At 48.6% G+C, this 115,343-nt stretch carries 106 protein-coding genes, 5 tRNA genes and 1 riboswitch (2 of these 112 only partly in view); of the genes, 24 read left to right on the top strand and 87 right to left on the bottom strand.

Features of this window, described 5'->3' with window-relative positions:
- Both DPQ25_RS06770 and DPQ25_RS06775 read right to left on the bottom strand, forming a co-directional pair.
- On the bottom strand, positions 1-265 hold the 5' portion of the coding sequence (locus DPQ25_RS06770) for a MarR family winged helix-turn-helix transcriptional regulator (RefSeq protein ID WP_112332418.1). It extends 212 nt beyond the left edge of the window; 265 of the gene's 477 nt are visible here — the first part of the coding sequence; its start codon is at positions 263-265; the stop codon falls past the left edge of the window.
- Positions 266-534: 269 nt separating this feature from the next.
- Complete coding sequence (locus DPQ25_RS06775; protein WP_112332419.1) at positions 535-2,055, bottom strand: sodium:solute symporter family protein; 1,521 nt, start codon at positions 2,053-2,055, stop codon at positions 535-537.
- 291 nt (positions 2,056-2,346) lie between these two features.
- Between DPQ25_RS06775 and DPQ25_RS06780 the strand changes: the two genes are divergently transcribed.
- Positions 2,347-3,099 (top strand): sugar phosphate isomerase/epimerase family protein, encoded by a 753-nt coding sequence (locus DPQ25_RS06780; protein WP_242978259.1) that lies wholly within the window; start codon positions 2,347-2,349, stop codon positions 3,097-3,099.
- Positions 3,100-3,274: 175 nt separating this feature from the next.
- Here the strand turns inward: DPQ25_RS06780 and DPQ25_RS06785 are convergent, their stop codons facing one another.
- The 4 genes from DPQ25_RS06785 to DPQ25_RS06800 form a co-directional block, all read right to left on the bottom strand.
- Positions 3,275-6,634, bottom strand: coding sequence for a Cna B-type domain-containing protein (locus DPQ25_RS06785; RefSeq protein ID WP_112332421.1), 3,360 nt, complete (start codon positions 6,632-6,634; stop codon positions 3,275-3,277).
- A gap of 405 nt (positions 6,635-7,039) precedes the next feature.
- On the bottom strand, positions 7,040-7,876 hold the full coding sequence (locus DPQ25_RS06790; protein ID WP_112332422.1) for a tyrosine-type recombinase/integrase: 837 nt from the start codon (positions 7,874-7,876) through the stop codon (positions 7,040-7,042).
- Between the two features lie 296 nt (positions 7,877-8,172).
- Positions 8,173-8,598, bottom strand: coding sequence for an RbsD/FucU family protein (locus tag DPQ25_RS06795; RefSeq protein ID WP_112332423.1), 426 nt, complete (start codon positions 8,596-8,598; stop codon positions 8,173-8,175).
- A gap of 17 nt (positions 8,599-8,615) precedes the next feature.
- Positions 8,616-9,626 carry an aldo/keto reductase gene (locus DPQ25_RS06800; protein ID WP_242978251.1) on the bottom strand — a complete coding sequence of 337 codons (1,011 nt, stop codon included), beginning with the start codon at positions 9,624-9,626 and terminating at the stop codon, positions 8,616-8,618.
- Between the two features lie 394 nt (positions 9,627-10,020).
- Here DPQ25_RS06800 and DPQ25_RS06805 point away from each other — a divergent pair, with 394 nt between their 5' ends.
- The 4 genes from DPQ25_RS06805 to DPQ25_RS06820 all read left to right on the top strand — a co-directional run bounded on the left by DPQ25_RS06805 (position 10,021) and on the right by DPQ25_RS06820 (position 16,161).
- Positions 10,021-11,034, top strand: coding sequence for a LacI family DNA-binding transcriptional regulator (locus tag DPQ25_RS06805; RefSeq protein ID WP_112332424.1), 1,014 nt, complete (start codon positions 10,021-10,023; stop codon positions 11,032-11,034).
- A 61-nt stretch (positions 11,035-11,095) separates the two neighbouring features.
- Complete coding sequence (locus DPQ25_RS06810) at positions 11,096-12,544, top strand: alpha-L-fucosidase (RefSeq protein ID WP_112332425.1); 1,449 nt, start codon at positions 11,096-11,098, stop codon at positions 12,542-12,544.
- A gap of 112 nt (positions 12,545-12,656) precedes the next feature.
- On the top strand, positions 12,657-15,032 hold the full coding sequence (locus tag DPQ25_RS06815) for a glycosyl hydrolase family 95 catalytic domain-containing protein (RefSeq protein ID WP_112332426.1): 2,376 nt from the start codon (positions 12,657-12,659) through the stop codon (positions 15,030-15,032).
- Positions 15,033-15,294: 262 nt separating this feature from the next.
- Positions 15,295-16,161 carry a glycoside hydrolase family 43 protein gene (locus DPQ25_RS06820; protein WP_112332427.1) on the top strand — a complete coding sequence of 289 codons (867 nt, stop codon included), beginning with the start codon at positions 15,295-15,297 and terminating at the stop codon, positions 16,159-16,161.
- A 219-nt stretch (positions 16,162-16,380) separates the two neighbouring features.
- On the opposite strand, the gene DPQ25_RS06825 is transcribed toward DPQ25_RS06820, so the two are convergent.
- The 4 genes from DPQ25_RS06825 to DPQ25_RS06840 form a co-directional block, all read right to left on the bottom strand.
- A complete protein-coding gene (locus DPQ25_RS06825) occupies positions 16,381-16,791 on the bottom strand; it encodes a hypothetical protein (protein WP_112332428.1) in 411 nt (136 codons plus the stop codon).
- Positions 16,792-16,795: 4 nt separating this feature from the next.
- Positions 16,796-17,242 carry a MarR family transcriptional regulator gene (locus DPQ25_RS06830; protein WP_112332429.1) on the bottom strand — a complete coding sequence of 149 codons (447 nt, stop codon included), beginning with the start codon at positions 17,240-17,242 and terminating at the stop codon, positions 16,796-16,798.
- Positions 17,243-17,639: 397 nt separating this feature from the next.
- Positions 17,640-18,350 (bottom strand): Crp/Fnr family transcriptional regulator, encoded by a 711-nt coding sequence (locus DPQ25_RS06835; RefSeq protein ID WP_242978252.1) that lies wholly within the window; start codon positions 18,348-18,350, stop codon positions 17,640-17,642.
- Positions 18,310-18,711: a NifB/NifX family molybdenum-iron cluster-binding protein gene (locus DPQ25_RS06840; protein ID WP_112332430.1), complete on the bottom strand. Its 402-nt coding sequence runs from the start codon at positions 18,709-18,711 to the stop codon at positions 18,310-18,312. The genes DPQ25_RS06835 and DPQ25_RS06840 overlap by 41 nt, the downstream gene beginning before the upstream one ends.
- A gap of 178 nt (positions 18,712-18,889) precedes the next feature.
- Between DPQ25_RS06840 and trxA the strand changes: the two genes are divergently transcribed.
- The 3 genes from trxA to DPQ25_RS14645 all read left to right on the top strand — a co-directional run bounded on the left by trxA (position 18,890) and on the right by DPQ25_RS14645 (position 19,805).
- The gene (gene trxA / locus DPQ25_RS06845; protein WP_330409844.1) at positions 18,890-19,246 is read left to right on the top strand and encodes a thioredoxin; all 357 of its coding nucleotides are present in this window, start codon (positions 18,890-18,892) and stop codon (positions 19,244-19,246) included.
- A 145-nt stretch (positions 19,247-19,391) separates the two neighbouring features.
- Positions 19,392-19,592, top strand: a complete 201-nt coding sequence (locus DPQ25_RS06850; RefSeq protein ID WP_112332432.1) for a hypothetical protein — start codon at positions 19,392-19,394, stop codon at positions 19,590-19,592.
- A gap of 42 nt (positions 19,593-19,634) precedes the next feature.
- Positions 19,635-19,805, top strand: coding sequence for a hypothetical protein (locus tag DPQ25_RS14645; protein ID WP_177576896.1), 171 nt, complete (start codon positions 19,635-19,637; stop codon positions 19,803-19,805).
- Between the two features lie 52 nt (positions 19,806-19,857).
- Here DPQ25_RS14645 and plsY read toward each other — a convergent pair whose 3' ends face one another.
- The 10 genes from plsY to hisH form a co-directional block, all read right to left on the bottom strand.
- Positions 19,858-20,562 (bottom strand): glycerol-3-phosphate 1-O-acyltransferase PlsY, encoded by a 705-nt coding sequence (gene plsY, locus DPQ25_RS06855; protein WP_112332433.1) that lies wholly within the window; start codon positions 20,560-20,562, stop codon positions 19,858-19,860.
- 59 nt (positions 20,563-20,621) lie between these two features.
- Positions 20,622-21,950, bottom strand: a complete 1,329-nt coding sequence (der, locus tag DPQ25_RS06860) for a ribosome biogenesis GTPase Der (protein ID WP_112332434.1) — start codon at positions 21,948-21,950, stop codon at positions 20,622-20,624.
- Positions 21,919-23,268 (bottom strand): DUF512 domain-containing protein, encoded by a 1,350-nt coding sequence (locus DPQ25_RS06865; protein ID WP_112332435.1) that lies wholly within the window; start codon positions 23,266-23,268, stop codon positions 21,919-21,921. Before DPQ25_RS06865 ends, der begins: the two co-directional genes overlap by 32 nt.
- A gap of 106 nt (positions 23,269-23,374) precedes the next feature.
- The gene (gene rpmF / locus DPQ25_RS06870; protein WP_112332436.1) at positions 23,375-23,557 is read right to left on the bottom strand and encodes a 50S ribosomal protein L32; all 183 of its coding nucleotides are present in this window, start codon (positions 23,555-23,557) and stop codon (positions 23,375-23,377) included.
- A gap of 28 nt (positions 23,558-23,585) precedes the next feature.
- Positions 23,586-24,083, bottom strand: a complete 498-nt coding sequence (locus DPQ25_RS06875; protein ID WP_112332437.1) for a YceD family protein — start codon at positions 24,081-24,083, stop codon at positions 23,586-23,588.
- 146 nt (positions 24,084-24,229) lie between these two features.
- Entirely contained in the window at positions 24,230-24,646 is a 417-nt protein-coding gene (locus tag DPQ25_RS06880) for a hypothetical protein (RefSeq protein WP_112332438.1), read from the bottom strand.
- A gap of 54 nt (positions 24,647-24,700) precedes the next feature.
- Positions 24,701-26,041, bottom strand: a complete 1,341-nt coding sequence (locus DPQ25_RS06885; protein WP_112332439.1) for a glucose-6-phosphate isomerase — start codon at positions 26,039-26,041, stop codon at positions 24,701-24,703.
- Positions 26,042-26,141: 100 nt separating this feature from the next.
- Positions 26,142-27,287, bottom strand: a complete 1,146-nt coding sequence (locus DPQ25_RS06890; RefSeq protein ID WP_112332440.1) for a D-alanyl-D-alanine carboxypeptidase family protein — start codon at positions 27,285-27,287, stop codon at positions 26,142-26,144.
- A gap of 133 nt (positions 27,288-27,420) precedes the next feature.
- Positions 27,421-28,179, bottom strand: a complete 759-nt coding sequence (hisF, locus tag DPQ25_RS06895; RefSeq protein ID WP_112332441.1) for an imidazole glycerol phosphate synthase subunit HisF — start codon at positions 28,177-28,179, stop codon at positions 27,421-27,423.
- A gap of 3 nt (positions 28,180-28,182) precedes the next feature.
- Positions 28,183-28,803 carry an imidazole glycerol phosphate synthase subunit HisH gene (hisH, locus tag DPQ25_RS06900; RefSeq protein WP_112332442.1) on the bottom strand — a complete coding sequence of 207 codons (621 nt, stop codon included), beginning with the start codon at positions 28,801-28,803 and terminating at the stop codon, positions 28,183-28,185.
- 270 nt (positions 28,804-29,073) lie between these two features.
- Here hisH and DPQ25_RS06905 point away from each other — a divergent pair, with 270 nt between their 5' ends.
- Entirely contained in the window at positions 29,074-29,667 is a 594-nt protein-coding gene (locus tag DPQ25_RS06905) for a manganese efflux pump MntP (protein WP_112332443.1), read from the top strand.
- On the opposite strand, the gene DPQ25_RS06910 is transcribed toward DPQ25_RS06905, so the two are convergent.
- Positions 29,642-30,673 carry a helix-turn-helix transcriptional regulator gene (locus tag DPQ25_RS06910; protein ID WP_112332444.1) on the bottom strand — a complete coding sequence of 344 codons (1,032 nt, stop codon included), beginning with the start codon at positions 30,671-30,673 and terminating at the stop codon, positions 29,642-29,644. The genes DPQ25_RS06905 and DPQ25_RS06910 overlap by 26 nt on opposite strands.
- A 244-nt stretch (positions 30,674-30,917) precedes the next feature.
- Between DPQ25_RS06910 and DPQ25_RS06915 the strand changes: the two genes are divergently transcribed.
- A complete protein-coding gene (locus DPQ25_RS06915; protein ID WP_177576905.1) occupies positions 30,918-32,105 on the top strand; it encodes a CCA tRNA nucleotidyltransferase in 1,188 nt (395 codons plus the stop codon).
- 123 nt (positions 32,106-32,228) lie between these two features.
- A complete protein-coding gene (locus DPQ25_RS06920; protein ID WP_112332446.1) occupies positions 32,229-33,506 on the top strand; it encodes a glycosyltransferase family 2 protein in 1,278 nt (425 codons plus the stop codon).
- Positions 33,507-33,623: 117 nt separating this feature from the next.
- Here DPQ25_RS06920 and DPQ25_RS06925 read toward each other — a convergent pair whose 3' ends face one another.
- The 4 genes from DPQ25_RS06925 to DPQ25_RS06940 all read right to left on the bottom strand — a co-directional run bounded on the left by DPQ25_RS06925 (position 33,624) and on the right by DPQ25_RS06940 (position 36,273).
- A complete protein-coding gene (locus DPQ25_RS06925; RefSeq protein WP_112332447.1) occupies positions 33,624-33,866 on the bottom strand; it encodes a hypothetical protein in 243 nt (80 codons plus the stop codon).
- Between the two features lie 83 nt (positions 33,867-33,949).
- Positions 33,950-35,491: a DUF4153 domain-containing protein gene (locus DPQ25_RS06930; RefSeq protein WP_112332448.1), complete on the bottom strand. Its 1,542-nt coding sequence runs from the start codon at positions 35,489-35,491 to the stop codon at positions 33,950-33,952.
- Positions 35,492-35,517: 26 nt separating this feature from the next.
- A complete protein-coding gene (locus DPQ25_RS06935) occupies positions 35,518-35,736 on the bottom strand; it encodes a helix-turn-helix domain-containing protein (RefSeq protein WP_112332449.1) in 219 nt (72 codons plus the stop codon).
- Between the two features lie 90 nt (positions 35,737-35,826).
- Complete coding sequence (locus DPQ25_RS06940; RefSeq protein WP_177576907.1) at positions 35,827-36,273, bottom strand: DUF2975 domain-containing protein; 447 nt, start codon at positions 36,271-36,273, stop codon at positions 35,827-35,829.
- A gap of 163 nt (positions 36,274-36,436) precedes the next feature.
- Positions 36,437-36,617: riboswitch (cobalamin riboswitch) on the top strand.
- Between the two features lie 164 nt (positions 36,618-36,781).
- Here DPQ25_RS06940 and DPQ25_RS06945 point away from each other — a divergent pair.
- Both DPQ25_RS06945 and DPQ25_RS06950 read left to right on the top strand, forming a co-directional pair.
- Positions 36,782-39,310: a glycyl radical protein gene (locus DPQ25_RS06945; protein WP_112332451.1), complete on the top strand. Its 2,529-nt coding sequence runs from the start codon at positions 36,782-36,784 to the stop codon at positions 39,308-39,310.
- 22 nt (positions 39,311-39,332) lie between these two features.
- Positions 39,333-40,127: a glycyl-radical enzyme activating protein gene (locus DPQ25_RS06950; protein ID WP_456237275.1), complete on the top strand. Its 795-nt coding sequence runs from the start codon at positions 39,333-39,335 to the stop codon at positions 40,125-40,127.
- Between the two features lie 89 nt (positions 40,128-40,216).
- On the opposite strand, the gene pdaA is transcribed toward DPQ25_RS06950, so the two are convergent.
- Positions 40,217-41,020, bottom strand: coding sequence for a delta-lactam-biosynthetic de-N-acetylase (gene pdaA / locus DPQ25_RS06955; RefSeq protein ID WP_112332452.1), 804 nt, complete (start codon positions 41,018-41,020; stop codon positions 40,217-40,219).
- A gap of 154 nt (positions 41,021-41,174) precedes the next feature.
- Here pdaA and DPQ25_RS06960 point away from each other — a divergent pair, with 154 nt between their 5' ends.
- Positions 41,175-42,212: a uroporphyrinogen decarboxylase family protein gene (locus DPQ25_RS06960; protein WP_112332453.1), complete on the top strand. Its 1,038-nt coding sequence runs from the start codon at positions 41,175-41,177 to the stop codon at positions 42,210-42,212.
- Positions 42,213-42,523: 311 nt separating this feature from the next.
- On the opposite strand, the gene DPQ25_RS06965 is transcribed toward DPQ25_RS06960, so the two are convergent.
- From DPQ25_RS06965 to DPQ25_RS07100, 28 genes are all read right to left on the bottom strand, one after another.
- Entirely contained in the window at positions 42,524-45,853 is a 3,330-nt protein-coding gene (locus tag DPQ25_RS06965) for a glucosidase family protein (protein ID WP_112332454.1), read from the bottom strand.
- 431 nt (positions 45,854-46,284) lie between these two features.
- Positions 46,285-46,665 carry a GNAT family N-acetyltransferase gene (locus DPQ25_RS15320; protein ID WP_112332455.1) on the bottom strand — a complete coding sequence of 127 codons (381 nt, stop codon included), beginning with the start codon at positions 46,663-46,665 and terminating at the stop codon, positions 46,285-46,287.
- Entirely contained in the window at positions 46,599-46,781 is a 183-nt protein-coding gene (locus tag DPQ25_RS06975; protein WP_112332456.1) for a hypothetical protein, read from the bottom strand. The genes DPQ25_RS15320 and DPQ25_RS06975 overlap by 67 nt, the downstream gene beginning before the upstream one ends.
- An 87-nt stretch (positions 46,782-46,868) precedes the next feature.
- Positions 46,869-46,943 (bottom strand) — tRNA-Cys (locus tag DPQ25_RS06980).
- A gap of 8 nt (positions 46,944-46,951) precedes the next feature.
- Positions 46,952-47,027: transfer RNA gene (locus DPQ25_RS06985), tRNA-Gly, on the bottom strand.
- Positions 47,028-47,031: 4 nt separating this feature from the next.
- Positions 47,032-47,107, bottom strand: a tRNA-Phe gene (locus tag DPQ25_RS06990).
- 3 nt (positions 47,108-47,110) lie between these two features.
- A tRNA-Asp gene (locus DPQ25_RS06995) sits at positions 47,111-47,187 on the bottom strand.
- A 14-nt stretch (positions 47,188-47,201) separates the two neighbouring features.
- Positions 47,202-47,278: transfer RNA gene (locus tag DPQ25_RS07000), tRNA-Val, on the bottom strand.
- Between the two features lie 95 nt (positions 47,279-47,373).
- Positions 47,374-48,258, bottom strand: a complete 885-nt coding sequence (hslO, locus tag DPQ25_RS07005) for an Hsp33 family molecular chaperone HslO (protein ID WP_112332457.1) — start codon at positions 48,256-48,258, stop codon at positions 47,374-47,376.
- Between the two features lie 41 nt (positions 48,259-48,299).
- The gene (locus DPQ25_RS07010) at positions 48,300-49,058 is read right to left on the bottom strand and encodes a class I SAM-dependent DNA methyltransferase (RefSeq protein WP_112332458.1); all 759 of its coding nucleotides are present in this window, start codon (positions 49,056-49,058) and stop codon (positions 48,300-48,302) included.
- The gene (locus DPQ25_RS07015; RefSeq protein WP_112332459.1) at positions 49,055-49,366 is read right to left on the bottom strand and encodes a YerC/YecD family TrpR-related protein; all 312 of its coding nucleotides are present in this window, start codon (positions 49,364-49,366) and stop codon (positions 49,055-49,057) included. The genes DPQ25_RS07010 and DPQ25_RS07015 overlap by 4 nt, the downstream gene beginning before the upstream one ends.
- A 73-nt stretch (positions 49,367-49,439) precedes the next feature.
- Complete coding sequence (gene yihA, locus DPQ25_RS07020) at positions 49,440-50,045, bottom strand: ribosome biogenesis GTP-binding protein YihA/YsxC (RefSeq protein ID WP_112332460.1); 606 nt, start codon at positions 50,043-50,045, stop codon at positions 49,440-49,442.
- 11 nt (positions 50,046-50,056) lie between these two features.
- Entirely contained in the window at positions 50,057-52,471 is a 2,415-nt protein-coding gene (lon, locus tag DPQ25_RS07025) for an endopeptidase La (protein WP_112332461.1), read from the bottom strand.
- 91 nt (positions 52,472-52,562) lie between these two features.
- Positions 52,563-53,885 (bottom strand): ATP-dependent Clp protease ATP-binding subunit ClpX, encoded by a 1,323-nt coding sequence (gene clpX, locus DPQ25_RS07030; protein ID WP_112332462.1) that lies wholly within the window; start codon positions 53,883-53,885, stop codon positions 52,563-52,565.
- A gap of 64 nt (positions 53,886-53,949) precedes the next feature.
- Complete coding sequence (gene clpP, locus DPQ25_RS07035; RefSeq protein ID WP_112332570.1) at positions 53,950-54,534, bottom strand: ATP-dependent Clp endopeptidase proteolytic subunit ClpP; 585 nt, start codon at positions 54,532-54,534, stop codon at positions 53,950-53,952.
- 93 nt (positions 54,535-54,627) lie between these two features.
- Positions 54,628-55,920, bottom strand: a complete 1,293-nt coding sequence (gene tig, locus DPQ25_RS07040) for a trigger factor (protein WP_112332463.1) — start codon at positions 55,918-55,920, stop codon at positions 54,628-54,630.
- A gap of 96 nt (positions 55,921-56,016) precedes the next feature.
- Positions 56,017-56,706: a metallophosphoesterase gene (locus tag DPQ25_RS07045; RefSeq protein ID WP_112332464.1), complete on the bottom strand. Its 690-nt coding sequence runs from the start codon at positions 56,704-56,706 to the stop codon at positions 56,017-56,019.
- Positions 56,707-56,708: 2 nt separating this feature from the next.
- Complete coding sequence (thrC, locus tag DPQ25_RS07050; RefSeq protein WP_112332465.1) at positions 56,709-58,220, bottom strand: threonine synthase; 1,512 nt, start codon at positions 58,218-58,220, stop codon at positions 56,709-56,711.
- 93 nt (positions 58,221-58,313) lie between these two features.
- The gene (locus DPQ25_RS07055; RefSeq protein WP_177576909.1) at positions 58,314-59,258 is read right to left on the bottom strand and encodes a dipeptidase; all 945 of its coding nucleotides are present in this window, start codon (positions 59,256-59,258) and stop codon (positions 58,314-58,316) included.
- Between the two features lies 1 nt (position 59,259).
- On the bottom strand, positions 59,260-59,628 hold the full coding sequence (locus DPQ25_RS07060) for a YraN family protein (protein WP_112332467.1): 369 nt from the start codon (positions 59,626-59,628) through the stop codon (positions 59,260-59,262).
- Complete coding sequence (locus DPQ25_RS07065) at positions 59,621-60,238, bottom strand: ribonuclease HII (protein WP_407928157.1); 618 nt, start codon at positions 60,236-60,238, stop codon at positions 59,621-59,623. Before DPQ25_RS07065 ends, DPQ25_RS07060 begins: the two co-directional genes overlap by 8 nt.
- 1 nt (position 60,239) lies before the next feature.
- Entirely contained in the window at positions 60,240-61,106 is an 867-nt protein-coding gene (ylqF, locus tag DPQ25_RS07070; protein WP_112332469.1) for a ribosome biogenesis GTPase YlqF, read from the bottom strand.
- A 15-nt stretch (positions 61,107-61,121) separates the two neighbouring features.
- Entirely contained in the window at positions 61,122-61,709 is a 588-nt protein-coding gene (lepB, locus tag DPQ25_RS07075; RefSeq protein ID WP_112332470.1) for a signal peptidase I, read from the bottom strand.
- 117 nt (positions 61,710-61,826) lie between these two features.
- On the bottom strand, positions 61,827-62,171 hold the full coding sequence (rplS, locus tag DPQ25_RS07080) for a 50S ribosomal protein L19 (protein WP_112332471.1): 345 nt from the start codon (positions 62,169-62,171) through the stop codon (positions 61,827-61,829).
- Between the two features lie 169 nt (positions 62,172-62,340).
- Entirely contained in the window at positions 62,341-63,000 is a 660-nt protein-coding gene (locus DPQ25_RS07085; RefSeq protein ID WP_112332472.1) for a TIGR03936 family radical SAM-associated protein, read from the bottom strand.
- Positions 62,975-64,834 carry a TIGR03960 family B12-binding radical SAM protein gene (locus tag DPQ25_RS07090; protein ID WP_112332473.1) on the bottom strand — a complete coding sequence of 620 codons (1,860 nt, stop codon included), beginning with the start codon at positions 64,832-64,834 and terminating at the stop codon, positions 62,975-62,977. The genes DPQ25_RS07085 and DPQ25_RS07090 overlap by 26 nt, the downstream gene beginning before the upstream one ends.
- Positions 64,835-65,156: 322 nt before the next feature.
- A complete protein-coding gene (locus tag DPQ25_RS07095) occupies positions 65,157-67,055 on the bottom strand; it encodes an ABC transporter ATP-binding protein (RefSeq protein ID WP_177576911.1) in 1,899 nt (632 codons plus the stop codon).
- Entirely contained in the window at positions 67,048-68,883 is a 1,836-nt protein-coding gene (locus tag DPQ25_RS07100) for an ABC transporter ATP-binding protein (protein ID WP_112332475.1), read from the bottom strand. Before DPQ25_RS07100 ends, DPQ25_RS07095 begins: the two co-directional genes overlap by 8 nt.
- A 468-nt stretch (positions 68,884-69,351) precedes the next feature.
- On the opposite strand from DPQ25_RS07100, the gene DPQ25_RS07105 reads away from it, so the two are divergent.
- Positions 69,352-69,876 (top strand): CarD family transcriptional regulator, encoded by a 525-nt coding sequence (locus DPQ25_RS07105; RefSeq protein WP_242978254.1) that lies wholly within the window; start codon positions 69,352-69,354, stop codon positions 69,874-69,876.
- Positions 69,877-70,385: 509 nt separating this feature from the next.
- Here the strand turns inward: DPQ25_RS07105 and DPQ25_RS07110 are convergent.
- The 11 genes from DPQ25_RS07110 to DPQ25_RS07155 all read right to left on the bottom strand — a co-directional run bounded on the left by DPQ25_RS07110 (position 70,386) and on the right by DPQ25_RS07155 (position 78,607).
- Positions 70,386-71,318, bottom strand: a complete 933-nt coding sequence (locus DPQ25_RS07110) for a DUF4268 domain-containing protein (RefSeq protein ID WP_112332476.1) — start codon at positions 71,316-71,318, stop codon at positions 70,386-70,388.
- Between the two features lie 18 nt (positions 71,319-71,336).
- Positions 71,337-72,257, bottom strand: coding sequence for a BsuBI/PstI family type II restriction endonuclease (locus DPQ25_RS07115; protein ID WP_112332477.1), 921 nt, complete (start codon positions 72,255-72,257; stop codon positions 71,337-71,339).
- Complete coding sequence (locus tag DPQ25_RS07120; protein ID WP_112332478.1) at positions 72,202-73,743, bottom strand: Eco57I restriction-modification methylase domain-containing protein; 1,542 nt, start codon at positions 73,741-73,743, stop codon at positions 72,202-72,204. The genes DPQ25_RS07115 and DPQ25_RS07120 overlap by 56 nt, the downstream gene beginning before the upstream one ends.
- Positions 73,730-73,942: a helix-turn-helix domain-containing protein gene (locus DPQ25_RS07125; protein ID WP_112332479.1), complete on the bottom strand. Its 213-nt coding sequence runs from the start codon at positions 73,940-73,942 to the stop codon at positions 73,730-73,732. Before DPQ25_RS07125 ends, DPQ25_RS07120 begins: the two co-directional genes overlap by 14 nt.
- A 140-nt stretch (positions 73,943-74,082) precedes the next feature.
- The gene (locus DPQ25_RS07130; protein WP_112332480.1) at positions 74,083-74,460 is read right to left on the bottom strand and encodes a TnpV protein; all 378 of its coding nucleotides are present in this window, start codon (positions 74,458-74,460) and stop codon (positions 74,083-74,085) included.
- Between the two features lie 9 nt (positions 74,461-74,469).
- The gene (locus DPQ25_RS07135; RefSeq protein WP_207657298.1) at positions 74,470-75,648 is read right to left on the bottom strand and encodes a plasmid recombination protein; all 1,179 of its coding nucleotides are present in this window, start codon (positions 75,646-75,648) and stop codon (positions 74,470-74,472) included.
- A 259-nt stretch (positions 75,649-75,907) separates the two neighbouring features.
- The gene (locus DPQ25_RS07140; RefSeq protein WP_112332481.1) at positions 75,908-76,870 is read right to left on the bottom strand and encodes an AAA family ATPase; all 963 of its coding nucleotides are present in this window, start codon (positions 76,868-76,870) and stop codon (positions 75,908-75,910) included.
- A complete protein-coding gene (locus DPQ25_RS14650) occupies positions 76,863-77,009 on the bottom strand; it encodes a hypothetical protein (protein ID WP_177576913.1) in 147 nt (48 codons plus the stop codon). The genes DPQ25_RS07140 and DPQ25_RS14650 overlap by 8 nt, the downstream gene beginning before the upstream one ends.
- The gene (locus DPQ25_RS07145) at positions 76,978-77,331 is read right to left on the bottom strand and encodes a plasmid mobilization protein (RefSeq protein ID WP_112332482.1); all 354 of its coding nucleotides are present in this window, start codon (positions 77,329-77,331) and stop codon (positions 76,978-76,980) included. The genes DPQ25_RS14650 and DPQ25_RS07145 overlap by 32 nt, the downstream gene beginning before the upstream one ends.
- 1 nt (position 77,332) lies before the next feature.
- Positions 77,333-78,406 carry a site-specific integrase gene (locus tag DPQ25_RS07150; protein ID WP_112332483.1) on the bottom strand — a complete coding sequence of 358 codons (1,074 nt, stop codon included), beginning with the start codon at positions 78,404-78,406 and terminating at the stop codon, positions 77,333-77,335.
- A 3-nt stretch (positions 78,407-78,409) separates the two neighbouring features.
- On the bottom strand, positions 78,410-78,607 hold the full coding sequence (locus DPQ25_RS07155) for a DNA-binding protein (RefSeq protein WP_112332484.1): 198 nt from the start codon (positions 78,605-78,607) through the stop codon (positions 78,410-78,412).
- Between the two features lie 291 nt (positions 78,608-78,898).
- On the opposite strand from DPQ25_RS07155, the gene DPQ25_RS07160 reads away from it, so the two are divergent.
- Positions 78,899-79,423: a helix-turn-helix domain-containing protein gene (locus tag DPQ25_RS07160; protein ID WP_112332485.1), complete on the top strand. Its 525-nt coding sequence runs from the start codon at positions 78,899-78,901 to the stop codon at positions 79,421-79,423.
- Positions 79,424-79,442: 19 nt separating this feature from the next.
- Positions 79,443-79,934, top strand: a complete 492-nt coding sequence (locus DPQ25_RS07165) for a hypothetical protein (RefSeq protein ID WP_112332486.1) — start codon at positions 79,443-79,445, stop codon at positions 79,932-79,934.
- 173 nt (positions 79,935-80,107) lie between these two features.
- On the opposite strand, the gene guaA is transcribed toward DPQ25_RS07165, so the two are convergent.
- The 3 genes from guaA to DPQ25_RS07180 form a co-directional block, all read right to left on the bottom strand.
- On the bottom strand, positions 80,108-81,406 hold the full coding sequence (guaA, locus tag DPQ25_RS07170; RefSeq protein WP_112332487.1) for a glutamine-hydrolyzing GMP synthase: 1,299 nt from the start codon (positions 81,404-81,406) through the stop codon (positions 80,108-80,110).
- A 451-nt stretch (positions 81,407-81,857) separates the two neighbouring features.
- The gene (locus DPQ25_RS07175) at positions 81,858-82,499 is read right to left on the bottom strand and encodes a phosphoribosyltransferase (protein ID WP_112332488.1); all 642 of its coding nucleotides are present in this window, start codon (positions 82,497-82,499) and stop codon (positions 81,858-81,860) included.
- 148 nt (positions 82,500-82,647) lie between these two features.
- Entirely contained in the window at positions 82,648-83,232 is a 585-nt protein-coding gene (locus DPQ25_RS07180; protein ID WP_112332489.1) for a hydrolase, read from the bottom strand.
- Between the two features lie 572 nt (positions 83,233-83,804).
- Between DPQ25_RS07180 and DPQ25_RS07190 the strand changes: the two genes are divergently transcribed.
- A complete protein-coding gene (locus tag DPQ25_RS07190; RefSeq protein WP_112332491.1) occupies positions 83,805-84,455 on the top strand; it encodes a helix-turn-helix domain-containing protein in 651 nt (216 codons plus the stop codon).
- A gap of 90 nt (positions 84,456-84,545) precedes the next feature.
- On the opposite strand, the gene DPQ25_RS07195 is transcribed toward DPQ25_RS07190, so the two are convergent.
- From DPQ25_RS07195 to rpoB, 14 genes are all read right to left on the bottom strand, one after another.
- Positions 84,546-84,758 carry a cortexillin II gene (locus tag DPQ25_RS07195; protein ID WP_112332492.1) on the bottom strand — a complete coding sequence of 71 codons (213 nt, stop codon included), beginning with the start codon at positions 84,756-84,758 and terminating at the stop codon, positions 84,546-84,548.
- Positions 84,759-84,831: 73 nt separating this feature from the next.
- Positions 84,832-85,758, bottom strand: a complete 927-nt coding sequence (gene rbsK / locus DPQ25_RS07200; RefSeq protein ID WP_112332493.1) for a ribokinase — start codon at positions 85,756-85,758, stop codon at positions 84,832-84,834.
- 285 nt (positions 85,759-86,043) lie between these two features.
- The gene (locus DPQ25_RS07205; protein ID WP_112332494.1) at positions 86,044-87,330 is read right to left on the bottom strand and encodes a CdaR family protein; all 1,287 of its coding nucleotides are present in this window, start codon (positions 87,328-87,330) and stop codon (positions 86,044-86,046) included.
- On the bottom strand, positions 87,327-88,196 hold the full coding sequence (gene cdaA, locus DPQ25_RS07210; protein WP_112332495.1) for a diadenylate cyclase CdaA: 870 nt from the start codon (positions 88,194-88,196) through the stop codon (positions 87,327-87,329). The genes DPQ25_RS07205 and cdaA overlap by 4 nt, the downstream gene beginning before the upstream one ends.
- Before the next feature lie 96 nt (positions 88,197-88,292).
- Positions 88,293-89,438 (bottom strand): aminotransferase class V-fold PLP-dependent enzyme, encoded by a 1,146-nt coding sequence (locus tag DPQ25_RS07215; protein WP_112332496.1) that lies wholly within the window; start codon positions 89,436-89,438, stop codon positions 88,293-88,295.
- Complete coding sequence (locus DPQ25_RS07220; protein ID WP_242978255.1) at positions 89,435-89,662, bottom strand: DUF3343 domain-containing protein; 228 nt, start codon at positions 89,660-89,662, stop codon at positions 89,435-89,437. The genes DPQ25_RS07215 and DPQ25_RS07220 overlap by 4 nt, the downstream gene beginning before the upstream one ends.
- 124 nt (positions 89,663-89,786) lie before the next feature.
- A complete protein-coding gene (ispF, locus tag DPQ25_RS07225) occupies positions 89,787-90,965 on the bottom strand; it encodes a 2-C-methyl-D-erythritol 2,4-cyclodiphosphate synthase (RefSeq protein ID WP_112332497.1) in 1,179 nt (392 codons plus the stop codon).
- Positions 90,966-91,080: 115 nt separating this feature from the next.
- Positions 91,081-92,994, bottom strand: a complete 1,914-nt coding sequence (locus DPQ25_RS07230; RefSeq protein WP_112332498.1) for a nucleoside-diphosphate sugar epimerase/dehydratase — start codon at positions 92,992-92,994, stop codon at positions 91,081-91,083.
- Between the two features lie 540 nt (positions 92,995-93,534).
- Positions 93,535-94,737, bottom strand: a complete 1,203-nt coding sequence (gene tuf / locus DPQ25_RS07235; RefSeq protein ID WP_112332499.1) for an elongation factor Tu — start codon at positions 94,735-94,737, stop codon at positions 93,535-93,537.
- Positions 94,738-94,844: 107 nt separating this feature from the next.
- Positions 94,845-96,926 carry an elongation factor G gene (gene fusA, locus DPQ25_RS07240; RefSeq protein ID WP_112332500.1) on the bottom strand — a complete coding sequence of 694 codons (2,082 nt, stop codon included), beginning with the start codon at positions 96,924-96,926 and terminating at the stop codon, positions 94,845-94,847.
- 44 nt (positions 96,927-96,970) lie between these two features.
- The gene (gene rpsG, locus DPQ25_RS07245) at positions 96,971-97,441 is read right to left on the bottom strand and encodes a 30S ribosomal protein S7 (RefSeq protein ID WP_177576915.1); all 471 of its coding nucleotides are present in this window, start codon (positions 97,439-97,441) and stop codon (positions 96,971-96,973) included.
- 187 nt (positions 97,442-97,628) lie between these two features.
- The gene (gene rpsL, locus DPQ25_RS07250) at positions 97,629-98,057 is read right to left on the bottom strand and encodes a 30S ribosomal protein S12 (RefSeq protein ID WP_112332502.1); all 429 of its coding nucleotides are present in this window, start codon (positions 98,055-98,057) and stop codon (positions 97,629-97,631) included.
- Between the two features lie 139 nt (positions 98,058-98,196).
- Positions 98,197-101,739 (bottom strand): DNA-directed RNA polymerase subunit beta', encoded by a 3,543-nt coding sequence (gene rpoC / locus DPQ25_RS07255; RefSeq protein WP_112332503.1) that lies wholly within the window; start codon positions 101,737-101,739, stop codon positions 98,197-98,199.
- Positions 101,740-101,757: 18 nt separating this feature from the next.
- Positions 101,758-105,483: a DNA-directed RNA polymerase subunit beta gene (gene rpoB, locus DPQ25_RS07260; RefSeq protein ID WP_112332504.1), complete on the bottom strand. Its 3,726-nt coding sequence runs from the start codon at positions 105,481-105,483 to the stop codon at positions 101,758-101,760.
- 287 nt (positions 105,484-105,770) lie between these two features.
- Here rpoB and DPQ25_RS07265 point away from each other — a divergent pair, with 287 nt between their 5' ends.
- The 4 genes from DPQ25_RS07265 to DPQ25_RS07280 all read left to right on the top strand — a co-directional run bounded on the left by DPQ25_RS07265 (position 105,771) and on the right by DPQ25_RS07280 (position 110,259).
- Positions 105,771-106,022, top strand: a complete 252-nt coding sequence (locus DPQ25_RS07265) for a hypothetical protein (protein ID WP_112332505.1) — start codon at positions 105,771-105,773, stop codon at positions 106,020-106,022.
- Positions 106,023-106,130: 108 nt separating this feature from the next.
- Positions 106,131-106,529, top strand: coding sequence for an OadG family protein (locus DPQ25_RS07270; protein ID WP_112332506.1), 399 nt, complete (start codon positions 106,131-106,133; stop codon positions 106,527-106,529).
- Between the two features lie 52 nt (positions 106,530-106,581).
- The gene (locus DPQ25_RS07275) at positions 106,582-107,763 is read left to right on the top strand and encodes a sodium ion-translocating decarboxylase subunit beta (protein WP_207657299.1); all 1,182 of its coding nucleotides are present in this window, start codon (positions 106,582-106,584) and stop codon (positions 107,761-107,763) included.
- Positions 107,764-107,889: 126 nt separating this feature from the next.
- Positions 107,890-110,259 (top strand): ATP-dependent helicase, encoded by a 2,370-nt coding sequence (locus DPQ25_RS07280; RefSeq protein ID WP_112332507.1) that lies wholly within the window; start codon positions 107,890-107,892, stop codon positions 110,257-110,259.
- A 120-nt stretch (positions 110,260-110,379) separates the two neighbouring features.
- Here DPQ25_RS07280 and DPQ25_RS07285 read toward each other — a convergent pair whose 3' ends face one another.
- The 3 genes from DPQ25_RS07285 to DPQ25_RS07295 are packed head-to-tail and all read right to left on the bottom strand — an operon-like array spanning position 110,380 to position 112,459.
- Positions 110,380-110,925: a hypothetical protein gene (locus tag DPQ25_RS07285; RefSeq protein WP_112332508.1), complete on the bottom strand. Its 546-nt coding sequence runs from the start codon at positions 110,923-110,925 to the stop codon at positions 110,380-110,382.
- Positions 110,916-111,563, bottom strand: coding sequence for a J domain-containing protein (locus DPQ25_RS07290; protein WP_112332509.1), 648 nt, complete (start codon positions 111,561-111,563; stop codon positions 110,916-110,918). Before DPQ25_RS07290 ends, DPQ25_RS07285 begins: the two co-directional genes overlap by 10 nt.
- Positions 111,539-112,459: a DUF5685 family protein gene (locus tag DPQ25_RS07295; RefSeq protein WP_112332510.1), complete on the bottom strand. Its 921-nt coding sequence runs from the start codon at positions 112,457-112,459 to the stop codon at positions 111,539-111,541. The genes DPQ25_RS07290 and DPQ25_RS07295 overlap by 25 nt, the downstream gene beginning before the upstream one ends.
- A 190-nt stretch (positions 112,460-112,649) precedes the next feature.
- Here DPQ25_RS07295 and DPQ25_RS07300 point away from each other — a divergent pair, with 190 nt between their 5' ends.
- On the top strand, positions 112,650-112,838 hold the full coding sequence (locus DPQ25_RS07300; protein WP_216083980.1) for a hypothetical protein: 189 nt from the start codon (positions 112,650-112,652) through the stop codon (positions 112,836-112,838).
- Positions 112,839-113,153: 315 nt separating this feature from the next.
- Entirely contained in the window at positions 113,154-113,993 is an 840-nt protein-coding gene (locus DPQ25_RS07305) for a YihY/virulence factor BrkB family protein (RefSeq protein ID WP_112332511.1), read from the top strand.
- Positions 113,994-114,343: 350 nt separating this feature from the next.
- Here the strand turns inward: DPQ25_RS07305 and DPQ25_RS07310 are convergent, their stop codons facing one another.
- Positions 114,344-115,213, bottom strand: coding sequence for a sugar phosphate isomerase/epimerase family protein (locus tag DPQ25_RS07310; protein ID WP_112332512.1), 870 nt, complete (start codon positions 115,211-115,213; stop codon positions 114,344-114,346).
- A 118-nt stretch (positions 115,214-115,331) separates the two neighbouring features.
- Positions 115,332-115,343 carry the final stretch of a Ger(x)C family spore germination protein gene (locus tag DPQ25_RS07315; RefSeq protein WP_112332513.1) on the bottom strand. The gene runs 1,134 nt beyond the window's last position, so only the last 12 of its 1,146 coding nucleotides appear in the window; its start codon lies off the right edge, out of view; the stop codon is at positions 115,332-115,334.

A 115,343-nucleotide genomic window follows, 5' to 3' on the forward strand; every position in this document is an offset into this window, starting at 1 on the left:
TCTTTTCCACATAACCTTTTGCCGCCAGCTTGTTAACAGCCGCTGTTACCGACGGCAGACGAATGCCCATTCGGGAGGACAACTCACTGATAGAGCGTCCGCTCTCCTCATTTTTTCCGCCGTCGACAGCCTCCAGCAAATGGATTTCATTAATACTTAAATTCAGGTTTTTGGAGGAACGCAGCATCTGCTCCTCCATCAGCTCGACCGAGCGGTACACCCTTGTAAGTAAGTCATTGAGATGAAACTCAAATTGGTTCATCATCTGTCTGTAATCCTCTCAATTAATTAGTTAGTGAAACTAATTATAAATCGAAATTTTTCCAATGTCAAGTTATTCAAAACGGACTTTTCGGCCATTTTTCTTATTTTATATTTTATTTAAAACATTTATTTTCTCTAAACGAGAAAAACCAGACTGTTGAATCAACAGCCTGGTTTTTACAATATTTTTATAACCAATATTTTTGTAACGAAAAATCATCAAGCCTATTCTTCCGGGCGAGGCGCACAAGGCTAACGCATACTAAAGCCCTAAACTTTTTCCCCGTAAAATTCCGTATTTTCTGCACCGCTGGGCCAACCGAGTTTTCTCGCAAGCAGGCTGAAGAGAAAACAAAACAGCACCGAGACTAACATCGCCAGGCACGCGAACAGAGGCCCCTGATCCATCATCAGGCCCAGGCCAAACGGCGCCTGCCAACCGTTAAAAAACAGCTTTCCCAATACTGGGAGCATAGCCACGCCAAAACCGCTCAGCATCCCCGCCCAGGCGCCCGCACGGTTCAGCCTTTTGAAATAAAGCGCCAACGCATAAGGCGCTAAGAATGCGCCGGACAGAATCCCCCACGAATAGGACATGAGGTCCAAAATTGGCGTGTTGCTGTTTGCAATCAGATAAGAGGCTATTACAAACAGCAGACATAAAATCCGGGTCAGTATGGCCACGCTTTTATCCGGCAGCTGAGGCCTTAGTCTGGCCTTTACCAGGTCCATTGACGCTGTAGAGCAAGCTGTCAGCGTGATGCTGGAAAGTGTGGAAACCGATGCGGAAATCAACAGCACCAAAACGATGCCCACCAGAATATCCGGCAGGTGCGCCACATTCAGCATATTGGGAATGATATAATCCTTACCGCCCGCAGGCAGCGTATCACCGAAAAACAGGTGGGAAAAGGACCCGATAAAATAACCGCCCCCCGCAACAAGAACTGCAAAAAAGGTAGAGATGATCGTCCCTCTTTTAACCTCCTTGTCATCGCGGATACCATAGTATTTATGTACCATCTGCGGCAAGCCCCATGTGCCTATGCTGGTCATCAGGATCATGGCGACAAGCGATATTGCCGACTGTAAGGTCAGATTGTTCATTCCACTCTGCTCCATATAGCCTGCCATATTGGAAAGCCCTTGAGCGAGGCCGCCGACCTGAGGTGAAGCCACCACCATAACCACGAGCAGAAAAACGCCGACCATCATAATAAGCCCCTGGACAAAGTCTGCCTTTAGGGTGGCTACATAGCCGCCTAAAACCAAAACAACGGCCGAGGCAATAGCGATCATCACCATACAGACCTGCTCGTCAATCTTCAGCAGCACACTGCAAACGCTGGTCAATCCCTTGTAAACCGAGGCTGAATAAGGCAGCAGGAATATAAAGATTACAATACAGGAAAACAGTTTAATACCTTGGCTTTGATACCTTTTTTCGAACAGCTGCGGCATAGACTTAATCTTCAGCCTGTGCGTAACCGAACGGGTTCTTCTGGCTAAAACAAGCCAAGCCAGCAGGGAACCAATCACCGCATTGCCAATGCCCACCAGCGTGGAATAAAGCCCGAACTGCCAACCAGAGCTACCGGAATAGCCAATAAACATTACAGCAGAAAAATATGCGGTCCCATAAGAAAGCGCGGATATCCAGGCGCCGGCATTGCGCTTTCCCACAGTAAAATCTGCCATGCCGCCCCCCTGTCTGGAATTAAGGATGCCGACGGCAAGCATGAAAATTACGTAACAGCCAATAACAATCCAAATAACAGTTTCTCTCCCCATAGTCCTCTTCCTCACTTTAGCGATTTAAACCATCAATTAAATAAACAACATCTTTATTCTACCAGATAATCTTATGAAAGGCAATAGAAAAGTAAAAAACAAGATGCTGCACAAGCCCATAGCATAACTCCACTTGTATTTTGCTGAAAGCGTGCTATTATTAGCTTGAGGTGTTGTATCATGAAAATTTCTACAGAAATAATGTCCGCCGCCCGTCATCTCGGTGAGGAAAAGGCCATCGAGTATTTAGCGAAGGCCGGATTTGATGCCTAGGATTTTTCTATGTTCAGTATGTGTCAATATAACTGGGAAACGCAACGGCTTATAGAAAACAGCCATCCGCTATCCGGAAAGGCGTACCTGACCTTTGCAAAAAAATTGAAACAGGTCGGCCTTGATAACGGAATTGTCTGTAACCAGTCGCATGCACCCTTTCCAAGCAGTTGCCGGGAAATACGCTCCTTCTTTAAACGCGCCATTGAATGCACGGCAGAAGCCGGCGGTCAAATCTGCGTCATTCATCCGAATAATGATCTGCCGCCTGAGGAAAATGCCGAAATGTATTTTGAGCTGCTTCCTTTCGCAAAGAGCTGCGGAGTCAAAATTGCCGCAGAAAACATGTGGAATTGGGACACAGAAAGGGGGCATTCCTCATTTGCAGCTTGCGCGACGCCGGAGAGCTTCTGCGCTCATTTAGACGCGGTAAACGATGAGTCTTTTGTCGCCTGTCTTGACATTGGCCATGCTGAAATGAAAGGATCCGGTACAAATGCTGTCCGAATGATAAAAGCTTTAGGACAGCGGCTACAGGCATTGCATATACATGACAACGACCAATGGCACGACTTGCATCAAATACCGTTTTCAATGAAAATAGATTTTAACGAAATTGTAAAAGCGCTCAAGGACACTGGTTATAACGGATATTTTACGCTTGAGGCAGATCAATTTCTGAGAGAATATACCGGCAGCACCGTTTTTGAAGGCATCAAACAATTGGCAGCGGCGGCGAAAAAGCTTGCCACTTTGTATGAAAGCTGCTGACCCCTTTGGGGGATGGAGTGTGCGGCGTTATTCGCTGCTTTTTCCTTTTTCAACACTGCTGTAACAATCCCAAATAAATTGAAAAACTGCGGAGAAAACAATCTCCGCAGTTTTTATGAAGGGATTTGAGAAATGTCAATCGACTTTAGCAAAGTTTTATTTACAAATCAGTGTATTAATGTTTTTGTAGATGTTCAGGCTGATATCGATATTTTCTGGAATCCAGCAGAAGCAGTACAAAACTGCACAGACTGATAACCATTAGAAGGGACGGCGCCCAAAAGCTGTTATCCGCACCGGTGCGTGAAGGTTCCTGCGGCACATGTGTATCAGCGGGATCCGACGGGGGTGGTGCCTCGCTTTTGTGATTTTCAAAAAGAACGCTCGATTCGCCGGCTTTTTGAATGACTCCCTCCGTTCCATTCGGTGTTATCACAGAATAGCCTTCATTGTTGCTTTCAGACACACGGTATTTTGTCCCTGCCGGTAACCCTTCAATAGTAATCCACTGGCCATGCGAGAGCTCGATCTCAGCTGTTCCGTCTACCCCAAAGGCCAGCACGCCCTGTTCCGGGGTAGCGCTCCCCGCCATACTACTGCTTCCCGTATAAGCATAATCTCCTGAAAGCGGAATATCTTTACTGTCCGACAGTTTCACGGAAAAAGCAAATTTTTTCTCAGCATCTGCACCGCTGCCCGAAACGGTTTTAGCGATTTTCAGGCTGCCTGCATGAGCATCCGGCTCCGGCGTTATGATAGCTCTCGTATTGGTAAATATCGCTTCTACCGTCTGTCCTTCCTGAACGATACCGGCTGCTCCTGTGGAGGTTGTCACATATCCATCCTGATTTTCTTCAGACTCTGTCACCGTATAAGAGATTCCTGCGGGAAGATTCGTTGCCGTCCTATGCTCTCCACCCTTCAGCGTAACCAACGCCTTGCCGTTTTCAAAATCAAGCTCTCCATATGAGCCAGAAATGGATTTCTCACTCAGTAGGATGGTGAAATGGAATTCCCTGTCAGGTTCTGCAGCATTTCCAGCGAGGATTTTCTGAACGGAAAGGTTTCCGGACTTCGGCATTTCTTTATCATTAGTAACAGTAAAAACATACTGATTGTCTGCGGCCTGCGTAACCGTACCGGTATATCCCTCGACCGCTTCTTCCTCAATCGTATATTGGCTCTCTATTTTTTCTGTATCTTGTTCAAGAGCATTCCCCTGATATTTAGGAAGATCCTGAAAAATGAAAGTCCAATCATTTTCATCACAGAGTACCTTTTCGTCAATTTTCTGCCCGTCCTGATAAAGATAGACCGTGACGTTTTTGGGATGGTTCATGTCATCCTGTGCCCATTTCTTCACAACCGACACATTTACGGTAGGATATTCTACCGGATATTGATTAAAAATTACGGCTCCATTAGTGCCAATACCGCCTCCGCGTGGGGCGGTATTCCCTGAAATAACCAGCTTAGCCGCCTCTTCCGCGACACGCTTTCCCTCTTGTGCCACAACGGCCTTAAGCGCGAGGTTTTCTGTTGAGGTAATCCTCCCACCCAGGAGCGCTGTATCCGGATAACGCAGCGCATCTTCCGCGGGCAAGCCCAGCGCCCCGGAGTCCTCTTTTATCAAACCGTCCTCATACCAATGCACCAGCCAGTCCCCCAGCAGGCGGTTTGTTAATGACAGCGTGGCTCCCCCTGTTTTAGGAAGGGAGGCAATATCATCGCCGGCACCGTCGCAGATGTTGTCAAAAATTGCTCCGCCGTTTTTCACATAGCTTTCCGCGCTGCCTGTTGGGCACAGCCACATACCGCCCCCTAATATTTCGGCAGAGTTTTGGGTTACCAGCGCGTCATACACAAACAGTTTATAGGGCGTGGATCCCACATAAACACCGCCCCCCTGGCGTGCAGCCCTGTTATTGACTATTTTGCCACCGCGAAGCTGAACATGATTCGAGGCTATATAAACGCCACCGCCGCAGCCGCCGTCATTGCCGCCGACACCAGCATCCTCCCTACCGGCGGTATTATTGGAGATGACGCCGCTGTTCATTGTAAACTCTGTATGGACATATTGCTCCCAGGTATCTATATAACTATCGGGCTGGTTTGTATTTTTTAAATAATCATAGGTTGCGACCCCGCCGCCCATTCCATCTATGACGGTATTGCCGGAAATCTCACCGCCATTCATGGTAAATACTGCATTGCCAAAAACGAAAACACCACCGCCGCCGTAATCGGCAGTATTATTGATAATCTTTGCGTCACCACTCATGGTCATTGTCACAGGATGCTTCTGATAGCCATAGTTCCAGGTATCGGCGCACAGCCATACGCCTCCGCCGCCATTTTCCTGGCCTGCGCTCATATTATGGCTGATTTCTCCGCCTGTCATTGCAATCTCTACCGGGCCTTCGTCGCTGCGGGCCAAAATTCCCGCAGTCGTGTATCCTTGCTCTCGGACATCGTTCGCTTTGTTCTCCGTGATTTTCCCACCGGAAATATTCAGCCGTGCCCCAGCGGCCGCGTAAACCGTTGCGTTATAGGTCGTCAGCCCTCCGCCACTGACCTCGTTATCGCGAATTTCTCCGCTCCTCATTTCAAAAAGAGACCCGGGGCCTGAAATGTAAACAACGCCGGAATAATTCCCCACCGAATCCGCATTGCAAATATTCGCACCATCTAAAACAAAAGTACCATAGCAGCATACGATCCTCCCGGAATGGTTCATTTGACCGCCACCGCCTGCGCCGTCAACTGTCAGCTTACCGGTGCTGCTGCTTGCAAAGGTGAGCTTACCTCCATTGAGGACCTCAAACATCGTTGAAATACCCTTCGCGGAAATCGTTCTTTTCTCCCCATTATCCACCAAGACAATGTCCTTTCCTGCCGGAATCACAACACTCTCGGTAAGGGTAAAATCGTTTTCGACCACAATCGTCGCTGGTGTGCCAGCTCTGGTTGCCGCAATTGCGGCAACCAATTCATCATAGGTTGAGGCAGCCCCTGTAGGCTCCTGTTGCCTGATACCTTTGGCGACTACTGTCACAGACGGGGCAGCTAGGCCGTGCAGCAGTGCATATCCCGCTGGTAAAACAGCTTTCGCCGTGTATTCACCTTCGTACATCTCCTCGTCCGAGAAATCACTTAAATCCCACGTAACCGGCAGGTTTTCGGCTGTTGAAAGGGCTGTCTTGCCGACTTCATCTACTATACCGCCCGCTGTCCACATGCTGTTCTCCGTGGAAGCAACCCGGACTGAAATTTCCTGGGGGAGCATTTTCTCCAGTTCAGCCCTTGTCAGAGGGGCCTCCCCAGCGTTACGAGCGGCAGAGATCACCCAGCGGCTATCTTCCGCCGCATAGGACAATCCGTCTCCTTCCCCCCAGGACCAAGCGCTTATCTCCTGTTTTTTTCCCGAGTTGTTCTTTACCAAGGCGAGCGCATTCGCGAAACTGAATAAAATGACCGCACAGAGTGACAGTGAGACAATGCGCGCCATTTTTACATGTGTCCGTTGTCTCATAATATTGGATCTCCTTTCCCTTTTCGTGCTGTTCCGGTTCGTGCTAAACAACCTCCACAAGAAGTATCCCTCAAAAGTAAACCGGCACTCAATGATAGCTCATTTTTGTATACTTTGGATTTTAAGTTTCCTAGCCGGCTACCATAAAATATCTCTTCTGTGGTACCCGCCTTTAAGCCTCCTATTAAAAATACGGAAATAATAAGCATACTATTCGCTAAAGCGCAAAATAAATAAGCCTGCGGCACAAAATAAATGCTTCAGGCTTTTTTGCATATGAAAACAGATTCACAAAAAATTGTACTATATTTTTCTGTTGATTTTCACCACGCTTTACAGTATAATAAACGTAAATAAATTTGGGTAAATATGGTAATCCACCACAGAAGAGATATTCTGCGGTCTTTATAAAATAAGCTTCATTTTTTGCAGAGTGCGTTCATGCTCGCGGGCACTGACCGCCACATAGATTCGGGTGGTCTCAATGCGGCTATGGCCTAAAATATCTGCCAAGTGTGCCAGATTTTTTTCTATTGTGTAATAGGTCCGTGCAAACAGATGTCTTAAATTGTGTGGGAATACCTTTCGGCGGTCCACCTGTGCCTCCGCACATAACTTTTTCATATCATGGCAGATATTGGAGCGATCCAATGGTCTGCCGTTTTTTGTTCTGAAAACATATCCCCGTTCTAAATTTTGCTTTTTTATGTACTGCTGAAGCTTATTTCTTAATTTTTTTTGTAAAATAATCGTTCGGTTTTTTCCCTTTAAATTAATTTCCGCACGGCCAGCCCGTACCGCCTCTACGGTTATAAAACTCAGCTCTCCAATCCGGATTCCGGTACTGCATAAGATCAGCATCAAGTGGTAGAGTCTTTGGTTTCCTTTGCTTTGTGCCGATCGCAGCAGCCTTTTATACTCAATCTGTGATAGTTCCCTGTTTTCCTCTATAAAGGCCTGCCGCTGTACCTTCAGCAGCTTTACCTTGCACTCCGGTAAGCCGTCAAAATCCAAAAATGCATTGATTGCAGATATGCTGCCGTTAACCGTCTGTGCTTTGCGCTTTTCAAGAAGCTGATCGCGATATTCCAATATCAAGGACTTTACTATTTCACGCCCTGCCAGAAAGACGAGCAGTTGCTCGACTACGCAAATATATTTTTTGATTGTGGTTACAGCTTTTTCATGATGATATAAATATGTTTCAAATGCCTGCAGTTTTCCTTCCGCTGTTGTACTCATGATAAATTTTCTCCTTTCTGTCTATTTCTCAATATTAATTTTATCCTATTGAGTAAAAAGGAGACAGAAAATGTTTTTATTTCTCAATAAGACCTACCCTTCTTTTTCTGCCAGCCAAAAGCTGAAAACGGTGTATGACGCCTACATATGGCCACAGGGCTTTTCCGACAGCTATAGAGGAAAGGCGCTGTTCGTTTTTTGAATGAAAACCCCAGCGGCATGATTTTATGTCGCTGGGGCTTTCATTACATTTTTATTGACTTTTTCTTTAGCATCCTCCAGGATAAAGCGCGGCATCACACAACGCCTTTTTTAAGGATTATATTCGCGTACAGAGCCGTTTCACCAGTAGCAACCACTGCATAGGCCTTTTTCGCCCGTTCATAAAATTTAAACTTATCTATTGCAAGCTCGCGCAGGCCGTCCGCCTCATATTTAGCCCCAATCTCACGGTAACAGGGCCAAATGACCGGCTTATAGGGGTCTGCAGGCAAAACCTCCATGAGAATAGCCGGATGTTCAACATACGAATCAAGCGGCATAAACCGCAGAATTGCATCGAGAATCTCAGGGATTCCATGGCCGTCTAGGCGGATTACATGCTCCGGATGCGCAAATTTGGGAAAGTTCCCATCGGCCAGTACAAGCTCGTCGCCATGTCCCATTTCCATAAGGATCTTCAGCAAATCAGGTGAAAGTACAGCGGGGATTCCTTTCAGCATATTAAGTTCCCCCCTTCTTAGCGTGCAATCATGCCCTGCTCGTCCCATAACGCATGCCAGTCCGTTGCGCCTGGCCACAGAAAAACCTGCCCCTTTACAAGACGGCAGTTCTGGTCTGCTTTGCGAATCTGCTCCATCTCCTCTTCTGTCAAGGGGTCCTCTGTCACACATTGCAGGTTACCGGTATAATTCTTTTCATGGACAGAAAAAGGAATCGGGATCTGTCCCCGCTGGACGGCCCATTTCAGGCAGACCAATGCGGGATGAATGCCGTGGGCCTTCGCCGCGGCCTCTACCTGGGGCAATGCGATATCCACAATATCCCCATCGGCCTTATCTCGAGCCGGACGGTTTGGGCTGCCGATTGGACAAAATCCCACAGGCTGGATCCCGTGCCCGACACAGTAATCATAGAGCCTGGGTTGCTGAAAAGCCGGATGCAACTCCATTTCAAGCAACGTGGGCCTAACGCGGCACAGGGGCAGAACAGCCTCTAATTTTGGGATGGTCATATTAGACATGCCCAGGTTGCGCACCAGCCCTAAGTCATACAGGCGCTCCATCTGCCGCCAGACTGTCATGAAGTCCTCCGTACTGAAGGGCTTTGCGTCAGGGCTGCGGGAATCACCGCCGCAGCCTGGAGCATGGTAATTGGCAAAAGGCCAATGTACAAAATAAGCGTCAAGATAATCAACCTGCAGATCCCTGAGCGTTTTGGCGCATGAGAGTAAGACATCCCCTTTACCATGCATATCATTCCAGACCTTGGAGATGATAAACAGCTCCTCGCGTTTGACCACAGCTTCCGCAAAGGCCTGCGCAAATACTTCGCCAATGAGAGCCTCATTGCCGTAGACGGAGGCGCAGTCAAACAGGCGGTAGCCGCAGCGAATGGCACCCGCCACTGCCTCGGACACCTCCTGCGCTCCATACCGGTCGGAACCAAAGGTCCCCATACCGATACAGGGGATTTTCCGTCCGTTTGACAGCGTCCTCATGGGGACAGCGTTCGGATCGATCATTATCATTTTATTTATGCTTCCTTTCATAATGGAATAAGCCTTTGCCCAAGCAGCCCCTTCTCCTGTACATTGCCTCCTTAGCCGTGAGCCACGGGAATAATCATCCCAATCAAGCTTAGGCGCTTCATATACATGAATTTAATAGACTGAACCACTTCATCAAAATAAGCTTCGGATATGTACTTTCCGTTGCTTAGGCTATAGATATGTTAAAATAAGTAAAACGTTTCGTTTTTCAAAATATCATACCGGATCTGTTTTGTCAATAGGGAATCCCCGTGATTTTTCCAAATAAACAAGCATTATGAAAAGAAAAGGATTTTTTGTTTGACATCGTTCTTCTTCTATGGTATGCTAACCTAAAATAAGAAACGTTTCGTTTTAAACCGGAGGCAATCATATGGCTGCTACGATTAAGGATATTGCAAGGGAAACGGGCTTAAGCCTGGCAACCATCTCAAAATATTTGAACGGCGGTTCCCTTCGAGAAAAGAACCGTCTTTTAATTGAACAAGCAATCCAAAAGCTTGACTACCATGTCAACGAGTATGCACGCGGCCTTAAATCTAATAAAAGCCGATCCATCGGCGTTGTAATTCCCGAGCTTAGCAACCTGTTTGTCACTCAGATTATCTCCGTTATAGAAGGCGTCCTACAAAGCCAGGGTTACAGCATTATTATCTGTGATTGCCAGACCGATCCTGAACGCGAATACCAAGCCGTGCAATTTCTGCTGGACAAACGTGTCGATGGCATCATCAATATGCCTGTCTGCACCGACGGCCGCCACCTGTGCTCCGCCGTGGAAAAACAGCTGCCTATTCTACTGCTTGACCGTCCGGTTCAAGCTCTGAGCGGCATCGCAAGCTGTGTCCTCCTTGACAATAAAAACGCGGCTTATCTCGCTACGCGCCGCTTATTGGAGCTGGGACACAGGCGGATTGGAATTATTGTCGGGCCGGAAAAAATCTACACCTCACGGATGCGTCTGGAGGGCTACCGCGCCGCGCTTGAGGAATATGGAGTTATGCCCGCTGGAGAATTGATTGCTTATGGAGATTATTCACTTGAAGGCGGACACCGGCAAATTTGCCGCTTACTTAAAAAAGCCGAGGGAATGACTGCCGCCTTTGTCACCAATTATGAGATGACGCTCGGAACACTGATCGCCTTAAACGAAAGAGGCATACAGATCCCTCAACAGCTTTCTCTGATCGGCTTTGATAACATGGATTTATCCCGGATTGTAAAGCCCCCCTTAACCATTGTCAGCCAACCGCTGGAAGAAATCGGCCTTCAGGCTGCACGCCTGATGCTCGAACGGCTCTCCGGCCAACATACGGCCCCCATGACCGTTTCTCTGTCCGCTTTTCTCCAGGAAGGGCAATCTATCCAGCCATATCAGCCCTCTTAAAAAATTTTATACGTTAAAGCGAAACGTTTCGTTTTAGCGTGTTTAAGGAGTCGATTTTATTATGACAAAAAATTTTGAGGCAAGTTTCGATTCTTTGCGGACCTATCAGTGTCCCGACTGGTTCCGCAACGCAAAATTCGGTATCTGGTCGCATTGGGGCCCGCAGTCTGTTCCAATGTACGGCGACTGGTACGCCCGGCATATGTATGTACAGGGTTCCGACCAATACCGCTACCATGTGCGGCACTACGGGCATCCTTCGACATTTGGCTACAAGGACATTTGTGCACTGTGGAAGGCTGAGAGGTTTGATCCCCAGGCGTTGATGAGCCTTTATGTAAAGGCCGGCGCACGGTACTTTGTTGGCCAGGCCATGCACCATGACAATTTTTTCAACTATCCTTCAAAGCTCAACCGTTTTAACTCCATGCAAGTCGGCCCGCACAAAGATATTTGCGGCATGTGGAAAAAGGCTGCGGAGAAGCACGGTCTTCCCTTCGGTTTAACAGAGCACCTGGGTGCTTCCTTCTTTTGGTGGAGCACCAACAAAGGCGCCGACACCTGGGGGCCTTACAAGGGTGTGCCATACGACGGCAACGACCCGGCGTACCAGGATTTTTACCATGCCAAACCAAGTGAGGCAGAGCTGCAAAATTGGTACACCTCTAACGAAAAATTCCGTGAATACTGGTTTGCTGTGATGAAAGAGCTGATTGACCTGTATCAGCCGGACCTTCTCTACTCCGACGGCGGCCTGCCCTTCTCCGCAATTCATGAAGCCGCCCCCAGTGACCCCAATTACCGTCTGGGCCTAGAGGCCGTTTCCTACCTATATAATACTTCTATTAAGAAGCATGGCGAAAACCGCGCCGTCTATAACCAGAAGGATCGCCGCCCGGAGATTTACCGCATCGGTGTACTGGATATTGAGAAGAGCCAGCTGCCTGATATTCTGCCGCACCCATGGCAAACCGACACCTGCATCGGAAACTGGTTTTATGATGTCCGGCAGGAATTTAAACGGCCCACACACATCGTAGAAATGCTGGTCGATATTATCTCTAAAAACGGGACCATGCTGCTTAATGTGCTGCAAAAGCCGGACGGTTCAATAGACGATGAAACCGTGTGGATCCTAGAGGAATTGGCAAGCTGGTTCGCCGTCTGCTCGGAAGGTGTATATGACACTCGTCCCTGGCGAATCTCTAGCGAAGGTGACACCCGCGCCGTCATTCAAGGCTTTACCGAGCAGGAAGCCGACTGGACATCCTCCGATTATCGTTTTACCTGTAAGGGAAATACGCTATATGCCTTTATGATGCGAGCTCCCGTAAACCGAACGGCTGTCATCAAAAGCCTCCTTCCCACTGAGCAGGTACAGTCTGTCCGCCTGTTGGGTGAAGGTGAAATTCCTTTTGCTCAGAACTTCGGTACGCTTACCATGAAACTGCCGGATGCAATGCCGGCAAAGATGGTAAACTGTCTGGCAATTGAGCTAAAACACAGCTGAGTACCACTTTCTGCATTAGCATTATTACAACGAGCGAAGTAATTTTAATTCTACGGCTAAGAATACGCCTGCCCTAATTATTTTTAATGTTTTATAGAAAGGCGCATGCACCATGTTTTCGTATACGCTTAAACGTTTAGACTACCCTTACCCGCCCATGCCTCTTGAGAAACGCAAGGGGCTTGTACCCAAGCAGGGTTATTGCAGCCTCAAGCCCGCTGAAGAGGAAAAAGAAGGGCTTCCCGCTGCCGCCGCCGGCTTACGTGCCTGCATTTACGGCGATCCGCTCCGGGAAGTTATCCATCTCATGCAGGAGGACCTGCAAGCTCCTACCATAGAAAAGATACCAGCTCCCCCACTGCTGGCTGATATTCTGCCGGCGGTCCGTCGGCTTCTGCTGGAGGGCAAAGGTATGGAAGCCGCTGCCCTTTCAGCTGAAACCGCCAAAAAGCGAGGTTATGGGGAGCTTCTCCACTTTATGGAGAACGACCCCCGCCATATTGAGCTTCCGTTTAGTGCTTTTCAGCCTGCCGGCGCCGTCAATCTGGTTTTAGAGCTGGAAGAAAGCGGCGCCCCTACAGATTATCTGCGCACGATGAATTATAAAACCGGAGAGGCCGTCATTCACTGGACCGACCGCCGGGGGCGTTGGGTCCGGCGCGCCTTCGTATCGGAACCTGAGCAGTGTCTTGTCCAGCTTTTAACTCCTCCTCCGGGAGAAAAACTGAATATACGGGTACATATGGAGGCGCCGGATGATTGGGCCCGCGCTGGAATCCGGCCTGAAATGCAGGCTACGCTGGACGCTCTGCTGTGTGAGGCCTGCTACCCCATCGGCGGCGGTGGGCACGCTGTCGCCACAAAAGTTTTCCGAACCGGAGGTACGGCCCACCTGGAGGACACCTCCATCTGCATCAACGGTGCGCAGCAGGTGCTGCTGGTAACTAGAGTAACCAGTTCGCCAGCCTTGAAGCCGGGGCTTGCCCAACAGACCTTAGACGATCCTTCCTTTCCGGAGGAAACATATGAAGCGCTTTTAAATCGTCACATTAAAATCCATGCACCGCGCATAGAACGCTGCACCATGACGTTTGACGGCCCCGGCGAAAATCAGGCCGTGGAGGAGCTGATGGAACGGCAGAACGGCAGCGGCTTGCCTCTTCAGGCCAAACTGCTGCAAATGATGTTTGATGCCGGCCGTTACTTTCTGGCTACCGCTACCGGTAAATACCCGCCGATGTGGGGGCAATGGAACATCAATGTCAATCTACAGGTGTGCAGCGGAAACCTGACCAGTTTGCCGGAGATGATGGATGTATTTTTCCGGTTTGTTGAGAGCAAGCTTCCTGATTACCGCATGAATGCCCAGCGGATTTTGGGCTGCCGCGGGATATTGGCCGACATTCACCCGGACCTTAACAACGGCCTGTTATATCATTTTTCTAGAACTTACCCTCACCACTACTGGATTGCCTGCGCCGGATGGATTTATAATGAATTTTGGGGGCGTTATCTGGTAAGCGGGGACAAGACCTTTTTGCGGGATCATGTCCTTCCTGGTCTACAGGAAATCGCCCTCTTCTTTGAGGATTACCTCTCCGACCGTGGCCCGGATGGACGCTATCTCTTTTACCCATGCTGGTCCCCGGAAAACGAACCTCTGGGGCAAAGTCCGGTTACTGTCAACGCTGTTATGGATATTATGGTGTGCCGTGAGGTCCTGGAAAATCTGACGACGGCATACAGGATTTTGGAACTGGAGGATCCGCGTGCCGAAAAACACCGCGAAATGTTGGAGAACCTGCCTGCCCTGCTGCTGGACGAGGAAGGCGGGCTGAAGGAATGGGCCTGGAAAGATCACCCCGAGCGGTATAACCACCGGCACGTGTCCCACCACTATGATGTTTGGCCCGGAATGAAAGTGAATTGGGAGGACACCCCCGAACTGGCCGATGCTATTCTGAAATCCAACCGCAGGCGCGGCCAACAGGACGATTCTGCACACGGTATTATGCATCGGCTGTTTACGGCTATCCGCCTCAAGGATAAGCAGGATGCCTGCATGCATATCCAACAGCTATTCCGGCATGGCTTTGTCAACAGCAACCTGTCTACCAACCATTTCCCCGACCGCTTGGAATTTCCCGATATGCTGGGCGGAATGCCCGCAGCTCTGGCGGAAATGGCTGTTTACTCCCGGCCGGGAATCATTGAATTTCTGCCCGCTATGCCGGACTTTCTTGCTAAAGGCAAACTCTGCGGAGCAAGCCTTTACACCTTCATGCTGCTGCAAACAATGGAATGGGATTTAGAGGCAGGCGTTTTGCAGGCGGTACTTGTTTCGCATGAAAACCAAATCTGCAGAGTGGGCTCCCATAAGCCTGCCGTGATTTTCCGAGATGGAAATCCACTGACAGAACAGGAGACCACGGAGGGCATTCAGTTTACAGCGGGCATTCCCGTAAGTATCTTGCTGCAATGGAAATAGCAACAGCCATAAATTTTACAACCATATTAAAAATCCATTAAAGCAGGCCAATCCAGCGTCTAAGCCCAAAGTTACAAGCTTTGGGCTTTCATCATATAGCGCGAGCAGGTCCTTCCGTCAGATATTAATCTACCTCTGGGCCATTGCTGCATATTCTTTAACACTGCAACGAGGAAGCCTTTAGGCGCATGGCACACCGGCCTCCCACAAAAGAGGGAGGTAAAATAAATTGTAAAATCTACAATAGAAGGGATTTATAAGGATGAAGACGAACGAAATTTATATGGGCGATCCTTTTATTTATACCCATGAAAACACTTACTATTTGATTGGCACCACCAATGAAATGGAAGGTTTTCGCGCTTACAAAAGCGGTGATCTTGAAAATTGGACAGAGACCGGCTGGATATTGCGAAAAAATGACACAGGCTTTGGTTCACGCTGCTTTTGGGCGCCTGAAATTTTTATTCACCAGGGGAAATTTTATTTAACCTATTCTGCTTTTGTTGAAAGCACCCAAAAATTGCAAATGGCCCTCGCGGTAAGCGAGAGCCCAACCGGGCCTTTTCATAATTTATATGCACCGTGGTTCACAAATGATAAAGGAACCATCGACGGCCATATTTTTAAAGATGATGACGGAGCCCTATATTTATATTTTAGTATGAATTGGTTTGACCCTAAAACCGGCATCAATAACGGCGAAAATTATGTTTCAAAGCTAAAAAAAGACCTATCCGGGCTTGATGGAGAAATCCGTTTTGTAAGCCGCGCCGAAATGGACTGGGAAACGCCCATGCCCAACAACCGGTGTAATGAAGGCCCCACCGTTATCAAGCACGGCAATGACTACTACATGACATATTCTGCAAATGATACAGCTTCGGACAAATACGGCATTGGATATTTAAAGTCAAAGCACCCGGCGGACGGGTGGGAAAAGGTCAGTATAGAACCATGGCTGACCACGACGGATAACCTTTTTTCTCCTGGACATAACAGCATTTTCAAGGATCTGCACGGTAACTTAAAAATTGTTTTTCACTCATTGGCGCAGCGGGATAAATTTGAAAGAATTGTAAACATCCGGAACCTGGCAATTGAAAACGGCCGGTTGTCCATTATATAACTGAGCGTTATCCGAAAACGCCTCTCCCCTGATTGAGCCGGCAATCGCTGCTTTCGTTTTCTATACTATGGACGGGATTAATAGGCCGGCAGCCGGGGACTCCGTCGCCGGAGCTAATTACAGCGAGAAATTTGCGCCTGCGGCGCCCCTCAGTAAACTCTCGGCGCCTTGTACAAATAAAAAAAGAGGCGCCGGGAGTTGTCTCCCCGCCTCTTTACTCTATGTCTTTTTAATAAATTCCGTTTTACAAACCGGACACTTAATCTCAATTTTGCCCTTACCCCTTGGTACGCGCAGTATATTGCCGCATTTAGGGCACTTATAGTAGCGGTGGTCCTTATCCTGCCGGAAACTCTTCTGTTGGTTTGAGTGGCTCTTTAACCGCCTGAAAAATGACAGAAACGCTTGATTTTCCTTTCCGCGTGCCGTAACATTGCGTGAAAGCATACGAAAAAAGCACCAGCCCAGCAGAGCCAACGACACAATTGCCAAAATAGGCCAGCGAAAAATCTGCGCAACCAGATAAAAAACCAAATACACGATCAGTATAACCAACGAAAGCTGGTCCGGTCCATTTCTTCCATACATAAACCTTTGCAGCCAGAGCTGAAACCTAGCAAAAAAGCCCATTCTTTTAATCCGCCTTTCTCACAGACAAACCCCTTAAAATATCTGCACTATGAATCAAGATATCCTTTTCTTCCTCCGTTAACAGGCTCAGCTCCTTTTTTAGCTGCTCGGCACAGTCTTGAATCGTCCCTTCCAACAAAGAACGCCCTTTATCCGTCATCTGCAAAAAAATCATTCTGCGATTTACCGGGCTTTCCACCCGCTGGGCCAATCTTTTTTCAACCAAGCCGTCCACTACCCGGGTGAGCTGCTGGCGGGAAACCCCCATCTCCTTAGAAAGCTGCGTCATATTCAACGGTTCTTTCTTTGCCAGCAAAATAAGCGCTTGCAGCTGTGTTCTGGTAACGCCCAGATCCTCCTGGTGGCTTGAGCTTTGAAAGACCAATTTATATAGAAGGGGACCCATATCAAACACTGCGTGAATGAGGATATCGTCTTTATTTTTATACATGCTTCCATCCCTTTTTATGTTTATTCGTTCATTATAAAATGGAATTCTTGCGCTGTCAACTCACTACAACAAAATTAAAAAATGATACAAACACGTCATAAAAAGGTCATAAAATTACATCTGGGGTTCATTGTGCGTTCATAAGCTTATTCTATAGTAGTTTTGTTCTTGATTGCAAGAAGCCGGTAAGCATAAGGGAACGGTTTCAAGTGATTAAGGCATGCGTAAAACCTTACCCTCACCCCCTGACTGCTAGCTTTCAGGGGGGACTTTTTTATGTAAGACCACAAAAACCGGCGAGGCCCTACCAATTAAAGCTGGCAGAGCCTCGCCGGTTCCCATATAAAACCATATCTATAACTTAGCCAACCGGAAACTTATAGGTTTACCGGCCCCGCTAACGCAAGCTTTCTCTCGCATATCGCTTTAGCAGAGCCGCATCTCTGATATGCACCACGCCACGGGAGAGACTAACCGCTCCCTCGTCCTGAAAATACCGCAGCATTCTGGTAACCACCTCGCGGGCACTGCCCAAATAGCGGGCAATTTCCTCATGCGTTCTCTGCAAAACCATGCTTTCCCCGGCTTCCTCCAACAAAAATGCAGCCAGGCGGCTGTCGAAACTTTTGTTCATAACCTGATCCAGAAGCCACATCACATCGGAAAGACGTGCCGCCATTAAATCACTGGTATAGGCGGCTACCGGCAGCGATGTTTTTGCCAGTTCCTGATACACAGCGGCCGGAATAACCACCACTTCTGTTCGCTCCCATGCCTGCACCGAAACCTCAAACTGAATATTCGGCATCATACAGGAGGCCGAAAGCAGGCAGATATCCCGCTCAAACAGGCGGTAAAGCGTAACCTCCCGCCCACTGTCAGAGGTGATATAGACGCGCAGCTGTCCGGAACAGACCATTAACAGGCCGATGCAATGCTCCGGCCCCCTGCGGACATTGTCACCCTTTTCAAAGACACGGCGGACAGCCGATGCCCGAAGCTGCTCCCGCTGCCCCGGAATCAGCTTTCCCCAAAAAGGAAGATAGGCTTCTAACTCTGTCATCGGCTTATTTTTCCGGCCCACACTGTCCGCCGCAATGATGGTCATGGCAATGGCCGCCAGAGTGCTTTTCATGGTGGTGGGCACAAACCGTATTCGGGTCGTAGTGGAGCGATCCGTTCAGCAGGGCTGCTACTTGTTCATCAGCCAGCCCAGAAGCGCCCGGGTACAGTTCAATGCCGTTTTCCTGTAAAGCCTGGCGCGCGCCGCCGCCAATACCGCCGCATATCAGCACATTTACACCATGGGCCTTCAAAAAACCGGCCAGCGCTCCATGGCCGCTGCCGTTTGTGTCGACAACTGCGGAAGAAACCACTTGGTTGGCTTCAACCTCATAGATTTTAAACTGCGATGAATGTCCAAAATGCTGAAAAACCAAACCGTTTTCATATGTTACTGCAATTTTCATTTCACTCAACCCTTTCTTTTCTACACAAAACAAAACTGGTAAACCAGTGTTGTGCACCATAAGCGCCGCGGTTCGTTTTCACCGTCCAGCGCTTTGAATTGTAGATATTATACCCCCTTTTTTTAAATAAGGCAACACTTTGATTTTCTGTGACCAAGTTACAGTATTTTATAAAAAATTGGCATATACTAAGGACAAATCATTCAGAAAAGAGGTTTTAATTATGTCGGTTAAAGTATTGAATAAAGATAATTTCAACGAGGAGGTTCTGTCTGCAAAGGGTACCGTTTTAGTTGATTTCTGGGCTTCCTGGTGCGGGCCCTGCCGCATGCTCTCTCCCATTGTTGATGAAATTGCCGAGGAGCAAAGCGGCTCGGTCAAAGTCGGCAAGGTCAATATTGATGAACAGCCGGAATTGGCAAGCAGGTTCGGCGTTATGAGCATCCCTACGCTAATGGTTTGGAAGGACGGAAAGCTTACGGATACCTCCGTCGGCGTTAAGCCCAAACATATGATTGAGGAAATGCTGAGATAATAAGCCCTCTTAAAATAATCCCCCAACAAAACACAAAAGGCTGCTTTCTGAATTGGAAAGCAGCCTTTTGCACTGTCTAAATTAAAATTTAATGCATAGCGCTTGCCGCCCGCGGCAAAACTAAGCTCGAAAGGAAGTGCTGACGATGAAAAACGACTCTGTAAGCAAACAGGAAATCATCCGGGAGTTGGAGCGTCGAATTGAACTGATTGATCGCCACCGTTTCGACGAAATCGAAGTAACAGGCAACCAATATGAGGAATTAAACCAAGTACTAAAGAAAATTATTGGCGTGCCGCTTTCCGATGAGCTCACAGATGTTAAAAATTACATTGAAACACTTTAACCGCTACCATCAATCTGCCCATAAACCAACAAGGAGGAACTCATGCCAGAAAATCAATTTATGTTGGGCCTGAAGGATAACGCCTATTTTCAATCTCTCCCTGTTTTCATCCAGGAAAACATCAAGCAATCCGGTGTTACACTGAACTCTGAAAATGATCTCAAGCGTCTGGCGCAAAACATGCTGCAGTCCAATACGAAAGGCACAAATTAACGTAAAACGCCTACAGAATGAAATTCTGTAGGCGTTTTATATTTTATCTGCCTTATTTTTCTTTATGTATGCTAAGCTTCTTTTCCGTTCCTTCCCGAATGCGTTTGATATTCGAGCGGTGCTTCCAAATAAGCAGGCCGCCTAGGAATAAAGAGATCAACGACACTACAACACAGTAGGTAACGCTGCCAACACCATGCTGCAAGTAGTCCACAAAAAATGTCAGCGGAAAGACTGAAACCGGAAGGGAAATCGCAGCGGCAATCGAACCGATTGAAACCACCCGCGTAATCAAAAGTAGAACGATAAACACGACAATGGTGATCACAAACAGGCGCCAGTCGATTAATAGTGTGATGGACCAGCTGGTTAAAACACCTTTTCCACCCTTAAAGCCAAAGAACACCGGAAAGTCATGCCCCAACACACAGAAAGCAGCAGCAATAAAGGCTCCATACTGAACAAACTCAAACTCCGACATCACATTAGCCAAGCCCGCTGTGGGGTAAAAGGCCTGAAAAATTAACTTGCCAATTAAAACGGCAACCACACCCTTGGCAAAATCAAAAACAAATGTACAAACTGCCGCTTTGGCCCCTACCGAGCGGAGCACGTTCGTTGTTCCCGCATTACCGCTGCCCATAGAGCGAATGTCCTTGTGGCTGAAGAATTTGGTGAACAAAATGGAAAAGCTGATACTGCCCAAAAGATATGCAATAACCGCACTCAACACACCTGCCAGAAAAAATTGCATCATGATTCAATCTCTCCTACTTTACTTAGTATCCAAAAGCACAAACAACGTGCCCCAAACCATCAGCCATTATCGTCCCCGCGCTCCCGAATAATAAAACGGACGGGGGTCCCCTCCAGGCCAAAGGTCTCACGAATCCGGTTTTCAATGTACCGCTGGTAAGAATAGTGGAACAATTCAGCTGAATTTACAAAGCAAATAAACGTCGGCGGCTTTGTGGTAGCCTGTGTCATATAATAAATTTTCAGCCGCCGCCCCTTATCCGTCGGCGGTTGCACACGCGCCGTCGCCTGAGCCAGCACATCGTTCAGCATCCCGGTGGTAATCCGCATAGCGTTGGAGCTGGCTACGTGGCGGACTAGCTCAAACAACCGGTCGAGCCGCTGGCCTGTACTGGCAGATATAAAGATGATCGGCGCATACGACATGAAGGAAAAATCTGTTTCCAGTTTTTTACGAAAATCCTGCATGGTACGGCTGTCCTTCTCTATGGCATCCCATTTATTCACAGCAATGATGCAGCCCTTTCCCGCCTCATGGGCCAAGCCGGCTACCTTTGAATCCTGCTCTGTAAAACCGATTGTCGCGTCTATCATAATGACGCACACATCCGCGCGTTCAATCGCCATCTTCGCCCGCACAATGCTGTATTTTTCCAGGGAGTCGTTAATTTTACTTTTACGGCGAATCCCTGCGGTATCAATCAACACAAACCGTCCGGAAGCATTTTCGATGCTGGTGTCAATTGCATCGCGGGTTGTTCCGGCAATATCCGAAACAATACAGCGATATTCTCCGCACACCTTATTGACCAACGAGCTCTTGCCCACATTGGGTTTACCAATAATTGCTACACGGATAAGCTCGCCCTCTTCATCTTCTTCCGTCTCATCCGGCAGAAAATCATACACGCGGTCCAATAAATCCCCCGTTCCATGCCCATGCACAGAGGAAACCATCACAGGGTCTCCTAGCCCGAGGTTGTAAAACTCGTAATACTCCGCGGGCGGTTCCCCGACCTGATCGCATTTATTGACACAAAGCACCACGGGGCGACCGCTTTTGAGCAGCATAGAGGCGATTTCCACATCTGTCGCCACCACGCCGGTACGAATGTCCGTTACAAAAATAATCACATCCGCCGCATCGATGGCAAGCTGGGCCTGAACACGCATTTGAGACAGAATTACATCTCCCTCTGAAGGTTCTATCCCTCCAGTATCCACTACGGAAATCTTTCTGCCGCGCCACTCACAGTCCCCGTAAATACGATCCCTGGTGACCCCCGGCGTGTCGTCAACAATGGACAGCCGCTGTCCAATTAATTTATTAAACAAGGTAGATTTGCCCACATTCGGCCTACCTACCACTGCAACTACCGCCTTCGGCACGCCTATCCCCTCCTATAATCGCATTTAACAACTCATAGCCGTCATCCTGCACCACCTGTACAGGGATACCCAGCTCCTTTTCTACGGTTTCAACCGTTACGTCATCCAAAAAAACGTCACCCTCATACCGCAGCATGACTCGCGGCAGAAGCAGCACATCTCCCAAGGGCCTGCCCTTTAGCTGCCGGATGATATCGCCGCCTGTTACCAGGCCGGCTACCGTAATGGTCTCGCCAAAAAATTCATTTCTAATAGCCACAACATTACACGTAAGATTATGACATTGATTTCGCAATCCGTCAAGCAATTGGTTTAAAAAAGGCTGAGCAGCCACACCGGTCGCCATTGTCACCGAACGCTGTTTTCCAGGCAGCGCTTCGTCTTCAAGCAGCAATCGCGCGTCTTCAAATTCCTGCTTGAGATTTGCAAGCAGGCCGACGCCGTTTTCCAGTTGGTCAAACTCCCCGTAAAACTCCGCCCGGGGGATTGGCATGCCTGCTTTCAGGTAAAACTCATCCGCCGCATAGCAAATGCGTTTGCCATACCTTTTTTCTGCTGACGCCCCATAGCGTTCTGCGGTTTCAATAACTGCTTGCGCACCTTCCCGTGTGTAGGGCTTGAGCGGGTAGAGCCCCTCCCGGAAACGCGTAACCCCCAACGGCACCAAGGCAACGCTTTGCACCGCTGGATAAAGCGGCAGCAAATCGTTCAGAGAACGCTCCAATTCTGCGCCATCGTTAATGCCCGGGCACAACACAAACTGACAATTCAAGCGTATCCCGGCCTGGGCCAACCGATACAATATTTCAAGCGATTTTCCAGCAAAACGGTTGCCCATCATTTTGCAGCGCAAATCTGGATTTGTGGTATGAACCGAAATATTGATCGGACTGATGTGCATGGCGATAATCCTGTCAACCTCACGCTCGCTCATATTGGTCAGCGTTACATAATTCCCAAACAAAAAGGAAAGGCGGGAATCGTCATCTTTGAAATAAAGACTTTCCCGCATCCCCGGCGGCAGCTGGTCTATAAAACAGAAGATGCAGCGATTCCGGCAGGAATGCTGCCGGTCCATCAGGTAAGTGTCAAATGAAAGGCCAATAGACTGGTATTCACGCTTTACAATCCGTACTTCCCTTTCCTCTCCCGACACATTGCGCAGTAAAATTTGGAGGGTACGGTCCGTCTCATAAAACCGGTAATCCAGCACATCGAAAATCTCTTTTCCATTTATGGAGACCAGCGTCTCGCCTTTCTTTATGCCGGCGCGCTCCGCCGCACTGTTCACATCCACCGCCGCTATTTTTACCGGCATACAAAATCCCCCTTCCTTTGGAGCTCGGCATACAAAAATAGAGAAGGATTTCTCCTTCTCTACCTGAAAGAAACCAAAGTAAAGATGAAAACAATCAAATAATTACTTAAGCGTCCTTCTTGATTACTTCTCTGCCGTTGTAATACCCACACGCGGCGCAAACCTTATGAGGAGCTTTAAACTCACCGCATTTTGGGCATCTCATCAGCGCAGGAGCATTCAACTTCCAAACATTGGAACGTCTCTTATTCTTTCTAGCACTAGAAACTTTTGACTTTGGTACCGCCATTTTCAGCACCTCCTTATATTATCAGAACTTAATCTATCAGCTTTTTAAGAACCTCCAGACGGGGATCGAGCGAGTGCTTCACGCACTGACAAGGCCCATCGTTCAGATCTTTGCCGCAGGTTGGACAAAGCCCTTTACAATCATCTGTACAAAGGAACTTTGTAGGCAAGTCCAGCAAAATGTCATCTCTCAGCAAGGCATCCAAATCAAAAGGATCCTTGTCTGCCAGGATGTATACCTCCTCATCATCCTCACCTTCCAGGAAAGGAACCAGAGTATGCTGGAAGCTGCGCCTGATTTTTTGACGGATCTCCCGGTTACAGCGGTCGCAAGGCATGATAAAATTATATTCAACGCCAGCGGTTAAATAAGCACACGCGTTTCCCTGCCGGACTTCACCTTTAATAATAACAGGAGAAACAAAAGGAAAAACCGTGTTGACTGTCACCGTGCTCAAATCCATTTCATACTCAAAGGGTAGCCGGCTTTCTTCCCCCTGAAAGAGCTTTTTCAACTCCAGTAGCATAGCTGCACCTCTTTGCCACGTTTATTAATTATATCTTTTCTTCCGGCCTTTGTCAAGCAAAATCCTGCCAAATCCTGCAAACACTGCTAAGAAAACGGCACCGCCAAAATAGGCAGTGCCATTTTTGCGTTGAATCAAGCAAAAAGTCAAACGCTCTCTGCAAATTTAGCAATAGCTTCCGGCAGATCAGCCGCATCAGCCGAAACCAGCAGGGTAATCTTTGTGTCTGTCTTATTGGAAAGCGTATCCATCTTCTCGGCAAACCCCTCAAAGACATTCATATCGCTGCCAATAATTTTCAGTGTAGAATCCACCAGAATATCCGTCACATCATAGTTAGCAGCACAAATTCCGCTGATAAAGCCAACCAAAGCATCTACCCCTTGAATATCGTAGCTTTCCGTATCGATCAGTCGGGCTTCGTGCGTAATATCATAGGTCAGCTTTGTGCCTTTTTCAATAACAATGACGTTGCCATTGGAATGTTCAACCGCGGCGTTGGTGCGTTCAATTAACTTCTTGGTTTTACCGGATCCTTTTTTTCCTACAATCAGAGTAATCATTTCGGTACTCCCCCTATTTTATATATTTTCCGCAGTGCGGAAGGGATTACTAAATCAGCGATGCAGCCTGGCCTCCAGGGCCTCCTTCTGCTCCTCATAGCCGGGTTTTCCCAACAGCGCGAACATATTCTTTTTATAGCTCTCTACGCCGGGTTGGTCAAAGGGATTGACGCCGAGCAGGTAGCCCGATATTGCACAGGCTTTTTCAAAGAAATAAATGAGGTAGCCGAGGCTCTCCTCCGAAAAATCCCGGACATGCAGCACCAGGTTGGGCACTCCTCCGTCCGTATGGGCCAGGACCGTCCCCTCAAAAGCCTTTTCGTTGATATAGGCCATCGATTTTCCGGCAAGAAAATTGAGGCCATCCACATTTTCAGCATCGCTTTCCAGGCAAATTTCCTGTTTGACCGCATCAAACAGCACTACGGTCTCAAATAAGGAACGGCGGCCCTGCTGAATATATTGCCCCATCGAGTGCAGATCAGTGGAAAAAATCACAGAGGCAGGGAACAACCCCTTCCCGTCTTTTCCCTCACTCTCGCCGAAAAGCTGCTTCCACCACTCGCACATTAAGGTGTAACAGGGCTCATAGCTGGCCAAAACCTCGATTTCTTTCCCCTTGCGGTATAAAATATTGCGCAAGGCTGCATAGCGGTAGCAGTCATTTTTCTCCAAATCCGGGCAGCTGAGTTCTTCACGCGCCTTGGCCGCGCCCTGCATCAACCGGCCAATATCCGCTCCGCTCACCGCAATTGGCAAAAGGCCCACCGCCGTCAAAACAGAATACCTGCCGCCGACATCGTCCGGCACCACAAAGGTTTCATAGCCTTCCTTGTCCGCCAGCTGTTTCAGCGTCCCCTTCGCACGGTCCGTCGTACAGTAAATCCGTTTTGCCGCGCCCTCTTTTCCGTACTTTTTCTCCAGCAGGCCGCGAAACACCCGGAATGCAATTGCAGGCTCCGTTGTTGTGCCCGACTTGGAGATCATGTTAATGGAGACCTCCTTGCCCTCACAGAGTTGAAGCAGCTCTGCCAGCGCACTGGAGCTGATGCTGTTGCCCGTAAAATAAATATCGGGCGTTTTTTTCGGCAAGGCATTATAGTTCGGCGATTTTATAAACTCAATCGCCGCCCTGGCCCCTAAATAAGAACCACCGATTCCTATTACAATAAAAACGTCCGTATCTGATTTTATTTTAGCCGCCGCAGCTTTAATTCGCTGAAATTCTTCTTTATCGTAATTGGCCGGAAGATCCACCCAACCGATAAAGCCGTTTCCCAATCCCGTCCCTTCGTGAAGAGCGCGGTGGGCACATTCAACCTGCGGAGCAATGGCCTTATACTCTTCCGCACAGACAAAACCCGCTAAATGCTGGGTATCCAAGCGAAGCGTCATACCATTTCCCCCTTTTATCATCTTTGATATAGTTATATTTTACAATAGATAGCATGATTTTTCAAGGACATCTTCAGTTATTTTACTTTTCGGAAAAAATTCAGCAGCGCAGTAAAGTCTGAAGCAGCAGCCAGAAGCAGCTGCCAAAAGTAATTTCATCGACGCTGGATTTCGCCTTGATCGGCGTCTCTCCCAGCTGCTCGCCGTCCAGGCTATAGGTTATCTTGCCTAACTGCTGGCCCTCTTCCACGGGCGCCGGCACCTTTTCCGCCAAGCTGACCTCTGAGGCCACATCCCCCTCCCGGCCCTTTGGCACGACAAAGCTACCCGACTCCCCGGCAACTGTATCCACAAGGTCAAACATCCCGTTCTCAACCGCTACCGTGCCAAGCTGGTCGGTTGGCAAAGCCGGCGTGGTTACCGCCCAATTGGCAAAGCCAAAATCCAGCAATGTGGCTGCGGCATTAAAGCGGTCCTGGGTAGTCGTACTGCCCAGCGTAACCGCTACCAGGGAGATGCCGTCGCGCTCCGCCGTCGCGCTGACACAACTGCCCGCCTGCCCGGTGGTACCCGTTTTCAGCCCGGTAATTCCCCTATATGATTTTAAAAGCTTATTCGTGTTGACCAGCTGCGTCTTTCCCTCACGCAAATAATCGATCCAGGTCTGGGAATAATCAAAAATTTTCCGGTGCTTAATCAGCTCTCTGGACATCACGGCAACATCATATGCACTGGAAACATGCCCATCCTCATCTAGGCCGTTGCAGTTTTTAAAAACCGTCTCCTTCATCCCCAATTCAGCCGCACGGTCATTCATCATCTGAATAAAACTTTCCTCACTACCGGCGACATGCTCTGCCAGAGCAACCGCCGCATCGTTGGCACTGGCGATTACAGTGGCTTTCAACAGCTCGTCAACCGTCATGGTTTCTCCCGGCTCCAGCCAAATATCCGACCCTCCCATGGAAGAGGCGTGCTCACTGGCTGAAACCACGTCATCCAGGGAAATTTTACCAGAATCAATCGCCTCCATCACCAACAAAAGAGTCATGACCTTCGTTATGGAAGCAATCGCGCGCTGCTCATGGGCATTTTTCTCATATAGGATTTTTCCTGTGCCCGCCTCCATCAAGACCGCTGAAGGGGCTTTTACCTCTTCATCCGCCATAGCCGATACCGGCCTAGGGGCCTGTGCCACGAGCAGGACGGCAGCCAGCGCCACCGCGGCAATTTTACGGAGCTTCATACATCAAACACCTCTCAACTTACATAGATCGCCGCCCGCCAAAAAGGAGACGCGGCATTCATACAGCCCTGTACAGTAAATCTATGCAAAAAGAGAACCGGATATCACCGGGAAAGTAAACTGTGCCGGTTTGCTAGATTCGCACGGAGATTTGATTTTCCCTCAGATATTGTTTCAGCTGCGGAATGGAGATTTCTCCGAAGTGAAACAAGGAAGCCGCCAGCACCGCGTCTGCCCTGCCCTCCGTAAAGGCCTTCAGAAAATGCTCCAGCTTGCCGGCGCCGCCGGAGGCAATAACCGGTATGCCTACACGCTCAGACACTTGTCTTGTGAGCTCCAGGTCATAGCCTGTTTTCTGTCCGTCGCAATCCATACTGGTAAGCAGGATTTCCCCGGCGCCGAGGCGCTCCGCCTCCTGTGCCCAAAGAAGAGCATCCTTCCCTGTGTCGATTCTGCCGCCGTTCAAATAGACAGTCCAGCCCCCCTCGGGCCTTCTTTTGGCATCAATAGCGCAAACCACGCACTGGCTGCCGAATTTTTCAGCGGCCGCCGAGATCAGCTGCGGATTTTTCAGCGCCGCTGAATTGACGGAGACCTTATCCGCGCCCGCGCGCAGCAGTGTAGAAAAATCCTCTACCGCACGGATACCGCCGCCCACTGTAAAAGGGATGAAGATATGCCTGGCGATTTCCTCAACGATTTGCACCATGGTTCCCCGGCCCTGATGCGAGGCCGTAATGTCTAAGAAAGTCAGTTCGTCCGCGCCCTGCCGGTCGTAAGCAACGGCTGTTTCAACCGGGTCGCCGGCATCACGGAGGTTGACAAAGCTTGTTCCCTTTACCACCCTTCCATTATTGACGTCCAGGCACGGTATTATCCTCTTGGCAAACATTCCTCAAGCCTCCTCCTTTACAACAGCCATAAAATTCCGCAGCATCTGCAACCCCACACGGCCGCTTTTTTCCGGGTGGAACTGGGTGGCAAAAGCGTTGCCACGCTGGATCGCCGCGTCGATTTTCACTCCATATTCCGTTTGAGCCGACACCAACTGCCGCTCTTCAGCCTTTAAATAATAGGAATGCACAAAATAAACATAGGGGTTTTCCTGCAACCCTTTAAAAATGCCGTCTGTCCGCTTTAGTTCAAGGGAGTTCCAGCCCATATGCGGCACCTTCAGGCCATTCTCCGCCGGTATTCTGCAAATTCTTCCTTTAAATGCGCCCAAGCCCTTCACATGCCCAAACTCCTCGCTTTCCTCAAAAAGAAGCTGAAGCCCGAGGCAAATCCCCAGAAAAGGCCTTCCTGAAGCAATATAGTCCCGAATCGGCTGTGCCATTCCTCCGGCCTCCAGGCTATGCATGGCATCCCGGAATGCGCCGACGCCCGGCAGTACCAGGGCCTCAGCCGAAGCGATTTCAGTCCCGCTTGAAGCCAGCCGTACCGGCGCTCCAATATATTGAAAAGCCTTTTCCACACTCTGTAAATTTCCGGCGCCGTAATCCACAATTGTAATCATGCACAAATCTCCTCTTTTCCCTTCGGAATAGGATTATTTTAACACAGTGATGAGGGATTGGCAAACGCTTTGGCCGAAATATTCAGAAGCATTCCCCATATGCAGCGTGTTCCCGCCGCCAACCTGTTGATCGGGCATAAAACGGACTGCACCGCGAGTATAACTGAAGCGTGCTAATTCATTGACATATTACCCGCGGTATAGTAAAATTTAAAGAATGCTTTTTTATATTGCGGTAAAATAAAATCTTTGATTTAGGAGCGGAACAGCATGGATTATGTTGCATTGGTCGGGATTGCGGTAGGCCTCTCAATGGATGCGTTCGCCGTTTGCATTACCAACGGCGCCCTCTGTAAAAAGGTTAGGTTTTCCTTCGCTTTAAAAATGGCGCTCAGCTTTGGTCTGTTTCAGGCCCTGATGCCGACAATCGGCTGGCTTATCGGCAAAGCCGGCGAAAGCTTTATCAGCTCTGTTGACCATTGGGTCGCTTTGATCCTTCTGTGCTTTATCGGCGGACAGATGATAGTCGAATCCCTCAAAAACAGAAAAGAGCCCTCTTGCGACGAGGGCCCTGCACGCGAAGGCCTTTCTTTTAAGACCCTGATGCTGCTTTCATTAGCCACCAGCATCGATGCGCTGGCTACCGGTATTATTCTGCCGTCCGCCGTACAGGCTTCAACAGTGGTCCTGATGCTGCTGGCGGTCGCTCTCATCGGTCTGATTACCTTTGTTATCTGTATTGCCGGCGTTTATATTGGCAAAAAATTTGGCGTTCTTCTTTCGGAAAAAGCGCAAATTGCAGGTGGAATTGTGTTGATCCTCATCGGCCTGAAGATTTTTATTGAGCATATGTTTCTGCAATAGGCGCCCCTTGATCATACGCCTTTTTCACCCTTTGCGACCGTTCAAGGATTGCCTTTCTCAGGGAAAGCGGGCTGAGCACTAATATCCGGGGGCCAAATTGTGCCAACCATTCTAAAAGCCCTTCACTGCTGTTTACACTGACCAACACGGTAAAAGTATTTTTCCTACAGCAAACAAACTCCATACGCCCACCGAAATGGTCCAGCAACGGCTCCAACAGGCTTTTATCACAGCAGAGCTTTACCAGCAGGGGCGTTCCGTTGTACATATTGATAGAACGCCGCGTGTAATCCTCGACATCAAAAAAGTCCTTATATGGGCTGACTTCTGAGAAGTCGCGCGCGTCCTGATCCATAATTCTTACGCTTCGTATTCTATCCACGCGATAATTACTGACGTTGTTATACTTTTCATAATTTCCCGCTAAATAATATTTATCGTTCAGCCAAATGAGTGCATAGGGGCTTAAAAGGAAGGTCCGTCCTGTGTCCAGTCCCGCCCGCTTGCCGTCGTATAGCTTATGGTGGTAACAAAACCGAATCTTTTTCTTTTGGCAGATAGCGCGGTGAATCAAATCAATATAATGAAACAGCTCATTATTATCTGATTTTCCCCGCCCGCTTTTGCAAAGCTGTTCCTCAATGTCCCGTGCTTGGTAGCAGCTCAGCTGACAGCCCAGCTTTTTTACCAACTCCTGCGCTTTGGCGGCGCTGATGGACGGTGTCGACAGAATAGCATCCATCAAAATACGAATTTCAGCCAAATCGAACATCCGCGTTTCTAGGTAAAATCCGCGCTGTGAACCGGTTGCCTTGACAACGGCAAAGCCCGCTTCCCTCAGTAGGGAGATGTCCCGGTAAATTGATTTTCTTTCACTGGAAACCCCTTGCTTTTGCAAAAGCATACAGAGCTCCTCACCGCTGACCGGATGTTCCTTGTCGGAATAATACCATAAGATTTTTAAAAGCTCCAATATTTTTTCTTTACTGCTAGTTTTCAAGCCCAACGTGAAGCAACCCCACTATAATAAATATATATTTTTTTGAATATATCATAATTAAACTGAATTTTCCAGCTATTAGACGTGAACATTTCATACATTTTATTATATGTCAAATTGAACTTTCATGCAACTAACGGCAAAGTCTTGTTTACCAGGAAGGAGGATCTCTATTTTTCCACTTAAAATTCCGGCGTCTGTCCGGGAGCTTCTCTCTTTACTTACTAAAAACGGCTTTCAAGCCTTTGTTGTGGGAGGCTGCGTACGAGACAGCTTACTGGGAGGCTCCCCAAACGATTGGGACATCTGCACCTCTGCGCTTCCCTCTGAGACCCTCCAGGTGTTTACCGGCTACAAAACCCTGACCCATGGTCTCAAGCACGGCACTGTCACCGTTGTATCAGCCGGGCGCCTTTATGAAATTACTACTTTCCGCCGGGAAACCACCTACAGCGATTTCCGCCGCCCCGACGAAGTACAATTCATCACGGATATTCACCAGGATCTATCACGCCGTGACATTACCATCAACGCCATGGCCTATAACCCCATGGAGGGGTTGATTGATGACCACCACGGCCTGCAGGACCTTCGGGCGCGCCGGATCTGCTGCGTCGGCAATCCACAAACCCGCTTTCAAGAGGATGCCCTACGCATCCTGCGGGTTCTTCGTTTCGCTTCCACCTTAAATTTCGGCATCGAACAGCAAACCGGGTCTGCTGTTCTTGCCTGCCGCCGGTTGCTCTCCCACATTTCGGCGGAACGGCTCAACAACGAACTTCAAAAGCTATTGACTGGCGATGGCGCGGTGAAAATCTGTACGGAATTTTCCGCCGTATTTTCCGTATTTATTCCTATGACAGACGCGATGAAACGGGGCTGGGCTCTCTGTGCACCGCTGCTTTCCCATCTTCCCAAGGATCTTACGTCCCGTCTTCTATTCATGCTTGGCGGGATTCATGACTCAACGCTTATCCCCGACAGCATTGGTCTGGAAAAAGCGCTGAATGAACTACGCTTTGAAAAGCGCCAAGTCCGTGAGCTTCTCCAACTGGCCGCCCTAATGCCAACCGATCTCACAGCCTCTAACTTCAAAACCATTCTTGCTCAGATCGGAGCCCCTCAATTTTACCGCCTCCTTACGGTAAAGGAAAGCTGCCTGCACCTGATGCCTCTGGAAAGACAGGCCACAGAACGGCAAGCGCTGCTCATACTACGTGGGGAAGCAGCGGCTTTTCTGCACAACCCCAACGCTTGTTACCAGCTCCGGCAGCTTGCTGTATCCGGCCGGGATCTCCTCAGCGCCGGGGTTCCCGCAGGCCCGGAAATCGGCTGGACACTCAGGCAGCTGCTGGCGCTTGTGATCGCCGGTAAACGAAGCAACACCCGGGAAGATCTGCTGGAGGCCCTCCACGAGTTGAAACAAGCTCGGCGCTAAAAGCCCATGCGCGCCCTTGGTTTAAGAAAGATGTAAGAAAAAAGCATGTGAACTTGTAAACTCCCTGTCCTATCATAATGGCAACAAAGGGAACCGATCCCTTTACATAGGAGGAGTTCACATATGAAAAGCATCCTACAGGGTATTCTTACACTCATCGGTTTATTTTTTGCACTTTACGGTCTCTATTTTCTCATTGTCTTTAGCGGATATTTTCAGAAAAAAAAGGCCTTTCCTCCGGCTGCGCCTAAAACAAGGTTCGCGGTTCTCATCGCGGCAAGAAACGAGGAAATCGTCATCGGCGACCTGGTCGACAGTCTCCGGCAGCAGGCCTATCCATGTGAATTATACGATATTTTTGTTATCCCCAATCATTGCCACGACCGCACGGAGGAAATCGCGCGGATGCATGGTGCAAAAATCATCAGCTGCATGGTCCCTGTGAAGTCCAAGGGCGACGTTCTGCGCTACGCGTTTCAAACCCTCCGCAATGACCCCTATGACGCCTACTGCATTTTTGACGCGGACAATATTGCCGACAAGCACTTTCTTGCGGCTATGAACCGGGCATTTTGCAGCGGCGCATTGGTTGCCCAGGGCTACCGGGAAAGCAAAAACCCCGGCAGCTCATGGATTTCAGGCGGTTATTCCCTTTATTTTCGCCTGATGAACGAATGCTATAACCGTCCACGAGCCGCCAGGCATCTCCCCATATTTCTCGGCGGAACTGGTTTTGCCATTAGCCGCGAATGCCTGAGGCAAATCCCCTGGGCCACCTCTTCAATGGTTGAGGACTGCGAATATTCCCTGGCTTGTATTCTCCATGACATTAAGATTGAGTGGGTTCATGATGCGGTCACCTATGACGAACAGCCCATCCGTTTTGGCCAATCTTACCATCAGCGCCGGCGCTGGAGCAGCGGTATGCTCGGTTTATGCCGCAGAGAGGCTGCCTCCTTACTCAAAGGACAGCCAGCCCAGAAGCAGAGACCGCAGCGCCTGGATGCGTTTCTTTTCCTCTCTGCACCAGCCATTCAGGCAGCCTCTCTGCTTTCGCCGGCCCTGCTTCTGATCCTTTATCTGCTGGATCCCAGACCCGAAGTTTTATTGTACGGCTTTCTCCTGCCAAATGCGCTCTCTATTGTGGGAACGACTCTTTTCGCCTGGATTCTATCAAAAGCCGGCCCAAAATTTAACGGCGCCATCTGGAAAGGAGCGCTTTTCTTCTGGCTCTTTATTACCACCTGGTCCTGTATTCATCTAATCGGTCTTTTCAAGCGCACCGGTGAATGGAAGGAAATCCGCCATACCCAGCATGCCGATCGGCGGCTCTCACCGGCTGAACCCGCAAAAAGGTCTAAAGCCAGAAGAAAGAGGGCGCTCTCCGAACCGCTTATTTAAATAGAAAAGATATCGCCTTGTCTGCAAATTTATCACTACAGTAGAAAGCTGTCACCTGCATAGGAACAGGCCCCCTCTCCTATAAGGAGAGGGGGCCTGTTCCAGGTTGGGGCTTTCTCAAGGATTGCCGCCCCGCCCCTGTTTATCCTCCGTTGTCCGGCGGAGCGACGGCGCGGGAATGGTATAGATTTTCGTGTAAGATTCCTCTTCCGCATGGGTCTGCGGTAAATTGGGCATTAAACCCGTACATTCCGTCGTCGAGGCCACTGTACAGAAATCATCGAGGATGTTATCTTCCTCCGGTGGAAATTCATTGTATTCGATCTCAGCAATCTTTTTTACCGATTTCTTTTTTTTCAAACAACCCACTTCCTTTCCTAGGGTACCACTATTGTGCCCCTGCCGGAAAGAAACATACTGGAGAAAAGAGAGCGGACCAATATCTATATCGAAAAATCCTTCAAGGCCATCATCGCCTGCAGCCGCTGCAAGCTCGCAGTGGAGAAGGACCGGCTATCCAAGTAGTCCGCACTCCACTCAATAAAAGCCTTCAGGTCTGCCCTGACCAACGGGTCCTGTTCTGCCTGATATAATTGGATTGCAGCCGGGAGAGACGCCTCCGGCGTCTCGTACATGGCCTCCACTCCGGGCGACTCAATCTGTCCCGCCTGATAACGGGCAATGTTATACCGGGCGGCCATGCCCCCCACATTGGCATAGCAGAGCGCCAGAAAAGCCACCGAGACCACTATAGCCCCCGTTCTGACAATATTAAACTTTTTGAACTGGAAAATAATCATCAGGAAAAAAATCAGGAACAAAACAATCATGGTACAGCTGGCAAAAATGCGCAGCCGGGTCAAGCCATACTGAGAAATATAAAGCACCATTTTACTGAGGGCAGTGACGATCAGAAGCAGCGTCTCCAATGAGAGCAGAACCGAAAACACACGCATAACCCTTTCTCCGTCCTTCAGCGTCAACGCACGCACAGTTACCAGAACCACAAAATTAATTGCCGCTACCAGGCAGAGCTCAAAAAAACCATGCCGCGCATATTCCGCATAGGTGAATCCATCCGGACGAACCTGATATAATGCGGAAAACAACGTCGTCGCCTGAGAAATAAAGAACATCATGTAAACCAGACAAAGCACCGCCAGAATCGTCCCTGTCAGCGCGGCAGGCGCAATACGGCGGGCCTCACGGTTCTGCTCAATATGCCGCACTTTATCCTCACGGCTTTTCTGCCAATGCGTGCTGCCATACAGCAACCCGAACAAATAACAGCCCACCAGCAATGCAAACGGAATCCGCAACAATACCCGCGGGAAATAGCGGAATACATCCGCAAACATAGTGGCAATCAACCGGCGAAAATCACCGTCCGCCGACATCAGCAGCCAGAGTACCACCATCAATAGCGGCACAGCCAGCAGCAGGCCCAGCAGAATTGCCAGCAGCGTCTTATGCTTTTTCTTTTTCCCCTTTAAGGTAAATAAAGCGCAAAGGCCCTCGCCAAAATTCCCGAAAGGAACATAGAATAATTGCTCAACAGCGTTTGAAAATAAATATTGCCCGATGTTGCGGCCAATTCTTTTCTCTGAAACCATTCCTACCCAATACACGGTTCCCAAAATAAAAAACAACAAATTCCACACTCGTAAAAACGGGTCTGAAAATACGGCGAAGCAGGCGGCAGACAGAAAAAGCACAACCAGCAGCACACAACTTCCTGCCCGGAACACAGCCCCGTTATGGTACAGATAGGGAATGGCTACCGCATAAAAGCACAGCGCAAACAGGGTCGTCCCTACACCGGGATTGGGCAAAAAGACAAACCTGACAAAAAGATAGCCACAAACGAAAATCAGCAACGCAGCACCCCTGTCCCAAGCGGAATAACTGCTCTTTTGCACATGAATCTCCGGGGCCGGCGAAGGGATTGTTTGCTTTTGCTCCTGAACGGCTTGATTTGTCTCCATTGAAAATTCCTCCTTAACCTGTCAAATTAATGTTCGGGGTCTTCCGCCAGATATTCCAATAGGTCGGCCGGCTGGCAATCCAGTGCCTTACAGAGCGCTTCCAGCGTGGAAAAGCGGATGGCCTTGGCCCGGTTATTTTTTAATATGGAAAGATTCGCCGGCGTAATGCCCACCTTTGCGGCAAGATCGCCCGCAGAAATCTTTCTCTTTGCCATTACTACATCCAGATTTACAATAATCGGCAAGTACGCCCACATCCCTTCTTCGTAAACCGGCACGGCTTCCCCCGGCGGCTTACAAGCCTTGTTCATGCATTTTTAACTACAGTACAGCGTTTACACTGTGAGGTCATTTTCCTCTTTTATTGCCAGCGCCTGCTCAAAAACATTTTTCACCACACGTACAATCAGGCCGATAAAAGCAAACGCTACCGCAACCAACAAAAAGGATAGATAAAAGAGCCCAGCGAGCAGTGTAACAATTGCAACACAAAAGGAGCACCAAGAGATCAGGCGGAGAGAGAATATATTCGCCTCTGAAAAAAATTCCCCCTTATGAATGCGGGACAAAAGACGGTTGAGGTAAAGCAGCAGCACCGCGCTTGGAGCCGCACTGACATAGACAACAATGCAAAACAGCTGGCAATAAAACTGGCTGTTTTCCCGGCCGGAAAAGTACCAATACGCAATCTGCGGCGCAAACACCACTGCTGCCAAAAGCAGTGCCATAAAAAGCCATGTACAAACAATGGTCAGCCGCAGAGATTTTGAACGGTTCCACATAGTATTCCCCCTGGCTAAAAAATAATAAACTAATTTGGAACACCCTGAGTATAGCATAGCAATTATTAAATTGCAATACAAATTTATCGTTTTTCGATATATTTCATTTTTGTAAGATTTGAAGGGCCATTGACTTTTGCCCATGCGCTGACTATAATAAGGATAAATAGAATACGATCGCGGTTGTATTTCATACATTAATAGGGAATACGGTGAAAGGCCGTAGCAGCTCACTCTACTGTATAATGGACGAACAGCAATTGTCACTGGCCTATTTGAGGGCTGGGAAGATGCTTAGTAGGATGAAATTGAGCCAGGAGACCTGCCGTGATTGAATAAGAAACCCATTCGGTGAGGAATGAAGGGCGCGGCAAAGGGATTTTCCCACCGCTTTGTTGTTATGCCTTTCTGGACACAGCCGAACAACGCTGTGTCCTTTTTGTTTTTTACATAAACCATTGGGCATTTCCTCCGCTCAATGCTTCCATTAAAAGAAAGGACTGTTTCAATGAGTCGTTTTTTCACGGATGACCTGCCAATCTCCCCCAGAATCCCTAAGCTAATCAGCGCCTTGTACGACCACATGCCGGAAATAGAGGCTGATCGGGCTGTTTTATTAACAGAGTCTTATAAGAAGACCGAAGCCCTTCCCGTCATCACCCGGCGGGCAAAGGCCTTCGCCCATATTTTGAAGCATATCCCCATCACAATCCGGGAGGATGAGCTGATTGTCGGAAGCGCCACCCGTTCCCCGCGCGGCTGCCAGGTTTTTCCTGAATTTTCTTATGAATGGCTTGAAGGCGAACTAGACACTATTTCGACCCGTGCGGCTGACCCTTTTGCCGTCTCTGATGAGACAAAGGCTACTTTGCGGAAGGTTTTCCCCTATTGGAAGGGCAAAACCACCAGCGAACTAGCCCTTTCCTATATGGCGCCGGAGGCTAAAACAGCTATTGACCACAATATTTTTACACCCGGCAATTATTTTTATAACGGTGTTGGCCATGTAACCGTTTGCTATGGAAAAATCCTCGCCACCGGCTATAAAGGAATTATTGCCGAAGCGCGTACTGCTTTGGAGGGGCTTCGAGCTTCTGACAGCGATTATGCAAAACGCAGCCATTTCCTCCAGGCCGTCATCACCAGCTGTGAGGCCGTCATACGCTATGCGGAACGCTATGCAGAACTGGCGCGCACACTTGCCAGCGCTTGCTCCGACCCCGCCAGAAAGGCGGAGCTTGAAACCATTGCTCAAAACTGTGCTCAGGTGCCTGCCAACCCTGCCCGCACCTTCCATGAAGCGCTTCAATCCTTTTGGTTTGTCCAAATGCTGCTACAAATGGAATCCAGCGGTCACTCCATTTCTCCCGGCCGGTTCGACCAATACATGTATCCATACTACCGGGCGGACCTGGAAAAAGGCCTAATCACCCGGGAATCGGCCCAGGAGCTCATCGATTGCGTCTGGGTGAAGCTCAATGACCTGAACAAGGCCCGGGACGCGGCCTCTGCAGAGGGCTTCGCCGGTTACAGCCTGTTTCAGAACCTTTGTGCCGGCGGGCAGGACCAAAGTGGAAACGACGCCACAAACGACTTATCCTTCCACTGCGTTCAGGCCTCTATGCACACCCGTTTGCCCCAGCCCTCTTTCTCTGTGCGCATTTGGAACGGAACCCCCCATGCTTTCATGCTGAAGTGTGCCGAGCTGACCCGCACAGGAATCGGCCTGCCCGCCTATTATAACGATGAAGTCATCATACCCTCGCTGATGAGCCGCGGCCTTACCCTGGAGGATGCCCGCGACTATAATATCATCGGTTGTGTAGAACCCCAAAAGGCCGCCAAGACGGAAGGCTGGCATGATGCCGCTTTCTTTAACATGTGCCGGCCGCTTGAGCTTGTTTTTTCCAACGGAGTTGACCAAAACGTACAAATCGGCCCGGCAACCGGGGAGGTGAGCGCAATGCGCACCTTCGATGATTTCTTCAATGCCTATAAAGCACAGATGAATTACATGATTGCCCTGATGGTAAACGCCGATAACGCCATTGACGTCGCGCACGCCGAGCGTGCGCCCCTCCCCTTCCTTTCTTCTATGATTGAAGATTGCATCGGCCGCGGCAAAAGTGTGCAGGAGGGCGGCGCCATCTACAATTTCACCGGACCACAGGGTTTCGGCATTGCCAATATGGCCGATTCCCTCTATGCGGTAAAAACGCTGGTTTACGAAAAGCAACTATGTTCAATGACCGATTTGAAGGATGCATTGATCCACAACTTTGGCAGAGGGATTCCTGAAAAAAAAGCAAAGGAGCTCACTGAAAAGGTTGTGGAGCAGGTCTACCGCATGGGTAAGACTGTTCCCGAGGCGGGTATTCGCAGCATTTACCAGGCCCTTCTCCAGGGGAGCGGCGACCCCGCGCAAAAGGCAAAATATGACCATATTCTTGAGCTGATCGACAACCTGCCGAAATTTGGCAATGATCTCGGCGAGATCGACGCGTTTGCCCGTGAGGTGGCCTATACCTACACAAAGCCGCTTGAGACCTATAAAAATCCACGCGGGGGCACCTACCAAGCCGGTTTGTACCCTGTTTCCGCCAATGTGCCGCTGGGCGCTCAAACGGGCGCCACCCCGGACGGCCGCCTGGCTTATACCCCTGTTGCAGACGGCGTTTCCCCCGCCGCAGGACGCGACAGCCATGGTCCTACCGCCGCGGCGAACTCCGTCTCCAAGCTTGACCACTTTATCGCCTCCAATGGAACGCTTTTCAACCAAAAATTTCACCCCTCCGCTTTGAGCGGCCTTTCCGGCCTAGAAGCCTTTACAGCGCTCATTCGGGGCTATTTCGACCAAAAGGGCAGCCACATGCAGTTTAACGTAGTCAGCCGCGAGACGCTGTTGGATGCACAGAAGCACCCTGAAAATTATAAGACGCTTGTCGTTCGTGTTGCAGGCTACAGCGCGCTGTTCACCTCTCTTTCGAAATCCCTTCAGGATGACATCATCAACCGGACTGAGCAGCAAGGATTTTAAGAAAGACGGAGGCTAAATACGAATGATGAAACCAGCCTACTTATCTGCTAAGGGCCGTATTTTTGATATTCAGCGTTACTCCATTCACGACGGCCCGGGCATCCGCACCATTGTCTTTTTAAAGGGCTGCCCGCTTCGCTGCCGCTGGTGCTGTAACCCGGAATCCCAAATCCATGAGCTCCAAACCATGACAATGAACGGAAAGACCAGTGTTGTCGGCCGGGATGTCACTGTGGAGGAAATCTTCCCGGAGCTTATCAAGGACTTGCCCTATTACCGGCGTTCCGGCGGCGGTATAACACTCTCCGGTGGAGAGGCGCTGGCACAGCCGCAATTTGCCCCGGCCCTGTTGCACGCCTGTCAGGACTATGGCATCAATACCGCCATAGAAACTACCGGCTTCGCGCCATTCCCTGTGATTGAGAAATATTTGCCCTACTTGGATTATATTTTAATGGACATCAAACATATCAACAGCCGCAAGCACAAAGAATTTACCCGCCAGCCCAATGAGTTGATTCTGGAAAACGCCCGAAGGATCGCAGAGCGGCACAGAAATCTAACAATCCGAGTACCGGTTATCCCTACCTTTAACGATACGCCCGCGGAGATTTCGGCTATCGCCAGGTTTGCAGGAACCCTGCCGGGCGTCACACGTTTGCACCTGTTACCCTATCACCGCCTAGGTGAGGGAAAATACGCGGGCCTGGGCCGTGAGTATACCTTGGCAGGTATTACCCCCATGCCAGAAGAAAAAATTCAGGAGCTGCTGCGGGCGGCACAGGGGTTTGGCCTGCAATGCCAAATCGGCGGTTAACCTCTCCGGGTAGCCCTGAAATAAATCATAGATAGAAGGCCTGCTGCAAAAAATAATTGCAGCAGGCCTTCTGTTGTTTAGTCAGGCTTTTACGACAGGTCGTTTAGGGTGCCGAAGGTATAGCCTAAATTCTCCCATTGGGTCAATAGCTCATCAAGAATCTCACAATTGGTTTTGGAGGTACTGTGGAGCAAAACAATGGAGCCCGGATGGATTCTAGGGATCAGCTTCTTAAAAGCCTCCTCCTTTGTGGGCTGTTGGTCCTGGTACCAATCTACATACGCCAGGCTCCAGAAAACCGTCTTATAGCCTAAATCATTAGCCTGTTTGAGGTTATTTTCACTGTATTTTCCTTGGGGCGGACGGTAAAATTTCTGCATTTCCTGGCCAGTGGTTTCCTTGTAAAGCTCCTCCAGCGAACGAATTTCCCTGCTAAAGGACTCTGCATCGGCTATTTTTGACATGTCATAATGGTGGTAGGTGTGATTACCGACAATATGTCCCTCGTCCACCATGCGTTTTACAAGCTCTGGGCTCGTTTCAATATAATTTCCTACTACAAAAAAGGCCGCCTTTACGTTATGCTTTTTTAACGTGTCCAAAATCGCCGGGGTATAACCAGCCTCAAATCCTGCATCAAAGGTGAGATAAATCACCTTTTCCTGAGTGTCCCCGATATAATAAGCATTGTGTTGCTTCAAAAAATCAACGGAGGCATTGCCAACCGGGGGCTCCCCTTCTTTTTGAAAGCTAAGGCCCCAATTCGTATTTCCATCCGCGGCAGTTTCCACGCTTTTTTCCGAAAGGTTGCCGAATAAAAACGGCAAAGCTACCAACAGTACCAGTCCCAGAGCCGCCAGCAGGATATATTTTCTCTTGACTATGACAAACATCCACCACACCACCCTATTATTATTGCGGAGTAATCAATCCATATGCTGCAAAGCAGATTTTTATTCCTGAAGCCCTTTTACCCTTGCTTTTCAACAGCCGGCAGCTTATAATAACCATAACTTTACAAGACTAAGCGCAAAAGGAGCAAGATGGATGGAGTATTTCGCCTGCGAGCAAATCAGACGAATCATCGATGGAAAGGGAATTGAAAGCCGCATTCCCCTGACCTATGACCTTTGGATCGATCCCGCTGTTTTCGGACAGCACGAAAAAACAGCGGATGCACTCTTGAAAGAGTATACCGGGGATGTAGAGAGTCTTTACCTCGGTATGCCCGGTATTTTTGACACCCCCAATGATGACCCGCACTATCGTTATCTCAGTAAGGATAAAGCCCTAGCTGAGGGAACCGCCGGCCTGGATGCGGTCATTGCCATTGATGACTGGACAGAATTGCCCGATATTCTGGCGGATTTCCCCTCTGCGGAGTATCCCGGCCTCATTCCACAAGCAGGCCCTAAAAGCAGATACCGGCTCATTCACTGGTGGTATTGGCTTTTTGAGCGTCTATGGTCCCTGCGTGGGATGGAAAACGCCTTGATGGACTTTTATCTATATCCCGGTCAAATTCACCAATTGTTCGACAAGCTGACCGATTTTTACTGTCGTGTGCTGGAACGCGGTAAAAGCGAGCTGGCTGCCGACGGCCTGTTCATTTCCGACGATATCGGCACCCAAAAAGGCCCCTTTTTTTCGTTGGATATTTTTCGTGAATTTTTTAAGCCCTACTATAAAAGGCTGATTGATAAGGCACACGCCCTGGATATGCACGTCTGGATGCATACCTGCGGCAACATCGAGCTTTTTCTTCCCGATCTAATTGAAATCGGCTTGGACGTCATTCACCCCATTCAAAAGTACACGATGGATGAGGCTGAGATTGCCAAGAAATTTGGCGGACAAATCACCTTTTGGGTCGGTTTTGATGTCCAGCAAATCATCCCATATGGCACACCGCAGGAGGTCGCGCAGGAGGTCCGGCATTTGGTTGATACCTTCGCCCGTAAGGACGGCCGTTTTATGCTGACGCTCGGCAATGGCGCTACCCCCGATTTTCCCATCGAAAGCCTTCAGGCCCTACTGAAAACCAGCTACGAATACGGCCGGAAAAAGGCTGCCGAAATCCGCTAACTGTGGTAATCGCCTTCTAAACAAGGATAGAATACAAGAAGCATAAAAGGACGAGCCCTTTTCATTAAGGCTGGTCCTTTTATTTATATGAAAGGCGAAACATAATACCTGGCAACCGGCAGGCCTTAGCCCAAACAGGCCAAAGGACCTATGACAAAAAATGCATCATTCTGCAATTGCCCAAAAGCGAAAATCTTTGGGCAAGCGGTATATAAAAAGCGTAAAACCAGAAACTGATTTTACGCTGAACCATTCATTTATAGAAAGACAGTACCCATGTAAAAATTTTGTCAGCAGACAAAGCAGCCGTGCTACTCCACCTGAGCAGATATTGCCAGAAGCGCGATGGCACATTCATTTGTTCTCGGAAGAATTTGAATCTCACTCAGGTCCACATATTGCTCTAAGTCCATCTCCAGAAGCGTAACTACTGTATTACCGATTTCCTTAGATAGATTTTTCGTCCATAGTCCCCTCTGTGGATACGCATAGGGTCTGGCATCCCGATAATCTCCATATGAATCATCTGGCATTCTGGGAGTAAAGCTCTTGTCTACCCCTTCCACATATGTTCCAAAACCAGAGGCTATATAATTTGGAAATCCCATGTCCACCTGGCCAGGAAAGGTAATCTCACGCCTATAGCCTGCCTGTACATAGCTGCTGCCCTGCTTAGCGGTTACATAAATATCTGCTAAAGTGGTAAACACATCATGGTTATCACAAAATGCCGAGACTAAGAAGTAAAGCTTTTTCGCCCTAATATCAAGCGGAAATAACAGCGGTTTATGCCAGTTTACGGGAATGAAGCCACCAGGATTCAATTTCAGTGGAACTCCCTGCAGTAAGGAAACCTCCGTATTCTGCTTAAATAAATCCTTCATAATCTCATCAGGATGAACAATCATGTGGCCAAATGCTATGTGCGGTTTAAATTTTCCGCCTCCTGCAAAGTCCGAGCGCATGACAAGTTCCTCCGTGCTTCGGGTTTCGCCGGCAAACATTCCTTCAGGACTGGATACACCAGACAGCTCTATAGGCACTACCTTGGTCTGGACCTCCGCCTCAAACACAAAGTCCACACGGGTTTTACTGCTGAACAAGTACAGGCTCGCTTTATTTTGATGGGTTGAAAGATTGGCCATTTGTCTCTCTGTAAGCACGAACCTTTTTCGCCCCGATACCTCTTCGGCGCCTAATTTCAGCACGGCTTCCTCATCAATATTTATGTGAAGTTCATTCCCCTGCAACCGAGCCTCCACAAGATAGGGTGGAATTACCGTGATGGTACAAGGGTAATAGAATTGCCGGCCTTCATGCTGCAGAAGAAGAAAAAATGTCCGTCTGGCAAAATTAATCAGCCCCTGCCAGCCAAATTTTTCATATGGCTCAAGCAGACGGTCTGCCAGCGTCACTAACAGTCCATCGTCCGTAATGCGCGAATTTTTTAATACGCCACAGCGGTCGTCAACACCAACCACTTTTACCCCATTTACGGCAATCACAATTACTTCGTTATCGGTTCCATAGGCCTTATAAGATACAGAATAATCAAGCGCTTCCACCGCCAACTTCAGTTCCACCTGTTCAGCTGTTCCCAGATCGATTTCCACCTCATATTTATTGCCCTGAATCGTGACTGCAGGCGTTGCCATTTTTCCGTTGACCGTTGCTGTGACCGCCTGGAACGGCTCCAATTTCTGCCGAAAAACCTTCCGCATACAATGATCAGTTTGAATCCAATAGGTGCCTCTGTCATACGTGATACAGCACCCAGTTATCTGCAGCTTAGCATGCTGCCAGCTGTCAGGAAAACAGGGAGAAATCGTCATACAGTTGGTGAGCTTGTTGATATCTACCCCAAAAATCCCGGAGATGACTCCATCCGAAAAAGCGCCCGCTGACGGCGAAAAATAAGCAAACCGCCGCTCATTTGCCGTCTCCGGGAAGGAGCCCCGCTGGTATGGGCTGCAAACTCGTTTGGCAATGAATTCAAGCGGTCTGACCGCATCATTGTTCATACCGAGCTTAGCAAAGGCCCTGGCAGCTACCGGCTGCATATCACTGCCGCATTGCATGCCCCAAGTCGGACATCCCCAGTAATCGTGGTCCGCAAAATGGTTGCTCTGGTAGACTTCGCCCTCTTCCCCAGACAGTCGATGCTTCAGATGGTCTATACTAGTAAGCTGATCTAATATAGGTAGCTGGTCGTACAAAATTGGATAGCAGATGCCATGATAGGTGGTCTCATAGCGTGTCTGCCCTGCATTATCCTGGTACCAAGCAAACCGGCCAATATCCCTTTTCCATAATATTTTCCGCAGGGAATCCAGCGCCATGCCGGAAGCTGCCCGATACTTTTGCGCCTCCTCCGTTTTTCCAAGTAAACCCTTCAGCGCAGCCATAATCATCAGCATCAACGCTCCGATCGCGCCAGGGGCTGCGCCTTTACCCGGCGTTGCCTCAAAATCCTCTTGGTTGCCGACCTGTGTGTTCCAGGCCAGGACGCTGCTTCCCGACGGGTCACACTCTGCGAACGTTTGTTGAAGCGCTCGCTCAAGCAACGGTTCTAACTGCTCCGCCATTTTGATATCCCCGGTCATCTGGATATATTGAAAGGCATTTCTAAAAAAGAACTGATTATTTCCACCCCAGTCCCGCCTGCCATCCCGGCTCCAGCAAATATCCGGTATTGCACCGTCAGGGCAAATCTGCCGCTCTACTTCTTCTAAATAGCGCTTTATACGTCCAGCATTTCCTCCACTGATCTCATGAACCACCTGCTCCACATGCCAGAAGGATGGCCAGTGGTGGAAACTCTCGACCCAGCCTAGCGGATCCACATAAGCATACTCAATATTGAGCAGAGCGTGCTGAAACGCCTCATTCAGTTCAGGAACCGGTGTCTCCAAGTACCATTTTTTCATTTTTTCAGCATAATAGGACTGAATTTTTTCTATTTCGGTTTCCGGGTCCAACGAAGCGATTTCCTTTGCCCGGGTTGCATCGGTTGAAAAGCCAACCACCAATCCCAGCGAACGGTAATCTGTACTGCCCACAGCATAGCTGCCGCCGGAAGCATTGTCGTAAATTTTAAAATCTAAATTTCCCTTTACAGCCGTTCTAAGTACACGGTGTTTACGGCTGACCATGACATAACCTTCCTCCATCTCACAGGCACCATGTTCACAGTCGATATTACTGCCAGCCATACCCGGATTAGGAGAGAGATGCATAAATGCCGTATCTCCATTGCCAAACTTAACCGACAGTCTTTTTCTGGAGGACGTGGAAATTCGAATGACTGCACCGCCTTCCCATACAAACTGCTCTCGATCCAATATCAAGGGGTAAATTTCCGCGCACACTTCCTCGTCATTGAACAGACAGTGCCCTTTCAATCCACCTATAACATTATCTGCCGTTCCCCTCTGGCACTTTTCAAGCTCCATAAAATTGCCGTCAAGGCCAATGACAAACTTTGCCAAAAAGACCTGGTAGGCCAACTGGTTTTCTTCATTGTCGTAAGCCATAACCGCCATATTGGGATAATCCTGGCGCATAAAAACAATACTTTGCTGAAAAGCGCAGGCTCTCTCGTCAAAATTTGTGTAGCTTGGATTGCTTTCTTTGTTTGTCATTTTTCCACCCCACCAACACCCTTCACCGTGCAACTACGGCAAGGCCCACTTATAAAAACGTTTTCCGGTTAGTAAATAAACCTTTCCAATCATTTCCTTCCTGATAGGCATCCCAGATGAAGACTCATCTATCAACGTTTGAAACAAGTATATCTACGCGCCTCCATCCTGTCAAGCTTTTATATTGAAATTGCAAATAATGCGCAATATTTTACAGAAAGCTTGGAAACTACTTTTAGTGAGCCTGACTAAATTACATGTAGAGCATGAAACCCTCATTCTATAAAATAAGTAAAAACAATAAATGTTAGAGGAGGAAATCTGTTCTACAAAATAATTGTCTCTTCATTTTCTTATAAAGACAAAAACAAAAGCCTCGGAATCAAATCAGAGAAAAGCACAAATTTCATCATAAACAGTCATGTTCACAGCTATATTTTAAAGATTAACACCTGTGAAGCCGTGCCGTCAAAATAACATTCATTTCCTTCAACAATCTCATAACAGCCATTTGAAACCGAACGGACAAGCTTATTCCAAAAAATTTTATTTGCAGCATTTTTAGGATGGTATTTAATATGCCAAAAACCCTGATGAAGCTTAAATATCCGCTCCATAATTATTGTGGCAACACCCTTACGCCTGTAAGGGTATGAAACAAAAAGCTCCGCAACGGACCAATTTACCGGCCGGTCACATGCCCCATGCCTATTAATGAGCACAAAGCCCGCGAGCTTATGGTCTACTATGATAAAGCAGGGGTGCCTGCCTGCCTCCGACCAATATTGTCCAAATAAGGGTAATGGAACAATCCTTCATCGTCAAAAGGTGCCTGATCATACTGCGAAAATTCATAATTGTACTTTTCCAGCAGGTTATTAAGCGTTTCTTTTTTCTCTACTGGGATTCCCTTCAGTTCTACTTCCATATCCTCCCGCCATTCTCTACGGTTGCTTAAATGTATGCTTATAAAATAATAAGACAAACTTCTGTTTTAGAAGTTTGTCTTATTACCTGGAGGCGACACCCAGATTTGAACTGGGGAATCAGGGTTTTGCAGACCCATGCCTTACCACTTGGCTATGTCGCCAAAAAAAATGGAGCGAACGACGAGGCTCGAACTCGCTACCTCCACCTTGGCAAGGTGGCGCTCTACCAGATGAGCTACGTTCGCAAAATGGTGCCTCCGGGCGGAATCGAACCACCGACACGGGGATTTTCAGTCCCCTGCTCTACCAACTGAGCTACAGAGGCGAATGGCGACTCGGAACGGGCTCGAACCGTCGACCTCTAGCGTGACAGGCTAGCGTTCTAACCAACTGAACTACCGAGCCATATGGCCATTCAATGGTGGGAACAATAGGACTCGAACCTATGACCCCCTGCTTGTAAGGCAGGTGCTCTAACCAGCTGAGCTATGCTCCCGTCACATTACTGTTTTCCAGCGACGTATAATATAATACTATACCTTCTAATATTTGTCAACCCCAAATTCTTAAAAAAAGTAATTTTTTGCTATTTTAATCCTTACCAGCCTTTACAAGCTCCATCAGATCTTCTCTGGTAAACCTGTAATGCTTGCCACAATACTGGCATGTTGCCTCAACAACACCACTTTCATCCGGCAGGGATAGGAGTTCCTCCTCCTTCAGCGTGGCAAAGGCTCTTAACACCCGCTCGCGGCTACAGTTACAGGCATAATGTACGTTAAAGCCGTCCAGTGCCTCCGCTTCAAGTCCTGTCAATATCTGCAAGCAAATTTCGTCAATCGTCAGCCCTTGGGCCAGCATCTTCGTAACCGACGACAAACCGGAAACATTTTTCTCAAGCAAATCAATCTCTTCCGGCGCTGCGCCAGGCAGCACCTGAACAAGTAATCCCCCTGCCAGAATACCCTTGTTCGCATCCTTTCCCACCAGTACGCCTAGGGCGCAAACCGTTGGAATTTGCTCGCTGACCGCATAATAATGGGTGATATCTTCGGCAATCTCACCGGACTGAAGCGCAACCTGGCCGCTGTACGGCTGGCCCTCGCCTAAATCGCGCAATACGCCAAGCAGGCCGTTTCGGCCCACCGCGCCGCCTACGTCCAGCTTTCCATTGGGCTTTAACGGCAAAACAACCTCCGGATGTTCCGCATATCCCTTACAGTTGCCGTTGCTGTCCGCAATGGCAACAACAGAACCAAGAGGGCCGCCGCCGTTGGCCTTTAATGTCACGGTCGCGCCATCCTTTTTCAACATAGACCCCATCATTGAGGCTGCTGTCATCAACCGTCCCAGCGCTGCGGTTGCCACAGGCGAGGTCCGATGGATTTCCTGCGCGGTTGCCACCATATAGGTACTGTCAATGGCACATGCCATAATTCCTCCGGTCCTTGTAATGTATCGTGTTATCCTATCCATATGATATGGCGGCTCCTTTCAAAAGTTTACTAACGATATGCCTAACGGGCTTTGGCTGCCGACTTTTTCGCTACAAACAAAAGCCGCTCGCTCTCTGCTGCCGGCGCCTGAAAGGTTAGGTCTGCATAGAGCCCTTCAACCATAAGTCCTGCGCTCTGCAGAAAACCGCAAATAGTCTCCGTTGGATAGGCCCGTTCATAAAAATGTTCAGAAGACCGGCTGTAAGCGCCATCCGGCCGCTTTGTAAAAAAGTCAAGGGAAATTGCGACGCGGTCCGTCCTCTTTTCCAGCGCATTCTGCCAAACACAGAAAACTTCCCCTGTGTCGTACACAAAGGTGTTGTCTGCCAAAATTACCCGATGCTTATACACCGTGTTACAGTCGAAAATAAAATATCCTCCGGGGTTCAGGAACAGTGAAACCCGCTCAAAAGCCGCTCGCCAGTCCTTTTCAAGCGTTAGGTGGTTAATGCTGTCCATGGCACAAAAAACCGTATCTACGGTGCCGTAAAGGTCCAGGCTCTGCATCTTCTGCCGCAGAAATAAAATAGAGAGCTCCTCGCCAGCCGCCTTTTGCTGAGCCTCCGCCAACATCTCTGCTGAGGCATCCACACCATAAATATCCATTCCCCGTTTTGCCAGTTCCACGGTCAGGCTGCCGGTACCACAGGCTAAATCAAGCACCAGGCCGGCATCGTGCCCGTGCTTTTTCAGCACAGCGCATAAATAACCGGCCCGCTCCTGATAATCTACCGCATGCATTAAACGGTCATAATACCGAGCAAAAACAGTATAGCTCATTTTTCCGGTTCCTTCACTTTTTGCTCATCTAAACGGTTAAAAACCAGTTCATAGCCGTCGCAGCCATAATTGAGCGAACGATTTACGCGGCTGATCGTCGCCGTTGATGCACCGGTATGCGAAACAATGTCGCTATAGACCCGTTTGGTGCTCAGCATGTGGGCCACCAAAATGCGCTGCGCCATTGCCTTAATTTCCGGAACCGTACAGAGATCCTCAAAAAAATTATAACACTCTTCCACTGTCTGCAAGGAAAGAATTGCTTGAAACAAAAAGTCAACACTGTCGTCCTTAATTTTTGAATTCATACCTCTCACCCCTTAAATTTAGTGCAATAAAATTTTATCACACAAAAGTGGAAAAGTAAAGTATACAAGGCGCCTAAGAGGAAGCGGACGCTCCACTCTCTTCGCAGCAACGTTCAATATGGTCTTTCAATGCTTCAATCCCTTCGCCGGTTAAAGAAGAAACCGCCTGCAGCGGAACATCGTCAATCTCGGCAAAAAGCTCACGATTGCCCGCCAGGCGTTCCTCCCGCTGTGTTTTATTGAGCTTGTCGCTTTTGGTCGCGGCAATCACAAAGGGCAGCTCCTGGTCTAAAAGATATTGAATCATATGTAGATCATCGCGCGTCGGTTCATGGCGCAGATCAATGATCTGCACCACACACGCGATTTTACGGTCCGCGCCGAGATACCCTTCTACAAGTTCCGCCCATCGCTGCTTTTCTGCTGCCGAAACCTTAGCATAGCCGTAGCCCGGCAGGTCCACCAAACGGCATTCAGGCAAGCGGTAAAAGTTTATAGTACCCGTTTTACCCGGCTTTGCACTGACACGCGCCAGCGCTTTTCTGTTGAGCAGCTTGTTAATGAGGGAGCTCTTCCCCACATTGGACCGGCCTGAAAATACAATTTCCGGAAGATCAGATGCTGGCAGCTGATGAAAGCGGCCCGCGCAAAATTCAAAGGCTGCATTTTGAAAATTCATGGTTTCCGTCCTCACTGGTAAATGGTCGAAAGCCGGGCGGCCTTTCCCTCTGTTTCAAGCAGCGGTGTGGAGGCCAGCGCCTCTGCCGCTGGCTCCGGCTGTTTGGCCAGGGCTTCTTGCAGCACCTGATCAATTCGTTCTACCGGAACAAATTGAATATGTGCCTTTACCACATCCTCCACCTCATAGAGGTCTGAAACGTTATCCGCCGGAATTAATACTTTCTTCACCCCGGCCCGGTAAGCGGCCATGGTTTTTTCCTTCAGGCCGCCTATTGGCAGCACGCGGCCCAGCAGAGTGATCTCTCCCGTCATTGCCACATCATGGCGTACGGGGATATTGCACAAAGCCGAAGTGATGGCGGTAGCCATGGCAATGCCCGCCGAAGGGCCGTCCTTAGGAATCGCTCCCTCCGGCGCATGGATATGAATATCATATTTACAGTAAAAATCGTGGCTGATGCCAAGCTTTGCCGCACGAGTGCGGATGCAAGTGATCGCCGTGCGCGCAGATTCCTTCATCACATCGCCCAAAGAGCCCGTCAGTTCTATTTTTCCGGTCCCCTCCATAACAGCTACCTCAATAGGTAAAATTTCACCGCCTACGCTTGTCCAGGCAAGGCCATTGACCAGGCCGACCTCGTCCGTCTTAGTCAGCCTGTCGCGTTTAAAGCGCTTAGGCCCCAGAAGCTCCTCCAGTTTTTTCGCGGTGACAGTTATTTTCTGATCCGGGTTTTCCAGAACTATTCTTGCGCATTTCCGGCAGAGCGAGGCCAGTTGACGCTCCAGGTTCCGAACGCCGGCTTCGCTGGTATAGCTGTCAATCAGTTCATGCATCGCCGCCGGGACAATCTTCAGGCTCTTTGCCGGGATTCCGTTTTTGCGCAGCTGTTTTGGCAGCAGGTGGCGGGTTGCTATCTGATACTTTTCCTCGTGAGTATAGCTGCCGAGGGTAATCACATCCATTCGATCCAGCAGCGGCGCGGGAATCGCGCCGTAATCATTCGCCGTGGTAATGAACATGACCTTGCTCAGGTCAAAAGGCATGTCGATATAATGGTCATAGAACGTGCCATTCTGCTCCGAATCCAGTACCTCAAGCAGTGCGGAGGAAGGATCCCCCTGGTAACTGGCACCCAGCTTATCAATTTCATCCAATAAAACCAATGGGTTCTTTACTCCGGCTTGCTTTAAGGCGTTGATGATTCTACCCGGCATGGAGCCGATATACGTCTTGCGGTGGCCGACAATATCGGATTCATCCCGTACGCCGCCGAGTGAAACACGCACATAAACCCGCCCAATTGCCTCTGCAATAGAATGGGCAATAGAGGTCTTACCAACGCCCGGGGGACCCACCAGGCAGATAATCTGACCATTCAGCTCCGGTGAAAGCTTGCGCACTGCCAGTGTTTCTAAAATACGCTCCTTTACCTTTTCCAGCCCGTAATGGTCACGGTCCAACACCCGCTGCGCCTTTTTCAGGTCGATGTGTTCTTTGCTCTCACTATTCCACGGCAACCCGAGGCAAGTGTCCAGATAAGAAACAATAACGCTTGCCTCGTGGGAGGCAAAGGGCATTTTGGCCAACCGGTCACATTCTTTTAAAAGCTTGTCCCGCTGCAGCTCCGGCAAACCGAGCTTCAATATCTTCGCCCGGTAGGTATCTGCCTCCTCGTGAGGATTATCCTCATCCCCCAGCTCGGCGGCAATGGCCCGCATTTGCTCCCGCAGGAAATATTCGCGCTGGCCCTGGTCAATATGTTCCTTCGCCTTCTCATTGATTTCATTTTCAATGGAGAGGATATTCATCTCATTTTCAAGCTGTGAACTGAGCAGCTTCAACCGCTTCACCGGATGCAGCTCCTGAAGGACTGCCTGCTTTTTCTCAAAACCCAGCATAAGGTTACTGGTAATAAAATCCGCCAAATCGCCGCAGTTCTTGCGCTTCATCACGCCCAGCAGAATGTCCGGCGGAACCTTGGCAAATTTCTGTACATAGACATCAAATAAATCCTGGACATGGCGAATTAAAGCCTCTGTCCGCGGACTTTCCTTATAAGGCTCATCCTGTACCGCTTCAACCTCAAAAGTAAAAAACGGAGAGGACTGCTTGGTTTTCAAAATTTTTGCCCTGTACAGGCCCTCCGCGTAAAGGCGTACTCCCTCTTCGGAATACCGCACAACCTGCTTTACCTTGGCGACTACGCCCATGGTATAAAGCTGCTGCTCCGCCGGCTCATTATCGCCCAAATCCTTTTGTGCAACCAGAAAAATGCGCTGGTCGGCCTCCATAGCCTCTGCCAGTGCCAAAATAGACTTTTTACGCCCAACATCAAACTGGATCATCATTTCCGGAAAGATGACGAGGCCGCGCAGCGCAAGCGCCGGCAATACTAAAGTCTCGTTCTTTTCTCCGATATCCATTTTTTGAAACCTCCTATTAACAAAAATGGCCGCTACAGAAGGGCCAGCTCATTCTGCCAACCTACCTGCAACAGCCAATGTCCGCGACTGCTTACGAAGCAGAATCCTTCCGCCCGCGCTTTTTAGGAGCCGTTATTTTAATCTTTACCGGCTTCCTGTTTTGGTCGTACTCAATTTCAGGGCTCGCGCCGTTCTCCACAGTGTCCTTGGTCACCGTTACCTTATCGATGGTATAATCAGAAGGGATCTCATACATGAATTTTGTAAGGATCTCCTCCATGATGGCGCGCAAGCCTCTTGCTCCTGTCTGGCGCTCAATAGTCTTTTTAGCGACCGCCTTCAAGGCATCCGGGGTAAACTCCAGGTCTACCTTATCCAACTCAAACAGTTTTTTGTACTGCCGCAGCAAAGAATTTTTCGGCTCGGTCAAAATTCGCACCAAGGACTCCTCGTCCAGCCCGTTCAGCGCTGCAATCACCGGCATACGCCCGACCAGCTCCGGAATCAGCCCGAATTTAACCAGGTCGTGCGGGGTAACCTCCTGCATCCAGGCAATTGCATCCAGCTCCGCTTTCGACTTCACCTCCGCGCCAAACCCAAGACCAGAGGGGGCCGTCCGCTTTTCAACTATCTTATTCAGCCCATCAAATGCGCCTCCGCAGATGAAGAGGATATTGGTAGTGTCGATTTGCAGAAATTCCTGCTGCGGATGTTTGCGTCCGCCCTGCGGTGGAACATTGGAAACCGTGCCCTCCAAAATTTTCAGCAGCGCCTGCTGAACGCCCTCGCCGCTGACATCGCGTGTAATGGATGGATTTTCCGATTTTCGGGCGATTTTATCGATCTCATCCACATAGATAATTCCTTGCTCGGCCTTTTCAATATCAAAGTCGGCGGCCTGAATTAAGCGAAGCAGAATATTCTCCACATCCTCGCCCACATAACCAGCTTCTGTCAATGTCGTTGCATCTGCAATGGCAAGCGGAACATCCAGAATTTTAGCGAGGGTCTGCACCAAAAAGGTTTTACCCACACCCGTCGGGCCGAGTAAGAGCACGTTGCTCTTTGTCAGCTCTATATCATCGTTGGCGCTGCCGAAATAAATGCGCTTATAGTGGTTGTAAACCGCCACTGAAAGCGCAACCTTGGCATCGTCCTGCCCGATTACATACTCATCCAGCTGTGCCTTAATCTCCTGCGGCTTGGGCAGAACAGCATTGACATTTTCCTCGTAGGAGGTTCTGCGGTTTGCCAGGTTTTTCTCATCCTCTAAAATGGACATGCACAGCTCGATGCACTCATCGCAGATATAAACACCAGGCCCCGCAATCAAACGGCGCGCCTCACTCTGCGGTTTGCCGCAGAATGAGCAGCTCACCCCTCTGCCATCCTTTACTTCGTCATTGTTGGACATGAACTATTGTCACCTACCTATTTTATCGAGGCCTCCAGCCAATGCTCCTTTAAAAGCCGCCGGATCACCGTCTATCAATCACCTTGTCAACAAGGCCATATTCCATAGCCTGCTGAGCCGTCATAAAATTATCGCGCTCCGTGTCCTGAGCAATTACCTCGTAGGGCTGACCGGTACGTTCCGCCAAAATCGTGTTAAGTCTTTTCTTGGTCGCCTGAATATGGCCTGCGTGAATCATAATATCTGTCGCCTGGCCCTGTGCGCCGCCGCTGGGCTGATGGATCATAATATCGCTGTTCGGCAGGGCAAAACGCTTCCCCTTTGCGCCGGCCGCCAGTAAAAACGCGCCCATACTAGCCGCCATACCCATACAGATGGTGGAAACGTCGCACTTAATATACTGCATTGTGTCATAGATTGCCATGCCCGAGGTTACCGAGCCCCCCGGGCTGTTAATGTAGAGGCTGATATCCTTGGCGGGGTCCTGCCCCTCCAAGTATAAAAGCTGCGCAACAATCACGCTGGCCATGCCGTCCTCTACCTCACCGGTCAACATAATGATCCGGTCGTTTAACAGGCGTGAAAAAATATCATAGGAACGTTCGCCACGGTTGGTCTGTTCAATTACATATGGCACTAAGCTGCTCATTTCATCGCCGTCCATTCTCCACGCGTAATAGGAAAAGTTGCCGTTTCGCGTGGGAAACGGCAGCTTTTTAAGGATTGACTACTGATGTAAATTTTATTCAGCCTTTTCCGTAATCTCTGCAGAATCTCTCACAAGATCAATCGCCTTCTTGACGCAGACATCCTTGGCAAGCTCTTCCTTAGAGATCAATTCCTTAATCTTGTCGGCTTCCATCTCATAGTTTTTCGCCAGCGTTTGGTATTCTTCCTCAAGATCATCATCATTCGGCACAATATTTTCCAGCTTGGCAATCTTTTCCAGCGCCAAGCGGGTTTTAACCTGACGTTCAGCCTGCGGACGCATGGAGGCACGCATGGCTTCCTGATCCATCCCGGTATATTTCATATAGGTCTCCATGTTTAGGCCCTGGGACTGGAGACGGTAGGCAAAATCACGCAAATCCTCATTGATCTTATTATTGAACATCGCCTCCGGGATATCTCCTTCAACCAGTTCAACCAGCTTATCGATCAGCTTATTCTCCAAATCATCCTTGGACTTCCGCTCGGCAGTCTCTGTCAGCTTGGTACGGATATCCTCCTTATAGCTGTCCAATGTATCAAAGTCGCTGACGTCCTTAACAAAGTCGTCGTCCAGCTCCGGCAGCTCCTTAACCTTGATTTCATGGAGCTTTACCTTGAATACAGCTTCCTTGCCGGCCAGCTCTGCCGCCTGGTAATCCTCGGGGAAGGTCACGGTAACATCGAACTCGTCTCCAGACTGATGACCAACAATCTGCTCCTCAAAACCCGGGATAAACTGACCGGAGCCTAGCGTCAGGCTGAAGTTTTCACCCTTGCCGCCCTCAAACGCCGTACCGTCCACAAAGCCCTCAAAATCAATAACCGTGATATCGCCGTTTTCAGCACTGCGGTCTTCTACCGTCACCATTCTGGAGTTGCGGTCCTGAACCTTCTTGACCTCTTCCATCACATCGTCGTCCGTAATGGTTTTAACGGCCTTTTCCACCGCGATGCCCTTATAGTTCTCAATGGATATTTCCGGCTTGGTCGTAACGGTTACCTTAAAGACAAGACCGTCCTTCCCCGCGGAAACGAGGTCGAAATCGATTTTATCTTCAATCATGTCAATGCTGGCTTCTTTTACCGCCTCCTCGAGAGCTGCGGGATAAAGCGCATTAATTGCATCCTCATAAAAGACCTGGTCACCGTAATACTTTTCAATAAAAGCACGCGGGGCCTTTCCCTTACGGAAGCCGGGAACCATGATTTTCTTGCTTTGCTTATGGTATGCATCGTTCAATGCCTTCTCAAAAACATCCCCGGCAATTTCAATTTCCAGCTGGCAGCGGTTTTTCTCCACCTGGTTGCTTGATTTTAAACTCATTCTTTATTTCCTCCTGCTAAATCGCATATTATCTTTTGCATTATAGCATAATGCTTCCAAATATTCCATATCTACAAGTAAATATTTAAAATTTATTCATCTCACCAAAACCGGTGTGAATTTTACATAGTCACAGGAAACCAAAACCATTTTAATGCCGTCGTACTCCCCGGTCACCGCCCGCCTTGCGGCCTGGGCGCCATGGATATGGCCAAAATAGCAGGTGTCAATCTGCCGTTGCTTCAGAACCGTCAAAATTTCCCGGCACTCTGCTCCGTCATAAACCGGCGGATAATGGAGGAACACCACCGGCCGGAGTCCCAGCCGCTCCGCCTCATCCAGCGAAGCATTCAACCGCCCAACCTCGCGGTTGACGATCTTAAGGTCCTCCTCCGTCTCTGCATTATAAAGCCAGCCGCGCGTTCCGCAGACCGCTATATCACCCACAGCCACCGCGTTATTATGAATAAAACGGATGGAATAAAAGCCGTGCCGCTGCAGAAACTCCTCCAGCTTTTTGCGTGTGCTCCACCAATAGTCATGGTTCCCCTTCAAGATGAGCTTTTCCCCCGGAAGGGCATGGAGAAAAGTAAAATCCGCCGCCGCATCTTCCAGCTTCATCGCCCACGAAATGTCCCCCGCTATAACCACCGTATCACCGTCTGAAACAAGCCGCCGCCAGTTTGCCTCCAGGCGATCCACATAATTTTTCCAGCCTGGAAACACATCCATTGGCTTATCCGTTCCCAACGACAGATGCAGATCTGCGATTGTAAACAACGCCATGTTCAGCGCACCGAATCCAAAACGGCGGCGCTCAGCCCTTCCTTGGCGCACACCTGGTCAAAACGGAGAGGTTTCTGCTCCAGCTCTGCAATCGGCGCTGGAATAGGCGTGCCCGTGTATGCAGAAAGCGTCTGAACCTGCTCAAATTCATCCGCTGGGAGCGCTTCCTTTCCCTCCAATAGGGCGCCGAGCACACTGGAAGCAAACTTATACGGGCTCGCGGTGGAGGCAATAATGGCCGGCGTCGTCCGGTCCCCGGTCGCCGCCGCGTACTGCTGATAAACATTGACCGCCACAGCCGTGTGCGGGTCGCACAGATAATTTTCCACCTGGTAAAGCTCCCGGATAGTCCGCTGGGTCTCTGCGTCATCGCAGAAGCCTGCGAAGAACAGACGGTTCAGCTCCGATCTGACCGCTTCGTCCACCTGGTAGCGTCCACGCTTTGCCAACGATTCCATCCAAGCGGCAACACGCTCCGCATTGCTATCCGTCAGGCTGTAGAGCAGACGCTCCAGGTTGCTGGAAATCAGGATATCCATGGAAGGGGAAATTGTGGTGTGGAAGGGACGGTTCCGGTCATAGATACCGGTGCGCAGAAAGTCCGTCAGCACATTGTTGGCATTGGACGCACAGATCAGCTTATTTACCGGCAAGCCCATCTTCATTGCATAGTAGGCCGCCAGAATATTGCCAAAATTCCCGGTAGGAACTACAATATTGACCTTTTCACCCTCATAGTCCATCTCACCGCTGGTCATCAGGTCGCAGTAAGCGGAGAAATAATAGACAATCTGCGGCACCAAGCGGCCCCAGTTGATGGAATTCGCGCTTGAGAACACATAACCAGCCTCGGCGAGCTGAGCTTTTACCGATTCATCCGCGAAGATCTTCTTGACGCCGCTCTGGGCATCATCAAAATTTCCTTCAATCGCACAAACGGCAACATTGTCCCCTTCCTGCGTCCGCATCTGCCGCTCCTGCATAGCGCTGACGCCATCCTTGGGGTAAAACACCTGCACACGGGTGCCTGCCACATCCCTAAACCCTTCCAGCGCAGCCTTTCCCGTGTCGCCGGAGGTAGCCACCAAGATCAGCGCCTTTTTATCCAGCTGTACCTTCTGCATGGACTTGGTCAGAAGATGAGGCAGAATTTGCAGGGCCATGTCCTTAAAGGCACAGGTCGGCCCGTGCCAAAGCTCTAGCAGGTACATATTGAGGTCTCCGTTCTGCTCCAGAGAGAGGGGCGCGGGGCGGTTACCGTCAAAACGTCCCGTCTCATAGGCGCTGTGAACACATTCACACAGCTCCTGCCGCGTGAAATCTTCCAGAAAATCACCCAGGATTTTCTCAGCGCGCTCGGCATAAGTACCGTGCGCCAAGGCGGTAAGGTCTTTATAAGTGTAAACAGGCAGCCGCTCTGGCACAAACAGGCCCCCGTCTCTGCTGATACCCTGTACAATGGCCTGCGCCGATGTTACCGCCACCGAATTGTCCCTCGTCGATTTATAATGCAAGATCAATTCCCCCTAAATACATCATGCTTTTTACAGCCCTTTCTGCGAGCGACAGCCGCCGAAGGGCAGGATTCCTAAATTTATTTTAGTATATTAAAGCGCCTCTGTCAAAGTTTTTGCAAAGAAAGCGTATGCATTGTTAAAAAAGATGTCCTCTACCAGCTGCTGCGGGTAGCCGTGGCGCAGAAACACTTCCGCCAGGGTAGGAACCGATTCGATGCCGGTGAGGCCCTCCGGAAGATCCGTACCGTCAAAATCACAGCCCATCGCCAATATTTTTTCTCCGCCCAAGGAGAGGAAATGATCTGCATGCCTCAGAACATCTGCAACGGCTGCTTTTCCATCCTGCCGAAGGAAAAATGGCACAAAGTTTAGACCAACCAGGCCTCCGCGGTCCCGAATGACCTTAAACTGTTCATCCGTAAGATTCCGTTTGTGGCCGCACACGGCCCGTGAAAGCGAATGCGTGGCTATAAACGGCTTCTCCGTATGTTCCGCAACCGATTCAAACAGCGCGTCGCTCGCATGTGAAACATCGGCCACTATACCAAGGTGTTCCATCTCCTCAACCAGTTGTATGCCGAAGTTGCTCAAGCCCATTGGATGCTCAACCAGCGCGCCGTCGCCGATTTCATTCGGCCCGTTCCATGTAAGGGTAATGGCTTTTACACCGCAGTCCCGAAGATGGTAAAGGCGGCTGATGTCACCGCCTACAACCGAACCCCCTTCAACCGTTAGTAATGCGCCGCAACAATTCCCCCGCCGGGCTTGTTCCAGGTCTGAATGTGTGCGCACCTGAAAAAGAACACCTGGATGCGCCTGAATTTCACGCTGTAGCGCCGCATAGGCGCCGTCGAAAATCTCCATCGCCTCAGCCCCGCGCACTTCATCTCGAATCCAGACCGCAAAGGCCTGAACCCAGGAGCTGCCGGACACTCCTCGCTTCAAGGAGATGTTCATCTCCTGATTATCGTAAAGAGACTGGCGCTCCTCATAGCATCTCAAAATCGTATCACAGTGCAAATCAAAATAATTCAACTCAAAAACCCCTTTCCCCAAACGCGTTCTCCAAATAATCTATAGACTTAATATAGGGGGGATTTCCCGCCGTTATGACTGCGGCTACATCAAACCGCGGCTGCAGCAGCACCGGATTGGCCTGCAGGTACAGCCGGGCCGTCTGAATCAGCCGCCTTTGCTTTTTCACTGTTACCGCTTCCAGGGGGGACACCAGATGCCGCTCTGCCCTGGTTTTAACCTCAACAAATAAAATATAGTAGTCATCCGCAGCGATGATGTCGACTTCTCCGTACCGGCTGTGATAATTCCGGCATAATACGCGGAAGCCGCGGCGCTGAAGCCATTCGGAAACCCCATCCTCACCCAAGGAGCCTATGCTGCTATTCATCTCTGTCCCCTAGTATCTTCTTCAAAAAGGAACGGCGATGCACCGGACAGGGGCCGTATTTTTTCAGCAGCTCCCGATGCAATGCCGTGCCGTACCCCTTATGCTTTGCAAACTGATATTCCGGGTAAAGGCGGTCCAGCTCCACCATCAGGCGATCCCTGCTCACCTTCGCCAGGATAGAAGCCGCGGCGATACTCGCAGAAAGGCCATCGCCCTTCACGACAGTTTCAGCCAGGCAGGGCAGCGCCGGCATACGGTTGCCATCCACCAGGACGTAGTCCGGCTCTGCCTCTAGGCCTTCCACCGCGCGCTGCATAGCCAGAAATGTCGCCTGCAAAATATTTAATTCATCAATTTCCTGTTCTGTTGCATAAGCGATTGAACAGGAAATCGCTTTTTTCCTGATCTCATCGTAAAGCTGCGCTCTCTTTTTCTCACTCAGCTTTTTGGAGTCATTCAGACCGGGGATCTCCAGACCAAGGGGTAAGACCACCGCGGCGGCAAATACCGGCGCCGCCAACGGCCCACGGCCCGCTTCATCGACCCCGCAGATGCATGCATATCCTTTTTGCTGTGCCGCACGCTCATAGGCGTACCAATCGATTTCCACGCTACCTTCCCGCCTTCTCCAACGTAATTCTGCCGAGCTTTCCCGCACGGAACTCATCCAGCAGCATAGTGGCGGCCCGCAGGGTGTCCACCTCTCCGCCTGAAACCAGCATCCCGCGTTTTCTGCCGACAAGCTCAAGCAGGGCAGCGCCTTCCAGCGGCTGCGGTAATTCCTCAAATTTATAACGCTGCCTGAGCACCTGGGGGTATTCCGCTGCCAGCAGCTCCAGCAGCCTCATGGCAAGCCACTCGACATCGAGAATGTCGTCGCGGACCGCACCTGTAAACGCCAGGCGTTCGCCGGCAATAGGGTCTTCAAACTTGGGCCACAAAACCCCGGGTGTGTCCAAAAGATCCATTCCTTTTCCGACCCGAAACCAGCGGTTCTGGCGGGTAACGCCCGGGCGGTCCTCCACCTCGGCCTTGCCGCCCCTGGTCAGTTTGTTAATTAAGGAAGATTTGCCAACATTGGGAATGCCGACAACCATTATGCGAATGGCACGGCCCGCCATTCCCTTTGCCTCCCATTGGGCAATACGGTCTTTCAGGGCCTCTCGTACAAGCGGGACAAAACCGTTGACACCCTTCCCACTTTTACAGTCCACCGCCAGCGCCCAGGCTCCCTCCTGCTTATAAGCGGCAATCCAGCGCGCCGTCTCGGCTGCATCCGCCATATCGCTCTTATTCAGCAGAATAATCCGCGGTTTGTTCTCAATCAGGGTTGCCAGTAAGGGGTTCCGGCTGGAAACCGGTACACGGGCATCGACAAGCTCTGCCACCGCATCCACTAGTTTGAGGTCCTGCTCAATTTTTCGTTTTGTCTTCGCCATATGCCCAGGGTACCACTGAATCGACTGTGCCTCGCTCAACTCGCAAAACCTCCTCTATGCAATGAATTGAAAACGGCTGAAGGGAAAGATCACCATCTCCGCCTTTCCCAAAATATAACGCTTATCCACCATGCCAACCTCCCGGCTCCGGCTGTCGGCAGAACGCGGGCGGTTATCTCCCAGCACAAAAACATAGCCCTCTGGTACCGTCATCGGAAATTCAAAATCCGACCGTTGCGTGGTGATCCCATTCTCGATGTAAGCGCTCTCATCCAACACCTCGCCGTCAACCAGGACTACCCCTTTATCAAAGTCGATATCCACTTCCTGCCCCTCTGTGGCAATCACCCTTTTAATAATCGGTTGGTCGAGCCCCACCGTTCTGGTGATGACTACAATATCCCCCGGCTGTGGATTATAAAAATAGCTTGAAACTACCACCCGGTCGCCTGACTGTAAGTTTGGCTCCATGGACTGTCCGCTGACGCTTACAACCCGAAACAAAAAAGTAAAGATGAACACAACCGCAATCAATGCTGTGACCAGGGCCTCCATCCACTCAAAACAGTTTAAGGCAGCGCTTTTCTTAACCTTAAATTCACCGGGCAATGAAAAGTCTTCTTTTTTCCTGAAAGCAAGCATTCACTTCCGCCTTCTTTATGTCAAAAATAACGGCAGCTTTCCGGCCGCCTTATCTGATTTTATCAAATAAAAATGAAAAAAGGGACAGGTTTCTATAACCGTCCCTCTTCCGTAAAATTAACCGATCAGCTCTTTAACCTTTGCAGCCTTACCAACACGGCCACGCAGGAAGTACAGTTTTGCTCTGCGGACCTTGCCTTTGCGCACCACCGTTACGCCTTTAATATTGGGCGAATGAATCGGGAAAACTCTTTCAACGCCTACGCCATAAGAAACGCGGCGCACGGTAAAGGTCTCGGAAACGCCGCTTCCCTTACGGGCAATTACGGTTCCTTCAAAAACCTGGATTCTCTCGCGGTCGCCTTCACGGATATTAACGTCCACCTTCACCGTGTCGCCAATACCGAAAGAAGGAAGTTCCTTTTTTACGGAATCCTCTGCAATTGTCTTTAATGCGTCCATGCTTTTCCTCCTGATTATTAGGTATTCATGCCGCTGCTCATGTAAAAAAGCGGCAGAGGACTACCCGTTTTAATGTCACGGTACACCGGGCATCAACTCCCACCGGGAGACCGGCGGTCTTAAATGCCTATATATCATACCACAAAACCGAGGCTTATGCAATCTTTTTTTACTCGAAAATCCGCATATCCTTATCATAAAGCAGATTTCTCTCCAGCGAATAAAAAAATGCAAGCTGTGAGTCCTTTTCCAGGGCCTCCAGCAGAAGCTTAGGGTTGATATTCATCTCTCCTCCCGCCGGCAAAAGCAAATCCAGCGCTAAGGCATCGTGCTGCCGCCGCCACTCTACTTTTTTCAAGTGCGGTTTGATATCAATTTGCACGGTTCCATTTTTGCTGTGCTTTTCAGCTAGGATCTCCGTTTTATTCAAAAGCTGGCCCAGGGCGTTGCCAAGCCCCTCCACACTGCCGTTTTCAGGCTTTAAAAACGCACAGTACTCCGCCCAGGCAATTTTCCCCGGTTTCATTTTCGGTTCTGTTACCGCAAAAAGCACGATATCGCCCGGCAGCGCAGCGTCCAGTCTGGCCAGCAGCTCTTCGTCTGTTATTTTCGTTTCGTCAATTTTCATGTCCATGCTCTCGCGGTTTCCGCGGAACCCCAGCGAAAGCGGAAGCGCAAAGGTGACAAATGCATGCGGGTTGTAGCCCTCTGTATACCAAAGAGGGATTTTGGCCTTATGCACCGCCCGCAGCATACAGCGATTTAAATCAAGATGAGAAATAAAACGCGCGGCGCCATCCTTTTTAAACCAAATCCGTACGGTTTTCATGGCAAATCCCCCCTCCGAATTGTGCGGCCCCGCAGCCGGAGCAGGTTTCCCTGCAATTCGGGGTCGTAACCGCCTGGTAAGCCCGCTCGCACTCCCTGACTAAAAAAGACTTTGATATTCCGTAATCGATATGATCCCAAGGCAGCACCTCATCAAAGGAACGCCTGCGGTTTGTGTAAAAAGCAGGCTCCACCTTGCATGCCGCAAAAGCCTTCTGCCACACCTTTAAATCAAAGCAATCCTTCCAGCCGTCGAACTTACAGCCCAGTTCATGCGCTTTCAGTAGAACCGGGCCCAACCGGCGGTCCCCCCGAGCAAAAACGCCCTCCAAAAAGCTGGTGTCTGCATCATGGTAGCTGCAATCAATTTTCCGGGTCGTCACCGAGCGCAGCAGATGGCGCTGTTTCTCGTGCAGCGTTTCAATGGTATCCTGCGGCTCCCATTGGAACGGAGTAAACGGTTTGGGTACGAATGCCGATGCGCTCAGAGAAACCGATACCCCGCGGCCCTTGGGCTTATTGGGGTTGCTGTAAAAAGCATCCACCACCCGCTGCCCCAGTTTGGCAATTCCGGCTACATCCTCCATAGTCTCTGTTGGCAACCCGATCATAAAATAAAGCTTAATCGTATTCCAGCCACCGGCAAAGGCGATGTTAACCGTCTTCATCAGTTCCTCTTCCGTAACATTTTTATTAATAACATCACGAAGGCGTTGGGTACCAGCCTCCGGCGCAAAGGTCAGCCCGCTTTTCCGTACCGATTTAATTTTATTCATCATCTCTGTTGAGAAGGCATCCACCCGCTGAGAGGGCAGGGAAATACTGACTTTTTCCTCGTCGGCCCAAAGCAGCAGCTTGTCCAGCAAGCCGTTGATATCGCTGTAGTCACTGGTGCTTAAGGAAGAGAGCGACACCTCGTCGTAGCCGGTATTGTCACAGAGCGCATGGCACTGGCGGTCGATCACATCTATGGATTTTTCGCGCACCGGCCGGTATAAAAAGCCGGCCTGGCAAAAGCGGCAGCCGCGGATACAGCCGCGGAAAACCTCCTCAACCGCACGGTTATGTACAATTTCAATATAGGGCATAACAAAACGGTCCGGGTAATAAGCGCGGTCCATATCCAGCATCAACCGCTTTTTGATTTTTGGCGGCGCGTTTTTTTTCGGACGTGTTTCCGCAATCGTACCATCCTTGTTATAAGCGACATCATACAGGGAGGGCACATAAACCCCCTGAATTTGTGCGGCTGCCTCCAAAAACTCCTGGCGGCCGCGGCCCTCCTTTTTAAACCGCTGGTACAGCGCAACGACCTCACAGTCGACCTCTTCGCCCTCTCCAATAAAAAAGAGGTCAATGAAATCTGCCATCGGCTCCGGGTTACAGGCACACGGCCCGCCCGCCACCACAATGCCCGAAAGCCCGGAACGGTCTTTGGAGCATAACGGCACCCCGCCCAGCTCCAGCATATTCAGCACATTGCTGTAGCTAAGCTCATATTGAAGCGTAAAACCAATAATGTCAAACTCCCGCAGGCTGTCCCCGCTTTCAAGCGCGTACAAGTCGAGCTGGTTCCGGCGCAGCTGTTCCTCCATATCCAGCCACGGTGCAAACACCCGTTCGCACCAGACGCCCGGCATCTCGTTCAGCTCTCCATATAAAATTTTCATGCCCAGATGCGACATACCGATCTCATAGGTGTCCGGAAAACAGAAAGCAAAGCGTGTGTCCACCTCCGTTTTATTTTTCACTACGACGTTCAGTTCGCCGCCGACATAGCGTCCTGGTTTTTGGACCTTCAGCAAAATTTGTTCCAACTTCTCTGAGCGCTTCATCCGCAACCCTTTCCTTATCTTTATTATTGAATCGTCCTGACTATGGAATCATAAAGGATTCTCGTCCCTCCGGCATAAAAAACCTTATCCCGCCGGCGCCTCTTCGCCCGCCTCCTTGAACGGAATTCAGATGGCAGGCCACTTTCCTGCAACTCCCCGGCGGGTTGTTGCCATTATACCATATCCAGCCCTCATACTCAAACATAAAACGCCTGAAAATCGCCGAACTGCGCAAGATACCCCATAATTCAAAAAGGATTACCGCTTCAGCCAGCAGCAATCCTTTTTATAAAATCATTCAATAGAAAACAGCCAATTTCCATCAAGCCGGCTCCGGAGCTTTTTTATTTTTCTGATAATACTGCGCCTGTGCATTCCAGAGCTCATAGTATCTGCCATTTGTGTCCGCCAAAAGTTCTTCGTGGTTCCCGCGCTGGATCAATCTTCCCTGGTCAAATACGGCGATATCGTCACAAAAGCGGCAGCTGGATAGGCGATGTGAGATATAAATCGCACTTTTATTGTGGATCATCGTGTCGAACCGGGCATAAATCTCCGACTCAGATACCGGGTCCAGCGCAGCTGTCGGTTCATCTAAAATTACAAAGGGCGCATCCTTATATAGCGCGCGGGCTATCGCAACTTTTTGGGCCTCTCCGCCGGAAATCTCTATACCATTGTCAAAGCAGTCCTTGTAAAGGGGCAGCCTCGAAATATGATCCTGCTTTTGTACCCACTCCTCCAATCCCGCTTCTTTCAGGCAGGCTTCCACCTTTTCTTCCTCATACTCCATACTTGCAGCCACATTTTCACCCACCGGCAGAGAAAAAAGCTTATAGTCCTGAAAGACAACGGAAAACAGGGCCTGATACTGGGTGTAGTCATATTCACGGATGTCAACACCATTCAGTAAGATTTCCCCCTGCTGCGGGTCATACAAGCGGCAAAGAAGCTTAATCAGCGTCGTTTTTCCAGAGCCATTCAGTCCGACTACCGCCAAACGCTCACCTGCTCGGAATTTCATGGACACGTCCTTTAGTGCATATTCCTCCACGCCTGGGTAAGCAAACGAAACGTTTCTGAGTTCAAAAACATATTCGCCGCCCTCTTGTTTCTCAATGGGAAGGGTTCCCTTGGCCTGACCGTCGGGCAGCTCCATAAACTCAAAAAACACGCCAAAATCTGCCGCCATGCTTCGCAGCTGGGAAAAATTCGTCATCAGCAGCGTAAAGCCACTGACAAATTGGGTGATGCTGCCGGTGTATTGGACAACGCTGCCGATACTCAGCACCCCCAGCAACGCCTTAAGTGCGACAAACAGGTAAACCAGGCCGCCTACCAGTGTGGACAGCGCCGCCTGCAGGGAATTATAGCGCCCCGTCAAATTTCCCTCGCGGTTCATCCCTGCACTCAACAAGCCGGCGCTCTGCCAAATCTTTCCCATGATCAGGCCGCCCTGGTTGTAAAGGCGCACATCCTTACCGCTCTTGTAGTCCTCCAAATAAGATTGATAGTGCCAGCTGAGCCGGTCTGCCAAGTTGAAATCCTCATCCTCCACTAATTTTATGATTTTTTCATTTTTTTTGATATTCATACGCATTGACAGAAAAACAGAAAGCAAAATCAACCCAACCAGTAAAATAGAGAACCAAGGAGAGGCAGCAAAAGCCCTAAAGCCTGTCAGTCCCTCCACCGCAGGGCTGAAAAACAGCGAGGCCGTCATGCCGACAGACACCACAACCGTAATCAAGCCGGAAATCATGTTTTCAACTTGCTCCTGCAGCGACCAGAGCGTTCGCCCCATATACATACAACGGGCATAAACGCTCTGCTCCAGCTGATGCGTGTGCGGATCTTCTAAATTCGGATAGTCCATATCCATCAGCTTTTTAGACAGCAAATGTGTTTGCATGACCCAGATGGGAATCATTTGCTCATTTCGGCTGTGTACCAGCCGTTCGCTTGCCAGGCCGAGAAACCAATTCAGCAGCACCGTGACCAGCACATAGACTGTCAGCGTCTGCAAATTACGGGCGCCTAAAAGCTCATTTAGAATTTGCGCCGTCATAAAAATGTTGATAAAAGGGGTCAGCGCGCGCAGAACCGCCATGCAGACGCCCAGTGGGAATAGGCGCGGGCGAAGCTCAAAAATCAGCTTAAAGCCCTTGCGAAGCATTTGGGCCTCTGCCTGAAACCCCTTTTTATGCCGCCTTTTACTCACCGTACTCCACCGCCCCTTCCATCTCAAAATCATCCTGATAGTACTGGCTTTGGACCCGGAACATTTCACTGTATTTCCCATTAAGGGCGAGCAGCTCCTCGTGGGTGCCCATCTCCAGAATCGTTCCATTGCCAACCAGGATAATCCGGTCGCAAAACTTCGTGCTTGAAAGCCGGTGTGAAATAAAAAGTGAAGTTTTATGCTCAGAAACCCGATGATATTGCAGGTACATCCTGTTTTCAGCAATAGGGTCCAGCGCGGCCGTCGGCTCGTCTAAAACCAAGATGGGCGCATCCCGGTAGAGTGCGCGCGCAAAGACCAGCTTTTGCTTTTCCCCGCCGGAAAGCTCCACTGCATCGGGGTAAAGTTCCTTCCCCATATGGGTGTCCAGACCATCCTTCATGCGTTCGACACGCTCCTTTAACCCGGCCGTCTCCAAACACCGCCAGACGCGCTCCCGGTCAAACGCTCCATCCATCGTCATCGAAACATCTTCCCCAATGGTGATGGGCAGCAGGTTGACATCCTGAAACGCACTGGAGAACAACGTATAATACTCATCCCTGTTAAACGCAGTGGACGGCACCCCATTGATGCGCACCTCTCCCTTTTGCGGTGCATACAGGCCGCAGAGAAGCTTAACCAGCGTCGTCTTGCCCGCTCCGTTCACACCGACAACCGCCAGCTTTTCACCCGGCCGGATTTTTAGGTTAAAGTTCCGAATGGCGGGTTCTTTAGCCCCCGGGTAGGTAAATTCGACATCCCGAAATTCAATGGACAGCGGATTTTCACTGTAATCCGGCAGCGCTGCACCCGCTCCCCGATTGGAAAAATCCGGCATATCCAGATATTCCTTTGTATGGGCGGCAAACATACCGCTGCGTTCAATATTATGAAACTCTTTCAGCAATTGGGAAATCCAAGTAGAAAAGCCGGAAACAGCACCGAAATACAATACAAAATCAGAAACGGCAATCCGCGCGTTTAATACCAAATAGATTAAATAGAAATACACAATCCCATCGCGGAGCAGCATCAAGGTTTTTTCCAAAAACGAACCCGCAAATAAACGTTTGACAAAAGCATGAATGAGCTTATTACGTCCTTCCAGGCCAACACGAAAACGGGCATCCAGCCATTCTTTCATATGATATAGGCGAATATCCTTCCCTGACTGCAAATTAATGTTGTCGTGGACATAGTTCATCTGGCGCTCAAATTCCGCTCGTTCCTGCAAATTTTTCATTTCATACCGGTTCATATATTTCAGAAAAATATAATTGACCGCTGTAATCGCAATCAACAGCAGAAGAATCAGGGGATTTAAGGTGAACAATATACTGCTGTAGGTAAAAAAGCCCAGCAAATTTGCCGCTACGTTAACGGCGGAGTTCGCAATCATTTCTACGCCGACATTATCGCCGCTATAATTGCGCATAATGGCCTTTTCCCTTTTCACCTGGCCTTCATGGCTTTCGATATTGATATAATCCGTATCCACCATTTTTGCACTGACTTTCGCCCGTATTCTTGTATAATACTGATTAGAACGGGCTGTAATCTGCGCCTGCGTCTGCTCAAGCAGGACATTCAGCACCATCATAGCCACCGTCAAACTGCCAACAGTGGCCAATATATGGGCAATGCTCTGCTGATTGACCACCTCGTCAATAACCAATTTCGGTAAAAATATTGTGCACAGCGGCAGCAAAACCAATGATGGAATGCGTATCAGCAGATACAGCAGCAGTCGCTTGTCTTCTGCACAAATTGACTGCAAAATATAGCGTATGCCGCCCCAGGACGAATATTGCTTCTTTTCCTTCATATTCTTCCTCCTCCCCCAGTGGGTCTAATCATATATTAATTTTTGTAAAAAATCAATTCTTTTTCATATATTAATCCATCATTTTTATCTGTAATTCTGTATAAATTACCTATTTTCAACGATTTTTAATGAAGTATAAAATATTTTACGTGAATGGCTCCCACCAAGGCGCCCTTCCGTTTTTCGTGCGGCTATCAGGGTGAAGCTACCGAAAAAACACGCAACACATTTAAGCCTGCGCCGAGGTGTGGATAAAAGCTTTTGTTTTTGTGCAAACATCCCATGCCTTTTTACGCAAAAGTGTGCTATAATAAAAATACAACGTGTAGTTTGTCGATAGCAGAACGTAAGTCCGGTTGTCAACAGACTGCGCTTTTTTCTTGGCACCCTGCCGCCATCTGGAGGGTAATCGTGCAGGGGGCCGTTTACGCCACCGGTCCTTTTAACAGCTAAGCGGAGGGAACTATTGTGTTTCAAGTAAATGACACCGTTATGTACGGCAGCTCAGGGGTCTGTAGAATCAGTGAAATCTGTGCAAAAAAATTCGGCGGTAGTGAGGTTTTATATTATGTGTTGAAACCCGTCTATGATGAAAACTCAACTATTTACTGCCCAGTTGATAGTCCAAAATTAAAAATACGCCAGCTACTTTCAGTCAATGAAATTTACCGGTTGATACAGGAAATGCCGGATGCTCAAACAGAATGGATTGACAACGAGCAGCAGCGAAAAGAAAAGTTTAGTAAAATTGTAAAGGAAGGCGACCACAGGGAATTAATCAAGCTGATCCGGGCGCTGTACTTCAACCGTGAGGAAAAACACCGCAGCGGTAAAAAATTCTACCTTTCCGATGAGCGGATTATGAAAGAAGCAGAGACCATTCTGCACGAGGAATTCGCACATGTGCTCAATATCAAGCTTGAAGAAGTCGTCCCCTTTATTATGGGTGAACTTCAGAAGCAGGAGGAGGCGCGCTGTGCCCAGCCTGAATGATGCGGCAGTGCCGAACAAACAACACCCTTAGCAGCCGCCCAACAATAGGTGGAGCCTTTTTTGGGGTTCGCCGGTACATGAAAAAGGTCGCTGCGCTCACGTCATGAAAAACGAGGACAGGGATTGTCTCAGCCTGCTGAACGCTAAAGGCGGGTATATAGAAGCTTCTACATGCCCGCCTTTGGAAAATGAGCCCTCCGGACGGGAGGTACCCGTAAGGCAATAGTTATTTTACATTTTTAAAAAAATTCTTCGGAATTGCAAGCATCCAATATCACAGACGCTCAAAATGCGCCCACTAAATAGTAACCCCCGGGAACCCTGTGTTTATACGGGTTTCCGGGGGTTGTTGCTCACTCCCACTCGCTCCTGATAAATTCATTCTAAACAAGTTTGTTTATGAGATTTAGCAGAGCATATCTACATTATTTGTATTATCGGTAAAGCATAGGCTGTCCGATTTTTTGTTGCCATTGTGTTGCCACGATTTCGGTATAGTACGAATGAGATTATAAAAAGTATTCTTTAAATACATCTCGCATTCTTACTGCAACATCTATTGCTTGATTCATCAAAACATCATAATTTGAATGGTCATCAAAGTTTAAATCATGAATATAATGTTTGATTCTTGAAGCTTTCTTGTTATCTAATCTATCCCAAATAAGGTCTATATCAAGTTTGGATTCAATATCATCTTTACATTTATAAAGATGGTCAAACAAATCTTTATTATTGCTTATATAAAGTTCTACAACAATCATACCATCTTTGTTGACGAGATTAATCGCAATGTGAGCTTCGCTTGAACCTACCGCAATATCATACCAATGGTCAGTTGTTGCTTTTCGGATATTGAAAGGTTTTCCCCTGTTCACAACAACTTGATTAAACTGTTCCCAAAACATTAAAATTTCTGACTGGCGTTTATCTAATTCGTCGTTTGAGGATTTTGCTTTATTACCTCTTTTTACAAACCCATTAGGTTGTTCAATTATTTCAAACTTCGGTGCAGGGTTGGAACTTCCAATTTTATAAGCGTGAATTTCAATTAAAAAGAAGTTTATGTCGTCAACTGTATTATTATTAAGCCACTCTATAGCCGCACGATGTTCCTCTTTGGCATTTTTAACAATCCAGACTATTACTTTGGCTCCTAATCCAGACGCATAAGTAATTATCTTACCTAAATGATCGTGATTTGTATTTTCAAGTTGATTTTCTATAATTACGGTTGTATTTGTTGTCTCGTCTTTAGCAACTAAATCGCAACGATACGATCCTACATAAACTTCTTTATCAACATCAATTAAAGTCAAACCTAAAATATCATTAAGGTAGTTAAGATTGCTTTCTTTCGCTAACCAATTAGAAAAATCATATTGTTCATGCAACCATAACTCTCTTACATCCACTTCTGTTAATCGTCCGATATTTTCCATGAGTATGATACTCCCTTACTATTTTCTCGGACCCAAAAACTTGTCCCCATTCAAATGAATCATATGGTCGGGCATATCCGCAATCCAAACCTCTGTTTCCCAAGCAAGTGTTTCAGAAAACTTTTTGAAAGTCTTGAAATCAAGAAACGCAGTAACATAAATTCTCCCTGCTGTAACGCCTGCGGTCATTTCTTCAATTTCTTTTATCCGTTTAGGCTCCATCGGTCCAACAGAAGTAACAGATTCGATAAAGTATAACCAATTCTTTTCTTCAGAGTAGAGGACAACATCAGGCATTTTATCGTGAAGCGTAATTGCAAATCCGAGTTCTTGCAACTTTGCTATATTCTTTACCAAGTCCTTTTCTGTAGTGTCACCAACATAAAGGCACTCGGAATTTGGCGCAAAGCGAGGGGCAAATTCTTCAATAATCGCCTTTTGCAGTTCATTGTGCTTGCCGGGTGAAAAAGTAAAGTCCTCACCGTTAATCCGAACAGGCATTTTTCTCATTGTACGCTTAGACGCATAGAGATCAATCAGTGTCTCGTGAGATTGCAGAAACCTTTGCTTTTCTGATTCCCAATATGCTGTTCCATAGCTACGAATAAGAGAAAGCATTTCATCTGTTAAACGATAGCGATAGTTAGGACTGTTGGTTGCTTTTCCGTTGTCCTCAATAAACGCAGCGTTTCTAAAATGGTGCATAGCCTGTTTTCGGAAAGTCTCTCGGCTGTTCTCTGCATATGTAACGCCATAATTCTCTTTTGTATATGCGATAACATCGTGAATACGAATCCAGCTATTCGTAGCATTCGACCATTCATCTTGTTCCTTTATATCTGCCATAGCCAATAGAACAAAACAGCACAAATCCGCCTGTTGTTTAACTGGCACTTGCAATTCTTTCAGTATTTCTTTTGCTTCCTCGACTTTGTTCATAAATGAAACTCCTTAAAATTTTATCACAGCCTATTTCGGTCATATCCCGCAATTTTATCAATTCTTTGCCTAACAGTTCTATACTCTCCAAAGGCGGAACAGGCATAGAATTGATTTCTGTAGAATTGACCTGTGTAGAGCCGTTTAGTATCCTGTAATAACTGTCGTACAGGGTGGAATTAAATAATACAAATAACCCATAAACAACACATTCCGACAATTCTTTTAAGCCGCAAATAAAGTTGATTTTATTTTGTGTACTGATTTTCGAATAATCGGGATATTTTCTTGCTAAATACACACCACACTGCAGACGCCTATGTTCTTCTTTGGCAGTAAATCTCTTTACAAACAGGTAATTTACATTTGGCTGTAGCAACCCTAACTGATCTGTAACGATATATTCATGTTCTTTGCCAATAGGAAATATGACTTTCCCATCTTGGATATGTTGTGAATAGAAAAGAGGAACCGCCTGTTCTTCGGCTGTATCACGTAAAACTTCTCTGTTTCTAAAATCGACGGTTAAGCCCGTTTTCATTTTCAACCCAATACTCGGCAATGTATTTGTCCATCTATTAAGTAGCCCAAGTGTCTCTACCTCTTGCTCATTTGTAACTAAATAAACATAGGTATCTTCGCCTGAAACAACTGTAGTATATGGTGCTTCAAAATTCGTTTTATTGGAAAAATCCCTATTACTCTGTGTTGTTGTAATGGTTATACTCGCAGGAGTTGCAGTAGACTTTCTCATTTTAATAATAATCGTTTCCTGCAACACGCTCTCATTTTCAAACACTTTATCACGGCTAACAAACAAGTGAATATGCTCTAAGACACCATCGTTCAAAAACTTTTGACGAAATCTTTTAAAATAAGCTCCTGATGTCCAAGAACGAGGAATGATATATACTAACTCGCCGTTTGGGATTAAATTAAACATTCCCATTGCCGCAAATAGAAAATATAGATTGGGTGCACCATAGCATATATCTGGCATTGCTTTAGCCTCTGGAGCGTCTTTTGCTATTTTCATATATGGCGGATTTCCGATTACCATATCATATTTCAACGGATTCGGATCCGCACAAATCATTTCATTATATTCAATCATTTGGCTTAGAATATAGTTGTCTTCCCGAATCTCGTAATCAAATGTTAGTGTAGTATGCTGCCTAACCCATTGTAGATTTGTCCTTAACAATTCAATAATTTTAGAATCGTTTTCATAGCAGACTAAGTGGACATATTGTAACTGAGGGATTTCTTGCAGCCTCTCAATCAGTGCAATCGATAAAATACCCGAACCGGCACCAGCGTCAAGAATTTGCAGTCGTGTTTTGTTCTCAGGCACATCAAATAATTCAGCCATAAATACAGCAGTTTCTTTACTCGTAAAAAACTGACCGTACTTTTTTCTTTGAGACTTCGGCATTTCATCAATATATTTATTTGTTGTCTGAATAGCAAAATCAAGCAGTTTCATTTTCAGTAAACTCCATTATATCTCCAATATCACAAGCTAAGACAGTACAAATTTTACATAAACTTTCTAACGATACAAATTCATTACGGCTCATTTTGGCAAGAACATTAAAGCTCACTCCTGCCGTGTTTTTCAAGTCGGTTCGATTCATCTTCTTATCTATAAGCAACTTCCACAGTTTATCATAGCTAACAGTCATTTCGGCACTCCGTTCATTAGGGTTACCTACAGTATAACATTAACTAAACGAAAAATCAAGTTGTACTCACATATTCGTGAGAAAAACTTCCGACCTAATGAATAGGTGGCAGGATAGCATTTGCTATCCTGCCATATTCTTTACATATAAATCAACTCTGTATTTACAATCTTTACTGCCCTATTGCGAATGCTGTTCATTTTCTGCACCCATTCAAGTTGATTTCCTGCTTTTAACTGTTCTGTCACGCCCTCACGCTCTGCTATCTGTTTTACCATCCGAGAAAATAATTCTTCTGCTTGTTCGTCAATGTTGGCAAGATAGCTATTCAGCTTGCCGCTTGTGAGCAGAGTAGTATAGGTTGCTCTTTTATGCTCTTGCAAGTAGCGTTTGTGCCGCTGTCCCCATACGCCGATTGGCTTGTTTTCCTTTTCGGCTGGTAGAGTAAGGCAGGGTATAAAATAATCCCCTTGCCGTACATAAGTGCCGCCCATTTCTTCAAAAATTGTTTTTGCCATAGTCTGTTTCTACCTTTCATATTTTGAATTTCCAAAGCGTGTATCACGCTGTTTATACTGCTGTTTTTCTCGTGCCTGTTCCAGTAAACTGTCAATTTGCTTACTGCCGAATACCTTGCGTAGCAGCTTGTAATCCTTGTTTTCTGAACGCAGATTTTCATTTTCGTCTGTTAGTTTTTCATTAACTTTAATGAGTTTCTCGTTTTCATGGTACAGATTTCCGTTAGTAATGTTGAGTCTATAATAATTGTCCCATCCCTCAAAGCATCTGACAAGCACCGTCTTGATAAGCGCCTTTAATCTCTTTACAAAAGGCTCGACAATTTTACTTCTGTATGCCTTTGCCGACATTAAGCCTTGCGGCTCAGGCAACTGATATTCGGGTGAATTATCAAGTGAATTTGTCAGTTCTGTCAGATCGTTTATACCCTCATCATAGTTGTGTATTCGTTCGGACAACACCTTAAATTCAGCTTGTTTCTGCTCGATTTCAGCACCTAATTTTTCAACCTCTGCGGCTCGTTCCTGCTTTTTGTAATCGAGAACAGAGAGGTGTTTTTCGTGTGTGTCCTTGTGTTCCCACTCTATTCCATAGCGTTCCATCACGGCGGCAAGCTGTTCTTTTTCGGATTGTATCCATTGATTCCACTCTGTATTTTCACGAGTGCCGCCCTTGAATCCCTGTATCGCTAATGCCTGTTTGAGTGATACACGGGTATCTAATCCACGCTTGCTACCAGTAGTGAACGGAACAAAATCAATGTGAATATGCGGCGTTGCTTCGTCCATGTGTAGATGGGCTGAGAATACTTTTAACTGTGGATTTCTTTCCTGAAAGCCTCTATAATATTCATCTAAGACCTGTTTTGCAAGTTGTCCGTTCTCACTTTCCGCACCCATATCGTCTTTATTTCCTATCTGCAAAATGATTTCGTGGAACGATTTTTCCTGCTTAGAATTGCAGATTTTATCATAATAGTTTTTGATTTTTCGGTCTGCTCTTGTCTGCTTATCATTGTGCCTTTTCAGTGCTTCATCAAACAATTCGTGATAGACTTTCTTGATATTTTCATTGCAATAATCTATATTGAGGTGAGTGCGTGTAGGGTCAACATTTGCCGCTTTAAACTTGCGGCTGTTGTGATTGACTGAGCCGTCACCCACCATTGCGCTTATCGTTCTCTGCATTTTATATACCTCCAACCTCTAAAATTTCTCCTTTCTCGGTTCTGTTACTCTTGTCAAGAGTAACGCAAAAGCACTTTTGACAGGCAAGCCTATCAAAAATGCAACCTGCAAGCAGGTTTTGCGCTCTCCGAGGGGCAAAGAACACCTTTGAAAAGGTGCTCTCTGCGCTCTCCACCAAACTTTATCACTTCCCGAAAAAGGAACATTGCAAGATTGCAGATGTGCTTGCCTTTGCAATGTTGCAACCTTAAAAGGCTGCTCACTCTATTTCTTCGGGAAGATCCCAATACCATTGACTGCCCTCTTTGCGTGAACGGACATTCAGTGCTTTCTTTGCTTCATCCAGCACACGCTTTGAGATTCCCATCGCCTGTGCTTTCTTTACCAGCTCCTTCTGCGGATATTTGCCCTTTGAAAGATATTCAAGGATAAGATTTTCCGCCTGCTCAGATTTCTTTTCTTTTGGAATACCACTTAATAGATCGTCAACCGAAATGTCATAATGTCCGAGCCATCGAAATCCGTTTTCCTTGTCCAACTCAAAAGCAATCGGCTCGCCCTCAGGAGCAAGGGAGGACTTGTCCTGCACCATCACTCGTATCTGCGGATTATCTTTAATTCTTCCGACAATCAAAACACTTCGTGCCGAAGCCTGAAAGTCAATGGAGCCGAGTCCACGATAGGAAGATTTATTTCCGCTGCCTTTATTCATATGCCCCACAAGCAAAACTGCACAGTCATATTTTTCTGCAATCTTTCCAAGCTGTGCCATCACGCTGCGCACCTCGTTAGCGTTGTTCATATTGATATTCGCACCGACATACGCCTGAATCGGATCAAGAATTACCACTCTTGCGCCGACCTCTATGATTGCTTTTTCGATGCGTTCATCAAGCATACTAAGTGCGGCTTCTGATTCGTCTATGACTTTGATTTGCGAGCAATCCGCTTCTGCCGCCTCTAACCTCGGCTTAATGGTATCCTCCAGCCCGTCTTCGGCGGTTTGGTAAATCACTCTGACCGGCTCACGCTCGGTATCTTCATAGGGCAGCGCTTCTCCTTTTGAGAGAAGTGCCGCCAGTCTTAATGCTAAAGTCGTTTTCCCCTCGCCGGGATCACCCTGAATAATTGTGATTTTCCCGTATGGAATATACGGATACCAAAGCCAGTTCACTTGTTTGCTTTGAACTTCGTCCATACTGATAATTTTCAGTTCAGCCATTCATACCACCGCCTTTCAAAACAAAACTGTTGATTTTTGAGCGATATGCGGTTATATTATTAGCAGATACATTGAGTGACTGCCTTTCATCTGCGCCAACAGATGATTTACAGGTGGTCATTTCTTTTTGTCTGTTCATTCGCTTCCCCCTTTAATCCATATAAAATCTCTGTGATAAGTTCGATGTTATTGAGCAATTCCTCATCAACACCATTGCCCGCCTCAATGCGTTTCAGTTCGTCCAAAACAGCGGTAAGTTCATTGCGGAGCGCCTTATATACTCTTGGATTGCCCTGCACCACTACATCACGGTTAAGACAGCGGCGGTAACAGTATTCCTGTTTTGGAAGTCCTGAAAGTCTGACAGCTGTATTGATTTGTTCATTTTCTTCGGGCGATACTCGAAACCCGACTGTAATATTCCTAAAACGGTTATGTCTGTCCACATTCTTTGCCGACATTTTATTCGCCTCTTTCCATATCTAACTTGTCCGCCATTTCAGCCTGCTTTGACGGAAACAGATGAGCGTAGTTATAGGTGATATCTATACTCTCGTGTCCCACACGATCGGCAATAGCAGTTGCCGAGAAGCCTAAATCAATTAAGTGACTGACATGGCTGTGTCGAATGTCGTGTATTCTAATTCGTTTTACACCTGAAACTTTTGAGCCTCTATCCATTTCTCGGTGCAGATAGCTTTTGGTAACAGGAAACATTCTGTCCTCCAGCCCCACATCATAAAGTATTTTCAAATAGTCCTGCATTTCATCGCAGAGGAATTTGGGCATCTGAATGGTGCGGTTGCTCTTTTCTGTTTTCGGCGTGGTGATAATATCCCTGCCATTCAGGTGTTGAAACGATTTGTTGATCATCACCGTCCGCTTTTCAAAATCAAAATCCGCAGGCGTAAGAGCCAACAACTCTCCCTCACGGATACCGCACCAATAGAGCATTTCAAACGCATAGAAAGACATCGGTTTATCCATCATCACATCTGCAAATTTCATATATTCTTCTTTCGTCCAAAAGAGCATTTCACGGTTTTTCTTTTTGCCCATACTGCCTGACTTCTTGCAGGGATTTTCTTTTAGGTTGTAATACCTGACAGCGTGATTGAATATCGCTGATAGCTGATTGTGAATGGTTTTCAGATATACAGGCGAATACTGCTTTCCGTTCTCGTCTTTATGATTGATAAGTTCGTTTTGCCATGTGATAATTTGCTGTGCGGTGATGTTGCACATCTTCAGCTTCCCGAAATAGGGAATGAGTTTTGTCTGAATAATATGCTCCTTCGTTGCCCAAGTGTTTTCCTTAATGCGGCTCTGCATATCTGCGGTGTAATGCTCGACAAAGCTCTTGAAACTCATATCCAAGTCACCGCCCAACTTGTTAAGCTGCTCACGCTCCCAAGCCTGTGCTTCACGCTTGGTTTTAAATCCACGCTTCTGCGTTTGTTTTCGCTCTCCGTTCCAATCGGTGTAACGGTAAAGCACTCGCCAAGTGTTTGTTTTTTCTTCTTTATATACTGCCATTGTTTAATCCCTCTCTTTCTTAGTTGCACCGTAGCAGGTGCGTTCCATAAAATATCGCTTATTCACTCGCCCCGAAATTGTCATAACCCCTTTTTCTTTTAACTCGGCATTTAATTTCTGAACGATTTTGTAAGCGTATGATTTTGAGATACCCAATTCCTGAGCCACCTCATCAACTCTCATAAAGCTCGTACTTTCCATTTCATCCCCCCCTTTATTTGTTTTTGATAATTCGTTTATTTAGTGTCGGAGAACTTTCTGACCGCATTCCGATTTGCCCGAGCGGATATGCCATTACCGTGACATATGACGGTTATTCTGTTGTCAAGCAATAACTTAACGCTATTTGCTTAACTATTATACTAAACAAATTCCGTAAAGTCAAGTGGTTTTTAAGAAAATATTAAGCTTTTTTGCTATTGCTATCTTGACGATACTTAAATATATATGTTATACTGATTGCACAATACATAAACAAGGAGCGTAATTGCTATGGCAATCGGTGAAAGAATTCGTTTCTTCCGCAATCTGCGGGGAATGACACAAAAGTATTTAGGAACGGTAGTCGGCTTTCCCGAAAAGACAGCGGATATTCGTATGGCACAGTATGAATCCGGCTCAAGAACGCCGAAAGCTGATTTGACAGAAAGTCTTGCCAGCGTGCTTGGAGTTTCTCCGCTGGCTCTGTCTGTCCCCGACATTGACAGCTATCTTGGTTTAATGCACACGCTGTTTACATTAGAGGATCGCTACGGTCTGACAATTGAAAAAGGGGAGAACGGCGTTTCTATGCGTGTTGACCCTCGCAAGGGAAAAGACGCTGCCGAGCTTTCCGAAATGCTAAATGCGTGGGCAGAACAGGCTGAAAAATATCGCAATGGCGACATCAGCCGTGAGGACTATGACAAGTGGCGTTATAACTATCCGAAATATGATGAAAATTCCGGTTATGTGAAAGTGCCGTCGCAAGCACTCAGCGATACACTTCTTGAAACATATAAAGATAAGCTGAAATAAATGATAGGGGGAAATGATAATGTCAGAAAAGGAAAGCAAAGTCCGACTGGGTGAAGGTATTTCTGATGGCGTAAAAAGTAAAGTTAATCAAGAAGCATTAGGCATTTGCAATCTTCTTCTTGAGCGTTTATTCAAGTATCTAGAGGGAAAAGTCCAAGACATTGACTTTGAAAAACTTTTTAGCAAAAAGGATAAAGAGAAAATTGTTTCTCTTTGGTCTTCCACACTTGAAGAAAAAGGTCTTCTTCCCAAAGGGTATGCGGGATTGCCTGATAATCTTTTGATTGACAATATGCATCAGGATGGATATATGGAGGGCTTATATGCTGGATACGCTCTATCTATGATATCTCTGGTTGATAACAACGCACCAAAAGAGTTGATTTTCTCTGTAAGAGATGAAGTTCGCCCAAATTTGTTTGGACATCATTTTAATGACAGAGATGAATTCTATAACCTTTATAAAAGTGAAAAGTATAGCTGGGTTGAAAATTCTAACAAAGAAGACTAATATAATCGGTGAATTAAAATTTTACAGCATACAAAAAGAGCTAACTGACTTATCAAAAAATCAGTTAGCTCTTTACTTTTACAATAATTCAAATAATGTTGCCATTTTGTTGCCACAGAGGGCTTTCAAACGGCGAAAAGCCTTTATTCACGGGCTTTTTCACGGGTGTGAAATCATTCCCACTCTATGGTAGCCGTCGGCTTAGGCGACAGGTCATAGCATACGCGGTTCACGTGGGGAACCTCCCTGAGAATACGGTCCGTTATCTTCAGCAGCAACGGCCACTCCAGCTGCTCAACGGTTGCACGCATCGCATCCACCGTGTTGACGGCACGAATAATAACCGGCCAGTCAAAGCAGCGGGCATTATCGCGAACCCCAACCGATTTAAAGTCCGGGATAATCGTGAAATATTGCCACACTTTCCCCTGTAATCCAGCCCTAGCGAACTCATCCCGCAAAATGGCATCCGATTCCCGGACAGCCTCCAGGCGGTCCCGCGTGATCGCTCCCAGGCAGCGAACCCCCAGCCCGGGGCCGGGGAAGGGCTGGCGGTAAACCATGCTGTCAGGCAGGCCCAGAGCCAGGCCGCAGGCGCGCACCTCATCCTTAAACAGCATTTTCAGCGGCTCTACCAGCTCAAACTTCAGGTCCTCCGGCAGACCGCCGACATTATGGTGGCTCTTAACCATCTTCGCTGTCTTTGTACCGCTTTCCACAATATCCGGATAGATGGTTCCCTGCGCCAAAAAGTCAATCCCCTCCAGCTTGCGGGCCTCTTCTTCAAATACGCGGATAAACTCCGCGCCGATAATCTTTCTTTTCTTTTCCGGATCTGCAACACCGGCTAGCTTATCCAGGAAACGGTCCGCCGCATCCACATAGACCAAATTAGCCTTCAGTTCATCCTGAAAAACCTGGACCACCTGCTCGGGCTCACCCTTACGCAACAAGCCGTGATTGACATGAACACAAGTCAGCTGGCTGCCAATTGCCTTGAGCAGCAGGGCGGCGACAACAGAGCTGTCTACACCGCCGGAAAGTGCCAGCAATACCTTTCTATTGCCCACCTGTCTGCGCACTAACTCCACCTGATCGGCGATAAAATTTTCCATATTCCAATTGGGGCGTGCCTTGCAGGTGTCAAACACAAAGGATTTTAATGCCCGCTGGATCTCTTCATCCGCCTCCGGCATGGTATTTACCACGCCGCCCCCGGCATAGTCAAAGGTATAAATGGGAAGCCCACTGTCTTTAAGCTCGGAGCTTAAACCAATTTTCTTTCCCTCGACCACGTCGTTGGGGCCGCCGTTCGCCACAACTCCCTTGACATTAGGCATATTGCGCAGCTCTTCCACCGTCACATCATAGTTGCAAATTTCGCTGTATACCCCCAGTGCGCGGATTGCCCGGGCTACATCCGTGTTGCGGTTGCTTCCCAAATCCAGCACCACCAGCATATCTTGCTTCATATTTTTACATCCCCTTATTCTGGCATAGCCGTAACTTTTTTATTATTATAGCATAGGGTATGCCTGCTTACAATTCCAATCTACAAAGATTTTGCTCGCCAAGCAGATAACGCCGGCGGTGATGAGCCATACTTCAAGTCCATTTATTCCCGGCAGCATAATATCCGAAATAATACCACCATAAGCGCTCTTCGTGGTTATAAAAGAAGGCCTCTGCCCCATCAAACAGCGCCCGCTATATAATGATGAAATGTCAAAACATCCGCTATAGCCTCTGACACGCTGAGCTCATCTTCAGCAATCATAGCTTCATTAACACCTTAATAAAGCACTAAAAAGCGTGGGAACGGCTCTTACGATATGCAAAATAGGGAAGGCACGCTCTCGGCGTGCTCCCCTGTACACTTTTTCTTCATACAATTTTCCGCAGCTCTGCTCCGGGACTCACAACTTATAGCTTTGAATAGCCGTAGCTGTTGACAATCGCGTCGATCTTATGCTTTTCCCGGCAATCCGGACAGTCTTCAAACGAATAGGTGTGATAATTTGGGATGTCCTCCGCAGTAAAAATCGCATCGACACGCACCCCCTGCTTTTCCTCGATCGCGCTAAACAGGGCAGAAATTGCCACAATATTGCCGCCGTAATATTTAATGCATTCCAGGCTTCTGTTGATGGTCTTCCCCGTTGTGGCCGATGCCACCAGCAGCAACACATTTTTATTCCACACCATCGGCTGGATATTATCTCTGAAAATAACCTGACCATTTGCGTTAAATTCCGGCGTTACCACACAAATATCGTTGTTGCCGCTCATCCCCATCACCGCAGAGCGGTTGAGCGCCTGTGCAAGAAAGCCCCCGATAATTTCGCAGCCATCCATGCAGATAATGGTGTCAATCAGTGTGTTAGTCGCATATTTTTCGGCAAGCGCCTCCCCGGCCTCCAAGGCAGCTTTCATATGGTACTTAATGCCGGTCATGTCAATGTAGTAATTAATGTGGGAATGGTTGGTTGCAAAGTGGCCCGGAATTACTTTAATTGAGATGTTTTTGTTCTTTCTGCTTTTAATTCTAATCGATCTGCTTTCCATAATCTCCCCACCCTTAACTTTTTTACTTAGCCTTAGGTTTATTATATCTGTTTTGATTAAAAAATACAACAAAAATATTATTTTATAGGTAGTTTTTCAATATATAAAAATACGGCAACCCCAAACAGGGCTGCCGCAGCAAACACAATTACTTACGAACCTCGGAGGTACCTTGCTCACGCAGGTATGTACTTTCTAAATCCGCTAGGTGCAGCTTCACCGCAATAGGATATTTTTCGTACGCCTGGCTGATTGCAAAGCTGCCTCCCCTGGCCGCATCGTCAAAACCGCCCATATGCCAACGGATTGCCATCGCCTCACTGGTCTTCAGCCGCAAAAAACGTTCAATCAAAAAAACAGATTTCTCGCCATGTCCATATGGAAACAAATCTTCTATTTGGTAAAAGGGCTTGCGCTCCCAGCTGCCGGTTTGTTCATTTTTTACATTGCGAAAGCTTTCCTTATAAAACTGTGCCTTGCAAACATCATGCAGCAGCCCGCAGATGGCAAAGCTTTCTTCCGAGTCGGCTCCCTGTACAAAGTGCTTTTCCATCATGACTTGGTAAACCTTTACGCTGTGTTGAACCAAGCCGCCTAAACAAGCGCAGTGGTATTTTGAGCTGGCGGGCGCCGTAAAGAAATCTGTTTTCTGGAGCCACTCTAAAAATTGCTGGCTTCCCTCGCGTGTCACCTTATCCTGATAGATTTGAATAAACTCTTCTTTGTACCCCATATTCTATTCCTTTCCGTATCGTTAACTGCCAAAAGGCCGCGGTCCCCAGCCGCAGCTTCCTATAGCTATAAGCTCCCGGTCTTTGGCAAGGGCGCCAGTCATATGCTGACGGAACCCCCGCGCATAAAACCGCCAAAGGGTTTCTCTGGCGCAGGCCAGAAATATATTTATGATTATAACATAAAAATCCAGGCAATTAAACGTTTTGGAAATAGAAAGATCCTTTTATCAAAATATTGCTTTTCCCAAGCTTCTATGCTAAAATGCAGGTAATTTGCGATGCCCAAACAATGCTGCAAGCCACCTCTATTTTACAGCTGCCACTGAAAACTAACGACAAGCTTTTGGGGAATTGCCATGTTAAATTATTGTTTAGATCTCATCGAAAAATCCCGCTGGTTTGTATCTGCTCCCAGCATTTCAAGGCCCTCCTTTCCTTTTTCCGCCTCGGAAGCCGGCCTTTTTTACGCTGGGCCCCGTTATTTCACGGAGCGCTCTGAAAAAGATAATTACCTGCTGCTGTTCACCTTGGCTGGTATGGGAGAGTCCATACGCCTCGAGGTGATTTTGAATTGCACACAGGCCAGGCTGCCCTGATTGACTGCATGGATTACCATTTGTACCGAACGGCCTCCAAGAAATCCTGGACATTTTTATGGGCACATATCGACCGGAATGGCGTTTCCTGCTATGCGCCGCTCCTGTTTCAGGACCGGAATGACGCCATTACCCTGAACGATCCGGAGCGCTTTACAGCCGACTTTCAAGCCCTGTGTTACGCCATTGAACAGGATGTGCTTTTTTCACATGCTGATATTAGCAACAGACTTTCTTCCATGGTGACACACCTCCTTTCGTCCTACCTTTTCCCTGAGGGGCACGGCGGGGAAAATCCTGACATTGAGCAGGCGCGCAAATACATTCAGCTTCACTGTGCCGAGGCGCTGACCATGGATGAGGTCGCAAAGCAGTTTCATTTCTCGAAATACCATTTTATCCGTCTTTTTAAAAAGCAGGTCGGACTGCCGCCGTATGAATATCTCATTGGCTGTCGAATCCGCCTAAGCAAAAAATTGTTGTGCAATACATCGGAAAGTATTTCGGCTATTGCCATCCAAGTCGGTTTTTCCAGTGAGAGCAATTTTATTCACCAATTCCGCACTACAGTCGGCATCACCCCGGGTGTATTCCGCAAAAACAGCTGGAATTTCTCCGCCGATTAAACGCTGAATTTCCACCAGCTACTAAAAAACACCCAAGTTTTTACACTTGGGTGTTTTCAACCTGCCTTTTTGCCGCCACGCCAAAAACGGTCAAGTACCTAATGTAGATAAAACCTCTTTGACGGTTTTGCCAGAGGTCTGAATTGCCTCATACAGCATCCCCATTTCTTTGCTCTTCTTTTCCTCCAAAAGCTTTTTACGCTGTACTTCCAATTCCTTGATGCTGCTTTTATGCCTGGTAATCTGCATTTCTATTTTTTGCAGCTCTTCAACATAGTTGACGGGCTTTTTTGGCCTTGCCATTGAAACCAACTCCTTTTTTAATTTTTTAGCTTACTACTAAGTATAGCAATGGCAAGGATGGAATATGCAGTATTTACAAAGTTTTTAACAAGTTCTCCACTTCGTTTCTTGTTGGAACAGAAGCTTGTGCGCCTTTTCTGGAAACAGCAATAGAGGAGGCCGCATTGGCAAAAGCCACCGCCTCGTCCACGCTTTTACCTTCCGCAAGGCCAACGACAAAAGCGCCGTTAAAGGTATCCCCCGCAGCGGTTGTATCCACTGCCTTTGCCGGAATTGAGGGGTAGAGTTTCGCACCTGTCTGGTTAATCAGCATCGCGCCTTTTTCACCCAAGGTGACCAATACGTTCCGAACGCCAAAGGACAGCAGGCGTTTACCTGCCAGCTGGACATTTTCCATACTGTCCGTCGGCAATCCGCTCAGTTTGGCCAGTTCGGTTTCGTTCGGCGTTATATAATCAACACAACGATAGGCTTCTTCCTGAATGACCCCATAATCTGGAGCCGGGGCAGGGTTCAGCACCACGGTTTTTCCCAATTCTTTCGCATATTTCATCGCCTCCCATATGCCGGTATAGGGGATTTCCATTTGTATTAACAGGAAATCAGCATGCTCAAAAAGCGCCCGCTTCGTTTTAAGGTACTCCCCATCACAGGACTGGTTGGCACCGGGAACAACAACAATATTGTTTCTACCCTCAGCATCCACATAAATAAACGCCGTTCCTGTCGGCTGAGCAGCGTCCTCCTTGACCTGTGTGACATCCACGCCAATTTCATTCATATTATCAAGCATTCGCTTTCCAAATGCATCACAGCCTACAGCAGCCAGGAACGCGACTCCTTCCCCCAAACGGCCGCAGGCAAATGCCTGGTTTGCCCCTTTTCCGCCGAGAGACTGCATGAAAGACTCCCCCAAAATAGTCTCTCCCACCGACGGCATATAGGGGACCTTTACTACTAAATCCATGTTAGCACTGCCAACTACTAATATTTTCTTCATTCTGATTCCTCCAAAACCTTATTGAATCGAGTATTATAAAGCCAGTTATAAGTATAACGAAGATTGCTCTATCTTGCAACCTGGAAATTGTTTCTACTTTTAATAATCGCAAAAAGGCACTAAAAAACCACAGCAGTCCAAAAGGATCCCGCTGTGGTTTTTATAGTACCTCATTGTCAAAAGGTTTTCACCCTTTTTGCAATAACAGAATACCGGCTTAGGGGCCGCCGCCTCTTATCTATTCCGCCGTCATTCACCAAGTATGCGCCCTGCCCTTTAACATCATTACTGCTTTTGCAGCGAGACGTTTACCGTGTAGACACCATAAGCCCAGCACTTCGTTCCACCGGATATACCGAAAGAAACCGGCGCTTCCGTGTGGCCTGCCACTTCCTTTCCAGATAAATCCACCTGGCCAATAATATTATCCGCTGTTAGATCCTCTAGTTGATCCTCAGGGCCGACTACAATAATTGCGACCGAATCAGAAAGCACACTGGCTGTATAACCGTTTTCCACATTGTTCGTCTTAAAATTACTGACCACCAGCCGTTTAGTCGTATACCCCTCCAGGTTCAGCGTAACCTGTACGCTGTTTACCGAGCGCAAATTTCTAAAGCCTGACGGCAGACTAATCGGCACCTCAAAGGTGTTATTATCCGGACTGATTGATGAAAAATCAATGGGGTCCAAATTAATAGCCTGGTTCGCGGCAAAAAGCTCCTCCGTCCCTGCAAGTTCAATCTGTGACGGTGATATTTTAACCGCATCCGCACCTAAGACAAGCCCCGCCGGCTGATTGGTAAAGTTCACCACAAAAGGCACGCTTTTTCGCAACAAAACCGGAAGCGTAACCTCGGCTTTTTCCGCGCTCAAGGTAAGCCGGTCGTCCTCTATTTGGTTGCCGTTTGCATCCAGCAGGGTAAGATTCGACGTAAATTTTTTAGACTCCTGAATATTACCAAGGTCTATTTCATCCGTAATAACCTTAGAGATATTGTCCACCGCAGTCTTCGGGCCTGAAATCGTCACAGAGTCCGGACTGGCTGTCGCTTCACTGATAAAGTAATTCTCAGCCGTGGAGGCCGTGACGCCCGTTGTAGAAATAGGAAAAGATTTTTCAGCGGAATAATCCACATCAAGGGTTAAAATGGAGGGCTCCACCTTGTCAATTTCAACATCTGTCACATAGCCCTTAAAACGGACATTCAGGGTAGCCAGATAGCTCCCCGGCCCGCTTACTGCCTGCTGAACCTGTGTGGTCACCTCTATATCCTCCGCTTTAATGGAGCGCACGGACAGGCTGTTTCCCTTTAAATATACCGTAACCTTCTGCTCGGTAGGGGTAAAAACCTTCAGACCTGTTCCCTGGGCAGACTCGGGCAGCTGAATAGTCGCCGGGACATCCCGAATAACCACCGGAAAGTTCTCCGTATTGTTAAATGCCATGAAAAACCACAGGATAAGTGCCGCAAGCAAAGAAAAAGCCATGACAAACTTATTGTTATAGAAGAGGCCGCCGATATGAAAGCTCTTCTTTTTACGCGCTTTTTTTTCAGCTGTTTTATTCATGATTTTTTCGCCTTTCTGAATGACGGAATCTTTTTTTGCGTTTTTGGTTCACTGGACGAGCTCAAATACTCCTCCAGCGCATTCTGCAGTGTCTCCCGCGTATAGTTCCGTGTTAGTACCCCGTTAAGGGCCATCGAAATCTGACCCGTTTCCTCCGACACAATCACAATAACCGCATCTGAGTTTTCGCTCATACCAATGGCAGCGCGGTGGCGGGTGCCCAGCTCAAGGCTTACCTTATTGCTTTTAGTCAGCGGCAGAATGCAGCCGGCAGCATACACCATCCCGTCCCGAATAACCATTGCTCCGTCATGCAGCGGCGCTTTATTAAAAAAGATATTGCAGATAAGCTGCTGTGAGGGAATTGCATCCACGACCGTTCCGGTATTAATAATATCCCCCAGCTTGGTCTCCCGCTCAATTACCATTAAAGCGCCTGTTTTTCGTTCCTGCAAATAAGCGGCAGAATCCACCACAGCAGAAATGCAGCGCTGCTTTTTTTCTTTCTGCTTTTCTTCTTCCTTATTCAGCAGCCCCAGCTTTTTCCCAAAATTATTGCGCCCCATCTGTTCAAGCGCCCTACGAATTTCAGGCTGAAATATAATTAACAGTGCAATTACACTAAAGTTAAAAAAGTAGCTTAAAATGGTCTTCATCATGTTCATAGAGAAGATGTTTGCTACAATCCAAATACCCAGCAGTAAAATAATACCTTTTACCAACTGCTCGGCACGGGTTTCGCGAATCAACTTAATCCCACTGAAAATGATGAAGGAAACCAGCAGAACATCAAGAGCAGATGAAATATTGAAAGAAGACAGCAGACTTAAAAACTGGCTCCATAAAGACGAGATATATTCAAACATCGCCTGTACTTCCTTCCCAAATCGTTTTACATCACGTTAAAACACACGATGATCGTTCTCTTTATTGTACCATATTCCGGTACACATGCAAACATTTTATATCCGTTTTTTCATGATTTTCTCGACCGCATCCCCTGCAGCGATAATATCGCTTCGGCGCGTAAAGACTGACGGGCAAACCCTGACAGCCCCTTGATCCAAGGTGCCCATCGCCTGATGTGCGCTTTTTGAGCAATGGATTCCTGCACGCACAGCCACACCCTGCTTGGCAAGCTTTTCTCCGACCGTCTCACTTTCCATAGCGCCGATGTTAAAGGAGAGAACCGGTGCAAACCAGGGGTCCTGCGGCTCGGGCGTATATAGTTTAACCCCCTCTAAGCTTTGCAGCCTGCGGTACAGCTGGCGCAAGAGCTCCAGCTCATGGGTGCGTACCCGGTCAATCCCCTTAGACCTCACAAAGGCCAGCCCTGCACGAATGCCGGATATTCCCGCGACGTTCGGCGTTCCGCTTTCCAACCTGTCCGGCATGGTGTCCGGCTGAACCAGTGAAGCCGACATCGTCCCTGTACCGCCCTCAATAATGGTTTTCAGCTGCGTTCCCCTTGTTGTCAATAAAAGCCCTGTGCCCATCGGTGCATAAAGGCCCTTATGGGAAGCCACGCATAAATAATCGAACCCGTCCGTCATGGAAATGGGCAATACACCTGCGGACTGCGCACAATCCACACACATTGGAATTTCATACTGGTGTGCCAAGGCCGCAATGCGCTCTACCGGAAGCCGGATTCCCCACACATTGGAGGCATGCATGCAGATAATCAACGCTGTGTTGGGCTGCAAGGCTTTTCTGAAATTGTCCACAGTAGCGTCGTTATCTCCTAAAACCACCTCGGCCTGTGCATAGGTTATTTTTCTCTCGGCAAGCGCCTGCAGCGGGCGCATAACAGCATTGTGCTCCAGGTTAGAGGTCACAACGTGGTCTCCGGGTTTTAACAAACCTTTTAAAACAAAATTAATTGCCTCTGTGCAATTCAGTGTAAACGCCACACACTCCGGCCCCGGCGCTCCAAAAAATTCTGCTGCCTCAACGCGGGTACGATAAATCTCTTCTGCAGCGGCGATACTCATAGCATGCCCAGAACGCCCCGGATTGGCGCCAAGCATCCGCATGGACCTGTCAACCGCCTGGATAACCGAAAGCGGTTTTGGGAAAGTCGTCGCGGCATTATCCAAATAAATCATAGCGCCCCCACCCTTTCCGCGCGGCCCAAAACACGAATGCCCGCCCTTTCAAGAATAGCCTGCGCCTCATCCGTACGGCTGGGTACAAAAACCCCATAACCACAGCCGGCGTCTTCTCTATGCTGTGCCCGTTCTACATAGGCCTTGATGCCATTGCGAAACAAAACATCTCGCGCCTTCATGGCATATGTGATTGAGCTTACCAATATCAACGGTTTATTCACCGGTAATCACCTCTCTGTTAGTTATAGCCCTCATTGACAGCGGCCCGCCATGCAGGCCAAATAAAATCAATTTTTAGAGAACATGTTTACTAACAGAATATGCGGTGGATAGGGTGCTGGTGTTCTAATTCTCCTGCAGAAGGCACACGGCGTGAGCAGCAATCCCCTGCCCCAGGCCGGTGAAGCCAAGGCCTTCTTCAGTCGTTGCTTTTACGCTGACCTGGATCGGCGAAATGCCGCAGGCATGCGCAATATTCTCTCTCATCTGAATAATATACGGCGCCAATTTAGGCGCCTGCGCAAGCACCGTTGAGTCAATGTTGACAATGGAATAGTCCTTTTCCGCAAGCCGCCCGGCCACCACAGCCAATAGCTTCATGCTGTCCGCATCCTTCCACTGCGCATCTGTATCCGGGAATAGCTTTCCAATATCGCCCATCGACGCAGCACCCAAAAGGGCATCGGCTATGGCGTGTGCCAACACGTCGGCATCCGAATGCCCTAAAAGTCCTTTTTCATAAGGAATGCACACGCCGCCCAGGATAAGACGGCGTTTTTCCGCTAGTCTGTGCACATCATAGCCGTTACCTATCCTCATCATGGCGGCCTCCCTTTTCTTCAAACGCTTTTGTAAAATAGCCTGTGCTACTAAAAGATCTGTCGGTGTCGTCAGCTTTATATTTTCATCATTACCCAAAAGAAGATGGACCGGATTTCCCCGCTGCTCCCACAGCTGACAGTCGTCCGTGTACTCTCTGCCCTCCTTCACCGCACACTCAAGTGCACACAAAAATGCTGCCCGTGGAAAAACCTGCGGCGTTTGAACCGCCCACAGACTTGCACGCACCGGGGTTCCCGCCACCATACAGCCTTCCCCCACGGTCTTAATGGTGTCCTTAACCCGTACGGCAAGTGCCGAGGCACCGTGTTGGGCCGCATCGGCAATGACCCGGTTGATTTCATCTGCTGTAATCAGTAACCGCGCCCCATCGTGAACGGCAACTATTTCAGCCGTTTCAGAGGCGGCCCTTACCCCTGCCAGTACAGACTGCTGCCGGCTTTCGCCCCCGGTTACACAGCAAACCTTTTTCGATTTGCACGCCTGCCCGGCGAGTAGCAATATTTTCTCCTGCTCGTCGGGGCGTGCGACCACAATGATCTCTGAAACCGATTCAGCCTGGTCAAAAGCCTTTAATGTATAAGACAGAGCCGGTTCACCATAGAAGGCCACCAATTGTTTGGGTATGCCCATACGGGTCGAATTTCCGGCCGCTACAATAACAGCGCTGCAATTTTGAGACATGCTCGGTCCCTCCTTCAGTCCGTATTTTATCCAATCTATTGCTACATGAAAGAAAAAGATATTCAACAAACCGCCAGCGTTTATTGAATATCTCTATGATCGTTTTTAGAACCGCTTAAGCCTTTTCGTTTTGGGCCAGCGCATCGCTCTCTTCTGCGTGGCCGGAATAGGTTGGCACCAGCTCGTGTACAATGGAAATCATCTTAACATTATCCACACCGGCCACCTCCCGCATAGCCTCCAACTGACACAAAAAGCGATCCTCGTCAAAGGGGATCGGAGAGCCAATATAAATGAGCTCATGAGAGGTTTTCTGGCAATTTCCCTCGCTGTCCAGCAACAGCTCCTCATAAAGCTTTTCTCCGGGGCGAAGCCCCGAATAGGTAATTTTAATGTCAACATCCGGTTCATATCCGGACAGCCGGATCAAATTTCGTGCCAAATCCACGATTTTTACCGGCTGCCCCATATCCAAAATAAATATTTCACCGCCATGTGCCATGCCGCCGGCTTGAATGACCAGCCGTGCTGCCTCTGGAATCGTCATAAAATAACGAATGATCTCGGGATGTGTAACCGTAACCGGTCCCCCCGCCTGAATCTGGCGCTGAAATAGTGGAATGACGCTGCCGTTGCTGCCAAGCACATTGCCGAAACGTACCGCAACAAACTCCGTGTACTGGCTGTGCCGGCTGAAATATTGAATAATCAATTCGCATATACGCTTTGTTGCGCCCATAATATTCGTCGGATTTACGGCCTTGTCCGTTGAAATCAACACCATCCGGCGCACATGATACGCATCGCAGGCCTGCGCGACATTCAAGGTGCCAAACACATTATTCTTGACCGCTTCACCCGGGCTGAACTCCATCAAAGGCACATGCTTATGAGCTGCCGCATGAAAAACCACATCCGGCTTACAAACCGAGAAAATATGGTTTATACGGTCCTTATCCCGAACCGAACCAATCAAAACCTCCAGGTTCAACTTTTTAAACTTCATCAGCAGCTCGTTTTGCAGATCATACGCATTGTTTTCGTAAATGTCGACAATAATCAATTTTTTCGGATGAAAAAAGGCAATCTGACGGCATAGTTCTGAGCCAATTGAGCCCCCGCCACCTGTGACTAAAACTGTTTTATCCCTTAGATAGTCACTGATTTCTTCAATGTTCAGGTGGACCTCATCGCGGCCAAGCAGGTCAAGGATATTGACATCCCGAATGCTCATGTTTTGTGTTTCTTTATCCACCAGCTCATACAAGGCGGGAATTGTCTTTAACTCACACCCCGTTTTAGCACATAAGCTTAAAATATCCTGTTTCTCCGCCTTACTGGCATTCGCAATAGCCAGCAAAATCTGATCAATCTCATATCTCGCTGCCATTTTAGGGATACTCTCCCGGCCACCGACAATTTTAACACCATTAATCCTCGTACCACGCTTGCTCTTATCATCATCAATAGCAATAATCGGTGTTCCACGGCTTTCCGGCGCATTTTTCATATCTTTAATCAGCATCGAGCCCATCTCGCCCGCGCCAATAACCATAACGCGCTTTAGGTCCCCCTTAACATTCTGCCCCAGCTTACTCTTACGGCGGCGCTGACGAAACAGGCGAATCCCAAAACGGGACAGCCCTACAAAGAAAAAGGTAAACACGCCGCCCATAATATAAATACTGATTGGAAAGCGCAGCACGTCAAACACGCTGTCTGAGGCAAGGTAGCCGGTAAAAATCACTACTGCTGTGGAGAAAGCTGAACCGTAAAAAATTTGCAACAGCTCGTCCAAGCTTGCAAACTGCCACATTGTATTATAAAAGCGAAACAATGCAAAGGATAGCAGCGAGATAAGCGTAATCCAAGGAATCCACACGCTGAATGAATGCATATAATATGGGGGAATGTTAATATTCATCTCAAAACGGATGACGAACGCAAACCAATAACTAAAAAAAACGCAGATAATATCCAGCAGCATCTGAGGAAAAGAATGTAAAAGGCTAAAACGCTTAAACTTCATTTATTAATCAATCCTTATTTTTTAATAAACGCAACCGGTAAAATCCCGATTCAAGAACAAAGAAAAACTGTTGTTAAAACAACTTCATAAGCCCAGTTATAGTATATAGTATATCACATTTTACATGAAAATGGAATCCTTATTTCTGTTTTATGAGCTGATGCTTCATCAGTGCTCTAACCCTTTCTGTTAAACTAGGTATAATCTGCCTGTCAACCAGCACCTGATACATCACGGCCCAAAAGCCGCTTCTTCCCCCGCCGCAAACCAACGCACCTGCAATAATGCTCAGGAAACATCTGCTTTTTCAACAAGGCCATCTCTTTTTAGCTTCGATTATAAGGCAGATAACCTGTTATGTCAATAAATACACACATAGTGGCCGTCCCTTAACCCGGAGCATACCCCAAATCTTTTCTCATATTAATAAAGCCTGAGAAAGGCCGTCGCTACAATCACTATAAAATCAGTCAAAATAAGACGGCAAAATAAAAAAGAGCCCCCACTCTTAAAGAATGGGGACTCTTAAATCAGCAATTATTATTCGTTAATCGCAATAACAACGCCGGAGCCAACTGTATGACCACCCTCACGGATAGCAAAACGCAGGCCTTCCTCAATAGCGATCGGAGTGATGAGTTCAACATCCATCTCGACGTTATCGCCGGGCATGCACATCTCGGTGCCTTCCGGCAGAGAAATGACGCCTGTTACGTCGGTGGTTCTGAAATAGAACTGCGGACGATAGTTATTGAAGAACGGAGTGTGACGGCCGCCCTCTTCCTTAGTCAGAACATAAACCTGGCCGCGGAATTTGGTGTGCGGATGAATAGTGCCGGGCTTACAAAGAACCTGGCCGCGCTCGATCTCGTTTCTCTGAACGCCACGCAGCAAAACACCAACGTTATCGCCAGCCTCAGCAAAATCAAGCGTTTTACGGAACATCTCAAGGCCTGTAATAACAGACTTCTTGCGCTCATCGGTCAAGCCGATAATTTCAACTTCCTCGCCAACCTTCGCAGTACCGCGCTCAACTCTACCTGTAGCAACTGTACCACGGCCGGTAATGGTGAACACGTCCTCAACTGGCATCAGGAAAGCAAGGTCGGACTTACGCTCCGGGGTCGGAATATATTCATCCACAGCCTTCATGAGCTCAAGGATCGGAGCATACTCAGGGGCACTGATATCAGTGGAGGTAGACTCCAGAGCCTGCAGAGCGGAACCACGAATGATCGGGGTGTCATCGCCCGGGAACTCATACTCGTTGAGCATATCACGAATTTCCATCTCAACAAGATCCAGCAGCTCGGGATCGTCAACCTGGTCGCACTTGTTCATGAAAACAACGATATAAGGAACACCCACCTGACGGGAAAGCAGGATATGCTCTCTGGTCTGCGGCATCGGGCCGTCAGCAGCGGAAACAACTAAGATTGCACCGTCCATCTGAGCAGCGCCGGTAATCATGTTCTTAACGTAGTCAGCATGGCCCGGGCAGTCAACGTGAGCATAGTGACGGGTTTCCGTCTGATACTCAACGTGAGCGGTATTAATTGTAATACCACGCTCTCTCTCTTCGGGAGCGCTGTCGATGTTGCTGTAATCCTTAAATTCCGCCTCACCCTGGAAGCTCAGCACCTTTGTGATAGCCGCCGTCAGTGTGGTCTTACCATGGTCAACGTGGCCGATGGTACCAATGTTAACATGGGGTTTAGATCTGTCGAACTTTGCCTTTGCCATTGGAAATCCTCCTTTTTATCTGATCGATAATCATTTCTAAAAAACTGCTATTACATTGCTATATTTTAGCAAGTATTTAAATAAAAATCAAGCGTATTCAGGTAAAATTATTCACCCTTTTTGCCACGTTCAGAGATAATGTTGTCAGAAACAGACTTCGGAACCTCTGCATAGTGATCAGGTTCCATCGTATACTGGCCTCTGCCCTGTGTTTTAGAACGCATATCCGTTGCATAACCGAACATTTCAGAAAGCGGAACCATCGCTTGAATCTGCTGAGCGCCGGAAACCGCCTCCATGCCCATAATCATGCCGCGGCGGGAGTTCAAGTCGCCAATAACATCGCCCATGTAATCCTCAGGCACAATGACGACTACCTTCATGATAGGCTCCAAAATGACCGGATCAGCCTTTCTCATCGCCTCTTTGAACGCCATGGAACCGGCAATCTTAAAGGCCATTTCAGAGGAGTCAACCTCGTGGTAAGAGCCGTCATACAGTGTGACCTTTACGTCAACAACATTGTAGCCAGCAAGGACACCGGACTGCATGGCACCCTGAATACCTTGATCGACCGCAGGGATATATTCCTTCGGAACAGACCCGCCTACTGTAGCATTAACAAACTCGTAGCCCTTTTCCGGATTCGGCTCAACCTTAATCTTAACGTGTCCATATTGACCTTTACCGCCGGACTGTCTGGCATATTTTGTGTCAACATCGGCAAGTCTGCGGATGGTCTCTTTATAGGCGACCTGCGGTTTACCCACGTTGGCCTCTACCTTAAACTCCCGCAGCAGACGGTCGACAATAATCTCCAGGTGGAGCTCGCCCATACCTGCAATAATGGTCTGGCCGGTTTCCTGATCCGTGTAGGCCTTGAAGGTCGGATCCTCTTCGGCAAGCTTTGCCAAAGCAATCCCCATCTTCTCCTGGCCGGCTTTTGTCTTCGGCTCAATCGCAACACGGATAACCGGATCCGGGAAATCCATGGATTCCAAGATGACCGGGTTTTTTTCATCACAGAAGGTGTCGCCAGTAGTCGTATTCTTAACGCCGATTGCCGCAGCGATGTCGCCCGCATAAACCGTGTCGATATCCTGGCGGTGGTTGGCATGCATTTGCAGAATGCGGCCGATACGCTCGTTAGAATCTTTCACCGAGTTATAAACCGTGTCGCCGGCATGAAGCATGCCGGAGTAAACGCGGAAATAGCACAGCTTGCCAACAAAGGGATCGGTAGCAATCTTAAACGCCAACGCAGAAAACGGCTCGTCGTCAGAAGCATGGCGCTCGATTTCCTCGCCGGTATCCGGATTTACACCCTTAATCGCAGGGATGTCCGTCGGAGCAGGCATATAGTCCACGATGGCGTCGAGAAGCTTCTGCACACCCTTATTGCGGTATGAAGTCCCGCAGGTAACCGGGACCATTTTGTTGGCAATGGTGGATTTGCGAATGGTGCTGACAATCTCTTCCTTTGTCAGCTCTTCGCCGCTGAAGTATTTTTCCATCAGCGCATCATCCTGCTCTGCAATATGCTCAATCAATGCATTGTGATATTCCTCGGCAATTTCCTTCATATCCTCCGGAATATCCTCCACGCGCATGTCCTTGCCCATATCATCATAATACACATCGGCTTTCATGTCGACCAGGTCAATGATGCCGCGGAAAGTGTCCTCACTGCCAATCGGCAGCTGAATCGGAATTGCGTTGCACTTCAAGCGCTCCTTCATCATCTTCACAACATTGAAGAAATCGGCGCCCATAATGTCCATTTTATTGACATAAGCCATACGAGGAACACCATATTCCTCTGCCTGGCGCCAAACGGTTTCGGACTGAGGCTCAACGCCGCCCTTCGCACAGAAAACTGTCACAGAGCCATCCAGCACACGCAAGGAGCGCTCAACCTCAACGGTGAAATCGACGTGGCCCGGCGTATCAATGATGTTGATGCGGTGATCTTTCCAGAAGCATGTGGTAGCAGCGGAGGTAATGGTAATGCCTCTCTCCTGCTCCTGTGCCATCCAGTCCATCGTCGCGGCGCCGTCGTGCGTCTCACCGATTTTATGATTAATACCAGTATAATATAGAATACGTTCTGTAGTAGTCGTCTTACCAGCATCAATATGAGCCATGATGCCGATATTACGAGTCATTTCAAGTGATACCTGCCTTGGCATAGTTTCCTCCTTACATCTGTAACAGTCTTACACCTGTTGGTGAATTACCAGCGATAGTGCGCAAAAGCCTTGTTGGCCTCTGCCATCTTGTGCGTGTCGTCACGCTTTTTGGCAGCACCACCAGCACCGTTCACAGCATCAAGGATTTCTCCAGCCAGACGCTCCTTCATGGTCTTTTCAGAACGAAGCCTGGAATATGCTGTCATCCAACGCAGGCCCAGGGTTTGTCTTCTTTCCGGACGAACCTCCATCGGAACCTGGTAGGTTGCGCCGCCAACACGGCGGGCCTTAACCTCTAAGGACGGCATAACATTTTCCATCGCCTGCTCAAAAACTTCCAAAGGATTTTTTCCTGTTTTTTCGCTGATGATATCAAACGCTCCGTAAACGATCTTCTGGGCAACCCCCTTCTTACCGTCATACATCACGTTGTTTACCAAACGCGTCACCAGCTTGGAATTATACAGCGGATCTGGCAAAACATCACGTTTTGCAATATTTCCTCTTCTTGGCACCTTACTTCCCTCCTTCACAGTAATGATATCATCGGTACTCGAAAGCGACAAACTCCCGTGGCCAATACAGAGGCGTCCCGTAAGGTCTTGATAGACACTTTATATAAACGCCGCTGCACTGTGTTATTTCAACATGCAGCCACTCGGTATTCTGTCAAATTCTTCTTGGGTCTATGCGGCACAAAAATTATTTCTTTGCTGCGCCGGCCTTTGGACGCTTCGCGCCGTATTTGGAACGGGCCTGCATGCGCTTGGCAACACCCTGGGTATCCAGTGTGCCGCGGATAATATGGTAACGAACACCAGGCAGGTCCTTAACACGGCCGCCACGGATCATTACCACGCTATGCTCCTGCAGGTTGTGCCCTACTCCGGGAATGTAAGCGCTGACTTCAATTCCGTTTGAAAGACGCACTCTAGCGATTTTACGCAATGCAGAGTTCGGCTTCTTCGGGGTAGCAGTCTTAACAGAAGTACAAACGCCGCGCTTTTGGGGAGAATCCTGGTCAATCGGAATCCGCTTCTTAGAGTTCCAGCCCTTCAGCAATGCCGGCGCTTTCGCCTTCTTTTCGCTTACCTGACGTCCTGTGTGAACTAACTGATTAAATGTTGGCATAGTACACCTCCTCTATTTCATAGTCGTCTATGTGTAACGGCAAAGCCGAAAACACAGCAAATTATGCAATAAAGCCTTTGTTCTGCGGCGGCAAAAGGACAAAATACCCCCTTGGCCATCACAATTCCTAATTATAAGGCTACATGGCCTCGTTTGTCAAGTCTTCTTTTTCAAACTTAGCCTCAACATCGCGGTAACAAGCCATTCCGGTACCCGCAGGCACAAGCTTACCAATAATAACATTTTCCTTCAAGCCGAGCAGCGGATCCACCTTGCCCTTGATAGCCGCATCCGTGAGCACACGGGTAGTCTCCTGGAAGGAAGCAGCCGAGAGGAAAGAGTCTGTTGCCAGAGAGGCCTTGGTAATGCCCAGCAGCATTGGGGTGTAGGTTGCTTCCCTGAGCTCTAGTTCGCCCGCGGCAACACGTTCGCGAATCCTGCCGTTTTCATATTCAAGCTCCGATTTTTCAACCAAGCTGCTCGGGAGCAACCCGGTATCACCGGCGTCTTCCACGCGCACTTTCTTCATCATCTGGCGGATAATGACCTCAATGTGCTTATCATTAATATCAACGCCCTGCATGCGGTAAACACGTTGTACTTCCTGGATCAGATAATCCTGAACGGCGTGTGTGCCACTGATAGCCAGCACATCGTGCGGGTTAACGGAACCTTCCGTAATTCTCGCGCCCGCCTGGATTTCATCCCCCTCGTTGACAATAATCCGGGAGCCGAAGGGGACCAGGTAATTACGAACCTCCCCGCTCTCTGGGTCTGTCACGACGACATGACGGTTTTTCTTAATATCCTCAAAGCTAACCTTACCGGGAATTTCAGTGATAATAGCCAAATGCTTGGGCTTACGGCCTTCAAAGAGCTCCTCTACACGCGGCAGACCCTGTGTAATATCTTCCGCGCTGGCAACACCGCCGGTATGGAATGTTCTCATCGTCAGCTGTGTACCCGGCTCGCCAATGGACTGGGCTGCAATAATACCAACCGCTTCGCCCACCGTTACGGGCTGCCCGTTTGCCAGGTTGGCGCCGTAGCATTTCTTACAGACACCGTGGCGGGCACAGCAATTAAGGATGGAACGGATTTTGATACGCTGTACACCGTGGCCAACGATGATGTCGGCCTCTCTATCCCCCATCATGGTATCCTTGGACACCAACACCTCACCGGTGCTCTCGTCCACAAAATCCTCTACCAGGTAGCGGCCGATCAGGCGCTCGTGCAACGGCTCGATAGCCTCCTTGCCCTCGCAGATGTCGAATACCTCCAGGCCATCGGTTGCACCGCAGTCATCCTCCCGGATGATCACATCCTGGGAAACATCTACCAGGCGGCGGGTCAGGTAGCCGGAGTCCGCCGTACGCAGGGCGGTATCGGCCAAGCCCTTACGCGCGCCGCGGGAGGAAATGAAGTATTCCAAAATATTTAAGCCCTCACGGTAATTAGAGCGAATCGGAATTTCAATAACTGTACCGGAGGTATTTGCAATCAAGCCGCGCATACCCGCCAGCTGACGAATCTGGCTCATGGAGCCACGCGCACCGGAATCCGCCATCATATAGATCGGGTTGTAGCGGTCCAGCCCCTTTTGCAGCGCGTCGGTAACGTCATTCGTCGTCTTTTCCCAAGTCCGGAGCACCGCATTTTTGCGTTCATCTTCAGAGAGCAAACCCATTTTGAACTGCTCTGTGACCGTGTCAATCTTTTTCTCCGCCTCGGCAATCAAGGATTTTTTCGCTTTCGGTATGGTCGCATCGCCTACCGCCACTGTGATGGCGCTCTTCGTCGAATACTTATAGCCCTGGGCTTTAACGGCATCGAGGACATCAGCTGTCATTGCAGTTCCGTGCATTTTAATGCACTTGTCAATAATTTTCCCCAGCTGTTTTTTGCCCACCAGGAAATCAATTTCAAATTTGAATTTATTTTCAAACACCGAACGATCTACATAACCCAAATCCTGCGGAATCGGCTGGTTGAAAATCATTCGGCCCACCGTGGTATCTACCAGGCGAGAAACCTTCTGGCCGTCAATTTCAATGGTTCTGCGCACCTTGATCTTGGCATGCAGGCCAACATAGTGAGCATCATAGGCCATGATGGCCTCTTCAAAGTCTTTGAAGATTTTCCCCTCGCCAAGCTCGCCGTCCTTGTCCAGCGTCAGGTAATAGGAGCCCAAAACCATATCCTGCGTCGGCACGGTAACCGGGCGCCCGTCAGAGGGCTTGAGCAGGTTGCCCGCCGCCAGCATAAGGAAACGCGCTTCAGCTTGCGCCTCGGCGGACAGCGGCACATGAACCGCCATCTGATCGCCGTCGAAGTCTGCGTTATAAGCAGTGCAGGCCAGTGGATGCAGCTTCAAGGCCCTGCCCTCGACCAGCACCGGCTCAAAAGCCTGAATGCCCAACCTGTGCAGCGTAGGCGCGCGGTTCAGCAAAACCGGATGGTTTTTAATCACAATTTCCAGCGCGTCCCAAACCTCGGGTTTGGCGCGCTCCACAGCCTTTCTCGCCGCCTTAATATTACCCACGGCCCCGGTCTCCACCAAGCGCTTCATCACAAAGGGCTTGAAGAGCTCCAAGGCCATTTCCTTCGGCAGGCCGCACTGGTACATCTTCAACTCCGGTCCGACAACAATAACGGAACGTCCGGAGTAGTCGACACGCTTACCGAGCAGGTTCTGGCGGAAACGCCCCTGCTTGCCCTTCAGCATATCGGAAAGAGATTTCAGCGGACGGTTGTTCGGTCCTGTTACCGGACGGCCGCGGCGGCCATTGTCGATCAGGGCATCCACTGCCTCTTGAAGCATACGCTTTTCGTTGCGCACAATAATATCCGGCGCGCCCAGTTCAAGCAGCCTTCTCAGACGATTATTGCGGTTGATGACGCGGCGGTACAAATCATTCAGGTCGGAGGTGGCAAAACGTCCGCCGTCCAACTGTACCATCGGACGTATATCCGGCGGAATAACCGGGACAACATCCATAATCATCCATTCCGGGCGGTTCCCGGATAGGCGGAAGGCCTCTACAACCTCAAGCCGTTTCAAAATGCGGACGCGCTTCTGCCCAGAAGCGCCTGCCAATTCATCCTTCAGATCCTCGGCTTCTTTATCCAAATCAATCTCGGCGAGAAGCTTCTTAATAGCCTCAGCGCCCATAGCGGCCTCAAAGTCATCCTCATATTTTTCACGCAGGTCACGGTACTCTTTTTCATTGAGCAGCTGTTTTTTTTGCAGCTCTCTGACACTGCCCGGGTCCGTCACAATATAAAGGGCAAAATAGAGTACCTTCTCCAGCATCCGGGGAGAAATATCCAGGATCAACCCCATCTTGGAGGGGATTCCCTTGAAATACCAGATATGAGAGACCGGCGCAGCCAGCTCGATGTGGCCCATCCGCTCGCGGCGCACCTTGGAGCGTGTCACCTCAACGCCGCAGCGGTCGCAGATCTTACCCTTATAACGGATTCTCTTATATTTACCGCAATGGCACTCCCAGTCCTTCTGAGGCCCAAAAATACGTTCACAGAAAAGGCCGTCGCGTTCCGGCTTCAAGGTTCTATAGTTGATGGTTTCCGGCTTTTTTACCTCGCCGTGGGACCACTCCCGAATCTGCTCAGGAGATGCAAGCCCGATTTTAATTGACTCAAACACGTTAAATTCCATCCTGCAGAACCCTCCTAATTAAATCTCGTCACTGCCATCGAGGTCCAGCGATGCGTCATCACCGAAGAGATCCTCTTCAAAGGCCTCGTCCTCTTCTTCAAAAATGTCTTCGCCCTCTTCATCCTTCATGGTGTAGCCGTCGAGGTCATCCGCGACGTTCTGCTCCGCGAAGAGATCATCCGAAGGTGTAAAGCCCATATCGTCGTCATCGTCAAAGTTCTGTTTCAGGTCGATTTCATTCTCATCTTTATCCAGTACCTTGACATCGAGCCCCAAGGACTGAAGCTCTTTAATCAAGACCTTAAAGGATTCCGGTACGCCCGGCTTCGGAATATTTTGACCCTTTACAATGGATTCATAGGTTTTAACACGACCAACAACATCGTCGGATTTCACAGTCAGAATCTCCTGCAGGGTATAAGCGGCGCCGTAAGCCTCCAGCGCCCAAACCTCCATCTCGCCGAAGCGCTGTCCGCCGAACTGCGCCTTGCCGCCCAGAGGCTGCTGGGTAACTAAGCTGTACGGGCCGGTGGAGCGGGCATGAATCTTATCGTCAACCAAGTGGTGCAGCTTCAGGTAATACATGTACCCCACTGTGACCGGATTGTCAAAATATTCGCCGGTACGGCCGTCCTTCAGTGTAATTTTACCATCCTCACTGATGTTTGCCATGCGGAAGCACTCGCGGATATCCTCCTCATGCGCGCCGTCAAAAACAGGCGTCATGATTTTCCAGCCGAGCGCCCTGGCGGCCATGCCGAGATGGACCTCGAGCACCTGGCCGATATTCATACGTGAAGGTACGCCCAGTGGGTTCAGCACAATGTCGAGCGGGGTGCCGTCCGGCAGGAAGGGCATATCCTCAACCGGCAGGATACGGGAAACAACGCCCTTATTGCCATGGCGGCCCGCCATCTTATCGCCGACGGAGATCTTCCTCTTCTGCGCGATGTAGCAGCGCACTACCTTATTGACGCCGGGGCTGAGCTCGTCGTGGCTATTTTCTCTGGTAAACACCTTGACGTCCACGACAATGCCATATTCGCCATGCGGAACACGCAGCGACGTGTCACGGACCTCGCGCGCTTTTTCACCAAAGATTGCGCGAAGCAGGCGCTCCTCAGCCGTAAGCTCCGTCTCTCCCTTCGGCGTTACCTTGCCAACGAGAATATCGCCCGAGCGTACCTCCGCGCCGACACGGATGATGCCGCTCTCGTCCAAATCACGCAGCAGGTCTTCATTCACATTTGGTATATCGCGGGTAATTTCCTCCGGCCCTAACTTGGTGTCGCGGGATTCCAGCTCATATTCCTCAATATGAATCGAGGTGTAAACATCGTCGCGGACAATCTTCTCGCTGATCAGAACCGCGTCCTCATAGTTGTAGCCTTCCCAGGTCATAAAGCCGATCAATGCGTTTTTGCCCAGGCTGATCTCCCCGTCCTTGGTCGCGGGGCCGTCGGCAATCACATCACCCGCCTGGATTCTTTGATGAACATCGACCACGGGGATCTGATTAATACATGTTCCCTGGTTAGAGCGCATAAATTTGGTAATGTGGTAAACGTCCGTCTCCCCATTATCGCAAGTAACCTGCACCTCTGTCGCGCTTACGCTGCGGACAACGCCCGCCCTTCTTGCAACGACGCAGACACCAGAGTCCACGCCTGCCTTAAATTCCATGCCGGTTCCCACAATCGGAGATTCCGTCTTGAGCAGCGGAACTGCCTGCCGCTGCATGTTGGAGCCCATCAGCGCACGGTTGGCGTCGTCATTCTCCAGGAAAGGAATCATCGCCGTTGCAACGGAAACAACCATCCGCGGCGAAACGTCCATATAATCGGCACGCTCGCGCTCGACCTCCACAAAGCTGTCACGGTAGCGGCCATTGACCTTCGTGTGCACAAAGCGGCCCTCTTCATCAAGCGGCTCATTCGCCTGCGCTACGATGAACTCATCCTCCATGTCCGCCGTCATATAGATGACTTCGTCGGTCACAACCCCTGTTTCTTTTTCGACGCGGCGGAAGGGCGCCTCAATAAAACCATATTCATTGATGCGCGCAAAGGTCGCCAGATAGGAGATCAAACCGATGTTTGGGCCTTCCGGCGTCTCAATGGGGCACATTCTGCCGTAATGGCTGTAGTGTACGTCACGCACCTCGAAGCCTGCACGGTCACGCGACAGGCCGCCCGGGCCCAGCGCGGACAGGCGGCGCTTATGTGTCAGCTCTGCCAAAGGGTTCGTCTGGTCCATAAACTGAGACAGCGGCGAGGAGCCGAAGAACTCCTTAATTGCAGCCACGACAGGACGAATATTAATTAGGGAATGCGGCGTCAGTACGTCCAGATCCTGGGCTTGCAGGGTCATCCGCTCACGAATGACGCGCTCCAGCCGGGAGAAACCAATCCGGAATTGATTTTGTAACAGCTCGCCAACGGACCGGATGCGGCGGTTGCCCAGGTGGTCAATATCATCCAGCGTGCCCAGGCCCACAGCCAGGCAATTCATATAGTTGATGGAGGCAAAAATATCATCAATGATAATATGTTTCGGAACCAACTCGTCCTTTTTAGCGGCGACAGCCTCCTTGATTTTTTCAGCGTCGCCTTCACAGGACTCCAAAATTTCAGCCAGCACATTAAAACGCACGCGCTCATTGATTCCGCATTCCGCATGTGCGTCAAATGGAACGAAGTCATTAATGTTAACCATGCCGTTGGAGATAACCTTAACCTCCTGCTCATTGACGGCGACATAGGCTACCGTAACGCCGGCATTGTCCATTTCAACAGCTTTCTCACGGGTTATAACCTGCCCCGCTTCGGCCATCAGTTCACCGGTCAGCGGGTTGATTACCGGCTGCGTAAGCACCTGCCCGGCAACGCGGCCCGCCAAATTCAGCTTTTTATTGTATTTATACCGGCCAACACGGGAAAGGTCGTAACGGCGGGCATCGAAAAACAGGCCGTTAATGTGCGCCTGAGCGCTCTCAATGGTCGGCGGTTCGCTCGGGCGTAATTTCCGGTACACTTCAAAAAGCGCTTCCTCTGTTGTTTTGCAGGGATCCTTTTCAATCGTTGCCCGGATGCGCTCGTCTTCACCGAAATAGTTGATAATCTCCTCGTCGCTGCCGAGCCCCAGCGCACGAATGAACACCGTCACCGGAATCTTTCTGTTTTTATCGATTCTAACATAAAAGACATCATTGGCATCGTTTTCATATTCAAGCCATGCGCCGCGGTTCGGGATAACCGTTGAGCTGAACAGCTCCTTACCCGTTTTGTCGTACTCCATCTTATAATAAACGCCCGGAGAACGAACCAGCTGGGAAACAATCACGCGTTCAGCGCCGTTGATGACGAAGGTGCCGCTTTCAGTCATAAGCGGAAAATCACCCATGAACACTTCGGATTCCTTGATTTCCCCCGTTTCTTTATTCAGGAGTCGAGCGGTAACGCGGAGCGCAGCAGCATAGGTGGCGTCACGCTCCTTACACTCTGCAATACTATAATTTGGTTTATCGGTATCCAATTGGTAGTCAACAAAATCAAGTACCAAATTCCCAGTAAAGTCCGTGATGCCAGAAACGTCGCGAAATACTTCTTTCAAACCCTCATCCAGGAACCAATTGTAAGAGTTTTTCTGAACTTCAATCAGATTTGGCATATCCAATACTTCACCAATCCGAGCGAAGCTCATGCGGACGTTTTTGCCGACCTGCACCGGTTTGACATTCACCATTGGCTCAATCACTCCATTCATATATTTACCATTCTTCGACTTGTAAGAACCCTTCGCATGTTCATGGATATTATTGTCATTTTTTAGAACCTCTTGCCTTTTTGAAAAGACTATGCTATTATTAAAACTAAGGGTGGGGTACACCTATAATTTTCCATGATAATGCAGTATATTATTTTACCCCAACAATTTATTTTTGTCAAGGGGTACGTTTACTTTTAAATATATAGCCGTAAGCTTTTTCTGGAGCTTTTGTAGAACCGGCCAGGCAGCATTCAAATAAACCAGTGCTTTTAACGGGCACTGGTCATTTTTGTTTTGCTATATTTTTACCGGTAAACCGGCTGGCGCGCCATAGCCCTATCTTTCTGGCTGCTGCTCCCGGATTTGAAGCAGCAAGCTATTTTCTTGGGCTAAAAAACTCTGATAAGCTAGGCCGTCGCTTTGTTGCTGGCAGTTCTCTTTCCATGCTCACGCTGCTGAATAATATTTTTAAAATTATTCTTTTTTACGTAAAAAGAATTGAAATTGACCCCTGAATGGGTTATAATACCATTATCATAGGGTAGTTTGGTCCTTTTTAATCTGCTACCCCGGAAAATAATAATTTTTTGTGATATTATTTTAACGATTGGAGTAATTCAATTATGCGGAATTTATTACCCCTTGCTTTGGACGGTACCGACCCTGCCAGCATCTCTCTGACCGTTTTACTGACCGGTCTTATTGTTGTTTTCCTTGTTTTAATTTGTCTGACCTTTATCATTTACCTCTACGGCGCCGTTGTCCACAAAGCTCTCGGCAAAAAAAAGGCGCCGGCTCCCGAGAAAAATATACCCGCGCCGGCTCCGGCCCCTGTTGCCTTAGTAGAAGCCCCGGCAGTAGAGGACGGTATCTCCGAGGAAGTGGTTGCCGCAATTGCCGCAGCAGTATACTGCGTGGAGGGCGCTCCCCTCTCCGCCGTTAAAAGCATTAAGCGCAGCCGCTCCAATGCGCGTTCTGCCTGGGGTATGGCCGGCTTGATTGAAAATACGAAGCCGTTTTGAATCTCGGCGACGGACCATACATTTTATTGTTTTAGGAAGGACTGATTTTTCCGTGGATATCATTAACGGTTTCATCGATTCCATCAAGGGAATCATTAACACCTCAGGCTTTGTCAGCAATCCGTGGCAGAACTATGTTATGATTGTAATTTCTTTCGTTTTAATCTATCTGGCAATCAAAAAACAGTTTGAGCCCTTGCTGCTGCTGCCAATTTCCTTCGGCATGCTGCTGGTCAATCTTTTTCCTGCCATTATGGCAGCGCCGACCGACACTGCGAACGGAGGCCTCTTCTATTACCTGTACCAGGGTGTCAAGCTTGGTATTTACCCGCCGCTTATCTTTCTCGGCATCGGCGCCATGACCGACTTCGGCCCCCTGATTGCCAACCCTAAAAGCTTTCTGCTCGGAGCCGCCGCACAGCTGGGCATTTTTCTTACCTTTATTGGCGCCATGTTCATCGGCGGCCTCGGCATTCCTGGCCTCTCCTTTACCGCGCCGGAGGCTGGCTCTATCGGTATTATTGGCGGCGCGGACGGACCTACCGCTATTTATGTAACCAGCATATTGGCGCCTCATCTATTGGGCCCCATTGCAGTTGCCGCCTATTCATACATGGCCTTGGTACCCATTATTCAGCCTCCTATCATGAAGGCGCTGACCACCAAAAAAGAGCGTATGATTGTTATGGAGCAGCTTCGTCCGGTTTCCAAGCTGGAAAAAATTCTTTTCCCGATTATTGTTACCTGCTTAATTGCCCTGCTGCTGCCTGACGCCGCCCCCCTGGTCGGCATGCTAATGCTCGGCAACCTGATGCGTGAAAGCGGCGTCGTCAGCAGAATTTCCAACACCGCTCAGAACGAACTGATGAATATCATTACCATTTTCCTCGGTGTTACCGTAGGGGCTACTGCTACAGGCAGTGTCTTCCTCAGTCCGCAAACCTTAGGTATCATTGTTTTGGGTCTGTTGGCTTTCTGTTGTGGTACTGCTGGTGGCGTGCTATTCGGCAAACTTATGTGTAAACTTTCCGGCGGAAAGGTCAACCCGCTGATTGGTTCCGCAGGTGTGTCTGCCGTGCCAATGGCGGCGCGTGTCGCCCAAAAGGTTGGCCAGGAGGAAAACCCCGGAAACTTCCTGCTTATGCACGCAATGGGCCCCAATGTAGCCGGCGTAATCGGCTCCGCTGTTGCTGCGGGCGTTTTAATCAGCATTCTTGGCCCCCTGGTAGGTTAAGGCTAAAAATTTTCTATCGAATAAAATGACGGCGAACACCCGCACACACGCGTGTGCGGGTGTTCGTATACGGACGGCTCATAACGAAAACGTTCCAAAGGATGGAAAGAAAGGTTCGGTGTCCCTATGTCCAACATGATGGAACTTCGACAAAAGGTCCTGGAGAAAAATTTTTCGCGCATGAATCAACGCCAGCAGGAGGCTGTTTTTCATGTAAATGGCCCCCTGCTGATTCTAGCAGGGGCTGGCAGCGGTAAAACCACGGTATTAATTAATCGGATTGCAAATCTAATCCGTTTCGGCAACGCCTACCATTCACAGAATACGGCTTCTCTTACAGAAGAAGACTGTGCCGCCATGGAGGCCTATATAAACGGCTCCGCTCCGCTTGAGCCCGGCACAAAGGCCCGCCTTGCCGTCAACCCATGCCAACCCTGGCAGGTTCTGGCTATTACCTTTACCAATAAAGCCGCGGGCGAATTAAAGGACCGCCTGGAGGCTATGCTCGGCGAAGAGGGGCGGGATATTTGGGCTTCCACCTTCCACTCTACTTGTGCGCGCATTTTAAGACGCTACGGCGACCGCCTCGGCTTTACCAATCACTTCACTATTTACGACACGGATGATTCCCGGCGTCTGATGAAGGAATGCCAAAAAGCACTCAATATCGAAGACAAGTCCCTGTCCTATAAAACCATTCTTAACGAAATTTCACATGCTAAGGATCGGATGATTTCTCCTGACGATTACGCAAACGCCGCCGGGGCGGATTTCCGGCTTGGGCTGGTGGCCAAGGCCTATAAACTGTACCAATCCCGCCTGAGCGAGGCCGATGCGATGGATTTTGACGACCTGCTGTGCAACGCTGTTCAGCTGTTTCTGAAATGTCCCGATGTGTTAGAATACTACCAGAACCGCTTTCGCTATATCATGGTGGACGAATATCAGGACACGAACCATGTGCAATATCTTTTTGTCAAGCTGCTGGCCGAAAAATATAAAAATATCTGTGTGGTTGGTGATGACGACCAGAGTATTTATAAGTTCAGGGGCGCTACGATCGAGAATATCATGAGCTTTGAAAAAAGTTTTCCCGGCGCTAAGCTTGTGCGGCTTGAACAAAATTACCGTTCAACCAAAAATATTCTTGCCGCTGCCAATGCCGTCATCGAAAACAACCTGGAGCGAAAGGGCAAAACGCTGTGGACGGAAAATCCGGAAGGCGAAAAAATAGCGCTTCATACCGCTTTCAGTGAAGCCGACGAGGCTGACTATATCTCTAAAAAAATTCTTGACGGCGTAGCGGCAGGCAAAAAATATGCTGATTACGCCATCCTATACCGAATGAATTCGCAGTCTAATACCCTTGAAAAAGTTTTTGTAAAATCCGGTGTTCCCTATCGTATTATTGGCGGCCTGCGATTTTATGAACGGAAGGAAATCAAGGATCTGATTGCATACCTCAGTGTTATTAATAATCCTTCCGATGAAATTCGCCTGCGCCGTATTATCAACCAACCCAAACGCTCCATCGGTGACAAGACCATTTCACAGGCTGCTGAAATAGCGGCCTCCATCGGCGAATCCCTCTTTTATGTTATCTCTCACGCCGATGAGTTCGAGCCCTTGAAGAGAACTGCTCCCAAGCTGCTGGCCTTTGCGGGCCTTATCAACCAGCTGATCAGCCTCTCTTCCACCGCTCGCCTCAACGAGCTCTATCAGGCAATTTTGATGAAGACACAGTACATAGAAAAATTGAAGGAAAGTGAAAATGACGACGCCCAGGACCGGATCGATAATATCAACGAACTGGCCTCCAACCTGATCCAATATGAAGAAAACAACGGCGAAGACACCACATTGGAAGGATTTTTGGAGGAGGTTTCCCTCATGACCGACATTGATAATTACGACGGCAACACCGACGCAGTTGTCATGATGACCATGCATTCCGCAAAGGGCCTGGAATTTCCCTGCGTGTTTCTGCCCGGTTTTGAGGAAGGGATCTTCCCCGGTGTACAGGCCATCTATACCCCCGGCGAGGTCGAGGAAGAGCGTCGGCTCGCCTATGTGGCCATCACCAGGGCCCGGGAGGAACTCACCATTTTGAACGCTGAAAGCCGAATGATCTTCGGCAGCACCAACCACAACAAGGCCTCCCGCTTTTCAGCCGAAATTCCCGAGGAATTGGTAAACAAAAGCCGTGCCAGAGAGTGGAAAAAGCCAATTCCCGGTACCGTGCTCCCCGTTTCCTCCCATGAAAGCCGGTCCGCTTCTGTTAATGCTGCCCGCCATTTCGGCCCTGCCGGAATCTCTCAGCCTCATAAGCCTACGGACTCGTACCGTGTAGGCGATTCAGTCCGCCACAAGGCCTTTGGCGCCGGAATGATTCTTTCCGCTACTCCAATGGGCAATGACACCCTGCTTGAAATTGCCTTTGACGGTGTCGGCACTAAAAAGATTATGGCTAATTTTGCCCGTTTGACCAAGGAGTAAGGCCTACAAATATGCAGCCTTCATCTTTAAAGGGCGCCCCGCAGAACTAGCAGCCGCGTGGTGCCCTTTTATAGCAATAAAGAACGGCATGAAGAAAATTCATGCCGTTCTTTATTGCTGCTATCTCTTTTTAAATAGGCCCGACACCATTTTATGCAAACGGGAATAATAAAGTAAAACCAGGCCGGATAACGCGTAGTCATAGACCAGAAAAACCAGATTGCCGGCCGCCAAAAAAACTCCCGGAAGGTAAATCCCAAAAATTGTAAAGCTTTCCTCCGGGATTGCCAGCAAATAAACACTCATGAAAAAGCCGGCAACCATTGCCGTGTTAAAGACGGCAAGCTTCAGCACATAAGCCCAGGCTTTCTTTTTCAGCTGCTCAATTGAGGCCTTCAAAATAGGGTAATAGCCCAAAAACACAATGAAGAGAAGCACCGCTTCCTTATCTGCCGCCAGGAGTAGCGAAAGCAGGGAAACGGCGCCATAGACCGCCCATGCCCAGCTCTTGCCAATCTCCATGACAATTACCATCAGAAGCACTCCGGATAAGGCCGGCAGCGCATAGGTTGCAACCGGAATCAGCCCGGTTGCAAACATTAATACCGTACACAGTGCGGTTAAAACGCCGCACAGGGCAACACGAGAGGTATTATTCAGCAGCATGGAATGAGGTCACCGCCCATACATTCACAGCAGCAATCCGCACAAATCAGATTAGAACATATATCGCAGGTGCTGCATCCACCCGTCCGCTGCATTCCTGGGTTATACCCGCCATAGGCGCCACTGCGCTGATTGGTCACCTGATTCATCGCGGCCCGGTATTCTCCGTTTCCCGGGTCCATTTGTACGGCGCGAGAAAAATGGTTGTAGGCCTCTTCCAACCAGCCGCGTTTATAGAGTACCGTTCCCTTAAGGAAAAACCATTCGGCATTGCGGCTCTCCTGTGGAACACCGTTCAATATCTGTTCCGCATCGGCAACCCTTCCGCCCATAATTAAGTTTCTCACATCGCTAAAGCTCGAAGAAGCGTTATAATAACCGCTCCCCGCGCCCGGACCCCCATATGAATAGCCGTTGTTCCAGGGGGGCTGGTTCCCCTGGGCACGACGCTTACGTTCGTCCATAAGCTGGTCGTAGGCCTCATTAATTTCCTTCATCTTCTCACTGGCTAAGTCCGCTATCGGGCTGCCCGCGTAGTTATCCGGGTGATATTTTTTTGCCAACTCCCGGTATGCGGTTTTAATCTCCTCATCGGTAGCGCTTGGGGATACGCCTAGGACTTTGTACGGGTCTGACATTTCTCTTCTCCTTTTTTAAAGAGTTTTTCTTTTTGCATTTGCGGAAGGCCCATTGTTACGATGTTTCTTAAAATAGGAGAGAAGCAATGGAACTCCGTTAATTCAAAGGCGGCAATCGCCTGAGACAAACTCATATTTAATACTTCATTGGCATAAACTCTTGTCTTACTGACCTCCTGCGGGGCGCTCTCCCTCGTCAACTGAAACTTTGTCAGAAACGGGTTAAACCCGCCGGAACGTATATCCTTTTCCAAATCGTCCGCGGCATCCATCAAATAAACCCAACGCCCTATATAATACCCGAACTGTTCCGCCAGACGCGGCAGCACGGTTGAGCCCGGCTGAATATATTGTGCTCCCAGCTGAAAGGATTGCGCAAGCATTTGCGCCGTAGGTTCCGCGCAGGCATCCAAGCCTGCATCCTGTGATTTTTCAATTTCGGCTTGCTTGGCCATGGAGGCAGCAATCGCCTGCTCCAGTGCGGGAAAGTCTCGGGCAGCCTTTTTTCTGGCCCTAGAAAAAAAGGGCCTAGCAAAAACAGCTCTTAATTTCTGTAAACCGGAACCGTCCGCCCAATCATCCTTTATTTTATAATAAGTCATAATGGCAGATAAGGCTGCCGCCATTTTTAAAGCTGGAAGGTCCTCGGCGCAGTAGGTACACTTTTTTAGCGGATTTACTACACAGCGGGACTGATGAAACCCCGCGCAGCAGGCCCCTGAAGCCACCGACATCAAATAAATGGCATAAAAAGTGCAATCATAACTCAGGGCCGCCCGAGCAGCGACCCCATAGCTTTTTCCCAGCTGTTTACACAGGCCGCAGTAAACCCCTCGATATTGTTCAAAGTCGCGAATCAACATCTCCGGCTTATACGGACGGATATATCCGAACACACATGATCCTCCCTGCGCTTAATATGACACCATTTTACTATAGAAACTCATTTCTTTAATTAACAATATGTAAATTTTCATTCATTTAACCTATTCGCCGTCCTCGTTACATAAAAAGTATATTGGCTTTTAAAAAACCGGTGAAACCGTTATTCCCGAACTGAATATACTGGTAACGGAGGTGATTCACGTGGAGACCAAGATCTATCACTGCATGAACCCTGAGGAAAATCCGCTTCCGTTCTGGATGAAGCCGGCTCAGGCTCAGGCACAGCCCCAAAAAGAGCCTGAATTGGATCTGGTGGAGCAGTTTAAGAAAAACCCGGACTCCTTTTTCCCGGACTTTACGGTTAAGCCGCCTAAGCAATTTTCAAAATAGCACACGCCAGTCCCTTTACCCTTACCTAAGAGAACTCGAAGCAGCCGCCCGGCACTTCGGGTTCTCTCATTTTGATGCCGCTTCTTCTCAAAGCCCGAAATGAATCTTATATTTGTGTTTTCTTTTTAGCATGTTTCGCTTATAATAAAGGTACTGTTCTAATCCTTCAGCCCACTTCAGGAAACAATGCGGGACTTTCCTATGAAAAGAGCATAGACATTTCTGATTGATGTATATTTCCCGGCTTAGCTTCTATACTTTAGTAAGGTAACCATACGGCGGGGTACCCGCCATGTATAAGAGGGAGCAAATACCATGAAAAAGCGCATCATCACTTTTTATCAGACCAGTGTTATCAGCATGCTAATACGTCGCTACTTTCAGGACCGAGTGGGGAAATCCGCCGCCGCTCTTGCCTATTATTTAATATTTTCGTTTTTCCCTTGTCTAATTTTTATCAGCACGCTCCTGAGCTTTATGGACCTTCCCCCGCTTACCTCCCACAATTTTCAGGCGATTATCCCATCTGATGTGCTTTCCATTATTAATTCCTATTTGGAGCATATTGCTGGTTTAAACAGCCCCCACTTTCTCTTTTGGGGCCTGTTTTTCACCATTTATTTTATCATGCGGGCTGTTAATTGCCTGCAAGATTCCATCTACCGCTCTTACCGGATGAAAAGCAAGCGCTCGCTGCTTCAGCAGCAGATCCGCACGCTGCTGGCTACACTGTTGCTGCTGTTTACGGTTTTTGCCGCGCTGCTGCTACTGACTGTTGGCCGGCGTATCCTGACCTATCTCTCGTGGTTCATCCCACTGGAGACCAATTCCATTGACTCCTGGAATCTATGGCGTTTCTTCATTTTAGCAGGCATTCTTTTCTTTCTCATTGTCATTTTCTATTATTTTATTCCCGAACGGAAATACACCTTTCGACAGGTTCTTCCCGGTATTTTTGCCGCATTGATTTCGTGGCTGATTTTTTCCATCGGCTTTGCCTATTATGTGGAAAATATGGGCAATTACTCCGTCGTTTATGGATCCATTGGTGCAGTGATCGTGCTTTTATTATGGCTATATTTCAGCGCGGTCACGCTGATTTTAGGCGCGGAATTCAACAGTATTCTAGCCGAGCGCCGGCAAAAGCATTCCTGATTCTATCCGCCCCACTGACTCAACCGCCTGTTTTTCTACATTTATTATAGGGCCGGCCTGGAAGCTCCCGGAAGATTCCCTTTGACATTCGTTTGCCAGCCGCCCTGATATTATTTTTGAAATAATACAAAATTACATGGAACCGCAGGCAAAACGGCGCGCAATCAAAACAGACTGTACGCCGTTTTGTTATAGCAGTTTCTCACTAAAGCCGCAAAATCCGTCGGAAGTCTTTTATTCCCGTCTATAATAAAGCGTTTCCACAGGTCTGCAAAAGATCGAGCCATATCCGGCCTGTGCTGCCACAAAAATGAACCCGTTTTTCGTTATGAATATATAAGGCCGCCATATTACAACAAGCTGCAGAGGTCTGAGGCCGTCTCGTATAAAAAGCGGTACGCCGGCAGCTGTAGCGAAGCAGGCAGCACATCAGCAAATCCGGTCTCTAAACTCAGCGTCCCCGCATAACGCATCTCCTTTAGCGCCGTCATAAACGCCTGCCAATCAATGGTCCCCATGTAAGGGCAGCGATGTTGGTCAAAAGTAGCGTCATTGTCGTGTACATGCAAAACCTTCACTGCACTGCCAAGCTCGCGGGCCATATCCGCCACCGTTTTCCCTTCCGGCATACTCATATGCGCATGGCCGGTGTCTAAACAAACCGCCAGGCAAGGCGAGCTTACGGTACGCAATAATTCCAGGAGGTCTGCGCTGTCACTGTAGGGGACGCCTAAGCCCGGCATGTTCTCAACCGCTAAGTGAACCTGGTATTGCTCGGCAATTTCTGCATATGCTTTCAGCAGTTGGGCATTCATTTCGTAGGAATGGCCCGGCGCCTCCTGCCAATCGGGAAAAATAACCGGGTGAATCACCACATAGGGGCTGCCCAGCAGGTGGCACGCATAAATAGCCCGTTTTACTGCCCGGACAAAAAAGGCCAGTTCCTCGCCGGTTAAAGTATCCGGCGGAGGGTTATAGGGAGCATGAATTTGCCCAATTTGAATCCCGGCGTTCTGAGCCCGCTCCTTTTCCCGGACAAAAAAGCTTTTGAAATCACTGTCACTAAAAGTATAAAGCCCTTTAAACGCCTGGTACCCATTCATTGCGGGTGAATAATCCACACAAGTGAAGCCTGCCTGCGCCAGCAGACGCAGGGAAGCCTCGCCGCACTTTTTGTCGGCCGCGCCCGTCTCCGTGCTGATTTGGAATTGCGGTATCATAAAATCCCCCTCAAAAAATAAAATACAGCTGCTGTACAACGACAGTATAGCTGTATTTTACCCTTAATTCAAGGACGAATATTAAATTTAACCGTAATTGTCCTGTTTTACGCCCGTACTAATTATTCCG

The organism is Hydrogeniiclostridium mannosilyticum, assembly GCF_003268275.1.
Taxonomy (GTDB): Bacteria; Bacillota; Clostridia; order Oscillospirales; family Acutalibacteraceae; genus Hydrogeniiclostridium; species Hydrogeniiclostridium mannosilyticum.

Excerpts from the sequence above, each read along its gene's own strand:
- DPQ25_RS06775 (WP_112332419.1), bottom strand. The coding sequence starts at position 2,055 with ATGGGGAGAGAAACTGTTATTTGGATTGTTATTGGCTGTTACGTAATT.
- DPQ25_RS06780 (WP_242978259.1), top strand. The coding sequence starts at position 2,347 with ATGTGTCAATATAACTGGGAAACGCAACGGCTTATAGAAAACAGCCAT.
- DPQ25_RS06785 (WP_112332421.1), bottom strand. The coding sequence starts at position 6,634 with ATGAGACAACGGACACATGTAAAAATGGCGCGCATTGTCTCACTGTCA.
- DPQ25_RS06790 (WP_112332422.1), bottom strand. The coding sequence starts at position 7,876 with ATGAGTACAACAGCGGAAGGAAAACTGCAGGCATTTGAAACATATTTA.
- DPQ25_RS06795 (WP_112332423.1), bottom strand. The coding sequence starts at position 8,598 with ATGCTGAAAGGAATCCCCGCTGTACTTTCACCTGATTTGCTGAAGATC.
- DPQ25_RS06800 (WP_242978251.1), bottom strand. The coding sequence starts at position 9,626 with ATGATAATGATCGATCCGAACGCTGTCCCCATGAGGACGCTGTCAAAC.
- DPQ25_RS06805 (WP_112332424.1), top strand. The coding sequence starts at position 10,021 with ATGGCTGCTACGATTAAGGATATTGCAAGGGAAACGGGCTTAAGCCTG.
- DPQ25_RS06810 (WP_112332425.1), top strand. The coding sequence starts at position 11,096 with ATGACAAAAAATTTTGAGGCAAGTTTCGATTCTTTGCGGACCTATCAG.
- DPQ25_RS06815 (WP_112332426.1), top strand. The coding sequence starts at position 12,657 with ATGTTTTCGTATACGCTTAAACGTTTAGACTACCCTTACCCGCCCATG.
- DPQ25_RS06820 (WP_112332427.1), top strand. The coding sequence starts at position 15,295 with ATGAAGACGAACGAAATTTATATGGGCGATCCTTTTATTTATACCCAT.
- DPQ25_RS06825 (WP_112332428.1), bottom strand. The coding sequence starts at position 16,791 with ATGGGCTTTTTTGCTAGGTTTCAGCTCTGGCTGCAAAGGTTTATGTAT.
- DPQ25_RS06830 (WP_112332429.1), bottom strand. The coding sequence starts at position 17,242 with ATGTATAAAAATAAAGACGATATCCTCATTCACGCAGTGTTTGATATG.
- DPQ25_RS06835 (WP_242978252.1), bottom strand. The coding sequence starts at position 18,350 with ATGACCATCATTGCGGCGGACAGTGTGGGCCGGAAAAATAAGCCGATG.
- DPQ25_RS06840 (WP_112332430.1), bottom strand. The coding sequence starts at position 18,711 with ATGAAAATTGCAGTAACATATGAAAACGGTTTGGTTTTTCAGCATTTT.
- DPQ25_RS06850 (WP_112332432.1), top strand. The coding sequence starts at position 19,392 with ATGAAAAACGACTCTGTAAGCAAACAGGAAATCATCCGGGAGTTGGAG.
- DPQ25_RS14645 (WP_177576896.1), top strand. The coding sequence starts at position 19,635 with ATGCCAGAAAATCAATTTATGTTGGGCCTGAAGGATAACGCCTATTTT.
- plsY (WP_112332433.1), bottom strand. The coding sequence starts at position 20,562 with ATGATGCAATTTTTTCTGGCAGGTGTGTTGAGTGCGGTTATTGCATAT.
- DPQ25_RS06865 (WP_112332435.1), bottom strand. The coding sequence starts at position 23,268 with ATGCCGGTAAAAATAGCGGCGGTGGATGTGAACAGTGCGGCGGAGCGC.
- rpmF (WP_112332436.1), bottom strand. The coding sequence starts at position 23,557 with ATGGCGGTACCAAAGTCAAAAGTTTCTAGTGCTAGAAAGAATAAGAGA.
- DPQ25_RS06875 (WP_112332437.1), bottom strand. The coding sequence starts at position 24,083 with ATGCTACTGGAGTTGAAAAAGCTCTTTCAGGGGGAAGAAAGCCGGCTA.
- DPQ25_RS06880 (WP_112332438.1), bottom strand. The coding sequence starts at position 24,646 with ATGATTACTCTGATTGTAGGAAAAAAAGGATCCGGTAAAACCAAGAAG.
- DPQ25_RS06885 (WP_112332439.1), bottom strand. The coding sequence starts at position 26,041 with ATGACGCTTCGCTTGGATACCCAGCATTTAGCGGGTTTTGTCTGTGCG.
- DPQ25_RS06890 (WP_112332440.1), bottom strand. The coding sequence starts at position 27,287 with ATGAAGCTCCGTAAAATTGCCGCGGTGGCGCTGGCTGCCGTCCTGCTC.
- hisF (WP_112332441.1), bottom strand. The coding sequence starts at position 28,179 with ATGTTTGCCAAGAGGATAATACCGTGCCTGGACGTCAATAATGGAAGG.
- hisH (WP_112332442.1), bottom strand. The coding sequence starts at position 28,803 with ATGATTACAATTGTGGATTACGGCGCCGGAAATTTACAGAGTGTGGAA.
- DPQ25_RS06905 (WP_112332443.1), top strand. The coding sequence starts at position 29,074 with ATGGATTATGTTGCATTGGTCGGGATTGCGGTAGGCCTCTCAATGGAT.
- DPQ25_RS06920 (WP_112332446.1), top strand. The coding sequence starts at position 32,229 with ATGAAAAGCATCCTACAGGGTATTCTTACACTCATCGGTTTATTTTTT.
- DPQ25_RS06930 (WP_112332448.1), bottom strand. The coding sequence starts at position 35,491 with ATGGAGACAAATCAAGCCGTTCAGGAGCAAAAGCAAACAATCCCTTCG.
- DPQ25_RS06940 (WP_177576907.1), bottom strand. The coding sequence starts at position 36,273 with ATGTGGAACCGTTCAAAATCTCTGCGGCTGACCATTGTTTGTACATGG.
- DPQ25_RS06945 (WP_112332451.1), top strand. The coding sequence starts at position 36,782 with ATGAGTCGTTTTTTCACGGATGACCTGCCAATCTCCCCCAGAATCCCT.
- DPQ25_RS06950 (WP_456237275.1), top strand. The coding sequence starts at position 39,333 with ATGATGAAACCAGCCTACTTATCTGCTAAGGGCCGTATTTTTGATATT.
- pdaA (WP_112332452.1), bottom strand. The coding sequence starts at position 41,020 with ATGTTTGTCATAGTCAAGAGAAAATATATCCTGCTGGCGGCTCTGGGA.
- DPQ25_RS06960 (WP_112332453.1), top strand. The coding sequence starts at position 41,175 with ATGGAGTATTTCGCCTGCGAGCAAATCAGACGAATCATCGATGGAAAG.
- DPQ25_RS06965 (WP_112332454.1), bottom strand. The coding sequence starts at position 45,853 with ATGACAAACAAAGAAAGCAATCCAAGCTACACAAATTTTGACGAGAGA.
- DPQ25_RS06975 (WP_112332456.1), bottom strand. The coding sequence starts at position 46,781 with ATGGAAGTAGAACTGAAGGGAATCCCAGTAGAGAAAAAAGAAACGCTT.
- hslO (WP_112332457.1), bottom strand. The coding sequence starts at position 48,258 with ATGGATAGGATAACACGATACATTACAAGGACCGGAGGAATTATGGCA.
- DPQ25_RS07010 (WP_112332458.1), bottom strand. The coding sequence starts at position 49,058 with ATGAGCTATACTGTTTTTGCTCGGTATTATGACCGTTTAATGCATGCG.
- DPQ25_RS07015 (WP_112332459.1), bottom strand. The coding sequence starts at position 49,366 with ATGAATTCAAAAATTAAGGACGACAGTGTTGACTTTTTGTTTCAAGCA.
- yihA (WP_112332460.1), bottom strand. The coding sequence starts at position 50,045 with ATGAATTTTCAAAATGCAGCCTTTGAATTTTGCGCGGGCCGCTTTCAT.
- lon (WP_112332461.1), bottom strand. The coding sequence starts at position 52,471 with ATGGATATCGGAGAAAAGAACGAGACTTTAGTATTGCCGGCGCTTGCG.
- clpX (WP_112332462.1), bottom strand. The coding sequence starts at position 53,885 with ATGTCCAACAATGACGAAGTAAAGGATGGCAGAGGGGTGAGCTGCTCA.
- clpP (WP_112332570.1), bottom strand. The coding sequence starts at position 54,534 with ATGAGCAGCTTAGTGCCATATGTAATTGAACAGACCAACCGTGGCGAA.
- tig (WP_112332463.1), bottom strand. The coding sequence starts at position 55,920 with ATGAGTTTAAAATCAAGCAACCAGGTGGAGAAAAACCGCTGCCAGCTG.
- DPQ25_RS07045 (WP_112332464.1), bottom strand. The coding sequence starts at position 56,706 with ATGGCGTTGTTTACAATCGCAGATCTGCATCTGTCGTTGGGAACGGAT.
- DPQ25_RS07060 (WP_112332467.1), bottom strand. The coding sequence starts at position 59,628 with ATGAATAGCAGCATAGGCTCCTTGGGTGAGGATGGGGTTTCCGAATGG.
- lepB (WP_112332470.1), bottom strand. The coding sequence starts at position 61,709 with ATGCTTGCTTTCAGGAAAAAAGAAGACTTTTCATTGCCCGGTGAATTT.
- rplS (WP_112332471.1), bottom strand. The coding sequence starts at position 62,171 with ATGGACGCATTAAAGACAATTGCAGAGGATTCCGTAAAAAAGGAACTT.
- DPQ25_RS07085 (WP_112332472.1), bottom strand. The coding sequence starts at position 63,000 with ATGAAAACCGTACGGATTTGGTTTAAAAAGGATGGCGCCGCGCGTTTT.
- DPQ25_RS07090 (WP_112332473.1), bottom strand. The coding sequence starts at position 64,834 with ATGAAGCGCTCAGAGAAGTTGGAACAAATTTTGCTGAAGGTCCAAAAA.
- DPQ25_RS07100 (WP_112332475.1), bottom strand. The coding sequence starts at position 68,883 with ATGAAGGAAAAGAAGCAATATTCGTCCTGGGGCGGCATACGCTATATT.
- DPQ25_RS07110 (WP_112332476.1), bottom strand. The coding sequence starts at position 71,318 with ATGGAAAATATCGGACGATTAACAGAAGTGGATGTAAGAGAGTTATGG.
- DPQ25_RS07115 (WP_112332477.1), bottom strand. The coding sequence starts at position 72,257 with ATGAACAAAGTCGAGGAAGCAAAAGAAATACTGAAAGAATTGCAAGTG.
- DPQ25_RS07120 (WP_112332478.1), bottom strand. The coding sequence starts at position 73,743 with ATGAAACTGCTTGATTTTGCTATTCAGACAACAAATAAATATATTGAT.
- DPQ25_RS07125 (WP_112332479.1), bottom strand. The coding sequence starts at position 73,942 with ATGACTGTTAGCTATGATAAACTGTGGAAGTTGCTTATAGATAAGAAG.
- DPQ25_RS07130 (WP_112332480.1), bottom strand. The coding sequence starts at position 74,460 with ATGGCAAAAACAATTTTTGAAGAAATGGGCGGCACTTATGTACGGCAA.
- DPQ25_RS07135 (WP_207657298.1), bottom strand. The coding sequence starts at position 75,648 with ATGCAGAGAACGATAAGCGCAATGGTGGGTGACGGCTCAGTCAATCAC.
- DPQ25_RS07140 (WP_112332481.1), bottom strand. The coding sequence starts at position 76,870 with ATGGCTGAACTGAAAATTATCAGTATGGACGAAGTTCAAAGCAAACAA.
- DPQ25_RS14650 (WP_177576913.1), bottom strand. The coding sequence starts at position 77,009 with ATGAACAGACAAAAAGAAATGACCACCTGTAAATCATCTGTTGGCGCA.
- DPQ25_RS07145 (WP_112332482.1), bottom strand. The coding sequence starts at position 77,331 with ATGTCGGCAAAGAATGTGGACAGACATAACCGTTTTAGGAATATTACA.
- DPQ25_RS07150 (WP_112332483.1), bottom strand. The coding sequence starts at position 78,406 with ATGGCAGTATATAAAGAAGAAAAAACAAACACTTGGCGAGTGCTTTAC.
- DPQ25_RS07155 (WP_112332484.1), bottom strand. The coding sequence starts at position 78,607 with ATGGAAAGTACGAGCTTTATGAGAGTTGATGAGGTGGCTCAGGAATTG.
- DPQ25_RS07160 (WP_112332485.1), top strand. The coding sequence starts at position 78,899 with ATGGCAATCGGTGAAAGAATTCGTTTCTTCCGCAATCTGCGGGGAATG.
- DPQ25_RS07165 (WP_112332486.1), top strand. The coding sequence starts at position 79,443 with ATGTCAGAAAAGGAAAGCAAAGTCCGACTGGGTGAAGGTATTTCTGAT.
- guaA (WP_112332487.1), bottom strand. The coding sequence starts at position 81,406 with ATGAAGCAAGATATGCTGGTGGTGCTGGATTTGGGAAGCAACCGCAAC.
- DPQ25_RS07175 (WP_112332488.1), bottom strand. The coding sequence starts at position 82,499 with ATGGAAAGCAGATCGATTAGAATTAAAAGCAGAAAGAACAAAAACATC.
- DPQ25_RS07180 (WP_112332489.1), bottom strand. The coding sequence starts at position 83,232 with ATGGGGTACAAAGAAGAGTTTATTCAAATCTATCAGGATAAGGTGACA.
- DPQ25_RS07195 (WP_112332492.1), bottom strand. The coding sequence starts at position 84,758 with ATGGCAAGGCCAAAAAAGCCCGTCAACTATGTTGAAGAGCTGCAAAAA.
- rbsK (WP_112332493.1), bottom strand. The coding sequence starts at position 85,758 with ATGAAGAAAATATTAGTAGTTGGCAGTGCTAACATGGATTTAGTAGTA.
- DPQ25_RS07205 (WP_112332494.1), bottom strand. The coding sequence starts at position 87,330 with ATGAATAAAACAGCTGAAAAAAAAGCGCGTAAAAAGAAGAGCTTTCAT.
- cdaA (WP_112332495.1), bottom strand. The coding sequence starts at position 88,196 with ATGTTTGAATATATCTCGTCTTTATGGAGCCAGTTTTTAAGTCTGCTG.
- DPQ25_RS07215 (WP_112332496.1), bottom strand. The coding sequence starts at position 89,438 with ATGATTTATTTGGATAATGCCGCGACGACTTTCCCAAAACCGCTTTCG.
- ispF (WP_112332497.1), bottom strand. The coding sequence starts at position 90,965 with ATGTCTCAAAATTGCAGCGCTGTTATTGTAGCGGCCGGAAATTCGACC.
- DPQ25_RS07230 (WP_112332498.1), bottom strand. The coding sequence starts at position 92,994 with ATGAAGTTTAAGCGTTTTAGCCTTTTACATTCTTTTCCTCAGATGCTG.
- tuf (WP_112332499.1), bottom strand. The coding sequence starts at position 94,737 with ATGGCAAAGGCAAAGTTCGACAGATCTAAACCCCATGTTAACATTGGT.
- fusA (WP_112332500.1), bottom strand. The coding sequence starts at position 96,926 with ATGCCAAGGCAGGTATCACTTGAAATGACTCGTAATATCGGCATCATG.
- rpsL (WP_112332502.1), bottom strand. The coding sequence starts at position 98,057 with ATGCCAACATTTAATCAGTTAGTTCACACAGGACGTCAGGTAAGCGAA.
- rpoC (WP_112332503.1), bottom strand. The coding sequence starts at position 101,739 with ATGGAATTTAACGTGTTTGAGTCAATTAAAATCGGGCTTGCATCTCCT.
- rpoB (WP_112332504.1), bottom strand. The coding sequence starts at position 105,483 with ATGGTGAATGTCAAACCGGTGCAGGTCGGCAAAAACGTCCGCATGAGC.
- DPQ25_RS07270 (WP_112332506.1), top strand. The coding sequence starts at position 106,131 with ATGCGGAATTTATTACCCCTTGCTTTGGACGGTACCGACCCTGCCAGC.
- DPQ25_RS07280 (WP_112332507.1), top strand. The coding sequence starts at position 107,890 with ATGTCCAACATGATGGAACTTCGACAAAAGGTCCTGGAGAAAAATTTT.
- DPQ25_RS07285 (WP_112332508.1), bottom strand. The coding sequence starts at position 110,925 with ATGCTGCTGAATAATACCTCTCGTGTTGCCCTGTGCGGCGTTTTAACC.
- DPQ25_RS07290 (WP_112332509.1), bottom strand. The coding sequence starts at position 111,563 with ATGTCAGACCCGTACAAAGTCCTAGGCGTATCCCCAAGCGCTACCGAT.
- DPQ25_RS07305 (WP_112332511.1), top strand. The coding sequence starts at position 113,154 with ATGAAAAAGCGCATCATCACTTTTTATCAGACCAGTGTTATCAGCATG.
- DPQ25_RS07310 (WP_112332512.1), bottom strand. The coding sequence starts at position 115,213 with ATGATACCGCAATTCCAAATCAGCACGGAGACGGGCGCGGCCGACAAA.